We start from the raw sequence: 114238 nt of genomic DNA on the forward strand, positions 1-114238 counted from the left end.
GTTCGTTCCCGAGCAAGCTCGGTCTACACAGACTGCGTAGGACCGAGCTTGCTCGGGAACAGCCCCCTACCCCTCTTCCTCCACCACCCCGCTCGCCTCCAGCCACAACGCATTGATAATGCCGAAGCTGCACGCCAACAACACACCCAGAATCCACGCGAAATACCACATAACCATCACTCCTCAATAAAGCCCATGGGGGTTGTTGTCGATGTGCGTGGTGGTGACCTTGCCCCACATCTTCACGTAGCACCACAGCGTGTAGCACAGGATCAACGGCACAAACACACTGGCCGCCACCAACATGATGGTCAGCGTCCTCTGGCTGGACACTGCGTCCCAGAGGGTCAGGCTCGATGCCGGGTCCAGGCTCGACGGCATGACGAAGGGGAACAGCGCAAAACCCGCCGTGCACAGCGTGCCGACAATGGCCAGGCTGCTGCCCAGAAAGGCCACGGCCGACTTTTTCCCGCCACGCCCCCCTGCTGCCAACGCGGCCAGCAAGCCTCCCAGCACGCCGAGTACTGGGGCAATGGCGGTCAGCGGGTAGCGCACATAGTTGCCCATCCAACCGGGGTTGCCGCTGCGCACCACCTTGGCCAGCGGGTTGAGGGCCTTGTTCGGATCAAAACCCGATGCAATGACCAGGCCCTGGATGGGCCCCAGGTCGAGCCACACCCCGGCCCCGACGAAGGCCAGCAGAAACACCACGGCCAAGGCCAGGGCCGCGCGGCGTGCCCGCACCGCGATCACGCCTTCGGTGCGCAAGCCCAGCCAGGTGGCTCCGTGCAAGCCCAGCAGGCTCAGGCTGACCAACCCGGCCAGCAGGCCGAAGGGGCTGAGCAGTTGCCAGAACGAGCCGTGGTAGCTGCTGCGCAGGCTGTCGTCGAACTGGAACGGCAGGCCCAGCAACAGGTTGCCGAAGGCCACGCCGAAGACCAGCGCGGGCACCAGGGCGCCGATGCACAGCGCCCAGTCCCAGCTTTGTCGCCAGCGCGGATCGATCAGCTTGCTGCGGTAGTCGAACCCCACCGGGCGCACGAACAAGGCAAACAACACCAGCAGCAACGCCCAGTACAACCCTGAAAAGGCCGCCGAGTACACCAGAGGCCAGGCCGCGAACAAGGCGCCACCGGCGGTGATCAACCAGACCTGGTTGCCATCCCAGTGCGGCGCGATGCTGTTGATCACCACGCGCCGCTCCAGGTCGCTGCGCGCGACAAAGGTCAGCAGCGCGGCGGCGCCCAGGTCGAAACCATCGGTCAAGGCAAAGCCGATCAGCAACACGCCGACCAATACCCACCAGATCAATTTGAGGTTTTCATAATCCAACATCTTCAGGCTTCCTTGAGGGCGAAGTGGCTCTGGGCAAGACGCTCATGGTGGTACCGGCCGCTGTGCAGGCTGCTCGGGCCCAGCCGCGCGTACTTGATCATCAAATACATCTCGATCACCAACAGCACGCTGTAGAACCCCACCAGCGCCAGCAATGAACCCCACACGTCACTGGTGGAAAGGCTGGAGACCGACAGCTGCACCGGCAGCACTTCGGCGATGGACCACGGCTGGCGGCCATGCTCGGCAACGAACCAGCCGGTCTGCGTGCCCACCCAGGGCAGCGGCAGGCTGAACAACGCCCAGCGCAACAACCAGCGCTTGCGGGTCTCGTTCTTGCGCGCCGTGGCCCAGAAGGCGCAGATGAACAGCAGCAGCATGAGTACGCCGCTCAAGACCATCAGGCGAAAACTCCAGAAGATCGAGGCCACGCCGGGGATGGAATCCAGCGCCGACTGGTGGATCTGCGCCTCGCTGGCGTCGACCACGTTGGCGGTGTACTTCTTGAGCAGCAGGCCGTAGCCCAGGTCCTTCTTCACCGCGTCGAAGGCGGCCAGGGTCTGCGCACTGTGGTCGCCCTGGCGCAGGCGGCCGAGCAACTGGTAGGCGAGCATGCCGTTGTGGATACGTGCCTGGTGCTCGACGATCAGGTCCTTGATGCCGGTGACCGGGGTGTCCACCGAACGGGTGGCGATGAGGCCCATCACGTAGGGGATCTTCACCGCGTAGTCGGTGTGCTGGGTCGCCTGGTTGGGCAGGCCGAACAGGGTGAACGAGGCCGGCGCCGGCTCGGTGTCCCACTCCGCTTCGATGGCCGCCAGCTTGGTCTTCTGCACATCGCCGATCTCGTAGCCGGACTCGTCACCCAGCACGATCACCGACAGCACCGACGCCAGGCCGAATGCCGCGGCAATGGCGAACGAACGCCGGGCGAAGCCGGTATCGCGGCCCTTGAGCAGGTACCCGCTGGAAATGGCCAGCACGAACACCGCCCCGGTCACATAACCCGAGGCCACGGTGTGGACGAACTTGACCTGGGCCACCGGGTTGAACAGCAGCTGAGTGAAGCTACTCAGCTCCATTGGTTCCTTCAGCAAAGCGCGATAGGCGGGCATGATGGCTACTCGGTGGAGATGCGCCATTCTTGTCGCCGGCCCGAGTGCCGATTTTGATTCAGGTCAATGAGGCCTCCGCCGGCCGCTGTGGCAAAGCGCCACATCTGTCAGAATGGGCGGCTCGTGTTCTCAAGGCGGGGTTGATCGATGGCCGAAACACAGCATGACTATCAGGTCCAGGTGGTCTGGACCGGCAACACCGGCAACGGCACCGCGTCGTATCGGGGCTACAGCCGCGCGCATCAGCTACATGCCGAAGGCAAACCACTGATCGAGGGTTCAGCGGACCCGGCCTTTCGCGGCGATTCAACCTGCTGGAACCCCGAAGAATTGTTGGTGGCCTCGTTGGCCGCCTGCCACAAGCTGTGGTATCTGGGTTTGTGCGCCGAGGCCGGGGTCTGTGTACTGGCCTATGCAGACAACGCGCTCGGCACCATGGTGGAAGAGCGCGACGGCGCGGGCCAGTTCAGTTCGGTGGTACTGCGCCCGCGCATCGTCCTGGCACCCGGCAGCGATCTGGAAAAAGCCCGGGCGTTGCACCACGTGGCCCACGAGAAATGCTTCATTGCCCGCTCGGTGAATTTTGCGGTGAGGCATGAGGCCTTGATGACCCTCGGCGACTGATGCCGAGTGCCCGTGCAGGACCAGGCTTGCTCGGTCCTGCACGGGCGTCAGCTCAGTCATTGAGCCTGCACATCCATGCTCAAGCGCTCGTCCTGGGCATCGTCACCGACCCAGAGGCGATAGCCGCCGCGCTGCAACACAAAGCGCCCCTCGACAGAGCTGGCCAGCACCCGGGGCTCCAGCGCCACCTCGAGTTGCCGTGATTCCCCCGCCAGCAACAGCACCTTGCGAAAGCCTGCCAGGCGTTTGGCATAGCCCTCGTTGCCCAATCGAGCCACGTAGACCTGAACCGTCACCGCACCGTCCCGTGCCCCGGTGTTGGTCACGGTGACCGAGACCTTGTCCAGTGCGCAAGCGTGCAAACCGGAATAAGCGAAGGTGGTATAGGACAGCCCGAAACCAAAGGGAAACAACGGCGTCAACTGCTCCCGCGCGTACCAGCGGTAACCGACGTCCGACCCTTCGATGTCGTAGTCGATCGGGATAATGCCGCCGATCCGTGGCGAGCCGGGGTTAGAGGTGGTGGTGGACGGATCGATCTGCCCGGGGCGGGGCAATTGTGTCTCGCTGGCCGGGAAGGTGACCGGCAACCGCCCGGACGGATTGACCCGCCCGAACAACACGCCCGCCATGGCCGGGCCGCCGCCGACGCCGGGGTACCAGGCCGCCAACACGGCCGCCACCTTTCCCAGCCAGGGCATCAGTACCGGGCCACCGCTCTGCACGACCACCGCCGTGGCCGGATTGGCCGCCGCCAAGGCCTCGATCAGCGCGTCCTGAGCGTCCGGCAGGCCCAGGCCTTGTGCGTCCAGTGCCTCGGAGCGCCATTCCTGAGCGAACACGATCACGGCATCGGCCAGACCCGCCTGGGCGGTGGCCAGGGCCACATCGTCGCCGTCGAGAAAGTCCACCTGCAATGCCTCGCCCTCCTCTCGAATGGCCTGCAGCGGCGAAGATGGCTGATAGACCTTGGCCACCGGCATGCCCATGATGTCGGTGCCCGGCACACTCAGGCTGCCGATGGGCGTGACCGCCGAGGAGCCACCCCCGCAGAGCACGCCATGATCGGCATGCCGGCCCACCACCAACAAACGTCTGGCCCGAAGCTTCAAGGGCAACAGACCGTTGTTTTTCAGCAGCACGATGCCTTCCTCGGCTTCGCGCTGGGCAGCCAGCTTGTGTTGGCTGTAGTCGATGGGCTGTGCCCGTACCACCGGGTTGTCCAGGGCGCCGACAACAATCAGGCTGCGCAGGATCCGGTGCAGGCTGTCATCTACTCGCGACCGGGGCACGCGCCCCTCCTTGACCGCCTGACGCAAGGCTTCGCCGAAGTAGTGCTGGTCATCCAGATTGGCCCCGGATTGCACGTCCAGGCCGGCCAGCATGGCTTTCTCGGTAGAATGCGTCGCGCCCCAGTCGGACATGACCCATCCGGGAAAGGCCCATTCGCCCTTGAGCACCTGGCTCAACAGGAATGCGTTTTCGCTGGCGTAGTCGCCGTTGACCAGGTTATAGCCAGGCATCACCGCGCCGGGAGCGCCGATCTCGATGGCCAACTCGAAAGCCAGCAAGTCAGACTCGCGCAACGCCGCTTCAGCCAGGTTGGAACTGACCATGACCCGCCCGGTTTCCTCGGCGTTGACCGCAAAATGCTTGACGGTGGAGACCACGCCCTGATCCTGGATACCGCGCACGGAGTGGCCAGCCAGAATTCCGGTGAGCAATGGGTCTTCGGCGATGTACTCGAAATTACGTCCGCCCCGCGGCTCGCGAATCAGGTTGGCGCCACCGGCCAGTTGCACGTTGAAGCCCTTGGCGTGGGCCTCGCGGCCCACCACCGCGCCGGTTTCATAGGCCAGCTCCGGGTTGAAGGTGGCGCCCAGCAGCAGCGAGCTGGGCAGCCCGGTAGCATGGTCGCCGGGGCGTACGTTGCCAAGGTTGCCGATGCCCAGGCTGGCATCCGACTGCTGCATGGCCGGGATTCCCAAGCGCGGGATAGCCGGGTAAAACGCCGCCGAGCCCAAGGCGCCGTCCGGCTTTTGCTGGTGAGCAAACGGGATGGCCATAGGGCCAGACAGCCAGGCGAATTTTTCGTCTTCGGTCATTTGGGCGACCAGCTCGCGGGCACGCAGATCGGCAGTTTCAAGGGGCGCAGACATCACAGACTCCAACACAGGGGGACAGGCGTGAGAGCAGCACCTGAGTCGAGGGTTCCAGCGGGTTGATGAAGGCTGTTTCACGTGCAGGTCCAGGCCGAAAACGACGGTACCGGCCAGTGAAAATACAAAAATCGCATACTCCCTACATCAACTTATGCTTTTAATGGATATTGAATTAGATCGAAAAAGACTTTTACAGACCTTATCCCTCGCTTTAGTTTCTACGCCCAACCCGACCCCACGCCTGGCGGAGGCTATTTCATCTCTCTGGAGTGAGCCTTCATGCCTGACGTGTTATCCGCTGTGGAGCTGTCTGCCGACGTCTTGATCATCGGCGGTGGCATGGCCGGCGCCTGGGCCGCCGTCGCCGCTCGCCAGACCGGTGCCGAGGTGGTGCTGGTAGACAAAGGCTATTGCGGCACCAGCGGCGTGACCGCAGCCGCCGGGCCCGGGCACTGGTGGGTCGCGCCCGAGGAACGCGAGGCCGCCGTGGACGCGCGTCACCTGTCGACCTTGGGCCTGGCCGACAAAAGCTGGATGCACCGTATTCTCGACACTACCTGGCAATGGCTGCCGGGCCTCGCACCCTGGTACCACTTCCCCCGCGACCCCTCGGGTCGCACCCACTACGCCCCCATGCGCGGCCCGGAGTACATGGGTGCCCTGCGTCAGCGGCTCGACCAGGCTGGCGTCATCGTTCTGGACCACAGCCCGGCTCTGGAACTGCTGCTGCACCGCGACGGCTCGGCCGCAGGCGCAAGGGGCTGGCGGATTCGCGATCGGCGCCCCTGGCAGATCCGCGCCGCCGGGGTCATCCTCGCCGCCGGTGGCTGCGCTTTCAAATCTCACCTGTTAGGCAGCGCCAACAACACCGGCGATGGTTACCTGATGGGCGCCGAAGCCGGCGTGGCGCTCTCGGGCATGGAGTTTTCCCGCGAGTACTGCATTGCCCAGGCGCGTACCAGCATGACCCGCAGCATGATCTATTCCTTCGGCCGTTATCAGGACGCCAGTGGCCATGAGGTGGGCGGCGATCATACGGCGCTGGCCGAGGCCTTGTTGCGAGGCCCCGTGTACTGCCAGCTGGAGCGCACGCCAGACGACATCCGCCAACAGCTGCCGGAGATCTCGCCCAATGTGCAGTTGCTGTTTGATCGCGCCGGGCTCAAGCCTTACAACGAGCCGTTCGAGGTGACGCTCCGCGCGGAGGGCACTGTCCGTGGCACGGGGGGTTTGCTGATCGCTGACAACGACTGCCAGACCCGCGTGCCCGGCCTGTATGCCGTGGGCGACTGTGCCAGCCGGGTGCCGGTGGCCGGGGCCAATACGGGCGGTGGCGCCGTGAATTCCGCCTGGGCGCTGTCCTCGGGCATCTGGGCCGGCCAGGCGGTGGCGCGCCTGGCACGTCACCAGGGCCGACGGCTGGACGAGGCCGTTCAGCCTGTTGGCGAGGCCGGTTTACGCCCTCGTGGGCAGCGCAAGACCGGCGCCCCGGCCGAGATTACCCAGCGGGTCCAGGACGAGATGTTGCCGCTGGACAAAAACTACTTTCGCACAGGAGAAAAACTCCAGCGCTCGTTGGCAGCACTGGATACTCTCTGGGATGAGGTGCGCGAGCAGCCCGGCGCCGACCCGGTGCGCAGCCGTGAAGCCGCCGCCCTCGCCGCCACCGCCCGCTGGTGTTACCGCGCGGCGCTCGAACGCAAGGAAAGCCGTGGGCTGCACCAACGCAGCGACCTGCCCCACAGCCGCGACGAGCTTGCCCACTCCATGACCGTCGGTGGCCTGGACCGCGTCTGGGTCGACACCCGAGCCACCGAGGAGCTGCCGGCATGATCGAAGTCATTGTTGCTTCCCGCTGCGACAGTTGCAGCCGTTGCGTAGATGTTTGCCCCAGCAACGTCTTCGACTTCGATACCCAGGGCCGGCCGCAGATCGCTCGCCAGGCCGATTGCCAGAGCTGCTACCTGTGCGAGCTGTATTGTAGCGCCGACGCACTGTACGTCGGCCCGGACTGCGAGCAGCCCGAGGGCATCACCGAGGCGCAGGCGCTGGCCTCGGGTACCCTGGGCCAGTACCGCCGTCACTCAGGGTGGGGCGAATGGGCCGGTCACTACCGCAACCTGCAATGGCGCATGGGCGAAGTGTTCCAGCGCGCCCGAAAGACTTAACGCCGGTTGCTGCGCCACAGATAGCGCCCGCCGTCTGCCACCAGTACGGCCACCGCCGCCCAGATCGGCAGGTAGGTCAGCCACTGCTCGGCCTTGATCTGCTCGCCCAGCGCCACGGCGGCGCCCACCAGCAGCACCGGCTCGACGTAGCCCAACAGACCGAACAGGCTGAACGGCAAGAGCTTGCCGGCCACCACGTAGGACATGAACGCCGCGGCGCTGATCACCCCCAGCCCCAGTAACAGCGCGTACAGGCGCGGGGTCTGGTGCAAGGCCTCGCCGCTCTGGCCAAGGGCGAAGTACAGCGCCAGCGGAAAGGTCAGTAGCGTGTCGAACCACAGCCCACCCAGATGCGCAGTGGCCAGGCGCCGGCGCAGGATGAAATACAGCGGCAGGCCGCCCGCCACCAACAGCGTCGGCCAGGAAATCCCTCCTGCGCGGTACAGCTCGTTGGCCACCCCGATCGCGGCGCAGAAGGCGGCGATCTTTTTCAGCGAGTTGAGCCGGTCGCCGTACATCACCCTTCCCACCAGCAGCATGGCCAGCGGCAACAGGAAGTAGCCCAGCGACACGTCCAGTCCATGACCATTGAGCGGTGCCCACATGAACAGCCATTGCTGGGCGCCCAGGAGCAGGCTGCTCAGGCACAACAGGCCGAGCAGGTGCGGCGTCTGGCGAAGGCGTGCAAAAATCGCGCTGACCTGCCGCCATTCGCCACTGACCACGATGAACAGCGTGATCAGCGGCAGCATCAATAACATTCGCCAGCCGAAGATCGCGTCGCCGCCCAAGGGGGTCAGCAGCGAGGTATAGAAATACAGCGAAGCGAACAGGCAGGATGAAGCAACCGATAAAACAACACCTTTGTACAAGGGGACTCCGTAGGGCAGGTAGAAGATCGCTGTCACCCCGGCGTCGTCTGTGCGCGCTGCAGGGTCAGGCAAAAGCGGCGGGAAGATAGCACAGTGGCGGCGTTCTGCCCGAAAGACCGTGCGGTCTGGGCTGCAGTGCACGCAACACGCCTTGTATGACGACTTAAATTCCATCCGACGACCGGCCACTTCCCCCACCAAAAGTCACTTCCATGATGAAATCAACTATGTAATATTATGACTATCATTTGAATCAAGGCACCCTTGAGGTCCCCATGAAAAGAGCCAGCTTCCACCCCATGCCCTGCCCGGTTGCCCACGCCCTGGAACGCATCGGCGACGGCTGGAGCCTGCTGATCCTGCGCGATGCGTTCTATGGCCTGCGGCGTTTCGACGACTTCAGCCACAGCCTGGGCATCGCCTCCAGCACCCTGACTCGCCGCCTGAACGACCTGGTGGCCGCCGGGCTGCTGGAACGCCAGCCCTACCAGGACAACCCGCCGCGCCATGAGTATCAACTCACCGAGGCAGGCCGTGACCTGCGTCAGGTCATCCTCACCCTGATGGCTTGGGGGGCATGCCACGGGGCGACCTCCGGCAAGGTGTTTCTCGCCGATGAAGAGACCGGCCTGCCGGTGGATCTGGCGCTGATGGACACCAACACCGGCAAGCGCATCACCGCCCAGACTCACCGCGTCCATATGGCACCCGAAGCCGACCCGCTGACCCAATGGCGCGTGCGCACCGGTCAGGCCTACCGCCAGCACGACGATCTGGTCAGCCCCTTCCCCCACTGATTCACGCCAAGGCCCATCCACCATGAACGCTATTGCCAGCCCCACTGCCGACACCACTACCCCGACACCCAAGGCTCCAGCACGCAAGAAAGTCGTACGCCTGAGCCTGCTGGCCATCGCAGTGGTCGGCGCCCTCGGTTACGCCGCGTATTGGTGGCAGACCGCACGCTTCATCGAAGACACCGACGACGCCTATGTAGGCGCTGATGTCACTGTCATCAGTGCCAAAGTCCCGGGATTCATCAGCGAGGTGGCGGTGCAGGACAACCAGTTCGTCAAGGCCGGCGACCTGCTGGCGCGCATCGACGTACGCGATTACCGCGCCGCTCTGGCCAAGGCCGATGGCGCCGTGGCCGCCCAGCAAGCCAGCCTGCGCAACCTCGACGCCACCGAGCAACTGCAACAGGCGATGATCAATCAGGCCAAGGCCCAGATCGATGCCGCCGACGCCGAGACCCAACGGGCCGCCGACGACCACGCCCGCTACCAGAACCTGGTGCGCACCCAGGCCGTCTCGGTGGAAAGTGCCCAGCGCGTGGACGCTACCTGGAAGACTGCCCGAGCCGACCACGCCCGGGTCGAAGCCGGCCTGCTCGCCGCTCGCCGGCAACTGGACGTGATCGAAAGCCAGCGCGGCCAGACCCTGGCCGCCCTGCAGCAGGCCCAGGCCGAGCGCGATCAGGCGCAACTGAACATCGGCTATACCGAACTGCGCGCGCCAGTGGATGGCTACGTCGGCAACCGCCGCGCCCAGGTCGGCGCCTATGCCGCCGCCGGCAGCCAGTTGATCTCGGTAGTGCCGGCGCAGGGATTGTGGGTCGACGCCAACTTCAAAGAGGACCAACTGGCCCATATGCACGTCGGCCAAGCCGTCACGGTGCGTGCCGATATCCTCCCCGGCCGGGCATTTCACGGCCATGTCGAAAGCCTGGCCCCGGCCACCGGCGCACAGTTCAGCGTGCTGCCACCGGAAAATGCCACGGGCAACTTCACCAAGATCGTCCAGCGGGTGCCGGTGCGGGTCCGCCTGGACAGCCACGATGCGCAGTTCGGCGCCCTGCGCCCGGGTCTTTCCGTCGTCGCCCGGATCGACACCCAGCAAGCCCCTGAGCACACCGACGTCGCTGCGGTGGCGCAGCCATGACCAGCCCGCTGCCAACCCTGACCACGGCGCAAAAGGTCGCCGCCTTCGCCACCATGTGCGTGGGCATGTTCATCGCGTTGATCGATATCCAGATTGTCTCGGCGTCGCTCAAGGACATCGGCGGCGGGCTCTCGGCCGGCGCCGACGATACCGCCTGGGTCCAGACCGCCTACCTGATCGCCGAGATCATCGTCATTCCGCTGTCCGGCTGGCTGTCGCGGGTGATGAGCACGCGCTGGCTGTTCGCCGTGTCGGCCGCCGGCTTTACCTTGACCAGCCTGCTCTGCGCGCTGGCCTGGAACATCCAGAGCATGATCGCCTTTCGCGCCTTGCAAGGGTTTCTCGGCGGCTCGATGATCCCCTTGGTGTTCACCTCGGCGTTCATGTATTTCACCGGCAAACAGCGGGTCATCGCCGCCTCCACCATCGGCGCCATCGCCTCTCTGGCGCCGACGCTGGGCCCGGCTGTAGGCGGCTGGATCACCGACATTTCCTCCTGGCACTGGTTGTTCTACATCAACCTGGTACCGGGCCTGTTCGTGACCTTCGCTGTGCCCATGCTGGTCAAGATCGACAAGCCCGACCCCTCCCTGCTGCGCGGCGCCGACTACCTCGGCATGGTGCTGATGGCGGTGTTCCTCGGCTGCCTGGAATACACCCTTGAAGAGGGCCCACGGTGGAACTGGTTCAGCGACAGCACCATCGCCACCACCGCGTGGATCGCCGCCATCAGCGGCGTGCTGTTCATCTGGCGCTGCCTGGAGATCGACGCACCCATCGTCGACCTGCGGGCCCTCAAGGACCGCAACTTCGCCTTGGGCTGCCTGTTTTCGTTCGTCACCGGCATCGGCATTTTCGCCACCATCTACCTGACCCCGCTGTTTCTCGGCCGGGTGCGCGGCTACGGCTCGCTGGACATCGGTCTCGCGGTATTTTCCACCGGCGTGTTCCAGCTCATGGCCATCCCGGTGTACGCGCTATTGGCCAGCCGCTTCGACCTGCGCTGGATTCTGATGCTGGGCCTGGCGCTGTTCGCCGCTTCGATGTGGAACTTTGCGCCCATCACCCACGACTGGGGTGCCCACGAACTGCTGTTGCCCCAGGCCCTGCGTGGCTTCGCCCAGCAGCTGGCGGTGCCACCGGTGGTGACCCTGACCCTCGGCGCCTTGGCCCCCGAACGGCTGAAACTGGCCTCGGGGCTATTCAACCTGATGCGCAATCTGGGCGGCGCCATCGGTATCGCGGCCTGTGCCACGGTGCTCAACGACCGCACCAACCTGCACTTCCTGCGCCTGGCCGAGCACCTCAACACCCGCAACGAGAGCATGAACAACTGGCTCGACCAGCTGAACCACAACGCCCAGGCCCTGGGCCAGAACAGCCTCGACGCGAGCCAGACCGCCCTGCGCCAACTCTGGGCGCTGACCTGGCGCGAGGCGCAGACCCTGACTTATGCCGATGCCTTCCTGATGATCATGGCCTGCTTCGTGGTCGCTACTTTGATGGTACCGCTGATGCGCAAAGTCCAGCCCCCTGCCCAACCGTCCGCCAACGCCCACTGATTGCCTCGCGAGGATACTTTCATGAACCGTCTACTCCCCATGGGGCGTTTTGCGCTGGCCACGCTGGTGCTTGCCCTGGCCGGCTGCACCGTTGGCCCCGACTACCAGCGCCCGGCCGATCAGGCCAGCGCGCAGTTCCAGGCCCGCGACACCCTGCTTCAGCGCGAAAGCCCGCGCCCGGCCCCGCCGCTGGACAGCTGGTGGCAAGGCTTCGACGACCCGCAACTGACCCGCCTGATTCAGGCGGTGCTGGCGCAGAACCTCGATCTGGTCGCCGCCATGGCCCGGGTCGATCAAGCCCGGGCCGTGGCGCAGCAGGCCGGCGCGGTGCGCCTGCCCCAGGGCACCCTCGACGGCCAGGTGGTGCGCCAACGCCAGTCCGTGGAAAGCCCCGAGGGCCAACTGGCCAGCCCGCAGCCCGGCTACGACCGCAACCAGACCCTGAGCAACCTCGGCGCCGGCGCCAGCTGGGAGCTGGACCTGGCCGGCGGCCTCAAGCGCGGCGAACAGGCGGCGCTGGACGATGCCCTGGCGGCCCAGGCCAGTCAGGCCGGGGTGCGCGTGTCCGTGGCGGCGGAGGCGGCCGATGCCTACCTGCGCATCCGCGGTGCCCAGCAACGATTGCGCGTGGCCGAACAGCAAATTCAAAGCCAGAGCGACCTGGTGGGATTGGTGCAGACGCGCCTGGGCCAAGGCCTCGGCACCCAGCGCGAGGCTGCCCAGGCCCGCGCCGTGTTGCAACAGGCACGCACCACGGTGCCGCCGTTGCGCACCGAGCTGACGGTCCAGCTCAACCGTCTCGATGTCTTGATGGGCGCCGTTCCCGGGACCTACGCTCGTACGCTGGCCGGTGACGGCGACCGCGGTTACGACTACAAGGTGCCGCAGATCCCCACCGACATCGTCCCGGCCCAGATGCTGCGTCGACGCCCCGACGTGATCGCCGCCGAGCGCCGCCTGGCCGCCAGCAACGAACGCATCGGCGTGGCCAGTGCCGAGTTTTATCCCAAGTTGTCCCTGGGCGGCCTGCTCGGCTTCGACAGCATGCACGGCGGCTCGCTGTTCACCGCCCAGGCTTTCCAGCCGCAGGCCCTGCTGGGCTTGCATTGGCGCCTGTTCGACTTTGGCCGCGTGGATGCCGAAGTCGCCCAGGCCAAAGGCGCCAACGCCCAGGCCCTGGCCGAGTACCGCCAGGCCATGCTGCGCGCCAGCGAGGACGTGGAAAACGCCGTGGTCACCCTGACCCAGCTCGAAGCCCAGCGCCTGGACCTGGCCGAGGAAATCAGCGCCCGCCAGGCCGCCCGTCAAGCGGCCAGCGAAGCCTATCAAGGCGGCGCGGTGAGCTTGATCGAAGTACTGGACGAAGATCAGCAACTGCTGCGTTCGCGGGATCAGATGGCCGAGCTCGACGCCAATGACGCGCGGGCGGCAGTGGCGACGTTCAGGGCGTTGGGCGGTGGCTGGTCGGGCTCGTAGCGGTCGGACCGATCACCCTGTCACAGTTTCACCACCGGCAGGCCCGCACCATTATTCATGGTTGCTGACCTGCGATTGAGCAGCATCGAGGCGATAACCCGCACCGGCCACTGGATCTGCGAGTGGCCGGCATGAAACATCGCCGCGCGATCGATGTGAGGGACTGGCAAATACCGGCGGTCTTGTTTATCCAGGATCGGCGCATCGACCCAGTGCAGATGCGGGTCCAACAGCAGGGTCTGGATCTGGTGTTGCGGGTTCATGCGGGCGCCGTTGCGGTCAATTGCATAGGTTCAAGAAAGCGACGGGAGGGCGGGTATGTGTGGGCGCTATTCGATGTATCAACCGATGGAGGCCTACCTGCGCGAGCTGGCGCCGAACCAGCGGGTGATCAGCTATGTCGACCCTGAGCCGGTGGGGCGCTACAACGTGGCGCCGTCGACGCGGGTGCCGTTGATCCGTGCCGACGAGCGCGGGCTGCACCTGAACAAGGTGCGCTGGGGGTGGGAGCCGTCATGGGCCAAGGGCAAGCGGGCGCCGACGATCAATGCGCGTAGCGAGACGGTGGCCACCAGCAGGTTTTTCAAGCCACTCTGGCCTCAGGGGCGGGTGTTGGTGCCGGCGGATGGGTGGTATGAGTGGGTGAAGGATCCCCGGGACCTGAAGAAAAAGCAGCCGTATTACATCCGGCTGAAGGGCCCGGCGCCGATGTTCTTTGCCGGGTTGGCTCAGGTGACTGCCGGGCTTGAGGCTGGTGAGGGGGATGGGGTGGTGATCATTACGGACGCCAGTGATGCGGGGATGGTGGATATTCATGACCGGCGGCCGGTGGTGTTGGGGCCGGAGGCGGCACGGGAGTGGCTGGGGGTTGGACTTGAGGCTCAGCATGCGGATGAGCTGATGCGAGGGTCGGGGCGTGGGGTGCGGGATTTCGAGTGGTACGAGGTGGGTAGGGCTGTGGGGAATGTGCGTAATGAGGGAGCCGGGCTGATCAAGGAATGGAGGGCGGGGGATCTTGAGGGGGGGGATTTGTTTGATTGAGGTTGTTTTTTTGATGCTGCCCGCGGACCTGTCAGATTATTATGGACAAGGCCGACCTCATAAACGAAAAAGCCCTGACTAATCAGGGACTTATCAAATATGTGGCGGGGAACTAGGGATTCGAACCCTAGAAACGCTATTAACGTTCGCCGGTTTTCAAGACCGCTCGAGGAAATGAGATGGGTGCTGGGCTGGTGTGCGGTTTGGGTTCCGAAAGTTTTGGACGTCTGCCGGGCTGAGAGGCCCGGCCTTGCTGGGGTAGGTTTTGGGGTTTCGGAATTGAAATCGGGGCTGAATACTGGCCGCACGCTAGGGGAATATTCGAAATGATGAGGCCTCAATGATCGAGGCAGTGAAGCACCAGGACTCGAAAACAGCTGACCTCTTCGACTGACTCGGCCGGAAGGAGAACTCGGACCAGGGACTTGAAAGGCGCCAGGCTAAAGGTCGCTTGCGATATGAACCTATTTTGGTACACTTCGCACATGACTGAGATCCCGCTGGTACTCAACGTACGCTTTTATCGCACTGACGCCGGCAACGAGCCTGTCCGTGAATGGCTGACCGATCTGCCTCGTGAACACCGTCGCCAGGTAGGCACCGACATCAAGACCGTCCAGCTCGGCTGGCCCATAGGCATGCCTGTGGTGCGCAAGCTGGACAAGGAGCTTTGGGAAATCCGTATCGACTTGGGCGATACCATCGCCAGGGTGCTTTTCACAGTCATCGGATCAGACATGGTGCTGCTGCACGGCTTCATCAAAAAAAGCCAGAAAACGCCCATATCTGATCTGGCCACCGCAAAACAACGCAAGTCACGACTATGAGGCACCGTTCATGAACAACCACATTGGCTCTGACTTTGATGATTTCCTCGCCGAGCAAGGTTTGATCGAAGAGGTTTCCGCCGCAGCGCTTAAACGCGTGATCGCCTGGCAGCTTGCCGAGACCATGAAACTGCAGAAGGTCAGTAAAAAAGCCTTGGCAGAGCGGATGCACACCAGCCGGACCGCTGTTGATCGCGCTTTGGATCAGAATGATTCGGGTATGACCCTAGCGACATTGGCCAGCGCGGCTCGCGCGCTGGGTCAACGGGTAGAGGTTCGTTTGGTACCAGAGGTTACGCCTGCAGTTTGATAGCTACAGCCATTATGGACTGCGACGCACATTTGCCCACTTCAGAAAAGCTGGCCAAGCTCCGCTGGATGCCAGTTCATGATCACCAGTTCGCCCGTCTCGGCTGCCTTGCCTTGGCGCTGATTGGCCGTTGTGTAGGTAATCCTTAGCGCCTCAGAGTGGAATTCTGCGAACACCTGGCGGATCTCTGGATGGTCATTGATGCTGACCATCACCCTACCCTTGCACCGGCGCATGAATCCCGCCATCCGCTCATAATTCTGGAAATCGAAATCGGCACCATACCCCTCGGTGCCCCAATAGGGTGGGTCCATGTAGTGAAACGTGTGGGCGCGATCATATTTCTCTGCGCATTCGAGCCAAGGCAGATTTTCCACATAGGTGCCAGCCAGCCGTTGCCATGCTGCAGAAAGGTTTTCCTCGATCCGCAGCAGGTTCACGGCCGAGGCGGTGGTGGCGGTGCCGAATGTCTGCCCCGCTACCTTTCCGCCGAAAGCGTGATGCTGCAGGTAGAAAAACCGGGCGGCGCGCTGGATGTCGGTCAACGTACTTGGCTGGGTCATTTTTTGCCACTCGAAGATCTGGCGGGAGCTCAACGCCCACTTGAATTGGCGGACGAATTCTTCCAGGTGGTTCTGGACTACGCGGTATAGGTTGACGAGGTCTCCGTTGATGTCATTGAGAACTTCGACAGATGCTGGCTGCGGGCGACTGAAGTACAGTGCAGCGTCACCGGCGAAGACTTCGACGTAGCATTCGTGGGGTGGGAACAAGGGAATCAGTCGGTCAGCGAGGCGGCGCTTGCCACCCATCCAAGGGATAATCGGGTTGTTCAATTTTTGCTAACCTCCGTTAGAGGACTCCAGTGCTAAGTACCGCTGCTACGGAGACAGCAGATAGCAGATAGCAGATAGCAGATAGCAGATAGCAGATAGCAGATAGCAGATAGCAGATAGCAGATAGCAGATAGCACGATTGAATTTGCAAAACAGGTCTGCAGACTAGATATTGGTGCATCGTTCAGTCGCCCCCTAGACAAAGGAGCCTCACCATGCATTTTCTAAAATGTCTTGAGCTTAACAATGAAATCGAAAGACGAGGCGGGCTTTTTTTCATTGATCAAACAGATTTAACATTTATTATTGAGCAGTCATTCAACATGGCTGCGGAACGATTGAATGGCTATGCCAAGTTTATTTTTGACTAATTCTACAAGCATAATCCATCGTTTACGTTTGTTGAGTGTGTATTTTTCAAGGATGTATCCACCTCTGCATTTTCATCTACTGGATATATGCCGAGCGGCCAGCCTGTTGATTTAATCGGAATCAGCCACGGTACATGGATGACATTAGTTTATATGCATTCAAGAGCATTAGCTGACCCTCGAAATTTCCCTTGGATTGGAGATCCGGAATTAGAGGGCCAAAATCTCTCACCCACATTCCTCACCCCTGATGTTTTGACATACGACTTAGACTTTGTATGGCCCCAGTGCCAAATACGTCGAAGCTACGCGATTGAGCTAGCGATGACGTCACTGTCCTTCTTATTCCTCCATGAAATTATGCATCTACGAAACGGCCATATAAACTACAAGGCTCAACTCAAAAAAGACGGGGGAAAAATTGACACAATTACAAACCAAGCTTTAGAACTTGACGCTGATAATGGCGCATGCATTTATTTGTTCAGAGGATCACTAAATAATGCAAATTACATTGACACTATTCATGACAAAATGAGCCCGCACCAGCAGTCTATATATGCTTTAACTTATGCACACGACCGGTTATTGATCAGAACAATCAGCTATGCCGTATACTTCATGTTCAGGTTGTATAATAGCCCACTGTGGAATTCGCAAATCCAAGATCGCATACCTCACCCACTACCGCCCGTAAGAGCGAGAAACTTCCGTGATACGCTCATGAATGCATTTGCTAACGAAAGCATGCCTGAAAGCAATCGCAATATCGCATTTACTGAAGTGGGCACAATTTTCGACATCGCTTTGCAGGATGCTGAAGTGGCATGCGCGAACATCCAGGATGAACTGAGCATTCCGGCAGTCAACAATACTAACCCTCAGGTAATGGCAATATCCAAGTACTCCGAAGAGTTGCTAACAAAACTAAAAGAAATAAAGCCTAGGCTAGAGAGGCACCGCAGAAGCTAGCACTACGCGCTATAAAACCCACAAGACAAAACACCCAGCAGAGATTATTGAATGCACCTATACAAGCCCTACAACAAGCACGTTTCAGACAATGACATCTGAGACAAAATAAAAAACTGTTAAACCACAAATTTTGCGTGCGAGCAGCCACAATATAAATTACTTAAGCGCATGGTAAATGATATGAAGATCTTAACAAAACTAGCATCTATTTTTCGCGCATTCCTACCACGCAAACACATAGTCAAATATATTTTACCGCATCGACATGCGCTCACAGCAGCCACAACCCTAACAAACTACTTTTTTTTAAATACGCTTAGCACTGAGGATAGCTGCCATCACGTTGATTTCATAGTTCATGATTTAAGGTTTGCGGAGCAGTCAACGCTCCTCCACACCGTCCTACTTTATTCATCTACACGCAATGCTCGGATATAATTTTGGCAAGCGCCAAGAGCGATCACTGCCCTGTCGCCATCATCTGTGATCCTGACAATTCGTCCAGCAACCGCTCCGTCAAGTTCGCCTCTCTGGGCACCATAAACCAAGCCGCCGGCGGCGGCACCGGCGGGCACATCACCATCGCCTCCGGCAACCGGCTGGGCAAGTAAGACCGACAACCGCAAATCAGCAGTAGCAATCCGATCCCGAAGACGTTTTTGCTTCTCTTGAACATGGCTCAACTCCAAATAATGACTTTCATCCGCACGGCTCAACCGCTCTTGCAGCACCAGGTACTCCTCCTGCAGCCGCCGCGACTGATCAGCCGATGCATTCCCAATCATGCTGATATCCGCTTGATGCCCCAGTGCTTGGCGAGCCAGAAGCGCCTCATAATGATTCGACTGCCAACTCCATGCCGCTGCAGCCCCCACCGCCGCGCAGGCCAGTGCCATTACCCATGCCCCACCCATCACACCAGCACCCCGCCAGCCGCAAGATACTGGGCAACCAAGAGCTCAATCCGATGCTCACGCTGCCCATACCCCGCCCCCGGCAAACTCGCCCAAATATTCCGGCACTTGTGCACCGCCAGTTCAAAGCGCCCTGCCAGGACATCCGGTAGCGCCCGGCACTCACGAACATGCTGAATAGCCAACCTGTCCTGACTCAGCGGCCCAAAGTTCGGCAACCGCAGCAACGCCCGATAATGCGGCCAGTCTTTCAGCATCTGCTGATACCGCCCCGCCGCATTGGAAGTGAGGCCGCTGCGATTGATCCGCTTCGACTGCCGCCCGCCCTCGAACGGATGCGTTCGATAGTCGCTGAAGACCTCCCAGGTCTTGTCGACGCCGGTGACGATGACGTCATAACCATCGTTGAGGGTGGCCGGCGAGGTGCTGGTGCCTTCACTCCAGGCCAGCATGTCCAGAAAGGCAGGCACACAGGGGCCGCCGACGTGTTCTTCGGTGATGTAAGGCATGAGGATTATTCCGAGGTAGCGAAATATTGGAGTCAGAGCTCCAGCACTTGTGTAGGTGCTTTGGCTTTAATACGACCGGCAGTCTTGGCCTTGCCGGTCTTGCCTGCGTTGCACTCGACGGTGGTGGTCCAACCTGCAGCCGTGAAAGTCTGTTCGGCCAGGTCCACCAGGTACTCGCCATCCAGCTCGGGCTTGAAGCCCTGCGCATAAATGAGGCGTTCGGCGAACAGGTCCGTGCGCCCCGGCATGTCTAGGCGTACGGCTGCAGTGGATCGATTGAAAGCGGCGAGCCGGGCTTTGGCGGCTTGCTCTGCGGCGGATCGATCTGGATGCAGGTGTCGGTCGGTGTGTACCGGGGGCAGGCCATTGGGTGCGCCTTCGTTCTCCAGATCCAACACCACCAGTTGGCCGGTCTTGGGATCTTGATAACGAGTGCGCACCGCTTTATGAGTCGTCCGATCGCCAAGGCGGAACTGCCAGCGGCTGACGTCTCGGCGCTGGAGGGTCACCACACCCAGGGGCCGACCGCTGGCGCTCTGCCCGCCTTGTCTTGGCATGACCAGGAGCTTGCCGTCAGCGAGTTTGGCGGTGCAGTCGTGCTCGCGAGCCAAGCGGGTGATAAAGCTGAAGTCTGACTCGCCAAGTTGGTCGGCCCGCGGTATCAAGGTGGTCACCGGGCAGACGGCCTGCCAAGTGTTGCGGGCCGCAACACGGGTGACGATGTCGGCCAGTGCCACATTTTCCCAGCTGCCACTGCGAGTGGTTTTACCCGACCCACGCAGGTCAGCGGCCTTGCCACGAATGACCAGGGTGTCCGGGGGGCCGGATAATTCGATTTCATCGACGGTATAACGACCCAGCCGTGCCAGGGCGCTGCCGGCGTAGCCCAGATGAACCTCGATCACCGCGCCCCGACTGGGGAGGCTGATGGCCCCTTCGCGGTCGTCGAGGCGCAGCTCGAACTCGTCCGCTTCCAGCCCCGGGCGGTCGCGGGTACGCAGTAACAGCAGCCGGTCGTTGATCAACGCGGTGATGTCGGCGCCATCGGCGACGAGGCGAAATTGCGGTTGCATGGTTCACCTCGTTCAGTTCCACAGGACGATGGCGTCATCAGCCGGTGACGGTATGTCCGGAAGGATGATCAGCAGGCCGGCGCGCAGAGGCTGGGGCTCGTCGGCCAGGCCTTGATTGGTGGCGAGGACCGCTTCCACAGTGCCTCTAAGGTGTCCGTAGAAGTGTTGGCAAAGGGTGTCGAGGTAGTCCCCGTCAGCGGTTCTGCAGGTCGTCGCCATAGCGGACAAACTCCAAGGTAAATGACTGTTTGCGCGGCAGCGCGCCCTGCAGCAGCGCGCTTTGTTCCTCGTCAATGCGGGTCAGGCACCAGGTGCCGAGGACCTGGCCGTAGCCGGTGGTGAGATCAAAGGGTTTAAGGGCCGCGCCGATGCTGCGCAGGGTGTCGAGCTGCTGCAAGCCGCCCTTGAAGCCGGGGTAGATGGCACCTCTGAGGGTGATCTTGTCATCGCCCTGCCCCACGGCTTGCTGTGCCGGGCGGCGGGTCAGGCGTTCCTGCAGGGCCCAGCGAAAGTCGGTCTGACGGCGCAGCTCGTTGAACGCAGCGGTGTCGAGGTTGAAGTAATAGGGTTGGGCGTCTGACGGGTGTGGATGGAGAATCAGCAGGTGTGCATAGGGCATGACTGCTTCGCTGGCTGGGGTACTGTCAGGGGCGAAAGCCGATGTAGGGATGATGCTGGCCAGCAGGGGATCAACCCTGCCGGCCATTTGGTTGACAGCCGCGCCCGCTCTGCCGACCTGCTCACGCAGGGTCTGCAGACGCTCGTCGATCTGAGAAACAGCACGAGCGGCCTGGCCGTAAGTATTGGCCACGGTGCCGACTTTGGTCTGTGCGGCATTGATGGCGCGCAGGGTGCGCTGCAGCTTTTCGCCTGCGCCTGCAGGCAGGCCGGGCAAGCCTTCGAGGGAAGAGGCGGCACCCGTCAGGTCGCCAATGGCACCATTCAGAGGGCCAAGCAAGTCATCGAGGTTGCGACGGCCCGATTCGCCGGCACTGACCAATGCACTCAGGGCCGCCTGCAGTTGGGCGGTGTAGGTCATGGGCTCTCCGTTACTCCAGGTGCGGAGCGTCATAAAGGTTACTGTCAGCCGCTTGCCGAGCGAACTCAGTCCAGAGGCGGCGCAGCGCGGGTTCCATTTCCTGGACCAGACGCTGGGGATCTTTGACGTCGCCATGGATGGTGATGGGCATCACCGGTGCAAAGGTGAACGTGGGTGCGGCGGTGGCCGGTGTGACCAGCGGTGTACTGTTGGCTGGCGACTTTTCGAACGACTTGGCCATCGACCAGGTCCGCGATCAGCGGGGCGTAGTCCACCGACTCCTGCCACTCGATACCCTTCTCGATCAATGCGCCCACCGCGCGGGCCAGGGCCTGTTGGCCCATGCCTTTGGCTTGGGCTACCCGGCTGATACGGTCGGCCATCTCCTGTTCGGCACTTTCACCGGCTGTGTGGGCCCAGAGCGCCATTTGCCGGATCAGTGCCTGATAGTCGCCCGAGATTTTGGTGGGGATCGCCAGTGCCGCGGTGCCGGCCGCCGCGACGCCGAGGCTGGTACGCAGGCCTTCGCGGCCCGCACTGATCTGGGCAGAGCCTGCGGCGTTCAACTCGGCGCTGCGGGCGGTCTGGCCGAGCGTCTGGTAAGACTGGGACAGGTTCGCGACTTCGACGCCTTGCCTGCGCAGAGAATCCAGGTTGCGATCAAGCTGGCGCAGGAGCGTCCCGGCGCTGGCCTCGCCGGATTCGTGGGCTCGTTTCCATTCCTCACGCAAGCGCATGGTGTCGCCGATAGTGGTCTGCAGGACGCGAGCCTTGGCGCCCTTGGACGCCATCTGCTGCATGCGCCGCTCGACGTCCTTGAAGGCGACGCCGACGGTGGGGCTGACCATCCCACCGATCACCAGTCCGAGTGCTAGTTTAGTGGCCATGATTGGGTCCTAAGTAAAGTCCGGGGAATCCCAAGCAGATTTTTCACCCTTGGCACTCCTACAGCCGAACGATGATATGCTTGCTCGCGTATTTTTTTGTTAGTACGATTAAACCCATGATCATTTACGACGAAAACAAGCGCCAATCCAATATCGTCAAGCATGGTCTGGATTTGGCGAAAGCCACACTGGTATACGACGCGCCGGACAAAATCACATTCCGCACGCATCGCCAAGGCGAGGATCGATTCATGGATGTGGCTATGGTCGACATCATGGGCATGATTCTCGTACTCGTGTACGTAGAGCGCGGCCCCGACATACGTGCCATCTCGATGCGTCGTGCATCTAAACTGGAGAGAAAGCTCTATGAAGACCGAGGATCTGAGTGACTGGGATCGGGTCAAACGTGAGGCCGCAGCTGATGCGCCCATCGCGCATGACGACGATGACCTTTACGACCCCAACGACGAACAAGCTGTTGCCGCATTCTTCGCACAAGCTACGGTTGTTCGCCGCCGTGGCGAGCGCGGCCCTCAAAAGGCACCCGTGAAGTCGCGTGTCACTTTGCGCCTCTCCCCCGAGGTCGTGGACTACTTCAAGGCGAGCGGAAGCGGCTGGCAGACCCGGCTGGACCAAGCGCTCAAGGAGTACGTGGTTGAGCACCCGCGGCCGATCGGCTAATCCGTCAGCCACCAAACCATCTCGTCATACGGCATCGAATCGATATCGCTCGCCGAGAAGTTGAATTCCGTGGCCAGCCGCTTAGCCAGCAACTTTTGCAACGGCAGGCCAAAGTTCATCATCCTGCACCAGGCAAAAGTAGGCGGCCTGCAGACGGTGGTAATCCGTCAGCGTGAGCCCCTCCAGTTCCCTTTGTGCGGCCTGGGCCATGCTGGCGAACAAGGCCAGCTCGTGGGCTTCGTCATTGCCCTGGGCGATAGCAGACGCGGCCCGCACGTCTCGCACAGTGGGCGCGCGCAGGGTCAGGCGGTCAGTGCTGACGTCGGCGATTTTGATAGGCGTGGCCAGGGTGACTACGGCGCCCTGCTCGCCCAGTTGCAGCCAGCTGGGCAGTCGGGTCTTGTCGATCGGTTTGTCTTTGAGGTTCATGCTTACATCCCCAGTGCATTGCGCATGTCGGCCAGCTGGTCGACGCCATCGATGACGCGTACAGCGGCCACCATGTCGATCTCGTAGATCAGCCGTCCTGCGACTTCGAGTTTGTAGTAGTGCACGGCCATCGCGTGCTTGATCTCGGCCTTGTCGCCAGGCTTCCAGTCACCGGGATCGACTTCCTTGAGCATGCCGCGCAGGGTGGCAATCACCGCGGTGGTCTGGCCCTTGAGGCCTACGAACGAACCACGAAACACCGCGTTGCAGGCAGTCTGGTCGGCCAGACCGAAGAAACGCAGCGCCTCGCGCCGTACGCCGTAGGTCACGAAGCCGGCTTCCATTTTGTCCAGACCCACGTCCATCTCAATGGCGCCTGCCATGCCGCCGCCGCGATACTCCTCGGTCTTGAGCGAAATCTTGGGCAGCGTCAGGCTTGGGACGTCGCCGGAGAAGCTGACACCATCGACAAACAGGTTAGTGTTGCTCAGGATTTGCGGAATCATTCAGGGCCTCCTCAGGCGGTTTCCAGGACTTCGGTCAGCCACTGATCGGTGACTTCCACGCGGAAGGTCGGGTTCTCAGCTGGTGGGACGTCGGTGAAGCGGATGTTCCAGTACACCTTGCCCTGGCCGAGCTGGCTGGCGGTGTTGAGTGCAGGGTCGGCGAACACTTCGAAGTTGATGACGGCGCCCTGGTTCTTCAGGTCGCGCATGAACGCTTGCAGGCCTTCGGTGACGTCCTTGACGTAGGTCTTGGTGATGGAGCGGTCCACCGCCCATTTATGCCCGGCAAGGATCGCGTCCATGACGATGTCCACCGTGCGTACCCGAGTGACGAATGCCCATTTCGAATCGCTGGACAGCGTGCGATTACCCCAGAGGCGGAAGCCGTCGTCGCGGATGATGGTGGTGATGTTGGCGTTGTTGAGCAGGTTGGCGCGGCAGGTTTCATCGCCGTCGAGAAACTCGATCGGTCGGGAGGTGCCGGTGATGCCGACGAACTCCTTGTTCGATGGCGAGGCCCAGAAGCCGTACTCGCTGTCGGTGTAGGCGAACAGGCCGGCGGCCCAGGCCGAAGCCGGGGCGTTGACGGTGGTGCTGGTTTCGGTGTCCCAGTACTGGACGCCTGGGTCGACCATGTAAAGGCGCTTGCTGCCGAAGTTTTCGGCATGGGCCAGCACTGCGGCGTCCGTGGTGTTAGGCCCGTCGATAATGGCGATGGCGCGTAGTTTGGTCCCCAGCGCATCCATCGCCGTGGCCACAGCCTGGGTGGCGGAGTGAGCAGGTGCCACCAGCAAGCGGGGCTGCGCGTTGAATTTGCTCTTGCCGTCCAGCAGCGCCTGGAGGCCTGTACGCTGGCCCGTTACCAGAACACCGCCAATGATCGCCGACGTCTGCTGCGCAGGGTCTTCGAGCTCCGTCACGCCGCACGCCACGATGACAGCCTTGGCCCGCGCAAAAATGGCTTTCGCCGCACGAGTGATGGCTGATGCCTCGCCAAATGCCGCGACGGCCTCGCGCTCACTGGTCAACAGCACCAGTTCGTTGGGTTTGGCGGTGGTAGTGAGGCTAGGCAAGAAGGTGTCACAGAGGCCGATAACCGAGGATGAAGGTAAAGCGATGGTTCGCGTTCCGGTATCAACCAGCGCCACGGTAACGCCGTGAAAGAAACTCATAAGTATCGTTCTCCAGGAATGAAAAAGCCCCGGCAATGCCGAGGCTTCAGGGGTAGTACGAGTGTTCAGCGCAGCATCGCTTCTACTCAGGGTTTAGGTGTGTTGACCAACCGTGTGCCGCGTCCAATCCTCAAGGCTCTGGAGACCAGGTTCCTGACCTGGTTGTCGACCACGCCCAACATCCTCAGCCCCGGCTGCTCCGGCCTGCCGCTGAACGACGTCACATGGAAGTACTCATCACCGTGCGGAGACTGCTGCGAAAAATAGTAATTGGATACGCAGCAGCGCGGCTCAGACCCCGTGATTGCACTCACCGAGTGCCACGACGTTTTATTGGTTTCCATCACCACCAGCCGGTTGAACAAGGGCGCGATGGCCTTGCCTTGGCTCACATCTGGATTCCATAGCTCCAGGCTCCCGCCGTGTTCATCAGCCCAGCCCGGCGACACGTAGTACAAAAGGTTCAGCCGCCGATAAAGCTTGCGAGCACCGTCGTGACTGTTATCGATATGGGGGTTGAGGAAGTCGCCCTGGCACATCATCGATAGGCCGCCGGCGTAGAGGCTGGCATCGGGTGCGATGCCCTCAATCGCGACCAGGTCGGCAATCTTTCCCACTACGGCGGGGTCCTGGAAGGCATAAGTAACCTGGCCAAGTATCGCCGAGCTCTTCGACAAATCGGTCAAGGTCTTCTTGCGCTCGCGGAACGATTGCCGTTGATGGAAGCCTTCGGCTTTGGACGGAAAAGCTTGATAGATGGAGTGTGCGAGGTGGCTGGGCAACAGGTCGTCGACCACGAAGTATCGCGTGTGGTCGCCGTTGCTGGCGGTCCACTGTTGCACAATATCGGGGGCTGCCTTTTCCAAACTGTCAGCGATCAGGCTGGCGATTGCATTGGCGGTCATTTGGGTTCCTTGGCTGATGCCGTATGTCTTATTGGAACCCGCTAGTCTGCCGCCACAGACGCGCATCGCTAAGGGCATACATGTTTCGTAGTGTTTCACTCCACTGTTGAAAGCCCCATCCATGGCAGGGCGCGAGGGCGACTGGCAGGTGCCGGGTAGTCGGGTGCCTTGGGCCATTGACGGACGGTTCGACGCCAGCGCAGCAACTCGGCGAACTGTTCTGCGCTGATATCGGGGGCCTCGCCGAGATCCAGTTGCTCGCGGTAATGGGTGACCATCTCTTCAGTGGTTTTGAGGTGGTCCTCGATCCATGCCCGTGCGGCAAGTGCGGGGTCGATGGTCACGACGATATCCTCATCATACGGATGGCTTGCACCGCCTGCCTGGACGAAGCACTCGACCTGAGTCCACAACTCTGGATTGTATTCAGGCGTCGCATGACAACGCAGGGCGTTGATCGTAACGACGTAGGTACCGTCCGTTTTGCGCGCAATATCCGTGAACTCAAATGGGCTCTCGGTGACCGGTGAAACGCGTTCGGATTTCATCCGCTGAACCTCCAGGCGAAGCCATAAATCGTGTGGCCCTCGCCAAAGGTGATCACGCTGCCGCCCGGGGCGACTCCGCTTCGACCGACTGCTGCGGCCCCGCTGGAAAAGAACTGCATCAGTGAATAGCACCAGGTGCCACCGGGGGGCAGCGTGACGGAAGCGGCGTGATTACCCACGGCGAGGAAGTTGTCGCGTCGATCAACATCGACTTGGCGATAGCTTCCCGGTTCGACTCCCTCCGGCTCGGCGATCTGCTCCATGAGTGCGGCAGTCGCGGTCTCGATAGCCTGCGTGACGTGTTCATGAGTCGCCAACACCGGCGTGTCATCAATCATCAGCGTGACATTCGCATCACCCGCAATGGCCAGGTTCATCCGCACCACCTGGGTCTTGCCCGTCCCTTCGCTGATGATCGGCTTATAGCTGGCCGGACAGTTGGCCACGGCGATCAGGTCGCCGTCACTGTCATACAGCGCCAATTCACGAATCCACCAGCCACCCACTGCCGCAGGGATGACCAGCTCGGCCCTGATGACTCTGACCCGGGTGGCCGTGATCACCACCTGATTGAGCCGCGCCCGTTAGCGTTCGTTGATCAATGCCGCCTGCCCCGGAGCGGGAACTGGCTCGCGGCCATTGGCATCGCCCACGCCCATGTGGGTCCACACCCATGGCAGATTCGCTGCAATGGCGGCGGCCTGTTTGCGCTCGCCGAGCTCGGTCAAAACCGCGACGAAGCGGCTGTCTTGATAAATCATGCTTGCGCCTCCCTGGGCGGATAGATGTCGATGACTTCGCCTTCGTTGATGCACGCGGCTATCCAACTGGAGGCGACCGTTTAAACTCGCAGAGTCAACATCAAAGCCCTCACACCGGGGGTGCATTATGGAATCTGAGATTCTCTCCGACGACGAATTGGTCGATATCACTGGCTACAAAGCCCGCGCATGCCAGATCCGCTGGCTGATCGAGCGTCATTGGGTGTTCGTCGAGGGCCGACACAATCGGCCCTTGGTAGGACGCCACTACACACGAATGAAACTGGGCGCCGTTGTGACTCCTTTGCCCAATCCCTCAAGCGAACCCGCGGCCCCGACCTGGGTCCCGGACTTCTCCAAGGTCAAGTGAATGCGCCCCCGCAAGACAGAGAACAGGGACCTGCCGCCGGGTGTATATCGGCGGCGGCGCCCTATGAAGAAGGGCCCCGATTGGGTGGGCTATTACTATAAGAATGCCCAGGGCAAGGAAATCGCCCTCGGTACCGACTTTGACAAGGCACGCATCAAATGGGCCGAACTGGAGTCCACCAAGATCCCGGTCGACCTGACCACCATGAAGGGGATCTTCGATCGATATGAGCGAGACATCATCCCGAAGAAGGCTCCGCGTACCCAGCAAGACAACCTGGGGGAACTGCGCCAGCTACGACCCCTGTTTGACGGGGCGCCAATAGACTCGATCACCCCCTCCATGATCGCCCGCTACCGTGACGCAAGATCAGCCAAGGTCCGCGCCAACCGTGAGATCGCTCTGCTCTCTCATGTATTCAACCTGGCAAGGGAGTGGGGGCTGACGGAAAAGGAAAATCCGTGCCAAGGCGTGCGCAAGAACAAGGAAACGCCTCGAGACTACTACGCAAATGATTCCGTGTGGGAGGCCGTCTACAAGACTGCCAAAGGTGGCCTGCGCGACGCGATGGACCTGGCCTACCTCACAGGCCAGCGGCCCGCCGACGTCCTCAGCATGCGCCAGGACGATATCCAGGGCGGCTACCTACTGGTCCAACAGGACAAGACCACCAAGCGGCTTCGCATCCAGTTGACCACGAAAGGCACGTCGAACCGCCTGGGGCGGTTGATCGAAGAGATGGTCAGCCGAAACACGCAGCGCCTCTCGAACCACCTTGTCGTCACTGACCGAGGACGGCGCATGACGAAGCCCATGCTGAGAGTACGCTGGGACGAAGCGCGCGATTGTGCGAGGGCAGCCGCCCTGGAGGCAGGCGATTCGACGCTGGCGGTGAGGATCGCCCAATTCCAGTTCCGCGATATCCGCCCAAAGGCAGCCTCCGAAATCAAGGACATTGAGGATGCCAGCGCCCTACTCGGGCACTCAAAAGGGGAAATCACGAAGCGGGTGTATCGCCGTATTGGCGCCGTCGCCAAGCCCTCAAAAGAGTGAAGTTTCGGAAATGATGCTCAATAGTTTCGGAAATGATCTACGCCGGCGGCCTGAATCACCAAACCCCGGAAACGAAAAAGCCCTGACTAATCAGGGCCTTATCCAATAGGTGGCGGGGAACTAGGGATTCGAACCCTAGAAACGCTATTAACGTTCGCCGGTTTTCAAGACCGGTGCATTCAACCACTCTGCCAATTCCCCGGATGCTGATCGGTGCGGTGTGCCTTCAAGGCCGCTGCCACGCCTCCAGATTTGCTGCGGGCGCCATGATACCGGAATGTCACACCCTGTCAAACTCTTGCGCTGGCTGCTTTTGACTCGTCTGGTATGATTCTGCTTCTAAACATTTCAACACGAGATTTTCTCGTACGAAACCTGCTACAACAGTCACCAGCGTTACCATTACCGCACCATTAGGAGTGTCCGCCATGCGCGAACAGGATTATGCAGTCAATAACGGCTCGCAGGCACAGCAGCTGGAAGTTAGCCGCGTCCTGCGCAATACCTACGGCCTGCTGGCCCTTACCTTGGCCTTCAGCGGCCTGACAGCTTATGTCTCCCAGCAGATGCACGTGGGCTACCCCAACATTTTCGTGGTCCTGATCGGGTTCTACGGGCTGTTCTTCCTGACCAACAAACTGCGCGACTCCGCGTGGGGACTGGTGTCGGCATTCGCCCTGACCGGTTTCATGGGTTACCTGCTGGGCCCTATCCTCAACCGCTACCTGGGAATGCAGGGCGGTGCCGAGGTCGTGAGTTCGGCCTTCGCCATGACAGCCCTGGTATTTGGTGGTCTGTCGGCCTATGTACTGATCACCCGCAAGGACATGAGTTTCCTCGGTGGCTTTATCACCGTCGGCTTCTTTGTTTTGCTGGGAGCAACGTTGGCCAGCATGTTCTTCCAGATCAGCGGCCTGCAACTGGCGATCAGCGCGGGTTTCGTGCTGTTCTCGTCGGTGTGCATCCTGTTCCAGACCAGCGCGATCGTGCAGGGTGGCGAACGCAACTACATCATGGCGACCATCAGCCTGTACGTGTCGATCTACAATTTGTTCATCAGCCTGTTGCAGATCTTCGGCATCATGGGCGGCCGAGACGACTAAGACTTTCAGTCTCTCCCCACCACAGAAAGCCCGCTGAAATGCGGGCTTTTTTGTTGTTCTGCGTCGCGTTGACGCCTTGGCGGGCTTTTTTAGCGTTCAGGCCTTATCATTCTGCTCAGATTCATCTCAGAGCCGTCCATGAAATTCGCGATTGCTGTTTTTGCTCCTGCTCATGCCCCTGCCTCACGGCGGGCATTGCTGTTTGCCCAGGCGGTTCTGAACGCCGGGCACGAAATCGTCCGCCTGTTTTTCTATCAGGACGGCGTGCACAGCGCGTCCAGCAATATCGTGGCGCCCCAGGACGAGCAGGATATCGCCGGGCAATGGCGGGCGCTGGTCAGCGTCAACGGTCTGGATGCCGTGGTCTGCATCGCTGCTGCGCTGCGCCGTGGCGTCCTGGACGACAAGGAGGTCGCACGCCACAGTCGCAACGGAGCCAACCTGCAGGCTCCATGGGAGCTGTCGGGGCTGGGTCAGTTGCACGAAGCGGCTCAAACCGCCGATCGCCTTGTCAGCTTTGGAGGTGCTTGATGGCAAAGTCCCTGTTGATTGTCAGCCGTCAGGCGCCCTGGACAGGTCCGGGTGCCCGTGAAGCGCTGGACATTGCCTTGGCAGGAGGCGCTTACGACCTGCCGCTGGCCATGCTGTTTCTGGACGATGGGGTGTTCCAGCTCGCGTCTTCGCAGCAACCGGTGCAGTTGCAGCAAAAGGACCTGGGTGCCAACCTGAACGCCCTGCCGATGTTTGGCGTTGAAGACCTGTACGTGTGCGTCAGCAGCCTGGTCGAACGCGGCCTGTCGACCGAGGGTCTGACGCTGCCGGTGCGGGCGTTGCAAGCCGCCGAACTGACCGGACTTTTCGACCGATTCGACCATGTGATCACGCTCTGATGACGACCCTGCACGTACTGTCCCACTCCCCCTTCGCCGACACGCGCCTGACCAGCTGCTTGCGCCTCCTGGGCGCGAGTGATGGCCTGTTGCTCAGCGGCGATGCGGTGTATGCCTTGCAGCCCGGCAGCGCGCCACGGGCGGCACTGGAGCAACAAAAGCCGCGCCTGTATGCCTTGCAGGAAGACTTGCAGGCACGGGGGCTGCGCGCCGATAGCAGCGTCACACCGCTGGACTACCCAGCCTTCGTCCAGCTGACGCTGCAATACGACAAGGTCAACACCTGGCTATGAGCGAGCTGACGATCGATTCACGCGCCATCGCCTTGGACAAGGACGGCTTTCTGGTCGAACTGAATGACTGGAGCCCGGCCGTGGCCCAGGCCCTGGCCGAGCGCGAGGGCCTGGCGCTGGATGCCGGGCACTGGGAAGTGATCGAGTTGTTGCGCCAGTTCTACGGCGAGTTCCAGCTGTCGCCGGCCACTCGCCCCTTGATCAAATACACCGCACTCAAGCTGGGTCCCGACAAGGGCAACAGCCTGCACCTGAACCGCCTGTTCAACGGCACTCCCGCCAAACTCGCCGCCAAACTGGCGGGCCTGCCCAAGCCGACAAATTGCATATGACTGATATCGCCCCGCTGATGCTGGAAACACCGGCCGAACATCCTTTCGCGGTGTTCGTGCGCATTCTCGGCAAAGGCAAGCGCGGCGCGCGCAGTCTGACCCGCGAGGAGGCCGGCGCGGCCATGGGCATGCTGCTGGACGGCAAGGTCGAGCAGACGCAGCTGGGTGCCTTCCTGATGTTGCTGAGGCACAAGGAAGAAAGCGCCGAGGAGCTGGCCGGCTTCACCGATGCCCTGCGCGCTCGTGTCCAGCCGCCGAGTCTGGGGGTGGACATCGACTGGCCCAGCTATGCCGGCAAGAAGCGTCACCTGCCCTGGTACCTGCTGGCCGCCAAGTGCCTGGCGGCCAATGGCTGGCGGATCTTCATGCACGGGGGTGGTGCCCATACAGCTGGGCGTCTGTACACCGAACAACTGCTGGAGACCCTGGAAGTTCCGCTGTGCCGCGACTGGGCCAGTGTGGAGACGGCCATGGAGGCGGGCCTGCCGGCCTTCATGCCCTTGGCCGACTGGTCGCCGGCATTGCAACACATGATCGATTTGCGCAATGTCCTGGGCCTGCGCTCGCCGATCCACTCGCTGGCGCGCCTGCTCAACCCGCTGAGAGCGAAGCTCGGCTTGCAGAGCATCTTTCATCCGGGTTACCAGGCCGTGCACCGCGATGCCAGCGGGCTGCTGGGGGACAACGTCATCGTGATCAAAGGTGACGGCGGCGAAGTCGAAATCAATCCGGACACCATCAGCCATCTCTACGGTACCCGCGAGCACGAGGCGTGGGACGAAGAGTGGCCTGCGCTGGCCGAACAACGCCATGTCAAGCCCGCCACCCTGGACCCGACGCATTTGCTGGCTGTATGGCACGGCACCCAGACCGACAGCTACGGCGAAAAAGCCGTGGTAGCCACCATCGCCCTTGCCCTGCGTGGCCTGGGCCAGACCCGCGAACAAGCGTTCGACACCGCTCTGCACTATTGGGCGTCACGCACGGTCTGATACAGACTACGAAACACATTTGATACGGGGCAGTTGCACATGGGTTTGCTGATCGACGGGCGCTGGCATGACCAGTGGTATGAAAGCAGCAAGGACGGCGCCTTCCAGCGTGAAGCGGCCCGGCATCGCAACTGGGTCACTGCCGATGGCGCCCCAGGCCCCAGTGGCGAGGGCGGCTTTGCCGCCGAAGCCGGCCGTTATCACCTATACGTGTCGCTGGCCTGCCCTTGGGCGCACCGCACTTTGATCATGCGTCAGCTCAAGGGGCTGGAGGGTCTGATCGACGTGTCCGTCGTGGCGTGGCTGATGCGTGAAGATGGCTGGACTTTCGACAAAACCCACGGTTCCACCGGGGATGCCTTGGGCCAATTACAGTTTTTGCACCAACTGTATACGCGGGAGAAGCCCGACTTCAGTGGCCGAGTTACTGTGCCAGTGCTGTGGGACACCCATCGCCAGCGCATCGTCAGCAATGAGTCCTCGGAAATCATCCGCATGTTCGACAGCGCCTTTGATGGCCTGACCGGCAATACGCTGGATTTTTACCCTCCAGCCCTGCGCTCACGCATCGATGAGCTGAACGACGCGATCTATCCCGCCGTGAACAACGGCGTGTACCGTGCCGGGTTTGCTACCCAACAGGCCGCCTACGAAAAGGCATTCGACGAGGTCTTCGCCGAGCTCGACAAGCTCGAAGCCCTGCTCGGGGAGAATCGCTACCTGGCGGGCGAGCAGATGACCGAAGCCGATATTCGCCTGTTCACCACCATTGTGCGTTTCGACGCCGTCTACCACGGGCACTTCAAGTGCAACCTGCGGCGCATCGTCGATTACCCTAATCTGTCGGGTTGGTCACGGGAGATGTATCAGTGGCCGGGGGTGGCTGAGACCGTGAACTTCGAACACATCAAGCATCACTATTACATGAGCCATGTGACCATCAACCCGAATGGGCTGGTACCAAAGGGGCCGCAGCTGGATTTCGAAGCGCCCCATGGACGTGACGCGCTATAACCCCAGGCCCCTGGTCAATCTGCAGGACCGGGCCTGCTCGGAAAAAGCGCCGACCCGTCAGCGGGCGCTGGGGCTTCCTTCCCAAGCAAGCTCGGTCCTGCGCACCTCAAACCGTGCCCTGCGCGCCCTCGAACCACTTCAACTTGTCCCGCAACTGCACCACTTCCCCCACGATCACCAGGGTCGGCGCATGCACCTCATGCTCGGCTACCAACCTCGGCAAATCCGCAAGGGTTCCGGTGAATACTCGCTGGTTGACCGTCGTGCCTTGTTGCACCAGCGCCGCCGGTGTGTCCGCGGCCCGGCCGTGCTTGATCAGCTCGGCGCAGATGATCGGCAGGCCGATCAGTCCCATGTAAAACACCAGGGTCTGCGCTGGCGCAACCAGATCGGCCCACGGCAGATCACTGGTATGGTTCTTCAGGTGACCGGTGATGAAACGAACCGATTGCGCATAGTCACGATGAGTCAATGGAATGCCGCCGTAAGCGGCACAACCACTGGCAGCCGTGATACCCGGCACCACTTGGAACGGGATGCCATGGGCCGCCAGCTCTTCGATCTCCTCGCCACCGCGACCGAAGATGAAGGGGTCGCCACCCTTGAGCCGGACCACGCGCTTGCCTTGACGGGCCAGATCCACCAACTGCTGGTTGATCTGTTCTTGCGGCACGGCATGATCGGCGCGGCGCTTGCCCACGTAGATGCGTTCGGCATCACGACGGCACAGTTCGACGATCGCCGGGGCCACGAGGCGGTCGTACAGCACGACATCGGCCTGCTGCATCAAGCGCAGCGCCTTGAAGGTCAGCAGGTCCGGATCACCAGGGCCGGCACCCACCAGGTATACCTCGCCCGGCGCATGGGGCGGCGCGCCGGCCAGCTTGGCCTCCAGCAGCCGTTCGGCTTCGGCGCCCTGCCCGGCCAGCTGGCGATCGGCGATAGGGCCTTGAAACACCTCCTCCCAGAACGCGCGGCGTTGCTGCACATCCGGGTAAAGCTGTTTGACCCGCTGACGAAAGCGCGCGGCCAGCCCGGCCAGATCACCGTAAGTTGCCGGTATCCAGGCTTCCAGCTTGGCCCGGATCAACCGTGCCAGGACCGGCGCATCGCCGCCACTGGAAACTGCCACCACCAAAGGTGAACGGTCGACAATCGCCGGAAAGATCACACTGCACAGCGCCGGCGCGTCAACGACGTTGACCGGAATGCAACGGCGCTTGGCATCGCTGGACACCTGAGCGTTCAGCGAAACATCGTCGGTGGCGGCAATGATCAACTGGCAGCCATTCAGATCCTGTTCCTGATAGCCTCGCAGCAGCGCTTCGCCGCCACTGCCCACGATCAACGCGTCCAACTGGCTGTCGATGCTCGGCGCAACCACCCGCAGAATGGCGCCGGCATCGGCTAGCAGGCGGGATTTGCGCAAGGCAATCTCGCCGCCGCCCACCACCAGCACCCGACTGCCACGCAGGTTGTGAAACAGCGGCAAGTATTCCATTCAGCCGATCACCTCCAGGCCACCCATGTAGGGTTTGAGGACTTCAGGCACGCGAATCGAACCGTCGGCCTGCTGATAGTTCTCCAGCACTGCCACCAAGGTGCGACCGACCGCCAGGCCCGAACCGTTGAGGGTGTGGACCAACTCCGGCTTGCCGGTTTCCGGATTGCGCCAGCGTGCCTGCATGCGGCGGGCCTGGAAGTCACCGGTGTTGGAGCACGACGAGATTTCGCGGTATTTGTCCTGGCTTGGCACCCAGACTTCGAGGTCGTATGTTTTCACGGCGCTGAAGCCCATGTCGCCGGTGCACAGCGCCAGAACGCGGTAGGGCAATTCCAGTGCCTGGAGGATGCGCTCGGCGTTGGCAGTCAGGCCTTCAAGCGCTTCCATGGACGTGGACGGCTCCACCACCTGAACCATCTCGACCTTGTCAAACTGGTGCTGGCGGATCATGCCGCGCGTATCACGACCCGAAGCCCCGGCCTCGCTGCGAAAGCACGGGGTATGGGCGACGAATTTCAGCGGCAGCTGCTTGGCGTCCAGAATCGCGCCAGCGACGATGTTGGTCAGCGAGACCTCGGCCGTGGGGATCAGGTACAGGTCGGCTTCGCCTTCGCGGCTGATCTTGAACAGCTCTTCCTCGAACTTGGGCAACTGACCGGTCCCTTGCAGCGCAGGCGCTTGAACCAGGTAAGGGGTATAGGCCTCTTCGTAGCCGTGTTCGCTGACGTGCAGGTTGATCATGAACTGCGCCAGAGCGCGGTGCAGGCGTGCGATCGGGCCGCGCAGCAAGGCAAAACGCGCGCCGGACAGCTTGGCGGCGGTTTCGAAGTCCAGCCAGCCGTATTTTTCGCCCAGGGCCACGTGATCCTGGATCGGGAAATCGAACACGGTCGGACTGCCCCAGCGGCGCACTTCGACGTTGTCGTCTTCGTCCGTGCCCACCGGCACCGACTCGTGAGGCAGATTGGGGATGCCCAGCAGGATCGAATCCAGGTCCGCCTGCAAGGCGTCGAGTTCAGCCTTGCCGGCGGTCAGCTCACCGGCCATGCGGTCGACGTCAGCCATCAGTGGCGCGATGTCTTCGCCGCGCTGCTTGGCCTGGCCGATGGATTTGGAACGTGCGTTGCGATCGGCCTGCAATTGCTCGGTGCGGGTCTGCACGGTCTTGCGCTGGGCTTCCAGCGCTTCGATGCGCGCCACGTCGAGGCTGTAGCCACGACTGGCAAGGCGGTCCGCTACGTCCTGGAGTTGGCCACGTAACAGTTTGGAATCGAGCATTGTAGGTCTCTCGCAGGTCAGATTTTGGTTCAGAGCTTTGATTGGGAGCGCAGTGATTTAAAGCTTGGTCAAGGCCAGGCCGGCCCAGGTTGCAAACAACCCACCGAATACACTGATGGCGCAATAGCCAACAGCGACCAGGCCTTGCCCGCTTTCCAGCAAGCGCACCGTATCCAGCGAAAACGAAGAAAACGTGGTCAAGCCGCCGATGAAGCCGACGATCAGGCCGGATCGCACTTCGACCGGAATCTCCGGGCGAATCAGAAACAGCCCGTACAGATAGCCGATCAGCAGGCAACCGACGATGTTCACCGCCAGGGTGCCACCGTAGAAATAACGCGGCCAGTTGGCCATGACATAGGTGCCTGTGGCGAAGCGTAACAGCGTACCGATGATGCCGCCCAGTGTGACGGCAATAATAGTAGGGATCACTCGGGTCTCCGGCGACGCGGGCTGTTGCGGTCCAGCACAGCCAGATGGCTGAGTTTCTCGCGAATCTTCAGTTCGAGGCCCCGGGGCACGGGCTGGTAGTAAGGCCGTGGTTCCAGCGCCTCGGGGAAATAATCTTCGCCAGCGGCATAAGCGTCCGGCTCGTCATGGGCGTAGCGGTACTCGTCTCCGTAGCCCAGCTGTTTCATCAGCTTGGTCGGCGCGTTGCGCAGATGCAGCGGCACTTCCAGCGAGCCATGCTCGGCGGCTTCACGCATGGCCGCCTTGAAGCCCATGTACACCGCGTTACTCTTCGGGGCACAGGCCAGGTAGACAATGGCCTGGGCCACGGCCAGCTCACCTTCAGGGCTGCCCAGGCGCTCCTGCACGTCCCACGCCGACAGGCACAGGCTCAAGGCGCGAGGGTCGGCGTTGCCAATGTCTTCACTGGCCATGCGCACCACGCGACGGGCCAGATACAGCGGGTCGCAGCCACCGTCGAGCATCCGCGCAAACCAATACAACGAGGCGTCAGGGTTGGAGCCGCGCACGGATTTGTGCAGCGCGGAGATCTGGTCGTAGAAGGCTTCGCCCCCCTTGTCGAACCGGCGACGGGTATCGCCCAGCAGGCTTTGCAGCAGCTCGGTGCCGATCTCGTCACCGTCCTCGGCCAGGTCCGATGCATTTTCCAAGAGGTTCAGCATGCGTCGGCCATCACCATCGGCGGCGGCCAGGAGCATTTTGAACGCCTCGTCGCCCAGGCCCAGGCGGCGCTGCCCCAGGCCTTTGTCCTCACCCAGAGCACGGTCCACCAGCTTGCGCAAGGCAGCTTCGTCCAGACTCTTGAGCACATAGACCCGTGCCCGGGAGAGCAAGGCGTTGTTCAATTCAAAAGAAGGGTTCTCCGTGGTAGCACCGATGAAAATCAGCGTGCCGTCTTCCACATAGGGCAGGAAGGCGTCCTGCTGCGACTTGTTGAACCGGTGCACCTCATCGACGAACAGGATGGTCCGACGACCGTATTGACCCGCCTGCTGCTTGGCGATTTCCACCGCCTGGCGGATCTCCTTGACACCGGCCAGCACCGCCGACACGGTTTCGAAATGGGCATCGGAGACCTTGGCCAGCAGTCGCGCCAAGGTGGTTTTACCCACCCCGGGCGGGCCCCAGAAAATCATCGAATGCAGGGCACCCTGCTCGATGGCCTCGCGCAGCGGTTTGCCTCGCGCCAGCAAGTGCTCCTGGCCGACGTATTCGTCCAGGTTGCTCGCCCTGAGCCGGGCGGCCAGGGGTTGCGCGATAGGTTCGCTACGGAACAGGTCCATGGACGGGTGGGCTCTTTATTCCTGGATGACATCGGCGCCCTTGGGCACGTCGAACTTGAATTTGCTGGCGTCGATCGGCTGATTGGCCTTGACGCCCATGAACAGGATGTTGGTGCGCTGGCCGACGCTATCGATCAGTTGCATGTCATTGATCACCCCGCCGCGAAACGACAGGCGCAGGGAGTCGAACAGGGTGTCCTTGGACTTGGGCTTGAGGATAAAGTCGATCACATCGCCCTGCTCCTTGGAGGTGATATCGAAGCTCTGGCTGATCTTCGACACGTCACCGGACAACAGCAGCGCGGGCGTCTGGGTCAGGCGCTGGTCAAGGGTCTTGATGGTGACCTGTTCCAGGTCCGGGTCCCACAGCGAGACCTTCTTGCCGTCCGAAACCATCAGCTGTTCCTGAGGCGCATCGGTGTGCCAATTGAACAGACCGGGGCGCTGCAGGGCCATTTCACCGGCGGTTTCCTGCAATTGGGTACCGCTGCCGTCCAGGGTCAGCTGAGAAAAGCGACCGGTCATGGTCTGGGACTTTTCCAGCAACTGGGTCAACTTGGTCACATCACTGTCGGCGGCGCTGGCCGGCGTGGTGATCGCCATGGCCGTGAACAGGGGCAGTGCAGACAGCAGCAGCATGCGAATAAGGCGCATGGAATTCCTCATGAATGGGTTCGATTAATCGCGCATCGGGCCGGGCGCGATGACTTCCCGGGAACCGTTGGTGTTCATTGGCGTGACCACGCCGGCCATTTCCATGGCCTCGATCATGCGCGCGGCGCGGTTGTAGCCGATCTTCAGCTTGCGCTGCACCGCCGAGATGGAGGCGCGACGGCTTTCCAGCACGAAGTTGACCGCCTCGTCGTACAAGGCATCACTTTCGCTGTCGTCATCACCGCCGCTGCCACCGCCGCTCTCGAAGCCGCTGCCGGCCTCTTCGACGCCAGCCAGAATGTCTTCGTTGTAATCGGGCACGCCGCGCTGCTTCCAGGCCTCCACCACCCGGTGCACCTCTTCGTCGGACACGAACGCGCCGTGTACCCGGATCGGCAGGCTGGTACCAGGCGGCATGTAAAGCATGTCGCCGTGACCGAGCAGCTGCTCGGCGCCGCCCTGATCGATGATGGTCCGCGAGTCGATCTTGCTCGACACCTGAAACGCCATGCGCGTGGGAATGTTGGCCTTGATCAGGCCAGTGATCACGTCCACCGAGGGCCGCTGGGTCGCGAGGATCAAATGAATACCGGCGGCCCGCGCCTTCTGCGCGATACGCGCGATGAGTTCTTCGACTTTCTTGCCGACGATCATCATCATGTCGGCGAATTCGTCGACCACCACCACGATGGTGGGCAGGGTTTTCAGCAACGGCGCCTCGTCGTGCATGCTCTCGCGCTTGTACAACGGATCGCTCAGCGGCATCCCTTCGGCTTCGGCATCCTTGACCTTGCGGTTGAAGCCAGCCAGGTTGCGCACCCCCATGGCCGCCATCAGCTTATAGCGCCGCTCCATCTCCGCCACACTCCAGCGCAGGGCGTTGGCCGCGTCCTTCATGTCGGTGACCACCGGGCACAACAGATGCGGAATGCCCTCATAGATCGACAACTCGAGCATTTTCGGGTCGATCATGATCATCTTGGCGTCTTCGGGGCCGGACTTGAACAGGATCGAAAGAATCATCGCGTTCACGCCCACCGACTTACCCGAGCCGGTGGTACCGGCCACCAGCAGGTGGGGCATCTTGGCCAGGTCGGTGATCACGGGTTTGCCGCCGATGTCGTGACCCAGGGCCAAGGTCACCGGCGAGGTGGCGTCGTCATACTGTGGCGACGACAGCACCTCGGAAAATCGCACGATCTGGCGGTCTTCGTTGGGGATCTCGATGCCCACCGTGGTCTTGCCGGGAATCACTTCGACCACCCGCACGCTGAGCACCGCCAGCGAACGCGCCAGGTCCTTGGCCAGGTTGGAAATGCGGCTGACCTTGACCCCGGCGGCCGGCTGAATCTCGTAACGGGTAATCACCGGGCCCGGGTGGATCGAATCGACGCTGACCTCGACCCCGAATTCCTTGAGCTTGATCTCCAGCAACTGACCCACGCCTGCCAGTGACTCGGGGGAATAGTTGACTTGCTTCTTTTCGGCAGGATCGAGGATGGAGATCGGCGGCAAGGTGCCGGCCAGACCGTTATCGACGAACAGGCTGGACTGCTTTTCCTTCTCGACCCGGCGGCTGGTCTCGGCCGGTTTGAAGGGCCTGGCCGCGGCGGTCACACCGTTGTTGGCTTCTCCCAACGGCTGGATCGGGATCGACATCCGGGCCAGCAAAGGGTCGATGCCGGGGGCCGCGGGCGCAGGAGCCACAACGGGCCGTGGCGCAGGGGCGACGACGGGCGCGGGTCGGGTCGGCACCGGCTCGGTACGCGATTCAGTCAACTGAGGCTCGCGCTTGGGTTCAGCCAACAGCGGCTCGACCACGCGTGGTCTGGGGCGCACCGGTTCCACAGGCGCAGCCTTGGCCACCACGGGTGCATCCACGGCGCGCAATTGCGCTACCAGTTGCTTGCGTTCATTGCGTGCCGACCACCAGCGCCCGGCAGCACCCTGGACCAGCTCGAACAGGTCGAGGGTGATCTTGCCGGTGACGTCCATCACTTTGAACCAGGAGAGGTCGGTGAACACGGTCAGGCCGAACAGGAACAACGCAATGAACAGCAGGGTGCTGCCCTGCACGTTCAAGGCATTGCGTGCCAGATCACCCAGGCTCTCGCCCAGCGCCCCACCGGCCGAAGCCGGCAGATTCGGGGCGGAATGGAAATGGATATGGGCCAGCGCCGCGCCTGACAGCACCAGAAAGACCAGACCGATCAAGCGCCAGGAGAACAACCAGCCACTCCACTGCCAGGGCTGGTGCCGCTCGCGAAAGATCTGCCAGGTCTTGACCGCCAGCAGCAGCGGAAACACGTAGGCGAAATAGCCCAGCACCATGAACAGCATGTCGGCCGCAAACGAACCGGCGCGGCCAGCCGCGTTCTGGACTTGCGCCGAGTGGCTGGAATGGCTCCAGCCGGGGTCGGTCTGGTCGTAGGTCAGCAGCGCCATCAGCAGGTAGAGGCACAAGGCGCCCATGGCAATGAGCGCACCTTCCTTGAGCCGATAGTGCATGTGTTGGCGCCAGAGCGGCACGGGAGCGGATGTTGCGGTGGATTTCTTCAAAACGCTTCTATTCCTGCGCGTGACAGCGCGTCCAAACTAAAGAATGACTGAAAAGACGCTGCCGCTGCACGACAGCCAAAAATGGACGAACGCATGAACTGCACATTGTACGTATTTGCCAAAACGATGCCACGATGGCTAGATAATTGCGCAGTGGCTAGCCAGACATCTGAAAATAGGCCTGATTTGACCATGCATTCCGTTGTGTGACAAAGGCTTATGCGATGTTTTTCCAGCATAATCGCCTCTGACTCTGTTTTCGCCGATAAATTGCATGAAAGCGCTCGGGCGTGACGTGCAAGGCCGCAGGTGCTAGCGTTTGCAGGACCGCCCTCCCCCGCTGACAGACCCTAAGCTGATGCTCACCTGGCTCAAACGCAACGAACTGACCTTTCCGCCGCTGCACAAGGCCATGCGCGAACCCAACGGCCTGCTCGCCGCCGGCGGCGACCTCAGTGCCGAGCGCCTGATCGCTGCGTACCGGCATGGCTGCTTCCCGTGGTACGAGGACGGTCAGCCGATTCTATGGTGGTCGCCTGACCCGCGCACGGTGATGTTCCCGGAGCAGTTGCACGTCTCCCGCAGCCTGGCCAAGCTGCTGCGCCAGCAACGCTACCGAATCAGTTTCGACCAGGCCTTTGCCGAGGTCATCCAGGCCTGTGCAGCGCCGCGCAGCTATGCCAGCGGCACCTGGATCACCGACAGCATGCAAGCGGCCTACATCCAGCTGCATGAACGCGGCCTCGCCCACTCGGTGGAAGTCTGGGATGCCGACAGGCTGGTAGGCGGCCTTTATGGCCTGGCCATGGGCCAGCTGTTTTTCGGCGAATCCATGTTCAGCCGCGCCGACAATGCTTCCAAGGTGGGTTTCGCCACCCTGGTGGGCCACCTGCGCGAAGCTGGCTTCCAACTGATCGACTGCCAGATGCCCACCGATCATCTGCTCAGTCTGGGCGCCACCTCCATTGGCCGCGACGTGTTCGCAGACTACCTGAGCCGCTACCTGGACACCCCCAGTCAGGCAACCTGGGTTCGCTAGGCGAGTTGCCCGCCACTGGCATACACTTGCCGTAAAGCTTTATTCCGAGGGTTGATCATGACCGAGTTGGCGCGCCTGAAGTTTTATGCCACTCAACCCCACTCGTGCAGCTATCTGCCCGAGGAGCAAGCCACCACGCTGTTCCTCGACCCCAGCCAGCCGATGGACGCCAATGTCTACGCCGACCTGTCCGAGATGGGTTTCCGGCGCAGCGGTGATCACCTCTATCGCCCGCACTGTCAGCGCTGCAACGCCTGTGTGCCCGCCCGCATCCCCACCACCGCGTTTCTGGCCAGCCGCCAGCAAAGACGGATCCTGAAGCGCAACACCGATATTGAAGTGACCTGCACCTCGCCTACCTTCAGCGAGGAATACTTCGAGCTGTACCAACGCTACATCGAGCAGCGCCACGCCGACGGCGACATGTATCCACCCAGCCGGGAGCAGTTCACCACCTTTCTGGTACGGGACCTGCCGTTTTCACGGTTTTATGAATTTCGTGTGGCTAGCCGGCTGCTGGCCGTTGCCGTGACCGACCTGCTGCCCAACGGCCTGTCGGCGGTGTACACCTTCTACGACCCAGCCGAGGAGCGTCGTAGCCTGGGCCGCTTTGCCATCCTCTGGCAGATCGGTGAAGCACAACGTTTGGGGCTGCAGGCGGTGTACCTGGGCTACTGGATCAAGAACTGCAAAAAGATGAATTACAAGACCCAATATCGGCCCATCGAGCTACTGATTAATCAACGCTGGGTCACTCTTAACTGATAGCCCTTGGCTTGACCCCTCTTTTTCGGGCACAATGCACGCCGCTTTTGCCTGGCGCAGTTGCACCGGGCCATTAACTGGATACCGAGGGTTTTACTGCATGTCGAAAGAAGACAGCTTCGAAATGGAAGGCACTGTCGTCGACACCCTGCCCAACACCATGTTTCGTGTGGAGTTGGAAAATGGGCACGTCGTAACCGCGCATATCTCCGGCAAGATGCGCAAGAACTACATTCGTATTCTGACCGGTGACAAGGTACGCGTTGAGCTGACGCCCTATGATTTGAGCAAAGGGCGCATCACCTACCGCGCCCGCTAAGCGCCCTTGATGCTGTCGGCAACCCGAGCGACAGCGACAAAAAAGCCCGGCAGATGCCGGGCTTTTTTGTGTGCGCCGCAGGAGATCAGGCCATTTCGGCCGTGGTCTCGAACTCGAACGTCAGGTCACCATCCTTGACGTCGATGTGTACCACGCCGCCGTGCTCCGACAACTCGCCGAACAGAATTTCCTCTGCCAGCGGACGCTTGATCCGATCCTGGATCAAGCGCGCCATCGGCCGAGCGCCCATCTGCGCATCATATCCGCCCGCCGCCAGCCAGCTGCGCGCAGCATCGGTAACTTCCAGCAGCACACGCTTGTCTTCGAGCTGAGCCTGCAGTTCGGTAAGGAACTTGTCGACCACGCTCTTGATGACTTCGACACTGAGGCGACCGAATTGGATGATGGTATCCAGGCGGTTACGGAACTCCGGCGTGAAGCTTTTCTTGATCACTTCCATGGCATCCGACGAGTGGTCCTGATGGGTAAACCCGATCGAGGCCCGTGCAGCAGTTTCGGCGCCGGCGTTGGTGGTCATGATCAGAATCACGTTGCGGAAATCCGCCTTGCGGCCGTTGTTGTCCGTCAGGGTGCCGTGATCCATGACCTGCAGGAGCAGGTTGAAGACCTCAGGGTGAGCTTTTTCGATCTCGTCGAGCAACAGCACGCAGTGCGGCTGCTTGGTGATTGCTTCGGTCAACAGACCGCCCTGGTCGAACCCGACATACCCGGGTGGCGCACCGATCAGACGCGAAACGGTGTGACGTTCCATGTATTCGGACATGTCGAAGCGCACGAGCTCGACACCCAGCGCCTTGGCCAACTGACGCGCGGCCTCGGTCTTGCCGACCCCGGTCGGGCCGGAGAACAGGAACGACCCCACCGGCTTGTCAGGCGACTTGAGCCCGGCACGGGACAGCTTGATGGCGGTGGACAGCGAATCGATCGCCGCATCCTGCCCGAACACCGTGAGCTTGAGATCGCGCTCAAGGTTACGCAGCAGCTCTTTGTCGGAGCTGGATACGTGCTTTGGCGGAATCCGCGCAATTTTCGCGACGATGTCCTCGACCTGCGGCACTTCGATGCGCTTGACCCGGTTTTCCACCGGCTGCAGACGCTGATAGGCGCCTGCCTCATCGATCACGTCGATAGCCTTGTCGGGCATGTGCCGGTCGTTGATGTAACGGGATGCGAGCTCGGCAGCAGCCCGCAGCGCTTCATCGCTGTACTCGATGCTGTGGTGCTGCTCGAAACGCCCCTTGAGGCCGCGCAGTATGCCAATGGTGTCTTCCACCGAAGGCTCGCTGACGTCGACTTTCTGGAAGCGCCGCGCGAGCGCGCGATCCTTCTCGAAAATGCCGCGAAACTCCTGGAAGGTTGTGGAACCGATGCAGCGGATATCACCGGAAGACAGCAAGGGCTTGAGCAGGTTGGAAGCATCCATGACGCCACCGGAAGCCGCACCTGCACCGATGATCGTGTGAATCTCGTCGATGAACAGGATCGCCTGAGGACGCTTCTTCAACTCGCCCAGCAGTGCCTTGAAGCGCTTCTCGAAGTCGCCACGGTATTTGGTGCCCGCCAAAAGCGCGCCCAGGTCGAGGGAATACACGACGCTGTTGGCCAACAGTTCCGGCACCTGGTTATCGACGATACGCTTGGCCAGACCCTCGGCGATGGCGGTCTTGCCGACACCGGCCTCACCCACCAACAAGGGGTTGTTCTTGCGCCGACGAGCGAGAATCTGCGCCACACGCTCGACCTCGTTCTCGCGCCCTACCAGCGGATCGATACGTCCTTGGCGAGCCAGTTCGTTGAGGTTGCTGGCATAGGCATCCAGAGGGTTGCCCGAAGAGGAAGCTTCACCGCCCTCGTCATCCTGCATATCTTGCTCACCCTCGGAATGTTCACCATGGCCGGGCACCTTGGAGATGCCGTGGGCAATGAAATTGACGACGTCGATGCGCGCCACGCTCTGTTGCTTGAGCAGAAACACAGCCTGGCTTTCCTGCTCGCTGAAGATCGCGACCAACACGTTGGCGCCAGTGACTTCGCGCTTGCCCGAGCTCTGCACATGGAACACTGCGCGCTGCAGCACACGCTGGAAACCCAGGGTCGGCTGCGTCTCGCGGTCTTCGTCATGGACGGGGATCAGAGGGGTGGTGGAGTCGATGAACTCTTGCAGGTCATGCTTGAGCTTGTCGAGGTTGGCGCCGCAGGCACGCAGAACGGTGGCGGCGGCTTCATTGTCCAGGAGCGCCAGCAACAGATGCTCGACGGTCATGAATTCGTGACGCTTGGAGCGCGCTTCCTTGAAGGCAAGATTGAGCGTGACTTCGAGCTCGCGGTTTAACATAGCTTCACCTCATACCCAAGTGGTCGGCGTTAACCGTCCTTCTCGATTTCACAGAGTAGCGGATGCTGGCTTTCCCGGGCGTACTGGTTGACCTGCATTGCCTTTGTTTCGGCGATGTCGCGGGTAAACAATCCACACACTGCCCGCCCTTCCGTGTGTACGGCCAGCATGACCTTGGTCGCCAGCTCGCGATTCAGGTTGAAAAACACTTCCAGCACCTCGACCACGAAATCCATCGGCGTGTAATCGTCGTTGAACAGGACCACCTTGTACATCGGCGGCGCCTGCAGGGCCGGCTTTGACTCTTGTACTGCCAGGCCCGCACCATCGTCCTCGTGCGTTTGCGGGCGATCCTGATTGAAGGTTAGTCGAATCTGGCTGATTGGATGCATGTCAGAGAAAGTTCGTCGTTGAGCTAATAGAATTGGGGGGGGTTGACCCTGTGGTCGAATTCTCATCCGGCCGCCGCATGACCTTGACTATCGGCAAAACGGTGTTACAAACAATAGAACCCACATTGGGGAAGAAAGGTCCGCGCAGTCAATGAAAATTTTCAAATCGACCCGATAGCGCTTCTACCCATTGGAAATTGGTGCTACGGGTTCGACGCTGGGCGGGTGAAGTGGATGATACTCCAGAGATGGGGTCCTATGCAGAGGGATATGAGCATGGCAAGTGGTAAAGTCAAGTGGTTCAACAATGCCAAAGGCTATGGCTTCATCATCGAGGAAGGCAAGAACGAGGATTTGTTCGCCCATTACTCGGCCATCCGTATGGACGGTTACAAGACACTCAAGGCGGGCCAACCGGTAAGCTTCGAAATCATTCAGGGCCCTAAAGGCCTGCATGCCGTGAATATTGCCGCTGCTCTGGACGCTCATGCGCCAACTGCTACTGCCACTACTGCCTCGGAAACGGTCAGCGACGCTGTCACCGCCTGAGTCCCGCCGGCCTCGGGTGTGCCAGCGCCTGCGGACGGCCTGAAAGCCGCAAAGTCGCCAAGAACCGTACGGTTTGCAATGAACCGCGCGGCTCTTGTGTGTGTGCGCGACTTTTTGTCCTATTGCAATGGCCGTTGATCAACTGCCACAAGACCCTCCTGCGCAATGCCAGACCAATGGTATACTCCTGCGGTGACCAGCGAGTCATCGGGGCCGGCGCCGCCTGACAAGGCAGCCACACCAGCCCTGGAAGGCCGGGCCGTCATCAGGTGAACGCTGTCAGGTTGTGCAGCTTCAGACGCCCGACCGCTTGACGCTCTACTGATGCAACCCACATCACCGCGGCGAATCCTCGACTTTCGGCTCAAATCGATTTTGAGCGAAAGCGCCTACCCTGCGCATCTCGAGATTCCGTGCACGCTCAGCAAAGACGAGAGTTAATCCGAATGCCCACCCGATCGAAGATCATCTACACCTTTACCGACGAAGCGCCTGCCCTCGCCACCTACTCGCTGCTGCCGATCATCGAAGCCTTCACCGCTTCTGCCGACATCGCAGTGGAAACGCGCGACATCTCCCTGGCGGCCCGTATCCTTGCCAGCTTTCCCGAGCGACTGAAGGGCGGCAAGACCGCTCCGGACGACCTCGCAGAGCTGGGCACGCTGGCCACCACGCCAGAAGCCAACATCATCAAGTTGCCGAACATCAGTGCGTCGGTTCCCCAACTCAAGGCGGCCATCAAGGAGCTGCAAGCGCTGGGCTATGACCTGCCGGAATACCCGGACAACGCGACCAGCGACGCCGACGTCGATGCGCGCGACCGCTACGACAAGGTCAAGGGCAGCGCCGTGAACCCGGTGCTGCGCGAAGGCAACTCCGACCGCCGCGCGCCGCTGTCGGTCAAGAACTACGCACGCAAGCACCCGCACAAGATGGGCGCCTGGGCCAGCGATTCGAAATCTCACGTGGCACACATGACCAGTGGCGATTTCTACGGCAGCGAGAAATCTGCCGTGATCGAGGCCGATGGCAGTGTCAAGATCGAGCTGGTGAGCAAAGACGGCAACACCACCGTGCTCAAAGAGAAAACCAGTGTCCTGGCAGGCGAGATCATCGACGCCGCCTCGCTGAGCAAGAACGGCCTGCGCCGCTTCATTGCCGCCGAGATCGACGACGCGAAAAAACAGGGTGTGCTGCTGTCGGTGCACCTCAAGGCCACCATGATGAAGGTCTCCGACCCGATCATGTTCGGGCAGATCGTTGCCGAATACTATAAAGATGCGCTGGAGAAACACGCTGACGTGCTCAAACAGGTTGGCTTCAACCTGAACAACGGCATCGGCGACCTGTACTCGCGCATCAAGGCCCTGCCCGCCGAGCAGCAGGCGCAGATCGAAGCCGACATCAAGGCGGTGTATGCCTCGCGTCCGGCGCTGGCCATGGTCAACTCCGACAAGGGCATCACCAACCTGCATGTGCCGAGCGATGTCATCGTCGACGCCTCGATGCCGGCCATGATCCGTGACTCCGGCAAGATGTGGAACGCCGAAGGCAATCTGCAGGACACCAAGGCGGTGATCCCGGATCGCTGCTACGCCAGCATCTACCAGGCGGTCATCGAAGACTGCAAGAAGCACGGCGCCTTCGATCCCACCACCATGGGCAGCGTACCGAACGTCGGCCTGATGGCGCAGAAGGCCGAAGAATACGGCTCCCACAACAAGACCTTCCAGATCGCGGCCGACGGCGTGGTTCGCGTGACCGACAACAACGGCACCGTACTGCTGGAAACCAGCGTTGAAGCCGGAGACATCTGGCGCCTGTGCCAGACCCGCGACCTGCCGATCCAGGACTGGGTCAAGCTGGCCGTCAATCGTGCCCGCGCCAGCAACACCCCGGCCGTGTTCTGGCTGGACCCGGCCCGGGCGCACGATGCCGCCATGATCACCAAGGTCGAGAAATACCTGAAGGATCACGACACCTCGGGCCTGGACATCCGCATCCTCTCCCCGGTCGAAGCCATGGCTTTCTCGCTGGACCGCATCCGCGCCGGCAAGGACACCATCTCGGTCACCGGCAACGTGCTGCGCGACTACCTCACTGACCTGTTCCCCATCATGGAACTGGGCACTTCGGCGAAGATGCTCTCCATCGTGCCATTGATGAACGGCGGCGGCCTGTTCGAAACCGGCGCTGGCGGCTCGGCGCCCAAGCACGTGCAGCAACTGGTGGAAGAGAACTTCCTGCGCTGGGATTCCCTGGGTGAATTCCTCGCCCTGGCCGCTTCCCTGGAGCACCTGGGCGTCGAGTACGACAACCCGAAAGCCAAAGTCCTGGCGGCCACGCTGGACAAGGCGACCGGCCAGTTCCTCGACAACAACAAGTCGCCCTCGCGCAAAGTCGGCAACATCGACAACCGCGGCAGCCACTTCTACCTGGCGCTGTACTGGGCCCAGGCCCTGGCGGCCCAGACCGAAGATACCGCGCTGCAGGGGCAATTCAGCGCCCTGGCCCAGACCCTGACCGAGAACGAGGCGAAAATCGTCGCCGAACTCAATGCTGTCCAGGGCAAGCCAGCCGAGATCGGTGGGTACTACTCGCCCAACCCGGAGCTGACCGCGAAGGTGATGCGTCCAAGCGCGACCCTCAATGCCGCGATCGATGCATTGAAGTAAGCGCTTTGCGTTGAATCAGACCCCGGCCTTGTGCCGGGGTTTGTGTTTCAGCCGCAGGCCGCAGAGCCCTATCGCGGGCAAGCCCCGCTGCCACAGGCATACCTTGAGCCCGAGGCCAACATGCAGGAGCAGGGCTTGCCCGCGATGAGACCATCAGCACCCAACCACCTCCCGGAGCAACTTTATGATCTGGCAACCCCATATCACCGTCGCCACCGTCGTCGAGCACGATGGCAAGTTCCTGCTCGTCGAAGAACTCAAGCACGGCCAACGGGTCCTCAACCAGCCCGCCGGCCACCTCGAAGCCAACGAAACCCTGCAACAGGCCGCCATCCGCGAAACCCTCGAAGAAACCGCCTGGGATGTCGAACTGACCGCCCTTACCGGCATCTACCTGTACACAGCCCCGAGCAACGGGGTGACTTACCAGCGCGTATGCTTTGCCGCCAAAGCCGTTGGCCATCACCCCGGGCGGGAACTGGACAGCGACATCACCCGCGCCCTGTGGCTGACCCGCGAGCAGATCCTCGCCGAACGCGAGCGCTGGCGCAGTCACCTGCTATTGACCTGCATCGACGACTACCTCGCCGGTCCGGTAGACAGCCTGGCACTGATCCGCGATTGAACGGTGTGATAGAATCCCGTCCTTTTTCGAGACCCCCAGCCAGAATCCCATGAGCGACTCAGAGCGTCCTACCCCAGCCCCCCTAGACCGCGCGCCGCTTCGCGTGATCGTCGGCATGTCCGGCGGCGTCGATTCTTCCGTCTCCGCCCTGCTGCTGCTCGAACAGGGCTATCAGGTCGAAGGCCTGTTCATGAAGAACTGGGAAGAGGACGACGGCACCGAATATTGCACCGCCCGCGAAGACCTGGCCGACGCCCAGGCCGTGTGCGATCGCATCGGCATCAAGCTGCACACCGCCAACTTCGCCGCCGAGTACTGGGACAACGTGTTCGAGCACTTCCTGGAAGAGTACAAGGCCGGGCGCACGCCCAATCCGGACATCCTCTGCAACCGTGAAATCAAGTTCAAGGCGTTCCTCGACTACGCACTGATGCTGGGTGCCGACCTGATCGCCACCGGTCACTACGTGCGCCGCCGCGACATCGACGGCCGCACTGAACTGCTCAAGGGCCTGGACCCGAACAAGGACCAGAGCTACTTCCTCCACGCGGTGGGCGGCGAGCAGATCGCCCGCACGCTGTTCCCCGTGGGCGAACTGGAAAAGCCCGAAGTACGCGCCATCGCCGAAAGACACGGGCTGGCCACGGCCAAGAAGAAGGACTCCACGGGCATCTGCTTCATTGGTGAACGGCGCTTCAGCGATTTCCTCAAGCAGTACCTGCCCGCGCAGCCCGGCGTGATCAAGACCACCGACGGCGATGTGATCGGCCAACATCACGGGCTGATGTACCACACCATCGGCCAACGCCAGGGGCTGGGTATCGGCGGCCTCAAGGACGCCGGGGACGACCCGTGGTACGTGCTGGAAAAGGATCTGGAGCACAACGTGCTGGTGGTCGGCCAGGGCAATGACCACCCGTGGCTATTCTCCCGCGCCCTGCTCGCCTCCGAGATCTGGTGGGTCAACCCGCTGGACCTGACCACGCCGCGCCGCCTGACCGCCAAGGTGCGCTATCGCCAGGCCGATCAGGCCTGCACCCTGGAGCAGACCGCCGCCGGCTATCGGGCCGTGTTCGATGAACCGCAACGGGCCGTGACCCCCGGTCAGTCCGTGGTGTTCTATGACGGCGAGATCTGCCTGGGCGGCGGCGTCATCGAAGCCGCCGAGCCCTGGACCCGCCACCACGAAGCCGGCCAGGAAGCGGTGCGATGAGCCCCATTCAGGAGCAGTTGGTCGCCTTGGGCGGCGTGTTCGAGGCTGCTGTGCTGGTCGACCGCATCGCCAAGACCGGCCAGGTGGCCGAGGCCAGTCTGGGCTGCATGCTCGGCAGCCTGCTGATTCGCGATCCGCGCGACACCCTGGAGGTGTTCGGCGGTGACGACCTGCACCTGCGTGAAGGCTACCGCGCCATGGCCAGTGCCCTTGAGCGCGACCCCGGCAGCCTGCAACGCGAGCCGCTGCGTTACGCCCTGGCCATGCTGGGCCTGGAGCGGCAACTGGCCAAGCGCGAAGAAATGCTTGAACTGATCGGACGGCGCCTGCCGCAGATCCAATCGCAAGTGGAGCACTTCGGCATCGCCCACGAAAACGTCATTGCCGCCACAGGCGCCTTGTACCAGGACACCCTCAGCACGCTGCGCCAGCGCATTCAAGTCAATGGCGACACCCGCCATCTGCAACAGGCCAGCAATGCCTCGAAAATACGTGCCTTGCTGCTGGCGGGCATCCGCTCCGCGCGCCTGTGGCGACAGCTGGGCGGACACCGCTGGCAGTTGGTGGTCAGTCGGCGCAAGCTGCTTAAAGAGTTGTACCCGATGTTGCGCGGCTGATCCGCTACGTCCGTCCGGCAGGCATCAACGCCTGCCGGACGGTTTTTCATGTATAATCCGCCCCCCATTTCGTCGCCCGACTGTCCGAGACCACCCCATGCAGCTTTCCTCGCTCACTGCGGTTTCCCCTGTTGACGGCCGCTACGCCGGCAAGACTCAAGCCCTGCGCACTATTTTCAGCGAATACGGCCTGATCCGTTTTCGCGCCCTGGTCGAGGTGCGCTGGTTGCAGCGGCTCGCGGCCCACCCGCAAATCGCTGAAGTTCCAACATTTTCGGCCGAGGCCAACGCCCTGCTGAACGTCCTGGCCAGCGATTTCGCCGTCGAGCACGCCGAGCGCGTCAAGGAAATAGAGCGCACCACCAACCACGACGTCAAGGCCATCGAATACCTGCTCAAGGAGCAGGCGGCCAAGCTGCCGGAGCTGGCCAAGGTCAGCGAATTCATCCATTTCGCCTGCACCAGCGAGGACATCAACAACCTGTCCCACGCCCTGATGCTGCGTCAAGGCCGCGACGATGTGATGTTGCCGCTGATGCGTCAGATCGCCGGCTCCATCCGTGAATTGGCGCACACGTTCGCCGACGTGCCGATGCTGTCGCGTACCCACGGCCAACCGGCTTCGCCCACCACCCTGGGCAAGGAACTGGCCAACGTCGTCTACCGCCTCGAGCGGCAGATCGCGCAAGTCGCCGCCGTGCCTCTGCTGGGCAAGATCAACGGCGCCGTGGGCAACTACAACGCCCACTTGTCGGCCTACCCGCAGATCGACTGGGAAGCCAACGCGCGCGCGTTCATCGAAGATGAACTGGGCCTGGGCTTCAACCCGTACACCACGCAAATCGAGCCCCACGACTACATCGCCGAGCTGTTCGACGCCCTTGCCCGCTTCAATACCATCCTGATCGACTTCGATCGCGATATCTGGGGCTACATTTCCCTGGGCTATTTCAAGCAGCGCACTGTGGCCGGCGAAATCGGTTCCTCGACCATGCCGCACAAGGTCAACCCGATCGATTTCGAAAACTCCGAAGGCAACCTGGGCATCGCCAACGCGCTGTTCCAGCACTTGGCGAGCAAACTGCCGATCTCCCGCTGGCAGCGCGACCTGACCGACTCCACCGTACTGCGCAATCTAGGCGTGGGTTTTGCCCACAGCGTGATTGCCTACGAAGCCAGCCTCAAGGGCATCGGCAAGCTGGAGATCAACGAACAGAAGATCGCCGCCGACCTGGACGCCTGCTGGGAAGTGCTGGCAGAGCCGATTCAGACCGTAATGCGTCGCTACGACATCGAAAACCCCTACGAGAAGCTCAAGGAGCTGACCCGCGGCAGGGGCATCGGCCCCGAAGCGCTGCAGACATTCATTGACGCCCTCGACATGCCTGCCGAAGCCAAGGCCGAGCTGAAGAAACTCACCCCGGCCAATTACATCGGCAACGCGGCAGCACAAGCCCGCCGCGTCTGACGTAACGGCGTCCCGCTTGAACGCCCGGCTTGGCCGGGCGTTTTTATTGGCACCATAAAAGCATTTATTTTCAGCAGGTTACACATGAATTCTGATATCCCTCTGCAACTTCTCGGCGGCCTTACTGCACGGGAATTTCTGCGTGATTACTGGCAGAAAAAGCCGTTGCTGATCCGTCAGGCCTTTACCGACTTCGAGAATCCCATCAGCCCGGACGAACTCGCCGGCCTGGCACTGGAAGAAGAAGTGGAATCGCGCATCGTCATCGAGCAGGGTGAGCGCCCCTGGGAAATGCGCCGCGGCCCGTTCGCCGAGGACGCCTTCAGCCAACTGCCCGAGCGTGACTGGACTCTGCTGGTCCAGGCCGTGGACCAATTCGTCCCGGAAGTGGCCGAACTGCTCACTCACTTTCGCTTCCTGCCCAGCTGGCGCATCGATGACGTGATGATCAGCTTTGCCGCGCCGGGCGGCGGGGTCGGCCCGCACTTCGACAACTACGACGTGTTCCTGCTGCAAGGCCACGGGCAACGTCGATGGCAGATCGGCCAGATGTGCAATTCCGACAGCCCGCTGCTGGAGCACGCGGACCTGCGCATCCTCGCCGACTTCCAGCAAAGCGACGAATGGGTGCTGGAACCCGGCGACATGCTCTACCTGCCACCGCGCCTGGCGCACTGCGGCGTGGCCATCGACGATTGCATGACCTACTCGGTGGGTTTCCGCGCCCCGAGCGCCGCCGAAGTGCTGACCCACTTCACCGACTTCCTCAGCCAGTTCCTGCCTGACGAAGAGCGCTACAGCGATGCCGACGCCCAACCGGTGAGCGATCCGCATGAGATCCAGCGCGACGCGCTGGACCGCCTCAAGGCCCTGCTGGCCGAACACATGAGCGATGAGCGCCTGCTGCTGACCTGGTTTGGCCAGTTCATGACCGAACCGCGCTATCCTGAACTGGTCACCGGCGACACGCTGGAGGAAGCGGACCTGCTCTCGGGCCTGGAACAAGGCACCGTGTTGATCCGCAACCCCAGTGCGCGTCTGGCATGGTCGGAAGTGGACGATGACCTGCTGCTGTTCGCCAGCGGTCAGAGTCGTCTGCTGCCGGGCGAGCTGCGCGAGCTGCTGAAGCTGATTTGCGCCGCCGATGCGCTGCACATCGACAACCTCGGCCCTTGGCTGGCCGACGAACAGGGCCGCACCTTGCTGTGCGAATTGGTCAAACAAGGAAGTCTGGGATTCGCTGCCGATGAATAAAGTCCACGTACGCGTTGCCGATTGGCATAAAGACAACACCGATATCCGACGCATTCGTGACGCTGTGTTCATTGCCGAGCAGCACGTTGCTCCCGAGCTTGAGTGGGATGCCGACGATCCCGGCGCCCTGCACTTCCTGGCCTGCGAGGGCGATTACGCGGTCGGCACAGCGCGCCTGTTGCCAGATGGCGAGATTGGCCGAGTATCGGTCCTCAAGGACTGGCGAGGCCTGAAAATCGGCGACATGCTGATGCATGCAATTCTCGCCAAAGCCGAAAGCCATCACCTCAGCGCCCAGGTCCAGGCCGCTCCATTCTACGAGCGATTCGGCTTTGTGGTGGAAGGCGACGAGTTTCTCGAAGCCGGGATTGCCCACGTGCACATGGTGCGCGTGCTCTGAAATCACCCGCCTGTGGGAGCGTGCGAAGCCCACAGGCGGTCCGAGCCCAGACCCTGCCATACTGTCCGTTACCCCCTCGCGGAGATAACGGATATGCTGCGCTCCCTGCTTGCCATTCTGCTGTTGGCCCTGTGCTTGCCTGCGCTGGCCGCCACCCAGGTCATTCCCCTCAATTACCGCACCGCCGACGACATGTTGCCCATCGCGCGCAACTTCATCGGTCGCGACGGCAATGTCAGCGCCTACGGTAACCAACTCATCATCAACGCCGACCCTGCGCGAATCGCCGACCTCACTGCCCTCCTCGGCCAGCTCGACAAGCCTGCTCGCCGGCTACTGATCAGCGTCGACACCAGCGACAGCAACGATCAGAACAGCGGCGGCTATTCCGTCAACGGCAACCAGGGCCGGGTTATTCAATACGGCACGGCCAACCGCACCGGCGGCGTGCAACAGGTGCAGGCCAGCGAAGGCACCCCGGCTCTGATTCAAGTGGGTCAAAGCGTGCCGCTGACCAGCAGCCAGACCGACAGTTACGGCTACTCGCAGAACTCCACCCAGTACCGCAACGTCACCCAGGGTTTTTACGTTACGGCCAGCGTGACCGGGGACATTGTTCACCTGAGTATCAGCACCAATAACGACCGAATGAACCAGCAAACACCCGATGTAGTGGATATCCAGAGCACCGACACAAACGTCAGTGGCAAGCTTGGCGAGTGGATTACCCTGGCCGGAACCAATGAGCAAAGCCAAGCCAACCGCAGCGGCTTCAGCCGCCAATATTCCACGCAGGGCAGGAAAGACATGACGTTGAAGGTCAAAGTCGATGCGCTGGACTGAAGACCTCCTAATACACAACCGACCGTCCAGTCCCGACTGAAAACCCAGAAAATGACCCGAGGGTCGAGAATCTGCGAAATATGTAGTGCTTTTTATTTTTCACTACATTTCCGTTGACGCCCTGAAACCCCGCAGGCATGATGGCCTCGCTCCCGCCAGATCCGGTCGTGAGCGGCGCTCCGGCCACGCACCGGAGCACCGCCAGCGCTGGACGGCCGGAGCCGTTTTTTTACAAAAATCTACGGGACGAGGCATCTCCAATGGCACAGACACGCGAACAACAAATTGCCGCTATCGAAAAAGACTGGGCCGAGAATCCTCGCTGGATAGGCGTCACTCGCACCTACTCGGCCGCAGACGTTGTGCGCTTGCGCGGCTCGGTCCAGCCGGAACATACCTTCGCTCGCCTGGGCGCAGAAAAACTCTGGAACCTGGTGACCCAGGGCGCCAAGCCGTCGTTCCGTCCCGACAAGGACTTCGTCAACTGCATGGGCGCCCTGACCGGTGGCCAGGCCGTGCAGCAGGTCAAGGCTGGTATTCAGGCAATCTACCTGTCCGGCTGGCAGGTGGCCGCCGACAACAACTCGGCCGAGAGCATGTACCCCGACCAGTCGCTGTACCCCGTGGACTCGGTGCCTACCGTGGTCAAACGCATCAACAACTCGTTCCGCCGTGCCGACCAGATCCAGTGGAAAGCTGGCAAGAACCCAGGCGACGACGGCTACATCGACTACTTCGCGCCCATTGTCGCTGACGCAGAAGCCGGTTTCGGCGGTGTGCTCAATGCCTACGAGTTGATGAAGAGCATGATCGAAGCCGGCGCGGCAGGCGTGCACTTCGAAGACCAGCTAGCGTCGGTGAAGAAGTGCGGGCACATGGGCGGCAAGGTGCTCGTTCCTACTCAGGAAGCCGTGCAGAAACTGACCGCCGCACGCTTGGCCGCTGACGTGGCGGGCGTGCCAACGATCATCCTTGCGCGCACCGATGCCAACGCCGCCGACCTGCTGACGTCGGATTGCGACCCTTATGATCAGCCGTTCGTGACCGGCCAGCGCACCCAGGAAGGGTTCTATAAGGTGCGTGCCGGGTTGGATCAGGCGATCGCCCGCGGCCTGGCCTACGCGCCCTATGCCGACCTGATCTGGTGCGAAACCGCCAAGCCGGACCTGGCCGAAGCCCGCCGCTTCGCCGAGGCGATCAAGCGCGAGTACCCGGACCAGTTGCTGTCCTATAACTGCTCGCCGTCCTTCAACTGGAAGAAGAACCTGGACGATGCCACCATCGCCACGTTTCAGCGCGAGTTGTCAGCCATGGGTTACAAGCATCAGTTCATTACCCTGGCCGGTATTCACAACATGTGGCACAGCATGTTCAACCTGGCCCATGACTATGCCCGCAATGACATGACCGCCTACGTCAAACTTCAGGAACAGGAGTTTGCCGATGCGGCAAAGGGTTATACCTTCGTGGCGCATCAGCAGGAAGTGGGCACTGGGTACTTCGATGACATGACCACTGTGATTCAAGGCGGAAGTTCTTCGGTGACGGCACTGACCGGTTCGACGGAAGAAGAACAATTTCACTAAACATACGGGTCTGAAAAAACCGCCGATGGGCGGTTTTTTCAGTGCTGTTTTTGGCCGTAGCGCCGGGTCAAAGGTAAACCAACTCAAGCGTCGATTGGCCATTGATCTCGATCTCGTCTTCAAAGGTCATCCCCTGATCATGGGCAATACCAGCGCTGACCCTGATCACGCCCATCAAATCCGGTACCCCTCCGGGAGTCGTCGTGTTGCCAAACCCGACCATGTAGTTCTCGCTCAAGCGCTTGGAAATGTTGGGCAACCATCCACCGAAGAAAGAGGTCAGCACGTTGTACGGAAAGCCGGTGCCAGGATTGCGCGCAGCTTCATTCACTTCGACAATGTAACCGCCAATTTTGTGGCCATTCGAGTATCCGAGGCCATTGACGACCTCCGCGCGGTCATGAATGCGGCCGTTGTAGTCGGGTAAATCCAACAAGACACGGCTGGCAATATCGCGGCTGCCGAGGCGCAAAGCGAAGGCTGCCGGTGCAGTGCAGGTAATCCGAAACGGGGTTTCGATGGGCGGCAGCAGGGTGGTGCCGGTGCGGCTGACCCTGTTCGAGTCGATCTTGCCAAGGTTGAAAATTCCGCCGTTGATCAAGGCTAGATTACAGGCCTCAGGGGCAAGGGTAGCAGTTACGCCCAAACTGGCCTCAGTGGCAGCAGACGCAGTGCCAGCACAAACAAGCCCAAAAGACAAAGCCACTGCATGGAATGTGAACGTTTTCATGAAACACCTTTTTGAAATTAGCACATCAGCATCGCTGTGCGCACATGATAAGAAAGTAAAGAATGGCTAGAAGGAGACCGATCAATCGCTGTTCATAAATAAACAATCTCGATCGTCGCCGACCCATCCAGATCTATGTCCTCACTGACATCCAGGTCATTCATCGGCGCAATCAAGGGGGACACCTCGATGACACTGGTCAATTGCGCCAATTCGTCTGGCCCACCCGTGCCCGCCGTTCGGGCAAAACCAACCAGGCTGGCCTGCAGCAGGGGTACCTCCTGCCCCACACTGTCCCAGGTGGTGCTACCCCGAAGAGCCAGCAGCGCGGTTGCACCGCCCCAGTCATCGGCCTGGATCTCACTCAAGGCGAGGGCGTAATGCCCCACCGGGTTGCCCCCGCTGAGCCCCAGACCGAAATAGCCGTTGCCGTCGATCAGCGCCGAGCCATTGCGGTTGTCCACTGTGCCCAGGGCAAAGAGCGCCAGGGCGTCGCAATTGACGGTCAGTGTCACCCGCTGGGTGGGCAGCATGGTGGTTGTCGCCCGGTTGAACGTGCTCACCGAGCGCCGGCCATAATCGACCCGGCCACCGCTACTGAGCACCGGCGTGCAGGCCACCGGAATCAGGGTCGCAGTGAGACTTAGCTCTCGGCTCGCTTCCCCGGCGAAGGTTTCGATCAACGCCGGTGCCAGCCATTGGGTTTCGTCGCGCACGCGCGTGGCCGCCAGGGGCGCTAGCGCCGTGATGTCGATATGCGCCTGCAAGGAGGTGCCACGCACCACCCGGCCCTCCTTGACCGGCGCGACCCCGTGCTCCGGGCGCCAGTGCATGCTGCGGTCGGTACGACCGATCACACCACGGTTGACCCCGATCTCACCGAGGTCCACCGGCACGCCATCTACCACGGCATCGCGCACCCGCAGTTGATAGTGACCCTGTGGGCCGAACCTGAATCCCTCGCCGTCCTGGGCTGCGGCCCGGTAAAACAGGGTCAAGTCGCTCTCGACGTCACACTGCAAGTCCAGGCTCAAGGTGCGCTCGCCCAAGGTCGCGAGGTTGCCGTTGACCTGCAGGGTGTCTCGCTTGAGGGTGCCGAAATCAACGTCTGGCTGGCTTGACACCAAGGTGCACGCCGCCCATGCGGGTGCGGACCATAGTCCAGTGGCGGCCGCCAGCCCGAGCGCGAGCGAGGTGGCCGAAGCCTTGACAAGTGACATATCCATTACCTCGTGGCAGCGGCGCGGCAGATAGCCGGCACGGTTTCGTAAAGGCCGTCGGTGGTGACCTTGGCCGGCAAATCAAACTGCAATTGGCAGCGCGGCAACAGCGGGCTGCTGACGTACAGCCGGCCGATATCGACCGCATTGGCGATGAACACCGTCGCGTCGTCGCCCACCAGACCCAGCACCTCATCCTGTTCGTTGACCACCGAGGCACCGGCAGGCAGCGGTTCGCCAGAAGCACCGGTCGCCTGGAGCAGCACCCGACGGGTCACCGTCACGCCGAAGTCGAGCCTTTCGACCGCACCGCGGCCTGCACGCACTTGCTGCACACCCTCGTCCAGGTCCATGTTGCGCGGCAGCGAGCTGGGCAATACTTCGATAACATCGCGACGGTAGGCGCTGAGCCGCGGCACCACGGCACGCCCCTGCCCGTCAGTCCATACCGGTCCGCTCGGGGTCTGCACCCTGACACCGGCCGCCTCGCCCACCTTGACCACCGCAAAGGTATCGCCCACCGGATAGGCCGAGGGCGTGACGCCATCGCCCTGCACCACCAGGCCGCCACGCAGGCCGCCGTTGACACTGTGCAGGTCTTCACCGTCGCCGCTGTAACCCAGGTCCAGCTGGGCGTAGCGCGGGACCATGGAAACACCCGTGCTGAAGCCATCGCGGCCTGTGGTCAGGTTGCGGTCGGCGCTGACCCGATAACTCAGGGCATCGCTAGGCGCATCACTGAAACTGGTGCTGATGCGCTGGCGCTCGTTGCTGTCGCTGTAGGACGTGCGCAAGCGCTTGCGCCCGCCTAAGGGCACGCTGACGCTGGCGTACAACGCGGTACCGCCGCCACCGACCCTGCGCTCGTCCTCCCAGCTCGTGCGCGGGGTCAAGTCCCGCTCGGCGGTGAGCGTGACCGACGCATGCTTGAACGCCTTGGACCACGCGGCGCTCAGGCGGCTGCTGCTCGAACCGTCAAACTGCGACGACTGCGAATAAGCCGCACTGAAACTGCCCAAGCCGGTGTCGGACCAGCTCAGTCCGCCGTTCCACTGCCGCTGCGGGCGCAAATTGGCGCGCTCATCGCCCGTGCGGTAGGCGCTGTCCAGCAGCTCTCGATAACCTTGGCTCTGCTCGGTCAGGGCGCCGTTGATCGACCAGCCCTGACCCAGGTCCTGGCTGGCCGACAGCCGCGTCTGCACGCCGCTGACTCGTTCAGCGGCCGAGCGGGTCGCGACCAGGTCGGCGCGCACCTGTGCCCCGACCCACGGCTGGTGCCCAAGGCTGGCACCGGACGAGGTGTAGTTGTTCGACAGCATGGCGCCAGTGCTCAGGCTGGACTGGCGGCCCAAGGACCCGGTCCAGCCAGCGCTGACCACCGTGTCCTGCGGCGCATCGGCAAGGTTGCGCAACTGACCGACGCCCACTACATAGCCACTGCTCGGAGTCTCTATCCCCGCCTCGGCCGCCGAGACCGTGAACCCGTGGGTATTGCCGTCAGCTTCGATCACGGTGACGTCCAGGGCGCTGCGCTGGCTCACCCGCGGCACATCACGCAGCAGGAAAGGACCGCCGGGCACCACCGTGGTATAGATCAGGTTGTTGCCCTGGCGCACTTCCACCCGTGCCGGGCCCTGGGCAATCCCCTGCACCTGGGCCAGCTCACCCGGCGTGCGCAGGCCTTGCTCGTCCATCACCTGCACGCCGGTGATCTGCGCGCCGCTGAGCACCGGGTTACGCAGCTGGATTTCACCCACTTGCACCACGGCGCCGAGACCGGCAAAGGTTCTCTGGGCGTAGGCGTCAATGTGTTGCATCTGCGCAACGCCATTGCTATCGGTGTACAGCTGGTTGCTGCGCACGATCCAGTCGCCAGCGTTGAACCCCGCCTCCAGCCGCGCCGAGGTACTGCGGTTGCTGCCGTGGGCAGACTGGCTGGAAATGCCCAGCAATTCATAGTTGAAGACCCCGGCCACGCCACCCGAACTGAAACCACTGAGGTCACGGGGCGCCTCGCGCAGGGCTTCATCCGGTACCACCAGCTCGACCTCGCCAACCTCGGGGCGAAGATGCACCTGGGTCAATGCGAAGCGCCGAGTGAACGATGCGCAAGCCAGCGCCCCGTCGGATTCAGGCGATTTCAGGCCACCCGCTTGCAACAAGGCAGCATCGATGCACAGCTCGCCGTTGTCGTCGAAACGGGCGTTGACGCTGCCGCGTCCGCGCCCATTGACCACCAGTTTGACTTGATGGACACCCGGGCTGAAACGAGGTGCGGCGCTGAAATAATCCGCCAGTCGCGGATCAATACCGCGCTGGCGCAGGAGCTCGGCGTCAAACTCGGCGCGTTCTTGTACCGCCAGCGCCTCGCCGGCCCCCAGCGAAAGTGCAAGGAGCAAACCCGCTCGCAGCGCCGCATCTCGCTCAGGGCTGTCAATTATCGAGAACATGCGGACACCCCTACTTCAGCGCGGCTTCATAAGCGTCCACGGCAAAACCGTAGACCGTTGCCGGATGCAGGCGCACGCTCTGGGCGCCCGCAACAGGGGTGGGCGTCTCCACGCTCAGGTGTTCACCCGGGAGGATATAAGTGCGCGGCAACCTGCCCTCGATGAGCGTTGGCAGCAGCGTGACCTGCTGTGACAGACGCACCACATACGGCGTGTCGTTGCGCACCGTCAGCTGCCCGCTGTCAAGGCTCCACGCCAGCGCGGTCCAAGGCTGCCGGTTCGGCGCCAGGCCTTTGGGATGAATGATCACCGGCAGGTTCTGGCGCACGCCCATGCCGATGCGAGCCGTGCCCTTGGCGTTCGGGTCGGTCTGGGCAATGCCTTCAAAGGTCACTCGCTTGAGCCGCTGGGTCTTCAAGGGGCCGTCTTCGGTGCGCAAGATGAAGCGCACCAGTTGGCTCTTGCCAGCGTCCACGCGGGAGACCGGGGGCGTGACCAGTAACAGCGGCTGGGTGTCTTCCGGAATGTTTTGTACCGTCACGTGCAACAGCGCCGTCTTGGCGTCGCTGTTGGTGACTTTGATCGTGGCCTCGCCTTGCGCTTCGTTGACGATCACCACGGAAGTTTCCGGGACCATGCCATCGGCGTGCGCCACACCACTGATACCTTGGGCCACCACCAGGGCGACAACTAACGCGCGCCACAGAGTTGAATGAAAAGAAGCATTAAGAAGTTGCACCGTAATTCCTCCCGCCCGCAGGCGAACCGTAACGATGTCCACCCGCAAACAGGATGGAACTGCCATCAGAGAGTGGCCAGACACACACTCGATTAATAAATACTGACTCAGTGAACACCGTGCTCTTTGCGAGCACTGCAACTGCGGCGCCGCGGCAACACTGGCGACGGGGAGGAAGAATAAAGAGAGGATACCGGGGGCGGTATCGGAAATTTCTGAAAGTCATGTACCTCTATTTTCAGTGACGCCAGCGCCCCGTTATCAACGAGGCGCAGCGCCGGGGCACAGGTCAGAGGTAGACCACCTCGAAGGTCACGTTGCCCTCCAGTTCCACTTCGTCCGACAAGGTCAACTTTTGCCTTGGGGCAATGAAGCCATGGACCCAGAGTGTTGTGGTCAGGTGGCTGAGGTAGCTCACTACGGCAGGGCCCGGTACGCCAAACGCCAGGTAGTTGTCGCCGTGGCTGAACCTGTAACCGGCCCATGGGTCATCGGCGCCCCCCCCCGGATCAAGGTCCACCGGAATGCCAGTCCAGGTGATTTTGTCAGTCGAGCCGAGGGCGAGCACAGAGACGCCATCGCCCATAAGATCCCCTCGATTGAGCCGAACGGTGTAATAACCGATGGGTTCGCCGCTGTCGGTGAGGCCAAGACCATAATAGTTATCGCCTTTGCGATAAGCGCTGCCGAGGGCATTGTCCACCGCGCTCAAGGCGAATAACGTTGGCGCATCACAGTGCACGTCCAAGGTCGTAATATCCTCGCCCACATCGGTCTCCTCGGTGAGACTCAAGTCACGCGAAAGATGGGCGCCAAGATCGACAAAGTCGTAGGCAAGCGTGATTTCACAGGCGCGCGGCGAAAGTATGCCGGTGACCGAGAGGTCAGCCGCGGTCGCCGCAAATGCAGCGGAACCTGCCATAAGACTGACACCCAGGAGCGCGCTTGACGCCGTTTTTTGAATGTTCATTTTCAGACCTGCAATAGAATGAGCATGGGCATGTGCCCGGGCGCAGCGACAGCTCGAAACGATAATTGGAAAGCGAAGGAGAAGGCTGCAGAAGCGGCAAGGATAAATAACGTGCAACACCGCGTATCTAGGAAAATTCTTGAATGATTGGCAATACGGACCCATGGCCGTAGGGAACAACAGGAAAAAAACCGGCGCCTCTCATGAACCTAAGTGTGTTGGCGCGGGAAAGTAACGAGCGCAACACTCAGGGCCATTGTGAAAACATCGTGACACGATCAACCGGTCACTTATCCATCAAGCATTTTAGATTGAACAAGGGCCCGATCCAAACGACCGGGCCCTCTTTCAATGCTGCCATCCAACGGCTGCGACAGCCTGCCGGGGATTACAAGTACATCACCTCGATGGTCGCGCTGCCGTCAAGTTCGATATCATCATTCAGGTTCAAGTCTGAGGTGGGGGCAACGAAGGTCCGCACTTGCAAGGTACCGTTCAGCTCGGTGATCTCCTTGACGCCTGCGGCCACCGTCTCGCCGAATGCCAGGTAGTTGGCCCCGTGGTTCAAGGCAGGACCCGTCACAGCACCTGGACCGGCGTCAGGTGCTGTCGAGGCTTCGGCCCAGGTGGCCTTGTCGACGGACGCCAGCCCCAAGACCGATGTGCCGTCGGCGTCCAAAGTGCTGCCGTTGAAGCGCATGGAGAAATAGCCGATCTTCGCATCCCCCTCGGCAAAGCCCAGACCGAACGAGGCCGAGTCGTCACGCAGGGCGCTGCCAGCGCCGTTATCGACGGTGGCCAGGGTAAACCTGGCCGGTGCATCGCACAGCACATTCAGGTCGACCGTATCGGAGCGCAACTCGTTGATGACAGTGGCGCTCAAGGCCTTGGAGTTGATGTTGCCCAGATCCACAGTGTATTTACTCAACGTGATATCACAGGCCGTCGGGGTAATGGTGCCGATAACGGACAAGTCGACGGATTCATCGGCAAAAACGCCGGAAGTGGCGGCGAGGCCCAGACCCAATACCACACCGAGACTGATTTTTTTAAATGTCATGTTCATAAACCTTTATCAATACCGCACGCAACGTGCAGAGCAGGGATGTCAGAGCCGCAGTCTTCATAAGGAAGTGCGGCACAGGCAAGCCAAGATAAAGAACCCGAAGCAAAGAGTCTTTAGGACAACTCCTAAAGCAGGAGCAACCTGCTCAAACGCCCTGCCACCGGTCGTCCCTGCACGACGGACCGGAACCTTGACACAGCGCAATGCCAGTCACCACGACAACGCCCCCCTGAATGGCGAACGACAAGCTAAGCAACAGACGCTATTGATTATCATTTATCATACAGGCTCGCTTCATGAATATTTTTTCTTGAACGCCGATCCCCCACACATTCCGCTGGCTTGAGCTACATTGAGAGTCACTATGTACGTAATGCTACGAATTAATTTGCTTAGATAAATTTACTTGCCGGCGCTTTACCCATAAAATCGCTTCCGATTGCTTCACTGCGACATTTCGTCACTGCGACATCACATTCACTCACGGTGGGCCAGAGCCCTCCGTTAAGGATTTCGAGAGATGCCCGATTCGACTGCACTGATCGCCCACAATTGGGGCTTTGCCGTTTTTCTTCTGGGTGTCATCGGTTTGTGCGCCTTCATGCTCGGGCTTTCCAGCCTGCTGGGCGGCAAGGCTTTCGGGCGAAGCAAGAACGAACCTTTTGAATCCGGCATGCTGCCGGTCGGCAGCGCCCGTCTGCGCCTCTCTGCCAAATTCTATCTGGTCGCGATGCTGTTCGTGATCTTCGATATCGAAGCCCTCTTTCTCTTTGCCTGGTCAGTGTCCGTCCGCGAAAGCGGCTGGGCCGGATTCGTCGAAGCATTCGTTTTCATAGCAATTCTGTTGGCAGGACTTGTCTACCTTTGGCGGGTGGGGGCTCTCGACTGGGCGCCCGAAGGTCGCCGCAAGCGGCAAGCGATGCTGAAACAATGAGGCTTTGGCAATGCAATACAATCTCACCAGGATCGACCCGGATGCGCCTAACGAGCAGTATCCAATCGGCAAGCGCGAAACCGTTTCCGACCCGCTAGAAGACCAGGTTCACAAGAACATCTTCATGGGCAAACTTGAAGATGTGCTCAGTGGTGCGGTCAACTGGGGGCGTAAAAACTCCTTGTGGCCTTACAACTTCGGCCTGTCCTGCTGCTACGTGGAAATGACCACGGCCTTCACGGCACCCCATGACATCGCCCGTTTCGGTGCCGAAGTCATCCGGGCGTCACCGCGCCAGGCCGATTTCATGGTCATCGCCGGTACCTGCTTCATCAAGATGGCGCCGATCATTCAGCGCCTGTACGAGCAGATGCTGGAGCCCAAGTGGGTGATCTCCATGGGCTCGTGCGCCAACTCCGGTGGCATGTACGACATTTACTCGGTCGTTCAGGGCGTGGACAAGTTCCTGCCCGTGGACGTCTACGTGCCCGGCTGCCCGCCTCGTCCCGAGGCCTTTCTGCAAGGCTTGATGCTGTTGCAGGAATCCATCGGACAAGAGCGGCGACCGCTTTCCTGGGTCGTGGGTGACCAAGGCGTGTACCGCGCTGAGATGCCCTCGCAAAAGGAACAGCGGCGCGAACAGCGTATTGCTGTGACCAACCTGCGCAGCCCCGACGAAGTCTGATCCGTTCTGGTTTCACAAGAACCGCGAAGAACCCGGATTCATTCTCACCGTTGACCGATAGCGACCGAGACCATGACAAAAGCGGACACCGCTCTGTATATCCCGCCCTACAAGGCTGACGACCAGGATGTGGTCGTTGAGTTGAACAACGAGTTCGGCCCCGAGACCTTCGGCGCTCAGGAAACCCGCACCGGCATGCCGGTGTTGTGGGTGGCCCGTGCCAAGCTGGTTCAGGTGTTGACCTTCCTGCGCAACACTGCCAAGCCCTACAGTCTGCTGTACGACCTGCACGCCGTCGACGAGCGCCTGCGCACCCACCGTCGGGCCGTGCCTGCCGCCAGCGACTTCACCGTGTTCTATCACCTGCTCTCGGTGGAGCGAAACAGCGACGTGATGCTCAAGGTGGCCCTCGATGAAGGCGACCTCAACCTGCCCACCGTCACCGGGATCTGGCCCAACGCCAACTGGTACGAGCGGGAAGTCTGGGACATGTTCGGCATCGACTTTGCCGGCCACCCCCACTTGTCGCGCATCCTGATGCCGCCGACCTGGGAAGGTCACCCGCTGCGCAAGGATTACCCGGCTCGGGCGACCGAATTCGACCCCTACAGCCTGACCTTGGCCAAGCAACAGCTGGAAGAAGAAGCCGCGCGCTTCAAGCCGGAAGACTGGGGCATGAAGCGTTCCGCCACGAACGAGGACTACATGTTCCTCAACCTGGGCCCGAACCACCCTTCGGCCCACGGTGCATTCCGTATCATCCTGCAGCTGGACGGCGAAGAAATCGTCGACTGTGTGCCCGACATCGGCTACCACCACCGTGGCGCCGAAAAAATGGCCGAGCGCCAGTCCTGGCACAGCTTCATTCCTTACACCGACCGCATCGACTACCTGGGCGGGGTGATGAACAACCTGCCCTACGTGCTGGCGGTGGAAAAGCTCGCCGGCATCAAGGTGCCACAGAAGGTCGACACCATCCGCATCATGATGGCCGAGTTCTTCCGCATCACCAGCCACCTGCTGTTCCTGGGCACCTACATCCAGGACGTCGGCGCCATGACTCCGGTGTTCTTCACCTTCACCGACCGGCAGAAAGCCTACACGGTGATCGAGGCCATCACCGGTTTTCGCCTGCACCCGGCCTGGTACCGCATCGGCGGTGTGGCCCACGACCTGCCCCGCGGTTGGGACAAGCTGGTCAAGGACTTCGTCGAGTGGCTGCCCAAGCGCCTGGACGAATACACCAAGGCGGCGTTGCAGAACAGCATCCTCAAGGGCCGTACCGTGGGCGTGGCCGCCTACAACACCAAAGAGGCCCTGGAGTGGGGCGTCACTGGTGCCGGCCTGCGCTCCACCGGTTGCGACTTTGACCTGCGCAAGGCGCGCCCCTACTCGGGCTACGAAAACTTCGAATTCGAAGTGCCGCTGGCCGTCAACGGCGACGCCTACGACCGCTGCATGGTCCGCGTCGAGGAAATGCGCCAGAGCATCAAGATCATCGACCAGTGCATGCGCAACATGCCCGAAGGCCCGTACAAGGCGGATCACCCGCTGACCACGCCGCCGCCCAAGGAGCGCACCCTGCAGCACATCGAGACCTTGATCACGCACTTCCTGCAGGTTTCATGGGGCCCGGTAATGCCGGCCAACGAATCCTTCCAGATGATCGAAGCGACCAAGGGCATCAACAGTTATTACCTGACGAGCGACGGCGGCACCATGAGCTACCGTACCCGGATACGCACCCCAAGCTACCCGCACCTGCAGCAGATCCCTTCGGTGATCAAAGGCAGCATGGTCGCGGACTTGATCGCGTACCTGGGTAGTATCGATTTCGTTATGGCCGACGTGGACCGTTAAGCATGAACAGCACGCTTATCCAGACTGACCGTTTCGCCCTGAGCGAAACCGAACGCTCGGCCATAGAGCACGAGCTGCATCACTACGAGGATCCGCGCGCGGCGTCCATCGAAGCCCTGAAGATCGTCCAGAAGGAGCGCGGCTGGGTGCCTGACGGCGCGATCTACGCCATCGGCGAGTTGATCGGCATCCCCGCCAGCGACGTCGAGGGCGTGGCCACCTTCTATAGCCAGATCTTCCGCCAGCCCGTGGGCCGGCACATCATCCGCGTGTGCAACAGCATGGTCTGCTTCATCGGCGGCCATGAAGCGGTGGTCAGCGAGATCAAGAACACCCTGGGTATTGCCCCTGGCGAAACCACCAGCGACGGGCGTTTCACCCTGCTGCCGGTGTGCTGCCTGGGCAACTGCGACAAGGCCCCGGCCGTGATGGTCGATGACGATACCTTCGGTGACGTGCAGCCTTCCGGCGTCGCCCAGATGCTGGAGGCTTACCCATGACCCTGACTTCTTTCGGCCCCGCCAACCGCATCGCCCGCACCCCCGAGACGCACCCGCTGACCTGGCGCCTGCGCGACGACGGCGAGCCCGTGTGGCTCGACGAGTACCAGACCAAGGACGGCTACGCCGCCGCGCGCAAGGCTTTTGCCAATTCGGCGCCCGATGACATCGTGCAACTGGTCAAGGACTCCGGCCTCAAGGGCCGCGGCGGTGCGGGTTTCCCCACCGGGGTCAAATGGGGCCTGATGCCCAAGGACGACTCCCTCGATATCCGCTACCTGCTGTGCAACGCGGACGAGATGGAACCCAACACCTGGAAAGACCGCATGCTGATGGAGCAACTGCCCCATCTGTTGATCGAAGGCATGCTGATCAGCGCCCGTGCACTGAAGGCCTATCGTGGCTATATCTTTCTGCGCGGCGAATACGTCACCGCAGCCAAACACCTGAACCGCGCCGTGGCCGAAGCCAAGGCCGCGGGCTTGCTCGGCAAGAACATCCTCGGCACCGGCTTCGATTTCGAGCTGTTCGTCCACACCGGCGCTGGACGTTACATCTGCGGCGAAGAGACCGCACTGATCAACTCCCTCGAAGGCCGCCGCGCCAACCCGCGCTCCAAGCCACCCTTCCCCGCCGCCGTCGGCGTGTGGGGCAAGCCGACGTGTGTGAACAACGTCGAAACCCTGTGCAACGTGCCGGCCATCATCGGCAACGGCAACGACTGGTACAAGTCCCTGGCCCGTGAAGGCAGCGAAGATCACGGCACCAAGCTGATGGGCTTCTCCGGCAAGGTCAAGAACCCCGGCCTCTGGGAACTGCCCTTCGGCCTGCCGGCCCGCGAGCTGTTCGAAGACTACGCCGGCGGCATGCGCGACGGCTTCAAGCTCAAGGCCTGGCAACCGGGCGGTGCCGGCACCGGCTTCCTGCTGCCGGAACACCTGGACTGCCAGTTCTACGCCGGCGGCGTGGCCAAGGTCGGTACCCGAATGGGTACTGGCCTGGCCATGGCCGTGGACGAGAGCGTCAACATGGTTTCCCTGCTGCGCAACATGGAAGAGTTCTTTTCCCAGGAATCGTGCGGTTTCTGCACCCCCTGCCGCGACGGCTTGCCATGGAGCGTGAAGATCCTGCGTGCCCTTGAAAAAGGCGAAGGGCGTCAGGGCGACATCGAAACCTTGCTCGGCCTGGTCGGTTTCCTCGGCCCCGGCAAGACCTTTTGCGCCCACGCACCCGGTGCCGTGGAGCCCTTGGGCAGCGCCATCAAATATTTCCGCTCGGAGTTCGAGGCCGGCATCGCGCCGACGCCCCCGGGCAGCCTGACCCAGGTCGTGAGTGCGACCATGGTGGGTGCATAACCGCTTTTGCGGGCCGGCCGGCACAACCGGCGGGCCACTGCTCGAGACGCCATCACGTGCGCCGGGCGCATAACAAGATTTCCATTAGCCACGCCCGCCCACCAAGCGGGCCAACGAAGACCTTTGAACCATGGCCACTATCCACGTAGACGGCAAAGCGCTCGAAGTCGATGGCGCAGACAACCTGTTACAGGCCTGTCTGTCGCTGGGCCTCGATATCCCCTACTTCTGCTGGCACCCCGCGCTCGGGAGCGTCGGGGCCTGCCGCCAGTGCGCAGTCAAGCAATACAGCGACGAAAACGACAAGCGCGGCCGCATTGTCATGTCCTGCATGACCCCGGCCACCGACGGCAGCTGGATCTCCATCGATGATGAAGAGGCGAAAGTGTTTCGCGCCAGCGTCGTCGAATGGCTGATGACCAACCACCCTCACGACTGCCCGGTCTGCGAAGAAGGCGGCCACTGCCACCTGCAAGACATGACCGTGATGACCGGTCACAACGAACGCCGCTACCGCTTCACCAAGCGCACTCACCAGAACCAGGACCTCGGTCCTTTCGTCGCCCACGAAATGAACCGCTGCATCGCCTGCTATCGCTGCGTGCGTTTCTATAAAGACTACGCGGGCGGCACCGACCTGGGCGTCTATGGCGCCCACGACAACGTTTATTTCGGCCGGGTCGAAGACGGTGCGCTGGAAAGTGAATTCTCCGGCAACCTCACCGAGGTCTGCCCCACGGGTGTGTTCACCGACAAGACCCACTCCGAACGCTACAACCGCAAGTGGGACATGCAGTTTGCCCCGAGCATCTGCCATGGCTGCTCCAGCGGCTGCAACATCAGCCCCGGCGAGCGCTACGGTGAGCTGCGCCGCATCGAGAACCGTTTCAACGGTTCGGTAAACCAGTATTTCCTGTGCGACCGTGGCCGTTTTGGTTACGGCTACGTCAACCGCAAGGACCGCCCCCGCCAGCCGCTGCTGCGCGAGGGTACGCTCAAGCTGAGCCTCGACGGCGCCCTGGACAAGGCCGCCGAGCTGCTGCGCGGGCGTAACATCGTCGGCATCGGCTCGCCCCGTGCCAGCCTGGAAAGCAACTACGCCCTGCGCGAACTGGTGGGCGCCGAGCACTTCTACAGCGGCATCGAAGCCGGCGAACTGGAGCGTATCCGCCTGGTCCTGCGAGTGCTCAACGACAGTCCGCTGCCCGTGCCGAATCTGCGCGATATCGAAGACCACGACGCGGTATTTGTCCTCGGCGAAGACCTGACCCAGACTGCCGCGCGCATGGCCTTGAGTCTGCGCCAGTCGGTCAAGGGCAAGGCCGAGGCCATGGCCGACGCCATGCGCGTACAGCCTTGGCTCGATGCCGCAGTGAAGAACATCGGCCAGCACGCCATGTACCCGCTGTTCATTGTGAGCCTGACCGACACCCGTCTTGATGACGTCGCCGAAGAATGCGTGCACGCCGCCCCCGACGACCTCGCCCGCCTCGGTTTTGCCGTGGCCCATGCCATCGACGCCAGCGCCCCGGCCGTGACCGGCCTGGACAGCGATGCGCTGGACCTGGCCCAACGCATCGCCGACGCCCTGCTCGCCGCCAAGCGCCCGCTGATTGTCAGCGGTACTTCGCTGGCGTGCACGGCGTTGATCGAAGCCGCAGGCAACATCGCCAAGGCCCTGGCCCTGCGCGAAAAAGCCGGCTCCCTGAGCTTGATCGTGCCCGAAGCCAACAGCCTGGGCCTGGCCATGCTCGGCGGCGACTCCGCCGACGCCGCGTTGCAAGCAGTGATCGACGGCCACGCCGACGCGCTGGTGGTGCTGGAAAACGATCTGTACACCCGCCTCGACGCCGCCAAGGTCGACGCCGCCATCAACGTTGCCAAGGTGCTGATCGTTGCCGATCACCAGCACACCCGCACCGTCGAGAAAGCCCACCTGGTGTTGCCGGCCGCCAGCTTCGCCGAAGGCGACGGCACCCTGGTCAGCGCCGAAGGGCGCGCCCAGCGCTTCTTCCAGGTGTTCGACCCGCAATACCTCGATGCCGGCATCCTGGTGCACGAAGGCTGGCGCTGGCTGCATGCCCTGCGCGCCACCTTGCTGGGCAAGCCGGTGGACTGGACCCAGCTGGACCACGTCACCGCCGCCGTCGCCGGCAGCCAGCCGCAGCTGGCGCGCATTGTCGACGCAGCGCCTTCGGCCTCATTCCGCATCAAGGGCCTGAAACTGGCCCGCGAACCGCTGCGCTACAGCGGCCGCACGGCCATGCGTGCCAACATCAGCGTGCATGAGCCGCGCACCCCGCAGGATGGCGACACCGCGTTTGCCTTCTCCATGGAAGGCTACTCGGGCTCGGTCGAGCCGCGCCAACAGGTGCCGTTCGCCTGGTCGCCGGGCTGGAACTCGCCGCAAGCCTGGAACAAGTTTCAGGATGAAGTCGGTGGTCACCTGCGCGCAGGCGATCCCGGCACCCGCCTGATCGAAAGCAGCGGTGACAAGTTGGGCTGGTTCAGCGCCATTCCCGGTGCCTTCGCGCCCGCTCGCGGCACCTGGCAAGCCGTGCCGCTCTACCACTTGTTCGGTTCCGAAGAGACTTCTTCGCGGGCCGCTCCCGTGCAAGAACGCATCCCGGCGGCCTATGTCGCGCTGGCCAAGTCCGAAGCCGACCGCCTGGGGGTCAACGACGGTGCGCTGCTGAGCCTGACCGTCAACGGCCAGGCCTTGCGGCTGCCGCTGCGTGTCGACGAGGAATTAGGCGCGGGCTTGGTCGGTCTGCCTTCAGGGCTGGCCGGTATTCCGCCGGTGTTCGCCGGTGCCAGCGTTGAAGGCCTGCAGGAGGCAGCACAATGACGTGGTTTACCCCTGAAGTGATCGACGCGATCATCGCGGCCCTGAAGGCCATTGTGATCCTGTTGGCCGTGGTGGTCGGTGGTGCCTTGCTCAGCTTCGTCGAACGCCGCCTGCTGGGCTGGTGGCAGGACCGGTATGGCCCGAACCGGGTCGGCCCGTTCGGCATGTTCCAGATCGCCGCCGACATGCTGAAGATGTTCTTCAAGGAAGACTGGAACCCGCCCTTCGTCGACAAGGTGATCTTCACCCTGGCGCCGGTGGTGGCCATGTCCGCCTTGCTGATCGCCTTCTCGGTCATTCCGGTCACCCAGACCTGGGGCGTGGCCGACCTGAACATCGGTCTGCTGTTCTTCTTCGCCATGGCCGGTCTGTCGGTGTACGCGGTGCTGTTCGCCGGCTGGTCGAGCAACAACAAATTCGCCCTGCTCGGCAGCCTGCGGGCCTCGGCGCAGACGGTCTCCTATGAAGTGTTCATGGGCCTGGCGCTGATGGGCATCGTGGTCCAGGCAGGCTCGTTCAACATGCGCGACATCGTTGAATACCAGGCCCAGCACCTGTGGTTCATCATTCCGCAGTTCTTCGGCTTCTGCACGTTCTTCGTCGCGGGTGTGGCTGTGACTCACCGTCACCCCTTCGACCAACCCGAAGCGGAACAGGAACTGGCCGACGGCTACCACATCGAATACGCGGGCATGAAATGGGGCATGTTCTTCGTCGGTGAATACATCGGCATCATCCTCATCTCGGCGCTGCTGGTGACCCTGTTCTTCGGTGGCTGGCACGGGCCGTTCAACATCCTGCCGCAGTTGTCATTCCTGTGGTTTGTGCTGAAAACCGCGTTCTTCATCATGCTGTTCATCCTGTTGCGCGCCTCGATTCCGCGCCCACGCTATGACCAGGTGATGGACTTCAGCTGGAAGTTCTGCCTGCCGCTGACTCTGCTCAATTTGCTGGTGACCGCTGCGGTCGTGTTGCTCAACACGCCAGCTGTTGCGGCCCAGTGAGGATTTGACTCATGTTCAAATATATCGGCGACATCGTTAAGGGTACGGGTACCCAGCTGCGCAGCCTGATCATGGTTTTCGGCCATGGCTTTCGCAAGCGCGACACCCTGCAATATCCGGAAGAGGCGGTGTACCTGCCGCCACGCTACCGCGGTCGCATCGTCCTGACCCGCGACCCCGACGGCGAGGAGCGCTGCGTGGCCTGCAACCTGTGCGCGGTGGCTTGCCCGGTGGGCTGCATCTCGCTGCAGAAAGCCGAGACCGAAGACGGCCGCTGGTACCCGGACTTTTTCCGCATCAACTTCTCCCGCTGCATCTTTTGCGGCTTGTGCGAGGAAGCCTGCCCGACCACCGCGATCCAGCTCACGCCGGATTTCGAAATGGCCGAGTTCAAGCGTCAGGACCTGGTGTACGAAAAAGAAGATCTGCTGATCTCCGGCCCCGGCAAGAACCCTGACTACAACTTCTATCGCGTCGCCGGCATGGCCGTGGCCGGCAAGCCCAAAGGCGCCGCGCAGAACGAAGCCGAACCGATCAACGTGAAGAGCTTGCTCCCTTAAGGAAGAAAGATGGAATTCGCTTTCTATTTCGCATCCGGAGTTGCTGTCGTGTCCACCTTCAGGGTGATCACCAACAAAAACCCCGTGCACGCCCTGCTTTACCTGATCGTCTCCCTGATCGCCGTCGCCATGACCTTCTTCTCCTTGGGTGCGCCCTTCGCGGGCGTGCTGGAAGTGATCGCCTACGCCGGTGCCATCATGGTGTTGTTCGTCTTCGTGGTAATGATGCTCAATCTGGGGCCTGAGTCGGTGCAGCAGGAACGCACCTGGCTCAAGCCCGGCATCTGGGCCGGGCCCGTGTTCCTCGCCGGCATGCTGTTGTTCGAACTGCTGTACGTGCTGTTCAGCAGCGACAGCGGTGCGGCCATCGGCACCACCACCGTCAGCCCCAAGGCTGTCGGCGTCAGCCTGTTCGGGCCGTATCTGCTGGTGGTGGAGCTGGCCTCGATGTTGCTGCTCGCCGCCGCCGTCACGGCATTCCATCTTGGCCGTACCGAGGCGAAGGAGTAACCCATGCCCGCTATCCCTCTCGAACATGGCCTGGCGGTTGCCGGTATCCTGTTCTGCCTCGGCCTGACCGGCCTGATGGTCCGCCGCAACATTCTCTTCGTATTGATGAGCCTGGAAATCATGATGAACGCCTCGGCTCTGGCGTTCGTCGTGGCCGGTGCACGCTGGGGTCAGCCGGACGGACAGATCATGTTCATCCTGGTGATCAGCCTGGCAGCCGCCGAGGCCAGTATCGGCCTGGCGATCCTGCTGCAGCTGTACCGCCGCTTCCACACGCTTGATATCGACGCTGCCAGTGAGATGCGCGGATGAACCTGATCTTTCTGACCTTCGTATTTCCCCTCATCGGCTTCCTGCTGCTGTCGTTTTCCAGGGGACGCCTTTCCGAAAACCTCTCGGCGCTGATCGGCGTCGGCGCCGTCGGCCTGGCCGCGCTGTTTGCCTTCATCGCCATCTGGCAGTTCAACGTCTCCCCTCCCCCGGGCGGTGTGTACACTCAGGAGCTGTGGCGCTGGATGTCGGTGGACGGCTTCGAGCCGAACTTCACCCTGTACCTGGACGGCCTGTCGGTGACCATGCTCGGTGTGGTCACCGGGGTGGGCTTCCTGATTCACCTGTTCGCGTCGTGGTACATGCGTGGTGAAGAGGGTTACTCGCGGTTCTTCTCCTACACCAACCTGTTCATCGCCAGCATGCTGTTCCTGGTCCTGGCCGACAACCTGCTGTTCCTGTATCTGGGTTGGGAAGGCGTGGGGTTGTGCAGCTATCTGCTGATCGGCTTCTATTACAGCCATCGGGAAAACGGCAACGCCGCGCTCAAGGCGTTCATCGTGACGCGCATCGGTGACGTGTTCATGGCCATCGGCCTGTTCATCCTGTTCCAGCAACTGGGCACCTTGAACATCCAGGAACTGATGGTCCGTGCGCCGGCGCACTTCCAGGTCGGCGACTTCTGGATCGTCATGGCAACCTTGATGCTGCTGGGCGGCGCCGTGGGCAAATCCGCCCAGCTGCCGCTGCAGACCTGGCTGGCCGACGCCATGGCCGGCCCGACCCCGGTCTCGGCCCTGATCCACGCCGCCACCATGGTCACCGCCGGCGTCTACCTGATCGCCCGTACCCACGGCCTGTTTGCCCTGGCGCCGGACATCCTGCACCTGGTGGGCATCGTTGGAGGCGTGACCCTGGTGCTGGCCGGGTTTGCCGCGCTGGTGCAGACCGATATCAAGCGCATCCTCGCCTACTCGACCATGAGCCAGATCGGCTACATGTTCCTGGCCCTGGGCGTCGGCGCCTGGCAGGCGGCGATCTTCCACCTGATGACCCACGCATTCTTCAAGGCGCTGCTGTTCCTCGCCTCCGGCTCGGTGATTCTGGGTTGCCACCACGAACAGAACATCTTCAAGATGGGCGGGCTGTGGAAGAAGATGCCGTTGGCTTACGCCAGCTTCCTGGTGGGTGGCGCCGCACTGTCGGCCCTGCCGCTGATCACCGTCGGCTTCTACTCCAAGGACGAGATCCTCTGGGAAGCCTTCGCCAGCGGCAACACCCACCTGCTCTACGCTGGCCTGCTCGGCGCGTTCATGACCTCGATCTACACCTTCCGCCTGATCTTCATCACCTTCCATGGCAAGGCGCACACCGAGGCCCATGCCGGCCAAGGGATTTCCCACTGGCTGCCGCTGAGCGTGCTGATCGTGCTGTCGACATTCATCGGCGCCTGGATTCATCCGCCGCTGGCCGGCGTGTTGCCGGAAAGTGCCGGACACGGCGGAGGCGAAGCCAAGCACAGCCTGGAAATCGCCTCGGGCGCCATCGCCCTGGCGGGGATCCTGCTGGCTGCCGTGCTGTTCCTGGGCAAGCGTCGCGTGGCCACGGCCATCGCCCAGAGTGGCCCGGGGCGCTTCCTGTCGGCCTGGTGGTTTGCCGCCTGGGGCTTCGACTGGTTCTACGACAAAGTGCTGGTCAAGCCATACCTGGCCATCAGCCACATTCTGCGTCGCGATCCGCTGGACCAGACGATCGGCCTGATCCCGCGCCTGGCCAAGGCCGGCAACAGCGCCTTGAGCCGCACCGAAACCGGCCAGTTGCGCTGGTACGCGGTGTCCATGGCCGCCGGCGCGGTGCTGGTGCTCGGTGCCATCCTGGTGGCGGTATGAACATGAATCCTGCCACTGCGCAGCATCCAGCTTCTCTTCAAAAGGAAATGAGCCTGTCATGATTTTGCCCTGGCTGATCCTGATCCCCTTCATCGGTGGCTTCCTGTGCTGGCTCACGGAGCGCACCGGCCCTACCGTACCGCGCTGGATTGCGCTGCTGACCATGACCCTGGAATTGGCCCTGGGCCTGTGGCTCTGGGCCCACGGTGACTATCACCTGGCCCCGGCCCCTGGCGCAGACCCGGTCTGGGCCATGGAATTTCATGCCCGTTGGATCGAACGCTTCGGCATCAGTGTGCACTTGGCGCTGGATGGCCTGTCGCTGCTGATGATCCTGCTCACCGGCCTGCTGGGCATGCTTTCGGTGCTGTGTTCGTGGAAAGAGGTGCAGAACCACGTCGGCTTCTTCCACCTCAACCTGATGTGGATCCTGGGCGGCGTCATTGGCGTATTCCTGTCCCTGGACCTGTTCTTGTTCTTCTTCTTCTGGGAAATGATGCTGGTGCCGATGTACTTCCTCATCGCGCTCTGGGGTCATAGCTCGGCGGACGGCAAGAAGACCCGGATCTACGCGGCGACCAAGTTCTTCATCTTCACCCAGGCCAGCGGCCTGATCATGCTGGTGGCGATCCTTGGCCTGGTGCTGGTCAACTACAACACCACGGGCGTGATCACCTTCAACTACACCGATCTGTTGAAAACCAAGCTGGCACCGCACACCGAGTACATCCTGATGCTGGGCTTCTTCATCGCCTTTGCGGTGAAGCTGCCCGTGGTGCCGCTGCACTCCTGGCTGCCAGACGCCCACGCCCAGGCGCCCACGGCCGGTTCCGTGGACTTGGCGGGTATCCTGCTGAAGACGGCGGCCTATGGCCTGCTGCGCTTTGCATTGCCGCTGTTTCCCAATGCCTCGGCCGAGTTCGCGCCCATCGCCATGACCCTGGGCCTGATCGGTATCTTCTATGGCGCCTTCCTGGCGTTTGCGCAGACCGACATCAAGCGCCTGATCGCCTTTTCCAGCGTCTCGCACATGGGGTTCGTGTTGATCGGAATCTACTCCGGCAACGCGATGGCCCTGCAAGGTGCGGTGGTGCAGATGCTGGCTCATGGTCTCTCGGCAGCGGCGCTGTTCATCCTCAGTGGCCAGTTGTACGAGCGCCTGCACACCCGGGACATGCGTGAGATGGGCGGGGTCTGGTCACGGATCGCCTACTTGCCCGCCATCAGCCTGTTCTTCGCCGCCGCGTCCCTGGGCTTGCCGGGCACCGGCAACTTTGTCGGCGAGTTCCTGATCCTGATGGGCACCTTCATGCATTCGCCGGTCGTCATCACCATCGCCACCTTCGGCCTGGTGGTCGGGTCGGTCTACTCGTTGATCATGATCCACCGGGCCTACTTCGGGCCGGCCAAGTCCGACACGGTCCTGGCCGGCATGGACGGTCGCGAACTGACCATGGTGCTGGGGCTGGCGGTCCTGCTGGTCTGGCTCGGCCTCTACCCGCAGCCATTCCTGGATACCAGCGCGGCGACCATGCACGGTGTCAGCCAATGGCTCGGCACCGCCTTCACTCAACTCGCTTCGGCCCGGTAAGAGCGCTATGGACCTGACGATTCAACACTTTATCGCGCTTGCTCCGCTGCTGATCACCAGTGCCACCGTTGTGGTGGTGATGCTGGCGATCGCCTGGCGGCGCAATCATTCGCAAACCTTCCTGCTGACCTGCGCCGGGCTGAACCTGGCGTTGCTGTCGATCCTGCCGGCCCTGAAAGTCACTCCCATCAGCGTGACCATGCTGTTGCAGGTGGACAACTTCGCAGCGCTGTACATGGCGCTGATTCTGGTGGCCACGCTGGCCTGCGTCACCCTTGCCCATGCCTACCTGGGCGAAGGCAGCGGCGCGGGCTTTCCGGGCAATCGCGAAGAACTGTACCTGCTGATTCTCATGTCGGCCCTGGGCGGCATGGTGCTGGTCTGCGCGCAGCACCTTGCCGGGCTGTTCATCGGGCTGGAACTGTTGTCGATCCCGGTCTACGGGCTGGTGGCTTATGCCTTCTTCAACAAGCGTTCGCTGGAAGGCGGCATCAAGTACATGGTGCTTTCGGCCGCCGGCTCCGGCTTCCTGCTGTTCGGTATGGCGTTGTTGTATGCCGATGCCGGTACCCTGACCTTCGGCGGTATTGGCCAGGCATTGGAAGCCACCGGCATGCCGAGCCTGCTGGCGCAACTGGGCCTGGGCATGATGCTGGTGGGCTTGGCGTTCAAGCTGTCGTTGGTGCCTTTCCACCTGTGGACCCCGGACGTCTATGAGGGCGCCCCGGCGCCGGTGGCGGCGTTTCTGGCCACGGCCAGCAAGGTCGCGGTATTTGCCGTACTGGTGCGGCTGTTCCAGCTCTCCCCTGCTGCGAGCAGTGGCGCAATGAACGACGTGCTGTCGATCATTGCCGTACTGTCGATTCTGGTAGGTAACCTGCTGGCGGTCGTGCAGTCCAACATCAAGCGGATCCTCGGTTTCTCCTCCATCGCCCACTTCGGCTACCTGATCATCGCTTTAGTGGCAAGCAAGGGGCTGGCGCTGGAAGCGATCGGCGTGTACCTGGTCACCTACGTGCTCACCAGCCTGGGCGCCTTTGGTGTGATCACGCTGATGTCGTCGCCCTACAGCGGCCGCGACGCCGACGCGCTGTACGAGTACCGTGGCCTGTTCTGGCGCCGTCCGTACCTGACCGCCGTGCTGACGGTGATGATGCTGTCGCTGGCAGGCATTCCGCTGACGGCAGGCTTCATCGGCAAGTTCTACATCATCGCCACAGGCGTTGAATCGCACCAATGGTGGCTGACCGGCGCGCTGGTCATCGGCAGCGCCATTGGCGTGTTCTACTACCTGCGGGTGATGGTGACTTTGTACCTGATGGAGAAATCCCTGCGTCGTCGCGATGCGCCGTTCAACTGGGAACAGCGCACCGGTGGGGTGATGTTGCTGGCCATCGCCATTCTGGTGTTCGTGCTGGGTGTGTACCCGCAGCCCTTGCTGGATCTGGTGCATCACGCCGGCTTCCAGTTGCCGGGCTGAAGCCTCGACGCCAGACAAAAACACCCCGCCTTGTGCGGGGTGTTTCGTTCACAGCTCGGTCATCTCCACCTCCTGTTTCAACGCATCACGTGTGTGCTGCATGACCAGCTTGTGGATTTCCCTGTCGCGCTCCTTATTGAGACTGGCGCTGCGTTTGATAAAAGTGGCCTCACTGATAGCGCCGCTGGCGGCATCGGCACTCGCGACCTCCAGGCGCTTGTGCAAGCGCTCGTCGATTTGCGCAAAGGCGTCTTTGAATATCTTGAGTCTGCGCGTGTTATCTACCCAGAAATCCCGGGCCGCAATTGACGCGACCATCTGCTCGGAATCATCGAGCGCGAAAACGTCAGCCTGTGCCTGCGCAATGCTGGCATCGCTGACGCCAGCCAGCGCCTCGAATCGCATCTCTTTTGGCTGGCCGGGCAGATCCAGCGCATCTGCCAGCGCCGTGCGGTACCGCAGGATAACCTCGACCTGGTCGGGAATCATGTCGTCAGTACGAGCCGCAATATCCGCATAAGCGATCTTTTGCACCTCGTCCAACCGGAACAAGCCCTTGGCGAGCTTCAAGAGCGGTCCCTCGCTGGCCTCACCACTGCCATCCACCCTCGCCTCATGCACCAGGGTGCTGACCTCAAGGGTGCTGAACAGATAACTGGCACCGTCACCGCAGGTGCGCGGATGGCCGGCCTGATTGAACAGCTCTTCACGCAGTGCGGTGTGCTCGTATGCCGCCTCGATCACTTTACGGACCCGCTCGCGCAGCCCCGCATAACCGATGCCGCGATATTCTGCCGAATCCTTGAGCCCTTCGATCACGTCGAAAAACGCTTCGCACTGTGGCTCGGTTGCCAGCGCTTGCCACTTCTCTACAAGGCTCCCAGCAGCCTCTTTGGGCATACCCGCAACCCAGCGTTGCAACCCGGTGCGCCCGACCGGCCCCGCTGCCGACCATGCCTCCGGCCAGCCGAACGCATTACCGCGAAGCTGCGAGTAGACCCGGATTCTGCGTAACGCTTCGGGCCCAAGTGGGTTATCCGCCAGAAGCGTGCCTCGGTTGATTCGCTGTACGCGATCAAGGGTGTCAGTACCTGGGGCCAGCACTTGCTCAGGCACCTCGGTCAGCTGATTGCCGCGCAGATCAACGGTTTCCAGCATAGGTAGCCCTAACACGCTCAGCGGGTACTCCGACAGCTGGCAGCGCGGCAGGATAGCGCCGCGCAGCCTCAGCAAGCGAGAGACCTCAGGCGCTCGCCCCAACGGGTTATAGCTCAGGTTCAACTCCATCAGAGTGGGCATCAAATCGAGTATGCCTTGAGCCTGGTCCGTCCAGACGAGGCCGTTGTTGTTCAGGCGTAATCGAGTCAGTGCGGGCAGCTCGGTCAACGTCTCAGGCAGGGCCGTCAACGGGGTCTCAGTGATGAAGAGATGGCGCAACTGCGGACAGCGACGCAGTAAAGCGTCAGGCGGCTCGCTCAACAAGGTACGGTTCATGCTGATCCGTTTGACAGAGGCAAAATCAGCCGGCAGTGGCGGCATGCTGCGCAGGTCCAGCCCATCGAGGTTGAGCTCGTGGCCCACTGCCTGGCCATCGGCGGTCACGACAGGGGGTGAACCGCGCCGCCATGCTTGCTCCAGGGCACTCGTCACCTCTCCCCGATGATACGCCTGGCGTTCATCGCCGGTTTCGGTGCGCCATGTCTCAAGGCGCGGCAGCCACTCGGCCAATTCGCTTTCACGCGCCAATAGCCACTCCTGCAACAACGACTCTGACACGCCCACTTCGGCCATCAATGCATCAATCTGCGGCGCCTCTAGTGAGGGGTATAACGCTTGCATTCGCGCTCGATGGGTGGCGGGTAAACGACCGCGGCCACTGGCCGGGTACCCGACCCGACGACCGACCCGCACCGGGCGTTGAAAGGCGCCGCGACGCCGGCGGATACCTAATAACTCGGCTGCCTGATCACGATCCAAAGCGGAGATGGAGGGGTTATTGCCCCAGGCAGCCTTCAATACCTCGGTGTCGGCGTTACTCAAAGCAGGCTGGTAAAGCCCCGCCATGGCGCGGCTGATCCGTTTCTCGCGCAACAGGGCGCGCGCGGCTTCGCCCATCCGTAGCGGTACTCTGCCTGCGTTCAGCCGCTTGAGTTCTTCGAAGGTCGCACCTTCGAGCAGCTCTCGCCGTTGAGCCTGCTCAAGACCGGGGAAATCACGGCCGATAACGGCTTCGCCGGCTTGAAGCGGCAGCCGGTCAGGTGCAGGCGGCTGCAGGTGATAAACCTCCTCGAACAGATCGCGGCGTACTGCACGCAGGTGTTCGGCCAACTGCGTGCGCACCCCTGCAGCCTGTCGCGTAACATCGGACGCCGCGCCGCCCGCCAGGCGGCTGGCGTCTTCATCGCCCAACGTGAGGAGCAGTTTTTCGATGCGATCGGCGTGCACAAAGTCATGACGCGACATCGTCACAGGCTCACCCGCGGCCGTTGCAGGCATACCGTATAGCTTGAACTCGCCCCATAGCTCCGGGCCTTCGAATACCTTGAGCATCCTGTCAGCCGGCCAGCCCGGCAGCTCAGTCACCCGCTCGACCGGCAAACGGTACACACTGGTGACCGGCTGGCCCGCACCCAGCGCCTCGATCACACGGTCTATCTCTCGGGCCGCAGCAAAGCGCTGCAAAGTATCGGTCAGGGCCACAGGCACAGCTGCCTGGCAGGTGACCATTGCACGCAATATCGGCTCCTCGACATCGGCGATCCTCAAAGCCTGGTCCAGGTCCGCCTCCTCCAGCACCCATGCTTGTGGCTCCGCTCGGCGCAGCAATTTATAGCGATCCCAGGCGAGCGGTTCCTCACCCTGATGCAGCCATCCGCTACGAGCCGAACCTCGCAACATCGGCTCAAGACTCCCCGGCGCGGCCGGCCGCACGATCAGACGCTCGCCGGTCAACGCATCGAGCCGCGTCGGGTAAAATTCGCCGTCGAGTGGCAGGTATTCCACACCACCCAGGGCGTAAAGCCCGCTCGCATTGGGCTGCCAGCCAGTGTCGACGGCAAGATCGGCCGCATAAGGCGTGATGTCGGCATTCCATAGCCGGGTCACACCATCCGGCCCCTCGGCTCTGAGTACGTTGTCGGTAAAAGCCGCCACATTGTTCGACGCCCACACAACGCCGTGCACCGCTCCCATCAGCCCCAGGTTCAAGGCGATACCTGTCAGGTGGCTCCAGCCCGCAGCCTTGTCTCCCTCGGCCAGGTCCGCCAAGCCGTGATACAGCTCGTTCATGGTCTGCGCAGCCATGACCGACATGAGCGTCGGACCCAGCACCGGGATGAACATCGCCGCTAAATTGAGCAGGTCGATGCCACTGTCCAGATACCCTTCCCAGCGGTCCAGCGTGTCCAGCTGATCGACCCGCGCGGTGGGGATCGCCTGGCACTGGCCCTGACTCAGCAGCCACAGCCGGTGACGGCGCTGCAGGTGGTCGAACAGCGGCATTTCACAGGGTTGGGTGTCGACGGCCAGGTTGGGGTGGGTGTCCAGCAGCCGCTTGGCCAATCGCTCGCTGATGGGCACGCGCATATTGAGGTTGATCCGCCCGAGAAACTCGGTCAGGTAGGCGGCGTCATCCAACCGCCCCAGCAGGTCGCGCATGAACGCACCACTGTTTGCGTAGCGTTTGAGCGGCACCTGCGAGTCGCCCGGTATCCAGGCGATGCACGGCTCGGTGCTGTGGTTGTCGATGGGCACAAACAGCACCACGTCGTGCAGTTCGGCCCCCAGCACGCTCATGCGTACGGCTTTCATCGGCTTGTCGGCGCACGTCAGTGCCTCGCCGTCGTGGCAACGTTCGAGCAAGACAAACGCAGCGGCGTCGATATCGCCCTTGAGCAGCGCCACCTGGCAGAGCGTCGCGAACTCGGCCTTGCGCAGCTCCACCAGCGCCGCAGTGACCGCCCCGGGGGCAAAGGTGGCCGTCAGGTAATCCTGATACAGTCGGCCCAGGTCCAGCTCGCGGCACAGGGTCGCAAACTCGGCCGGTTTGATGGGCAGGCGCGCCTGGGGTTTGAAGCGAAACAGCGGATAGGGGTTGCTCTGGGGCTGCAGCTCGATGAAGTCCAGCTGGAAATCACCGTAGTTCTGCGGCGCCAGGCGCAGCTGCTCGGGGGTCACGTTCTCGATGTCATAGCCGTTGGCAGCGACAAGCCCGGCGTTGGCGTCGAACGTCTGACCTTCTGTGAAGTTATGCAGCGCGGCCAGCAGCAGGCTTTGCTCGACGGGCTGGTATTGCTGCATCAACCCGGCAAACGACGCACTGCCGCGCACGTACACCAGTGAGTTGGCGTGCACGTCGAGCTCGAGGTTGAAGCGCTCCTTGATTCGCGCTTGCAGCAAGCCTTCGGTGAACGCCATCACGGTCTTGAACGAGGGGATCAGCGCCGAGACAGTACGGCGGCACGCGGCGCGCCGAGCCTGACGCGTCAGCAGCGTCTGGCGCTGGGTGTCGCTGGCCGAGGTGAACCAGAGGTCGGAACCGACGCTCTGCTCCAGCAACAGCGTGTCGCCCAAGGTGGCGAGGGTGTCGCGGTCGAGTGCCTTGACCCAATTGGGCAGGCGCTCGGCGACGAATAAGGTGGTGGGATGAAGGGTCATGAGGCAGGCGTCCTGAAGAAGAGGATCGACAGGACACCAGAGGGTGCGCGGGCCAGTGACCTATATATTGCTGGGGTCAGGAAAGTCCGGGCATCAGTCCAGATGCAGGGCCTCTACCATGGGCTGAGTGAGCTCCAGACGCAAAGCCGTCAGCGCTTCTTCGCGGCGCTGATTGACGACCTGGCTCAGCAACCGGGCGTCGTCATCGTTCAATAACACCCGCTGCGGTTGATTCTCCGGTTGCCACGGCAGATCGGGCAGATAACTGCGGAAATCCTGCAAAAGTGTGTCAGGCAGGAGAACCTCATCCGGCACATCACGGCTCAGCTCGAAGACAGCGGCGCCGTACTCTTCCCACCTTGTGTCCAGTTCGGTGAACGCCTGGGGATATAAGCGTCGCAGAAACGAGCGCCAGTACGGCTGCCCCTCCAGCCAGGTCAGCATGCCCTGGCTGGTGAGAAGGCCCTCGACCAAGCCGGCCACTGTGTTGACTGTCGGCGCGCGCAGCGTCTCGGTATAGAGCATGTCGAGAGGGGCATTGGGCAAATCGAACCGATCGGCCAGTGCCCAGCGCAGGGCCAGACGCAATTCAACTTCATCCGGGGCCGTTTGCAACTCTTCGTCAGTGATCATGTCGCTGGGGTGCAGATACTGACGGCCAGGTGCCAACTCCTGAGCGTTCGCAGCCAGCTGCGGCGCAAGGGCCTCCTCGGCATTGGCCGGCGCAAGGTAGATGTGACTGCGCCGCATCACTCGACCATTGATGATCTCGCGGGCGAATCTGTCGACCAGATCCAGTGTGTACAAGCGCCTGCTATAAGGCAGCGCGGGCATGAAATAGATCAGATCCGGACCGTTTTCGTCCGTCAGAAGCCGGTAGATCTCCACCAGATTTTCAGCCTGGTTGAACACCAGCTGCCGGCCATCACCGCACGTTCTTTCGGCCTCCTGCGCGAGTTCGAACAGCTCGTGGCGCAGATCCGTGATCCCCGGCCGCGGTGGCTGGGGGGTCAGACCTTCGACCACTCGACGCAGGCGCGCGCGCATACCCACTGGGTCATGCCGGTAATCAGCGGTTCGCGAGACAACTTGCAGGATATCCATGAAAGCCTCGGCACCGGGCTCATCACGCAGTGCCCTGAATCGCGTGGTCAGCTCCTCATCGGCGGTTTCCATCCATATGGGTGGATTGGCCAGCAGGGGAGTGATACCGATCTCACGCAAGCGACCTATGCTCGCCGAAGACAGGCGGGCATCGTCCATGACCAGATGGCGGAAGGGAAATGGTCGCTCTGGCCCGGCAAACCGCGCCGCTAATAACGACGGCACTTCGGTGATGGGATTTTGCAACAACCACACTTGTTGAAGTGCCGGTGGCTGGGCCGTCAGCAAGGTCTGCAGGCCGTCCGGCCACTCGGCAATCCCGGTGAAAGAGAGCTCCAGATAAGCCAAGGCACGCAGATTTTCCAGGTGCGGCGCTCGGCCCAGTCGATTACCGGCCAGATTGAGCGAGCGCAGTTCAGGCATGTGATCGAAAGCACTGGCAGCCTGCTCATTCAGCACAATCTGGTTGTCTTGAAGATCCAGCTCTTGCAGATTCATTTGCGCAAGCACTCGGAAATCGGCGGCGGTCAAAGCGAGCTGGGCGTCGCGCATCACCAGCCGCCTCAGGCTGGTCAACCGATTGAGGGCCAACACACCCTCCCCCGAAAGCACCAATGGATTGCGACTCAACTCCAGGGACAGCAGGTTCGAGCGTTCCAGGGGTTCGAACATCTGCGCTTGCCAAGCGAGGCTGTTGTCGCTGAGGTCTAGCACGCGCAGACGCCCCATCGCGGATAGCTGACTGGGCAGGCCCGTCAGCCCGTTACCTGGCAGGTACAGACGGGTCAGCTGATTGAAGGGCAGCAAAAAGCCTTCGAGACTTTGCCTCGTGAAACCCATTCGGCCCAGGTCCAGCCAAAGGAGGTGATCCATGCGGGCAGTCAGGGTCGGTAACGCTCCAATCTCCAGTCCCGAGAGATCCAGGCCCAACCCCGGCCGGACGATACGGGGGGGGATCGCGGTCGCCGGTTCTTGGCGCCATGCGGCAACGATGCGCGCATGCGCCTCTTGACGGGCGGCTGCCTGCGCCGGTGATGCAAGGTTGACCCATTCATCGAGTGTTCGCAGCAGCACCTGGTGCTCCATCTCCAGCCGCTGCAGCCCCGTATAGAGATCTCTGCCCAAGCGGTTTCTGATGCCGGTCAGCCCTGGCTCGTCCATGTTGGGATAGAGCGCCCTGAGGCGATTCTGTACGGACCCGTCATGCTCCAAAAAACGCCCCCAGGTGCCCAACCGGCCACGCCCGCTGGCCTCGTAACCGATGCGGCCATCAATGAGCCGGGTCGGAGGTCGGAAGGCCATCGGTGCCTCGGCTTGACCCAAGGCGCGGGCGCTGCGCAGACGCTCGGTAAGGGCCGACTCGGCCAACACGCGCTCCAACGAACCACCGTCTTGCAGGGAATAACCCAGCGCCGTCCGATCTGCAGGCAGCATGACCGTCAGCAGCGCCTGGCCCAGGCTGGGGGTTTCAGGCAGCGGTCGACCGTTGCTGTCGTAGGGCACAAAACGACCCTGACTGTGGCCGATCAGCCGAACCTGCCCAGCCTGTGCCGAGCCCGAGGCGGCCAGCAACGGCCCCGCGGCAGTGCCATCGCGCAGTTCTATGCGCGCGTCTGCGCCCCACCCTGGCTGGTGTTCCAGCGCGGCCATCAACACCCGTTGACTGTCGCCAGTGCGCCCCGGGAAGTAAGCGGCATCGAGCAACGCCTGGTTCAAACGCCTCTGTCGCTGGACGCGATGGGCCTTCTCGGCAAGCCGCAACGGGAGCCGCTGCTTCTCCAACAAGGCGCGTTCGGCGGTGGTCGCGTCAGCGAGCACGGCACGTGCCAGCCGCTCGTTCAAAGAAGGAAACCGCCCGGTGACGACCCGCTCGGCTGCATCCGGCAAGGGCGCACTGCCAATGCCCAAATTGCCCTGCTCTTGCGCGGTGTGCCATTGCTCGAACAAGTCGTAGCGCTTGCCTTGCAAATGGTCGGCGAGCCGCTGTTCGATCTGTCGGGTCTGTTGGGCTTCGGTTTCGGCCATTGTCTCGCCGAGCAGGCTGCGAACCGCTTCTTCACCCATTTTGATGCGGATATCGTCAATACGCGCCCCTTTGCCAAAATCCTCGCGCACGACTTCTATACGCCGGGCGTTGAATGACTCGAGGTCACCATACTCGGTGAACGGCCCCCAAGCGTCGCTGCCGTCGAAAACCTTCAGCGCCAAACCTTCGGGCCAGTCAGGGAGCTCCACCAACGCCGCCACAGGCAAAGGATACGGGCTGGTCAGCGGCTGCCCGCTTCTCAGACCGGCGATCACCCGGTCCAGCTCCTGAATCGTGGTCATCCGTTCGAGCGTGTCAACAAGCGACCAAGGCACCGGCAAACCTTGGTCGAGCGCCTTGCGCACCGTGGTTTCATCGACATCGGCAATCAGCATGGCCTGCTCCAGGTGCGCATCGTCCAAGGCCTGAGCCTTGGGTTCCATGCGCCTCAGCAGTTGATAACGGTCCCACGCGGCAGGTTGATCGCCTATATGCAGCCAACCATTGCCGCCCGCTTCGTCCAAAGAAAGCGGGCACGCCTGGGCGTCACTCGGATGGACGATGTGTCGCGCGCCGGTCACTGAGTCCACCTGGGTCGGATAAAGCCGGCCATCCCTGGGCAGGTACATCACCCCCTCGACCTCATATAGCCCCATGGCGTTGGGTCGCCAGGCCGGGTCGATGAGCCGGTCGGTGGCATAGGGCGCGATATTTCGGTCCCATAAACGGGGGACGCCGTCAGGGCCTTTGAGTTGGAGCAGTTCGTCGGTAAAAGCCCCCACATTGTTCGACGCCCACACAACGCCGTGCACCGCTCCCATCAGCCCCAGGTTCAAGGCGATACCTGTCAGGTGGCTCCAGCCCGCAGCCTTGTCTCCCTCGGCCAGGTCCGCCAAGCCGTGATACAGCTCGTTCATGGTCTGCGCAGCCATGACCGACATGAGCGTCGGACCCAGCACCGGGATGAACATCGCCGCTAAATTGAGCAGGTTGATGCCACTGTCCAGATACCCTTCCCAGCGGTCCAGCGTGTCCAGCTGATCGACCCGCGCGGTGGGGATCGCCTGGCACTGGCCCTGACTCAGCAGCCACAGCCGGTGACGGCGCTGCAGGTGGTCGAACAGCGGCATTTCACAGGGTTGGGTGTCGACGGCCAGGTTGGGGTGGGTGTCCAGCAGCCGCTTGGCCAATCGCTCGCTGATGGGCACGCGCATATTGAGGTTGATCCGCCCGAGAAACTCGGTCAGGTAGGCGGCGTCATCCAACCGCCCCAGCAGGTCGCGCATGAACGCACCACTGTTTGCGTAGCGTTTGAGCGGCACCTGCGAGTCGCCCGGTATCCAGGCGATGCACGGCTCGGTGCTGTGGTTGTCGATGGGCACAAACAGCACCACGTCGTGCAGTTCGGCCCCCAGCACGCTCATGCGTACGGCTTTCATCGGCTTGTCGGCGCACGTCAGTGCCTCGCCGTCGTGGCAACGTTCGAGCAAGACAAACGCAGCGGCGTCGATATCGCCCTTGAGCAGCGCCACCTGGCAGAGCGTCGCGAACTCGGCCTTGCGCAGCTCCACCAGCGCCGCAGTGACCGCCCCGGGGGCAAAGGTGGCCGTCAGGTAATCCTGATACAGTCGGCCCAGGTCCAGCTCGCGGCACAGGGTCGCAAACTCGGCCGGTTTGATGGGCAGGCGCGCCTGGGGTTTGAAGCGAAACAGCGGATAGGGGTTGCTCTGGGGCTGCAGCTCGATGAAGTCCAGCTGGAAATCACCGTAGTTCTGCGGCGCCAGGCGCAGCTGCTCGGGGGTCACGTTCTCGATGTCATAGCCGTTGGCAGCGACAAGCCCGGCGTTGGCGTCGAACGTCTGACCTTCTGTGAAGTTATGCAGCGCGGCCAGCAGCAGGCTTTGCTCGACGGGCTCGTATTGCTGCATCAACCCGGCAAACGACGCACTGCCGCGCACGTACACCAGTGAGTTGGCGTGCACGTCGAGCTCGAGGTTGAAGCGCTCCTTGATTCGCGCTTGCAGCAAGCCTTCGGTGAACGCCATCACGGTCTTGAACGAGGGGATCAGCGCCGAGACAGTACGGCGGCACGCGGCGCGCCGAGCCTGACGCGTCAGCAGCGTCTGGCGCTGGGTGTCGCTGGCCGAGGTGAACCAGAGGTCGGAACCGACGCTCTGCTCCAGCAGCAGCGTGTCGCCCAAGGTGGCGAGGGTGTCGCGGTCGAGTGCCTTGACCCAATTGGGCAGGCGCTCGGCGACGAATACGGTATTGGGAGAAACAGTGGTCATGGGGTGATGCTCCAGCGGCAAAAGGGCCGCCAGAAGACCACACCCGCCCCAGACCCGGGTCTTACATAGTTAGCTCAATGAACCGCATCCACCAGCTTGAGGTCACTGCGCGCCTTGGCCACTTCCTGCGCGTGAACCTCAGGCGCAGCGTTGCCCCAGCTGTTGCGCACAAAGGTCAACACGGCAGCGATGTCGGCATCGTTCAGCTTCCACGCGAACGACGGCATGCCGGCGGCGGTGACGTTGCTTTCGGTAGCGGCCGCGCGACCGCCCTTGAGCACCGTGCCCACCAGATTCGCCGCGCTCGGCGCACGAATGCCCGAGTTGTCGGTAAAGGCCGTGACCATGCCCTTGATCCCCTCGCCGCTGACGTTGTGGCACGCCATGCAGTTGGTCTCGTACAGATGAGCACCCCGTTTCATGACCGGGTTGTCACCCGCCAGTGCGGTCGGTGCCTGGGCGTTGGAGCCCGGCAGGGACTTGAGGTAACCCGCAATGGCGGCGGTATCGGCATCGGTCAGGTACTGGGTCGAATGCTCCACCGCCTCACCCATGGCGCCGGCCGCGACCGCCTTGTCGTTACTGCCGGTCTTCAGGTATTGGGCCACCTGCGGCTCGCTCCAGTTGCCCAGACCCAGGTGCGGGTTGTTGGTGATTTCCGGTGCATAGCCGCCCAGCAGCTCAGCCCCTTGCAGGTAGGCCGAGGTGTCGCCACCCAATGCGTTCTTGCTGGTGTGGCAGGCCGCGCAATGACCGGCGCCGTCCACCAGGTAGCGACCCCGGTTCCACGCGTCCGACTGTTTAGGGTCGGCCACGTAGCCTGCGTTGTTGAAGTACAGCAGGTTCCAGCCGAGCATCGCCAGACGGATGTTATACGGGAAGCCCAAGGTGTTGGGGGTCGGCGCCTGACTCACTGGCTGCAGGGAACGCATGTAGGCCCACAGGTCATGCAGGTCGGCATCGTTCATCTTCACGTAGGCGTTGTAGGGCATGGCCGGGTACAGCAGGGCGCCGTCCTTGCGCTTGCCATGACGCACCGCGCGGAAGAAATCGCGTTCGGTCCAGTCGCCGATACCGTGAGTGCGGTCCGGGGTGATGTTGCTGGAGTTGATAGCGCCAAATGGCGTTTGAATGGCATAGCCGCCAGCGTAGGGCTTGCCGCCCGGCGCGGTGTGGCAGGCCGCACAGTCGCCTTGGGCGGCCACATAGGCGCCACGGGTCACGGCGGCGGCATCCGGCTTGGCCGGGTCGGCGGCGGTCATTTGGTTGTCGGCCACGTCATCGGCGCGGGTATTGCCATTGTTGTACAAGGCAATGCCGACACCGGCGAGGACCACAACGACCACGCCTGCGAATAATCTGCTTTTTCTCATCGATGCGTGTCCTTATGCCTGTACCAGCGGGCCGGGGTTTTTCAGGTACTGTTCCTTGATCGCCTTGGCCGTCCACAGCGCCATCGCACCGATGGTGATGGTCGGGTTGAAGCCGCCATTGTTAGGGAACGATGAGGCGCCAAGGACAAATACGTTATGTACGTCCCAGCTTTGCTGATAGCGGTTCAGGGCACTGGTCTTGGGGTTCATGCCCATGACCACGCCACCGATGGTGTGGGAGGAGTCGTTATTGCGAAACGGCGTGTAATGGTCGGCCGCGAAGTTGTACGACTCGATCTGGGTACCGCCTACGGCGTGGGCAATGGTCTCGCATTGCTTGCGCACGAACTCGCCGGAGCGCTTGTCATTGAGGTTGTAGTCGAAGGTCATGCGCATCAGCGGCCGGCCGTACTGGTCCTTATAGGTCGGGTCAAGGTCGAACCAGGCGTCTTCGTGGGAGTAGCTGGTGCCCTGGCCCTGGACCATGGCCCAGTTCTGGTAGCTGTGCTGGAAGGCCTTCTTGTAGCCCTTGCCCCAGGTCGGCGCGCCTTTGGGCAGGTTGCCGGACATGCCGATGGGCAAACCGTTGTTAGACAATGACTGAATACCCGCACCGCCAATGAAGCCCAGGCCCGTGTGGTCGAAGTTGTCGGCGTTGTAGTCGTCGATCTGGATGGCCAGGCAACCCGTATTGATGAACGGGTTGAGGTACTCGTTCTCGAACCACAGGTAGGCGTAGGACAGGGTCTGGAAGCTGTAGTTACGGCCGATCACGCCCTGCTTGGTCTTCGGGTTGTACGGCTCGCCGATGCCCGACAGCAGCATCAGGCGCACGTTGTCCAGTTGGTAGGCGGCAACAATGACAATGTCCGCCGGCTGCTCGCCGACCACACCGTCCTTGCCGACGAAGCTTACGCCGGTGGCGGTCTTGCCGTCGGCGGCCTTGTTGATGTGCAGCACCTCGGTCTCGGTCATCACCTCGAAGGTCGGCTGGCGCATCAGCGCCGGCACCACGCAGGCGTTGGGGCTGCTCTTGGACCAGTTGCCGCAACCGAACAGCTGGCAATAGCCGCAGTAGGTGCAGGGGCCCATGTGCACGCCCAGGGCGTTGACGTATGCCGTGGAGATGGTGCCGGCCGGCACCGGGAACGGGTGCAGGCCCATCTCGGTGGTCTTCTGGGTGAAGATGTCGTTCCAGCGGCTGGGCACCAGCGGCGGTGTCGGGAAGTCGCGGCTGCGCGAGCCTTCGAACGGGTTGCCGCCGGGGATGATTTTTCCGTTGATCTTGCCGGCCTGGCCACTGGTGCCGGCGATGCGTTCAAAACGGTCGTAAAAGGGTTCCAGTTCGTCGTAGGTGATGCCCCAGTCCTGCACCAGCAGACCTGGCACCAGTTGGTCCTTGCCGTAGCGTTCGATGGTGGTGCTGTACGGGGTGAAGTCGAACGGGTTGAAGCGCCACGACGCAGCGGCCCAGTGGGTGCCGGCGCCGCCGACGTTGTAACCGAGGGTCAGGTTGCTCCACTCGCGCACCGGCAGCGCATCCTGGGAGGCGTTGTTGCGGAAGGTGTAGGTTTCCAGCTTCGGTGGCTGGAGGATCTCTTTACGGGTCGACCAGCGCAATTCGTCCGTGTCCACCGACGGCGGGAAATCCGTGGCAGTATCACGCCAGGCCCCGCGCTCGATGGCGACCACCTTGAGGCCCGCGCGGGCCAGTTCTTCAGCGATGACCGAGCCGGACCAGCCGAGGCCGATCACCACTACGTCCGCTTTGGGTCTTGCATTTGCCATGGGTCAATCCTTGTTACGCGCAGTCAGGCGCGGCGCTGAAGCCGGGCGCCTGGCTCGCAAAAAATGGGGTCGGCAGCGTCACGCAGATCACGCGTTATCGATCAGGCTCACCGGGTCGAGGTTGAGCGGTACGCCCTTCTTGTGGATGTACGGGCGATAGTCGTAACGGGCGCCGGGGAAGCCGATCAACTTCCAGCCCACCATGCCTTTGTTGCCGCCGTAGATCGGGTCGGCCAGGTAGCCTTCGCGCACGTTCTGCAACAGCAGGGCAAAGAAGTCGGCCGCCGGGGTGCTGGGGAAATTGATCTTGCCGTCCTCCAAGGCGTGCAGCAGGGTCACCTGGGTGTCTGCGTCCAGCGCGCTGAAGGCCTTGCCGTGCTGGCTCTGACAATAGGCGCCGAGGTCCTTGAGCCCGGCGCGGTAGCGCTCGGCCGGGGTCTGGCGAAACTGCGGGCCTTGCTGCGGCGTACCGTCCTTGAACGGGCCGAGGCGATAGACGCTGGCCGCCTGGCCGAACGGGCCGGCCAATTCGCGATCGAGGAAGTCGACGCAGCCGGCTTCGCTGGCGCTGATGCCCAGTTCGTCGTGGGGGATCAACTGGTCGAAGATCGCCGCCACTTCCTTGGCTTCGTCAGGGGTCAGGTAGGTCAGGCCGCCCTTGCGCGGGATGCGCGGCAAGGCGTCCGGCTGGGTGCCAATGGGAAGTTGGGTGTTCGCGTTGATGACATTGGCGCTGGCCGTTGTCGCAACACCCAATGCAGTCAGTTGCACGAGCGAGATCAAGGCGTCTCGTCTATTCATTTAGATACTCCTTCAGGCGACACGGTACTCACATGAGTTCGTTAGCGCGCTACCAGCTCCGGAAGAAATAGATAGCAAACTAACTAACATGAGGCGAAGTGTCGCAGAAGGGCAACGGCAGAAGATAGCTCAAGCCCCGGTATTACGGGTAAATCGTTGACGCGAACCCCTCAAATGGTCTCGGTTTCAAACGACGTCGGCTCACCCTCCAACAGGAACGGTAAAGCCTGGGCCAACAGTTCTTCAGGCACCTCTTCGGCCAGATAGTGGCCGGCGGGCAAGGCCTGCCCTGTGACATCAGTGGCGACCTTGCGCCATTCCTCCAGCGGATTGAACAGTTGCCCCACCGTGCCATGGCTGCCCCACAGCACTTGCAGCGGCAGGCTCAAACGCCGTCCGGCCGCGAGGTCCTCGCGGTCGTGCGCCAGGTCGATGGAGGCACTGGCGCGGTAGTCCTCACAGATGCCCCGCGCCGAGCAAGGGCGGCGCAGGCAGCGCAGGTATTCGGTGAAGGCGGCCTCGGTGAACGGCGCCATGCCGGCGTGACGCGAGCCCATGACGCTGCGCAGATAGCCTTCGGGGTCGGCGTCGATCAGGGTTTCCGGCAAGGGGGCCGGACGGATCAGGAAAAACCAGTGCCAATAGGCCCGGGCGAAGGCCTCGTTCGTCTGCTCGTACATGGCCACCGTCGGGGCAATGTCCAGCAGGGTCATGCGCTCCACCGCCTGGGGAAAATCCAGCGCCAGTCGATGGGCCACCCGCGCGCCGCGGTCGTGGGCCAGCACCCGAAAGCGCTCGAAGCCCAGGGACAGCATCAGTTCGAAGCCGTCCCGGGCCATCTGGCGCTTGGAGTAGTTGTGGTGCGCCTCGTCGGCCTCGGGGCGAAAGCTGTCGCCATAGCCGCGCAGGTCCGCCAGCACCACAGTGAAATGCTCGGCCAGCCGCCCGGCGACCTTGTGCCACATGGCATGGGTCTGCGGATGCCCATGCCACAACAACAGGCCCGGCCCCTTGCCCCCGACTCGGTAGGCGATTTCGATGTCGTTGACGGGGCGCAGGTCGCGTTTGAATCCTGGGAACATGGTGGCGGGTCCTTGGCTACGGCAGGAGATGAGTAGCAGATGACTGTTTTGGCAGGGCTGGGGTTCAATGACGGCACGTGTGCCCCCACCGATCATTTCGACATTCCCCCCCGCCACCCATTAAACTCCCCCGCCCCCCTCTCCAGGCCCGTCAAAATGCCTCACCTCGCCCGCGTCGCCCAGATCAGCGCCCGCATCGACCGACTGCCTCCGGTAGCGACGTTGTGGAAATTGGTGACCCTGCTCTCCATCGGTGGTTTTTTCGAGCTGTACGACCTGTTTCAGACCGCCTACATCAGCCCCGGCCTGATTCAGGCCGGAATCTTTGCCAACGGCAGCGCAGGCGCCTTTGGTGTTTCCGACCAGGCGGCATTTGCCTCGGCGACCTTTCTGGGTCTGTTCGCCGGGGCCAGCCTGCTCAGCCCGTTCGCCGACCGCTACGGGCGCCGCGCGGTATTCACCTTTGCGTTGCTCTGGTACACCGTCGCCACCGTACTGATGGGGCTGCAGAGCAGCGCCACCGGCCTGATCCTGTGCCGCTTCGTGGTGGGCATCGGCCTGGGCATCGAGCTGGTGACCATCGACGCCTACCTCAGCGAACTAGTGCCCAAGGCCATGCGCAGCGCGGCGTTCGCCTTTGCTTTTTTTGTGCAGTTTCTTTCCGTGCCAGCGGTGGCATTGATGTCCTGGTGGCTGGTGCCCCAGGCGCCTTGGGGCATGGCCGGCTGGCGATGGGTGGTGTTGGCCAGCGCGGTGTTTGCGCTGGTGATCTGGTGGTTGCGCCGCAGACTGCCGGAATCGCCGCGCTGGCTGGCGCAGCAGGGCCGCCTGGACGAGGCCGAGCAGGTGCTGGCAACGATCGAAGCACGCTGTCAGCACGATCGCGGGAAGCCATTGGCCGCACCGGATCTGGAAGACGTCCCGGTGGCGATCGAAGGGCGCTTCGCCGACATCTGGCAGCCGCCCTACCGCAAGCGCGCCCTGATGCTGATTGCGTTCAACATTTTTCAGGCCATCGGCTTCTTCGGCTTCGGCAACTGGCTGCCGGCCCTGCTCAACGGTCAGGGCGTCGGCCTGACCCACAGCCTGGCCTATGCCTTCGTCATTACCCTGGCCTACCCGCTCGGCCCCCTGCTCCTGTCGGGCGTGGCTCACCGCATGGAAAATAAATGGGGCATCGTCGGCTCGGCCCTGGGCACCGTGCTGTTCGGCACCCTGTTCGCTTTTCAGCGTTCGGCCCTCGGGCTGATCGCCTGCGGGGTCATGATCACGTTCTGTAACGCCTGGCTGACCTTCAGTTACCACGCCTACCAGAGCGAAATGTTCCCCACCCACATCCGTGCTCGGGCGGTGGGGTTCTGTTACTCGTTCAGCCGGCTGTCAACGGTGTTCAGCAGCCTGATGATCGGCTTCTTCCTCCAGCACTGGGGCACGCCGGGAGTGCTGGCCTTTATCGTGGCGAGCATGCTGGTGGTGATGGTGACCATCGGTGTATTCGGCCCCAAGACCCGTAACCTGGCCCTGGAGCGCATTGCTCACTAGACGCGCCGCAACGGAAACTGCGAGGCACAGCTCCAGGCGACGAAGTCGTATTCGACCATGGGCCGGGAAAAGAAGTAGCCCTGGGCTTCGTCGCAGCCGAACGACTTGAGCAGTTGCAGGCATTTGAAGGTCTCCATGCCCTCGGCCACGGTGCGATAACCCAGCTTGGCGGACAGGTCGATGATGGAACTGACGATCAACTGGCAGCGGGTGTCGTTTTCCAGCTCCGTGACCAGCGACTTGTCCAGCTTGAGCACATTGGCCGGGATCTCGTGCAAGTACGAGAAGTTACTGTAGCCGGTACCGAAATCGTCGATGGCTACGTCGATGCCCAGCCCGCGGATCTCCGCCAGTTCCTTGAGCACCTGGGGGTTGGAGCGCAACCATTCGCCCTCGGTGATTTCCACTTCCAGGCGTTCCGGGCCGACGTCATAACGGCTGCAGGCGCGCTTGAGCACCCCGGTGATGTCGTGGCCTTCGAAATCCTGCGGCGAAAGGTTCAGCGACAACTTGGTCGAGCAGGCCGCCGGCCAGCCCGCCAGCTTGCCTACGGCGGTGTCGATGACCCAGCGGGTGACTTCATGGACCAGCGAGTTTTTCTCCAGCACCGGAATGAACTCGGCCGGCGAAATCGGCCCCAGCCTGGGGTGTTCCCAGCGCAGCAAGGCCTCGGCGCTGACCTGGCTGCCGTCGGGGATGGCAAAGCGTGGCTGGAACATCAGATACAGCTGCTCGGTGACCATGGCTTCGCCAATGTCCGATGCCAGGCTGAAGGCCCGCCGATGCACGGCATCCTGCACCGCGTCATAGGCCGACCACGACTGGCGCGCCGCCAGCGACAACTCGGCGGCGTACATGGCCTTGCGTACAACATCCTTGAGCACCTGCGGGTTGACCATGAAGTCAACACTGCCGGCCCGTACCATGGGCCGGATCGGCAAGCCATCAATGATAGTCGGTGCCCGCAGGCTGCCGATCAGGGTGTCGATGAAGAGGCCAAAGTCCTGTACCTGGTCGGGGGTCAGGAAGGCGAAGCGCTTGACCCCGATGTGATAGACCCGCGTCACCTCGCCCAGCTGCGCCTTGAGGCGCGTGGCGATGCAACGGATGATTTCCTCGAACGGGCGAATACCCATGGCAAGAGTCAACTCATGGGCCCAGGTCATGTCCAGGGCGTCGATGACCACCAGCGAGCGCCGCTCACCCAGCGCATCCTCGGCCAGCTCTTGCAAGTCGCTGGCAAACTGTTCGCGGTTGGGCAGGCCGCTGACGTGATCATGACGCAAGGCAGCATGGCGCTGCTCGATCTGCTGCATGACCATCGCCCCCAGGTCTGCCAGCAGCGAGCGCTCGGAGGCACTGAGCTGATGGGGCAACACGTCGATCAGGCACAGTGAGCCGATGGCGTGGCCACTGCCGGTCACCAGCGGGGTCCCGGCGTAGAAGCGCACACCGTCGCGCGCCGTCACCGAGGGCAGGTCACGGAAGCGCGGGTCTCTGCGCGCGTCCGCCACCTCCAGCACGCCGCTGCCCTTGATGGTGGTGGCGCACATGGACTCTTCCACCGGGGTCTCGCTGGCCTCGAACCCGACCCGCGCAAGAAACCACTGGCGGTCACGATCCACCAGGGAAATCAGCACTGTCGGCACCTTGAAATAGGCAGCCGCAAGGCGGCAGATGCGGTCGAAGCATTCGTTGCTTGCCGTATCCAGCAATTGGAGCGCATAGAGCGCGGCGAGCCTTTGTTCCTGAGCTCGCGTCGCTGGGGTCATGAACACTCTCGGGTCTCCAACTACCATAATGCCAGAATGATATCAAAATAGAGGCGCAGGCCGTTTAAAGCTAGCCCTCCGTCGCCTTTGGACGGGCGTCAACTTGCACACCCGACGGATGGCACATAGGCTCCCCCGGACGCCAACCTAAATTAATCTTCAGAAAGTCATGTGCGTTTACTTGGCACAATGGAGGCCTCTACTGGACAAATCCCCGGGTAAAACGAACATGACTCGCGTATTAACCATCGAAGACGATGCTGTTACTGCCAAGGAAATCGTCGCCGAACTGAGCAGCCACGGGCTGCAAGTTGACTGGGTTGACAATGGTCGTGAAGGCCTGGTCAAGGCCGTCAGCGGCGCTTACGATGTCATCACACTGGACCGCATGCTGCCTGAGCTTGATGGCCTGGCCATCGTCACCACCCTGCGTACTATCGGCGTGTCCACGCCAATCTTGATGATCAGCGCGCTTTCCGACGTCGACGAACGTGTGCGCGGCCTGCGTGCCGGTGGCGACGACTACCTGACCAAGCCTTTCGCCTCCGACGAGATGGCTGCGCGGGTCGAAGTGCTGCTGCGCCGCAAAAGCACCGTCGCTGCTGCCGACACGTCGCTGAAGGTCGCCGACCTTGAGCTGGACTTGATCAGCCGCGAAGCCAAGCGTGCCGACCAGTCGCTCAACCTGCTGCCGACTGAATACAAACTGCTGGAATTCTTGATGCGCAATGCCGGGCAGATCCTCACCCGGATGATGATTTTCGAAGAAGTCTGGGGCTACCACTTCGACCCGGGCACCAACCTGATCGACGTTCACATCGGTCGTCTGCGCAAGAAGATCGATCCACCTGGCGTGGCCCCGCTGATCAAGACTGTACGAGGCTCGGGTTATGTCATCGCCGAACCCCTCTAAGGGCTGGCGCTCCTCCAGCAGTCGATTGCTGGCGCTTTACAGTTTCCTGTTTGTGGCCTGGAGCAGCATTCTCATGGGAGTGCTGTACTACGAAGTTTCTGATTACCTGGGCAGCCTTGCCCGGCACTCGTTGATGCAGCGCCAACACCTGTTCATGCGCTTCACCGGCGTGGCCCTGGACGAAGCCCTGGCCGCGAGCGAGACCTTCGACGAGCGTGCCTTTGATGCGTATGGCCTGTTCGACAACGAGCTGCAGCCGCTGGTTGGCCAATTGCGCTCGGTGCCCAAGGGCCTGCCGCTGGACAACCGCATCCACGAACTTGACGACTGCGTCGACTCCGACAACCCGAAAGTCCCGCAGAGCAGCTGCGACGCCACTGCCATGCGCACCCACGATGGCCGCTGGCTGGTGCTGGTGCGTGACAACGGTTCGCTGTTTGCGGTGACGCGGATCATCCTGCACGCGTTGCTGTGGGGTGTGTCGCTGACCATTATTCCGGGGGCGGCGGGCTGGCACCTGTTGCGCAGGCGGCCAATACGCCGTATCCGGGCGATCCAGGCCAGTGCCGATGCCATCGTCGCCGGCGATCTGCAAAGGCGCCTGCCGCTGTCCGATCGCCGTGACGAGCTGGACATGCTCGCGGCCATCGTCAACGCCATGCTTGAACGTATCGAGCGGCTGATGATGGAGGTCAAGAGCGTCAGCGACAACATCGCCCATGACTTGCGCACGCCGTTGACGCGCTTGCGCGCCCAGCTGTACCGCATTCAGCAGCAGGCGCCGGAGGATTCCGAGCATGCCCTGCAGCTGGATGAGGTGATCGCCGAAACCGATACACTGATGGCGCGCTTCCGCGGCCTCTTGCGGATTTCCGAGCTGGAGGATCACCAGCGCCGTTCGGGCTTCGTCAAACTGGAGCCGCGGCCACTGGTGCACGAACTGCACGATTTCTATCTGCCGCTGGCCGAAGAAACCGAGGTGCATCTGCACCTGCATGTTCAGGACGATCTGCCGACCTTCAATGGCGATCATGCCCTGCTGTTCGAGGCCATCGGCAACTTGCTGAGCAACTCGATCAAGTTCACTCCGCCCGGCGGAATCGTGGTCTTGCGCGCCACCCGGGTCGGCGACAGCACCGTGATCGAAGTGACAGACAGTGGCCCGGGAATTCCGGCCCACGAGCGTGAAGCAATCTTTCAGCGCTTCTACCGGACCGATGATGGCAGCAAGTACGCCGGCTTTGGCCTGGGCTTGTCCATCGTGGCGGCCATCGTGGCGTTGCACGGTTTTACTCTGGAAGTGGGGGGCAGTGAACAGGGCGGTGCCCGTTTGACTCTCTACTGCCGTCAAAGCAAGGCGTTGGTATAACCATGAGTTTGCTCTATCTCGCTGATGTGGCTGACCCTACCCTGCTGCGCGCGTTCGCCGACAGCGGCTGGGTGGTGCACGCCGCCACCACCGACGAAGCCGACTGGGCCCTTGAAGGCAGCGACTTTCGCTTTGTGCTGTTGGACCTCAAGGCACTGCGCCCGGACTTGCTCAAGCGTTGCCTGGACGCCAGCGGTTCGGCCGTGGTCCTGGTGCTGCTGGGCGATCCCGATCGCCAGGCGCGCATCGAGGCGTTGCGCGCCGGTGCAGAGCTGTGCCTGTCGCGACCCCTCGCGTTCGTCGAGCTGCAAGCGCGGCTCAATGCCCTGTCCCGGGAGTTCAGCCCGGCGGTGAACATGGGTGAGAGCCTGCTGTGGCTGTCACCCACCCGCCTGTTGCTGGGCCGCGGCACGCGCCATCAGGCGGTGACTGTGAGCGAGCAGCGGCTGCTGGCGATCCTGGCGCGCAACCCGGGCGCAGTCAGCCGTGACCTGATCGAGCAGCACCTGTGGGGCAGCGCCCAGGAATCGCGCAGCGCGCTGATCGAACGGCATGTGTGCAACCTGCGCCGCAAGCTCGCCGTGCTGGATGCCCCCAATGCGTTGCAGACGTTGCGCGGGTTCGGGTACAGCTTGCGCGAGACGGTGCATTTGCGCATGGATTGAGGGGGGCCTTGGGGGCGTGTGATGGCACATGGCGGCCCTCACCCACCCCCTCAGGCCCTTGTCACTCAGACCTTGTAATGGGCCTGCAACGCCGCCAACCCCCCCTCGTACACCCCCTGAAAAATCCCCTCGACCTCGGCAGCGCTCACTCCCACCGGCTGGAATGTCCCACCCCAGGTGACGCGGCAACTGCTCTCCCCCGTCGACTCGACCCTGAGGGTGGCAAGGTAATCGCTGACCGGAAACGGCCCTTCGACAATCGAATAACTGTAGGTATGCGCCTCGGCGTCGTAGCTCTGCAGGCGCTCGATCACCACTGCGCCGTCTTCGGTGCGCAGGTGGCGTACATGGCCACCGTCCTCCGAAATGGATGAGGCAATGAACGGCAGCCAGTCCGGCAGAGCGTGGAAGCCACCGATCAACTTCCACACGTCGTTGATGGCGACCGGCAGGTCCAGGGTAGCGCTTGCTTGCGGCATGGGATTCTCCAGGGGGAAAGGTTCAGTGCCCCAGCACTTTTCTGACCATCGCCGACAAGGCCTGCGGGGCGTACGGCTTGCTCAGCAGATGGGTGTCAGAAGCGAGCTGGTGGTTATGGGAAATGATGTCGCGAGTGTGCCCCGAGGTGAACAGCACTGCAACCGGCGGCGTCTGGCGTCTGGCCCAAAGGGCCAGGTCGGCGCTCTTGACCTGACCGGGCATCACCACGTCGGTGAAGATCAGATCGACCCGCGGCTCACGCTCCAGCAACGCCAGCGCCTCGTCACCGTTGGCGGCCACCAGCACGTTGTAGCCGGCCTGTTGCAGCAATTCCACGGCGGTCAGGCGCACCCCGCTGTCATCCTCCACCACCAGCACCCGCTCGTTGGCACCGCTGGCGGCCTGTGGCAGCGCCTGCTGTTCCTGGGTTTCCGGTAATTCGCTGCGCGGGAAATACAGGTGCACGGTGGTGCCTGCATCGACTTCGCTGACCACCTCGATGTGCCCACCGCTCTGTTTCACGAAACCAAATACCATGCTCAGGCCCAGCCCGGTGCCGTGGCCATCGGGCTTGGTGGTGAAGAATGGCTCGAAGGCGTGCTCGAGCACCTCGGGGCTCATGCCACTGCCGTTGTCGCTGACCGACAGGCGCACGTAGGACCCCGCCGCCAGCTCCTTGCCTCGGCAGAAGGCTTCGTCCAACTGCACGTTGTGCCCGCTCAAACGCAGTATGCCCTCCCCCTGCATGGCATCGCGGGCATTCAAGGCCAGGTTCAGCACGGCGTTTTCCAGCTGGTTGCGGTCGACATGGATCGACCAGGACGGCTCCGGCAAGCTGACGTTCAACTGGATGGTTTCGCCCAGCGCGCGGGGCAGCAACTCGCCCAGACTGTCCTGCAGCCGGCGTACACTGTAGACCGCCGGCGACAGCGGCTGGCGCCGGGCAAACGCCAGCAGTTGCGCCGACAGCTTGGCGCCGCGGTCGACGGCGGCCATGGCCGAGTTGACCCGACGTTGCAACGCCTGATTATCGGGGTCCTGACGCGCCAACAGGTGCAGGTTGCCGGTGATCACTTGCAGCACATTGTTGAAGTCATGGGCCACGCCCCCGGTAAGGCCACCAATCGCCTCCAGCTTCTGCGACTGGCGCAGTTGCTCCTCGGCCATGGAGCGCGCCTGCACTTCGGCGCTGACGCGTTGTTCAAGGTGATGGGTCAACTCGCGAAGTGACCGCTCGGCCAGATCGCGCGACTGCTCGGCCCGTTCCCGGTCGGTGGTCTCGACCACGATGGACATGACCCCGGCAGGCCGGCCGTCTTCACCGGGCACGGGGCTGTAGTACAAATCCATCCAGACGTCTTCGGGATGGCCGCTGCGAAACAGCTCCAACTGCAGGCTGCGGTACGACAGCGTGCCGCCGGCCAGGCAGGTATCGACGACATTGCGATTGAAGGCTGCGACCTCGGGCCAGCCCAGTTCGACGGGTTGGCCCAGCAGGTAGGGATGACGGCCACCGGCGAAGCCCGAGTAGGCATCGTTGTAGAGCATGTAGCCTGGACGTCCCCAGAGCATCACCAGAGGCACCGGCGAGCCCAGCAGAAACTGCACCGACTGGCGCAACGCCGAGCTCCAGCTCGCCACTGGCCCCAACTCCGTGGCCGACCAGTCGAAGGCCAGGATGCGTGCGGCCATGTCGCCGCGCCAACCTTCGCAGTCGTGGCTATCGGATAGAAAATGCATCGCATGACTCGTGAGCAGGACAGCAGGAAGGCCATAGCGCGTTAGAAGGCCACTCCGGCAAAAAATTCCGTGTCATATAACCCATTCCACGCGGCGTCCGCAACGTCAGCCAATGCTGCCGAAACGCCCACGCTGGTAGTCGTCGATGGCCTGCATGATCTCTTCGCGGGTGTTCATCACAAACGGCCCGTGGGAGACCACCGGCTCGCCAATGGGTTGGGCATGACCGAACAGCAACACCGCCCCGCCGACCGATTCTATCCGCACGCTGTCGGCGCCCTCGGCAAACTGCAGCAGGTGATGGCGCTGGGCGGCTTCACCGTCCACTTGCAGGTCGCCGGCCACGGTGTAGAAAAACACCTGACGACCCGGCGGCGTCGGCAAATCCACCCGGCCACCGGCTTTCACAGAAACGGTCAGCAAGGTGATCCCGGTCAGGGACTGGATCGCCCCTTGCTGCTCCTCGAAACTGCCGCTGACCAGATCGACCTGCACCCGCCCTTCGTCCAGTAACACGGTGGGGATCTGCTCACGCTGCAAACCAACGTAGGCAGGGGGAACCATTTTCAAGCGAGCCGGCAGGTTGACCCACAATTGCAGAATCTCCAGGGGGCCGCCGCTGCGCTTGAAGGCTTCCGGGGACAACTCGGCATGCACAAGGCCCGCCCCTGCGGTCATCCACTGCACGCCACCGGCCTTGATGATGCTTTCGTGACCACCACTGTCCAGGTGCGACAGTTCGCCTTCGAGAATGAAGGTGACCGTCTCGAATCCGCGATGAGGATGGGGGCCGAACGGCAGGCCCTGGTTGTTTGGGCCGTAGATCTGCGGGCCGTGGTGGTTGAGGAACAGAAATGGATCGAGCTGCTCGACCTTTGGCCCCGGCACCGGCCGGCGCGTGGTGAGGTCGGCGATATCATCGCGATAAGCCGGGTGCTGATGAATGATGCGTGATCGAGCCAAGATGCTCTCCAGTCCAACGCCTGTGAAAAGCAGACAGGCAAAGCCGCCAGCATAAAGGCAAACGGCTTTGCCTCGGCAGGCTTACTTGATGAAATTGTCCACCAGCAAGTGTTTGACGTCGCCGGCCCGGCCGCCCAGCACCGCTTTGGCGGAGTAGAGCGCCATGCCGGCCACTTGACCCAACTCGACCTTGGGCGGCATCACCAGCTCTTCCGGGTTGACCTTGACGTCCAGCAGCGCCGGCCCGGGATGGGCAAGAAACGCCTGCACCGCCTCTTCAAGATCCCCGCCGTTGCTGACCTGTCTGCCGTAGAGGCCCATAGCCTGAGCGACTTCGGAAAAGTCGGGGTTGTGCAGGTCGGTGTAGTTGTCCAGCAAGCCTTCAACCTTCTGCTCGATCTGCACGAAATTCAGCGAGGCATTGTTGTACACCACCACCTTGATCGGCAGCTTCTCCTGCACGGCCGTGAGCAGATCCCCCAGCAGCATGGCCAGACCGCCGTCACCGGACAGCGAAATCACCTGGCGGCCCGGGTAGGCTTTCTGCAACCCCAAGGCTTGCGGCATGGCGTTGGCCATGGTGCCGTGGCGCAGGCTGGTCAGGGTGCGGCGGGCACCGTTGACATTGATGTGACGCAGGACCCAGACCATCGGTGAGCCACCGTCGGCGGTAAACAGCGCATCGGGAGTGGCGTGCTTATCCAGCAGGTGGGTGAGGTACTGCGGGTGGATCAACGTGCCCTCGGTGTGGCGCTGGTCGTGGGCCAGAGTCTTGAGGGTCTGCTGGCGGTGTTTCAGGCATTCCTCCAGCCAGCTCACCGTGGTCTTCTCTTCGATCAACGGCAGCAACGCTTGCAAGGTCGGCAGCACGTCGCCCACCACGCCCAGGTCGATCGGATGACGGCGACCCAAATGCGCACCTTTGCGGTCCACCTGAATGACCTTGGCGTGACTGGGATAAAACTGCTTCCAGGCAAAATCGGCGCCCAGCAACAGCAAGGTGTCGCATTCCATCATGGCGTGGTAGCCGGACTCGACCCCGAACACGCCGGTCATGCCCATGTTGTAGGGATTGTCGTACTCGACGAAGTCCTTGGCCCGGGACGTATGAGCGATGGGGGCCTTGAGCAGGCGGGCCAGTTCGATCAGTTCGTGGTGGGCGCCTTCACAGCCAAAACCGGCGTAGATCGAGACTTTCTTGCCGGCCGCCAACAGCTTCGCCACGGCTACCAGCTCTTCGGGGTTGGGCTGAGTGACCGGGCGTGGATAATGGGCACTGAAGGGCTGATCGGCCTTGGTATCCACCTCGGCGACACTGATGTCCGAGGGCAGGATGATCACCGCCACACCGCCCTCGTTCAGCGCCGTCTGCGCCGCCAACGCAGTGACGCGCCGCGCCTGACCCGGCGTATAGACCTGTTCGCAGAACACCGTGCACGGGCCGTAGATGGCCTTGAAGTCAACTTCCTGGGGGAAATCCATGCCCAACTCGCTGGTAACTACCTGGCTGGCGATCAACACCATGGGGGCGCCGTTGCGCTGGGCCTCGAACACCCCGTTGATGAAGTGCAGACCGCCCGGGCCGCACGAGCCGGCACAGGCCGTGAGGCGACCACTGATGAACGACTCGGCGCCAGCCGCAAAGGCCGCCACCTCTTCGTGACGCACATGGACCCATTGGATCTCGCTGCGGTGAATCGCGTCGGTTACATGGTTGAGCGTATCGCCGACGATGCCGTAGCAATGCCGTACCCCGGCGGCCTGCAACGTCTCGATGACAATCTCGGCAACTTTTTTGCTAGCCATTCAGGCCTCCTCGGACAGTGTGTGCACGTATGGGCTTTAGTCACGAGGCCAGCGGCGGGAGTTCAGGTGCAAAGGTGAAAGACGCTGATGCGTCAGGGGAAACATTCAAGGACGAATAACGAACGGTCGGCCTCATTGCGAGGCCGACAGTATTAGAACGCTTTCAAGCGCCGTGGCGTTTGGGGCCGTAGTGCGCAGTGGTTGCACCGGGGTCTTGAGAACAAACAAACAGAACAGCTTCTTCACGAGGGGCAGTTAAAAAGGTGGCACCACTTGATTCCATATCGCCATTATTCAGTGCGGGTCCGCTGGATGACGGATCTTGAAACGCAGTGAATAACGCATCGCGCCGAGTGGCCACGCCACCGCCAGCGCTGGGCCCCGACGGCCCGGAAGCGGACGGGTCTTGAGACGACGTAAAAGGATTCATATCTCGTTCCTGAGCGAATGAAGGGGTCGAAGGCACCGCGGATCATGTTTCAATTTCAAGAGGGTGTGACGGGCAATCCGAGTGCAAGTTCCCGTCGCTCACCTTAATTAACCTTAATCCCCCTCGGTGGGCACACGCCTGTTTTATTTCAGCAGAAAAGAGCCGCCGGTAAAGCCGCCGTAAAGCCGCTGATTTAAAACTGCCGTCGCCGTCACAGTCAAAAAGGCGACGCCAATTTAATCACGTTAAAACACACTCACCTCGGTAAATATTTTACCGGTACCCCCTTGTGCTTTAACGCGGTAACTTTAAAGTAAGCCAAGCTTCTGCAACGCAGTGGGTCCTGCCCTGTCCCGATGTCGGGAAACCCACTCTTTTATTTGTCTTATTGCAGCAGTGTCCCATGTCGCACGGCTCGAAACGGCTCACGCAGCGCGTTCAACGTGGTTTTCGTCCTGGTTTGATTCTTCTTTCGCACTTTTACCGGCGCCCCTGTTAACAGGACGCCGGTTCTGTCGTGGTGCTTGATGTGCTGTCGCCGATCGGCGGCACGGGCGTGTATTTTAAAACGTCATTGACTGTTTAACTGCGGTGCTGACGGCGCCGTTAATGAGTAGTGGGTTTCAACGCTTCATCCCGACAACACTTATATTCCGGCTTATTGAAGGAGCCTCACCATGCCACTCACTACTTACCCTTCGGCTTACCGTTCTTTGTCGCTGCTTAAACGGTGGCGCACTCAGGTGAATCGGACCCGTCTGACGCTCCTGTTCCGCGCCGGTGTATTGTTGTGCCTCGCGGCCTCGCTGCAAGCCGCTTACTATCAGTTTACCTTGCCCACCGTGACCGATATGCAGATCACCACCGGCAGCACCGAGCAGGTACGCACCCAGGACGCGCATGTTTACGCCCTGGCCGTGCGGCTTGATGACCAGTTGATCAGCCTTTCCGGGGTGTGCTCAGGGTATCGCAAAGGCGAAGCCAACCTGGAGAACGGCGAACCGGTCAAAGCCTGGGTGGCCCATGGCGAGGTCTATCAGTTGCAAAAACTGAACGGCGAGACGTATCGACCCCGCCAAACTGCCTCGCCCTGCTCTCTGTTTTCGACCATGGACACCGCCGTGGTCAGGCCAAAAATTGCCTTGGGCATCGCCGCCCTCGGTGCATTGATAGCCGTGTTCAGCCTGTGCGTTCTTGCGGGCGGACGAGTGCCCACTCGAAACAGCCCCGCCTGATTAAATAGCGCTTGCATAACCCGGACTAAACCGCCTCTACTGTCTGCCAACTATCGGTGTACGGTAGAGGAGCATGTCCGCGATGTCTGACTGGCGCCGCACGTACCTGGGCGAGGGCCCTCAGGTGTATCAGACGTTACGCGACATTCGCGCGTGGCGTTATCGACTTGACCGCGACGTGCGTGTTGAATGCGCTTATACCGTGGCATTGGAAGTGTCATCGATGCGTATCTTTGTTTATTTCCCGCCGGGCAATACCCGTTTGGCCGATGCGTTTCACGCGCCACTTTGCGAGCCACCCGAGTTTTCTCGCGTGCACCTGGCCGAGTTGTACAAAGAGCAATTCCCGCTGCGCCCCGTGGTCGGCCTCAACGGCCTGGACAAGCCCCTCTCACTGCAACCAGACGAATGGCAGGATCTGCTGGACGCCAGCGATACCCCCGCCCCGCCCGCCTGATCAATTGCTGGCCACTTCACCCGGTGCTATCAGTGCCCGCAGCGAACCGTCGAACTGTTTCAAGGCATCGAGTTGCAGCTGACGTTGCTGGTCGATCTGCGCGGCAATCTGCTCGGCGCTCCTGTCATGGACCCACACCGCAGACAATTGCTGGTCGGCCGCCCCCGCAGCGTGGCCGATGTACTGCAAATTGGCGTCATAGAACGTGGCCTCATAACGGGCCTGCACCTCAGTGTTGCGCTGAGTCACCAACTGGCTGTAGGTGTCGAGCATCACGGTGACATCCGGGTGCGCCTGCACCAGCGCATCGAGAGTGTCGTAAACCGTGACCGAAGCGAAGTTCTTCTGCAGCGAGCCCAGCAGCCGATCAATGGCCAGGCGCGGGTCCGAACTGGTGACGAAAGCCGCGCGGATGCGGCCATCCAGACGGCTGTCTTTCGCGCCCTCCAGCGCCATGCTGTGGTAGCGCTGCAGGTAGGCCAACGTGTTCACGGTGTTTTCGCTGTACAGCACACCCACCGTTTGCGAAGGCTTGAGCACTGTGTTGCTGTTGGCCACCGGTAACAGGTGGCAACTGTCCGCGCTGGTGGCCGAGGCCGTGCCAATCACAGCCACGCTCAACAGGGCCACAAGAGTGAACAGAGTAGAAAGCCTCATCGCAGGTATCCTTCGAAAACCGGTGGTATGACGCTATCTTCCTCCTTTGCTGTGGAAACAGAACTTGCGATCGGTGATGGTGACTATTGATTACAGCGATGGTGCGGATTTATCCGCGACGGGCTCCTCGCTGGCTGCCGTGCGTGCCGTTTCGGCCTTGATGAAGCCGATGGCCAACTGCTGATAAAGCTCCGGCCCCAGGCTCGCGCTGACGGCCTTGGCGATCAACGCGATGGCCATCAGGCTGATGACCATGCCATGACTGTCGATCATTTCCATGACGATGATCGCCGAGGTGATGGGCGACTGCGTCACCGCCGCGAGGAAGCCGGCCATGCACAAGGCAATGGTGGCCTGGGGAGCGAGGTGGAACAGTTCGGCGGCGTTGGAACCCATGGCCGCCCCCACCGCCAGCGCCGGGGCGAAGATCCCGCCCGGCAGCCCCGAATAATAAGTCGCCAGGGTCGCGATGAAACGGGTCAATGCGGCGTACCAGGGAATCGCCTGGCCGTGGTTGATCAGCTGCGTGGTGATGCCATAGCCGCTGCCGAAGGACAGGCCGCCGCTGGCAAATCCCGCCACGGCCACCACCAGCCCGCACAAACCGGCAAACATCACCGGCCGCCGGGCGCGCCAGGCCCATACGGGATGCTGGGCAAACCGCTGGGGCAACAGCAGCAGGCGACTGAACAGCCCGCCGGTCAAGCCACAGAACACCCCCAGGTACATCACCGGCAGAATGATCTGCACCGTCAGGTCGCTTACGTTCAGGCGACCAAAATAGTTGTAGTTACCCTGCAAGCCGATGGCGATCATCCCGGACAGTATGATCGTGCTCAGCAGCACACCGCTGGTCCGGGTTTCCAGCTTGCGGCCCAGTTCCTCGACGGCAAACGCGATGCCGGCCAAGGGCGTATTGAACGCGGCCGCAATACCCGCCGCCCCGCCGGCCAGGATCATGTCCTGGACCCGCACCACGCGCAGATTGGGCAGAAAACGGTGCGCGGCGTGCATGATCGAGGCCGCGACCTGCACCGAAGGCCCCTCGCGCCCAGCGGAAAAACCGGCCCCCAGTGCGACGGTACCCAAGCCGATCTTGGCCGCGGCAATGCGCAGAGAGACCAGGCGCTTGACTGGGCGCCCGGTGGCAACCATGCGAGTGGCGGCGATGACTTGCGGGATGCCGCTGCCCTGGCTGCCCGGGAAAAAGCGCTGGGTCAGGTACACCACCACCATGCCCAGCGTCGGTGTCAGCAGAAACGGCAGCCATGGTCGCCCTTGGGTGAGGTCGCTGAACCCGGTCAGCGCCAGGTCCGCCAGCCGCGCAAACATGACCACGCACAAACCGGCCAAGGTGGCCGCACCCCATAAGGTCACACGGGTTCGCCACCGAACGGAACCGAAGCGTCGGCGCAGCAGCATAAACCAGAATTTCATGGCAAACCTCACAGCCTCGCGGGAGCCGAAGTCTGGAGGGTGGCAGAAGGCCTGTCAAACAGCCGGACGTCTGGCCCGGCCGTTTGGCCGATGGCTAGCGGTCCAGCAAGCGCTCGGCGGCGACCGGCTTGAGCCGAGGGGTCAGCAAATGGATCACCAGAATGGCCACCAAGTACATGCTGCCAGCAACGATGAAAATCGGCTGATACGACTTGAACACTTCAAGAATGTAACCGTTGTAAGTGGTCATCAACATGCCACCGATGGCCCCCGCCGTACCGCCGATACCGATCACCGACGCCACCGCCTGTTTCGGGAACAGGTCCGACGGCAAGGTCATCAGGTTGGCCGACCAGGCCTGATGGGCAGCCGCCGCCAGACCAATGATCCCTACCACGACCCACAGGCTGGAAACGAACTGTGCGGTGACAATGGGCGTTACGGCCAGGGCGCACAGCAGCATGGTGGTCTTGCGTGAGGCGTTGGCGCTGCGGCCCTTCTTCATCTGTTTGGACGAGCCCCAGCCACCCAGTACTGATCCGACGTCGGCGAGCACGTACACGGCAATCAAGGGCGGGCCGAAAGACTTCAGGTCAAGGCCATAGGTCTTGCCGAGGAAGTCCGGCAGCCAGAACAGGTACAGCCACCAGATCGGGTCGGTGAGGAATTTGCCCGCCGCGTAGGCCCAGGTTTCGCGGAAGGTCAGCAGCTTGAACCAGGAAAATTTCGCTGGCGTGGCGTCCACCGGCAGCGACGGATCGGTGTCCGAACGGATGTAGTCCAGTTCCTCGGCGCTGACCTTGGGGTGGTTCTGCGGGCTGCGATACATCAGCAGCCAGGCCACCAGCCACAAGGCCGTGACAATACCGATGGAGATAAACGCAGCGCGCCAGCCCCAGGCCAGAGTAATGGCAGGCACCAGCAACGGCGTGACGATCGGCCCGAACGCGGTCCCGGCGTTGAAAATACCGGTGGCTTGCGCCCGCTCCTTTTGCGGAAACCATTCAGACACGGCCTTGAGGCTGGCCGGAAAGCTGCCTGACTCGCCGAACCCCAAGGCAAAACGCGCCATGGCGAACTGGGTGACGCCGTTGACCAGCCCGTGGCAGATGCTGGCGATAGTCCACAAGGTAAACGCCAAGGCATAGCCGATACGCACACCCACCTTGTCGATGACCCGGCCAAAGGTCAGAAAGCCAATGGCGTAAGCGCACTGGAACCAGAACACGACACTGGCGTAGTCCGTCTCCGACCATTTCAGGTCAGCGGTCAGGGTCGGCTTGAGGATGCCGATCATCTGGCGGTCGATGTAGTTGATGCCGATCGCCACAAACAGCAAGGCGCAGATGGTCCAGCGATAACGACTGGTAAGGGTTCTTTGTTGGGGAAGGGACTGAGGCGCTGCCTGGGCTTTGGGCGCAGGACCGATGTCTGCTGTCATGCTGGGCGTTCCTTTTATTGTTTTTATTGAACCGGTATTTTTATTGAACCGACAAACCCATTCGAAAGCGGGCGATGGATTTATCAGACATCGTATGACGTGCTTTTGAGGGTGTCAATTCGACCTAGGTGTCAACCGTCAGTCGCCTTTGACTTTATAAAAGATGAATTTATCGGTCTCCGCTGTCCTGATGTACGCCTTGCCCCAGCCCGGCGTCACGTGCCGATCATGGAAGAACACTGCACCGCCGGTGCTGTCCTTGAGCTGTTGATTCAGCGCCTTGCGCGCGATCTCCTTCGCGACGCTGTAGCGGTCCTCCTCCTGGACCTGGTCCGAGCGGCCATCGCACCACCAGGAAAACTGGCAGGCCTTCTTCTCGGCGCCTTGCTTGACCACCCCGCAGACGGTGTCGGAAAACCCTTCATGACCCAGGCGGTTGACCACCACATCGGCCACTGCTTCCATATCGGCCGGCCCACCGCCCTTGGCTTCCCAATAGATCGTCCGCGACAGGCACGTGATCGCATCGTCCACGGACTCCTTGCCCACCGGGTCCACCGCCTGGACCTCGGCGGGCGTAATGGCCTCGGACGTGGGCGCAGGTTTGGGCGTTTCCTTCGCGGCAACTTTCTGCTCCAGGACCTCGGCCTTGTCCACGGCCACGGTCGCTGCAGCAGGCCGGTCTTCGGCAATCGCCCTGCAAGCGCCGCCCAGGGCAGTCAGCAAACACAACATGAGAGAGATGACGCGCATGGCTTGACCTGCTGGTTGAGGATGGATAATCGACTGCATGGCGGCAGAATGGCTCTGCACGACCCACAAAATAAGGGCAGGCTTTAAAGTTCCATTTATTCAGCGAGTTGTGCACTTTTGCTGTGGAACGGCCTGTGGATAACCTCTGCAAAAGCCCGTTGTGCCCCGTGCCAACGGACCTGTGGCGCCGCTGATCACTTTGTGTTCGATTATTAGCACATGAAGGCTAGCTGCCAGCATCTTTGCCGGTTAAAACCGTACAATGGCACTTTTGCCATGCCTAAGGACTGTGTCATGCCCCAAGATGGAAACCTGTTACAAGCCGCCGTCGTATTTCTGTTCGCGGCTGTACTCACCGTTCCGCTGGCCAAACGCCTGCAATTGGGGTCGGTACTGGGTTACCTGTTCGCCGGGGTGCTGATCGGCCCGCAAGTGCTGGGTCTGATCGGCAACCCCCAAAGCGTTGCGCATATTTCCGAACTGGGCGTGGTGCTGCTGCTGTTCATCATCGGCCTCGAACTGTCGCCGCGCCGGCTGTGGGTCATGCGCAAATCGGTGTTCGGCGTCGGCTTGGCCCAGGTGCTGTTGACCGGGCTGGTGATCGGCACCATCGCCCTGCTCGGCTTTGGCCAGCCACTGCCCAGCGCGGTGGTACTGGGCCTGGGGCTGGCGCTGTCGTCCACCGCCTTCGGCCTGCAGAGCCTGGCCGAACGCAAGCAACTGAATGCCCCGCACGGTCGCCTGGCCTTTGCCATTCTGCTGTTCCAGGACATCGCCGCGATTCCGTTGATTGCGTTGGTGCCCTTGCTGGCCGGAGGTGGCGATTCGGCAGCGTCAGGCGATGGCTTGAGCCACGGCCTGCGGGTACTGGGCAGCATCGCGGTGGTGGTGATCGGTGGTCGCTACCTGTTGCGGCCGGTGTTTCGCGTGGTGGCCCGCAGCGGCCTGCCCGAAGTGTCGACGGCCACGGCGCTGCTGGTGGTGATCGGCACTGCCTGGCTGATGGACCTGGCCGGCGTGTCCATGGCCTTGGGCGCCTTCCTCGCCGGCCTGCTGCTGGCCGATTCGGAATACCGCCATGAACTTGAATCGCAGATCGAACCCTTCAAGGGCCTGCTGCTGGGCCTGTTCTTCATCAGTGTGGGCATGGGCGCCAACCTGTCGCTGCTGTTTGCCGACCCGGTGGCAGTGCTGGGTCTGATGTTGCTGCTGGTGGCCATCAAGCTGCCTCTGCTGATGCTGATAGGGCGCCTGGCCGGTGGTCTGGATCGGGTGAGCGCGGTGCGCCTGGGGGTGGTGTTGGCCGCGGGCGGCGAGTTCGCCTTCGTGGTATTCAAGATCGGCCGCGACCAGGGGCTGTTCGACGCCCGCCTGTACGACACCCTGTTGCTGACCATCACCCTGTCCATGGCGGTGACGCCGCTGCTGCTGTTGGCGTGCGCCCGCTGGGTCCGCTCGCGGCCAAAGCCGGCCAAGGAAATTCCCGAACACCTGCGCGCCATCGAGAGCGATGCTCCGCGGGTGGTGATCGCCGGCATGGGCCGCATGGGCCAGATCGTCGCGCGAATCCTGCGGGCACAGAACATTTCCTTTGTCGCCCTGGACACCTCGGTGGACAGCATCGAGCTGATCCGCAGCTTCGGCGACGTGCCGGTGTTTTATGGTGACCCCCTGCGCCCGGAAATCCTCGCGGCGGCCAAGACGGGCGATGCCGAATACTTCGTCATTGCCACGGACGACCCGGACGTCTCCACCCGCACCGCCGAGCTGGTCAGTCGCCTCTATCCACACCTGAAAATCATCGCCCGCGCGCGCAATCGCCAGCATGTCCATCAGTTGCTCGATCTGGGCGCCCAGGCG

102 protein-coding genes, 1 tRNA gene and 2 pseudogenes (1 of these 105 cut by a window edge) are annotated in these 114238 nt (G+C 62.0%); 56 read left to right on the top strand and 49 right to left on the bottom strand.

The features are described from left to right. Positions 1 to 66: 66 nt before the first annotated feature. The 3 genes and pseudogenes from cydX to HB675_RS12320 all read right to left on the bottom strand — a co-directional run. Positions 67 to 171, bottom strand: coding sequence for a cytochrome bd-I oxidase subunit CydX (gene cydX / locus HB675_RS12310; RefSeq protein WP_213878600.1), 105 nt, complete (start codon positions 169 to 171; stop codon positions 67 to 69). Between the two features lie 12 nt (positions 172 to 183). After that, positions 184 to 1335 (bottom strand): cytochrome d ubiquinol oxidase subunit II, encoded by a 1152-nt coding sequence (cydB, locus tag HB675_RS12315; protein WP_213878601.1) that lies wholly within the window; start codon positions 1333 to 1335, stop codon positions 184 to 186. A gap of 2 nt (positions 1336 to 1337) precedes the next feature. Then, positions 1338 to 2417 (bottom strand): annotated as a pseudogene (locus HB675_RS12320) (cytochrome ubiquinol oxidase subunit I); the annotation flags it as partial. 180 nt (positions 2418 to 2597) lie between these two features. Between HB675_RS12320 and HB675_RS12325 the strand changes: the two are divergent. Beyond that, positions 2598 to 3074 (top strand): OsmC family protein, encoded by a 477-nt coding sequence (locus HB675_RS12325; protein WP_213878602.1) that lies wholly within the window; start codon positions 2598 to 2600, stop codon positions 3072 to 3074. Between the two features lie 56 nt (positions 3075 to 3130). Here HB675_RS12325 and HB675_RS12330 read toward each other — a convergent pair whose 3' ends face one another. Next, on the bottom strand, positions 3131 to 5233 hold the full coding sequence (locus HB675_RS12330; RefSeq protein WP_213878603.1) for a glycoside hydrolase family 3 C-terminal domain-containing protein: 2103 nt from the start codon (positions 5231 to 5233) through the stop codon (positions 3131 to 3133). A 282-nt stretch (positions 5234 to 5515) separates the two neighbouring features. Here HB675_RS12330 and HB675_RS12335 point away from each other — a divergent pair, with 282 nt between their 5' ends. Together HB675_RS12335 and HB675_RS12340 are read left to right on the top strand one after the other, a co-directional pair. Next, complete coding sequence (locus HB675_RS12335; RefSeq protein ID WP_213878604.1) at positions 5516 to 7069, top strand: FAD-binding protein; 1554 nt, start codon at positions 5516 to 5518, stop codon at positions 7067 to 7069. Further along, positions 7066 to 7404 carry a ferredoxin family protein gene (locus tag HB675_RS12340; protein ID WP_213878605.1) on the top strand — a complete coding sequence of 113 codons (339 nt, stop codon included), beginning with the start codon at positions 7066 to 7068 and terminating at the stop codon, positions 7402 to 7404. The genes HB675_RS12335 and HB675_RS12340 overlap by 4 nt, the downstream gene beginning before the upstream one ends. Here the strand turns inward: HB675_RS12340 and rarD are convergent. Continuing rightward, positions 7401 to 8276 carry an EamA family transporter RarD gene (rarD, locus tag HB675_RS12345; RefSeq protein WP_213878606.1) on the bottom strand — a complete coding sequence of 292 codons (876 nt, stop codon included), beginning with the start codon at positions 8274 to 8276 and terminating at the stop codon, positions 7401 to 7403. The genes HB675_RS12340 and rarD overlap by 4 nt on opposite strands. Before the next feature lie 275 nt (positions 8277 to 8551). On the opposite strand from rarD, the gene HB675_RS12350 reads away from it, so the two are divergent. Genes HB675_RS12350 through HB675_RS12365 form a run of 4 tightly spaced genes read left to right on the top strand, consistent with a single transcriptional unit; the run spans position 8552 to position 13255 of the window. Continuing rightward, positions 8552 to 9073, top strand: a complete 522-nt coding sequence (locus HB675_RS12350) for a helix-turn-helix domain-containing protein (RefSeq protein ID WP_213878607.1) — start codon at positions 8552 to 8554, stop codon at positions 9071 to 9073. A gap of 22 nt (positions 9074 to 9095) precedes the next feature. Then, positions 9096 to 10217: an HlyD family secretion protein gene (locus tag HB675_RS12355; protein ID WP_213878608.1), complete on the top strand. Its 1122-nt coding sequence runs from the start codon at positions 9096 to 9098 to the stop codon at positions 10215 to 10217. Further along, on the top strand, positions 10214 to 11779 hold the full coding sequence (locus HB675_RS12360) for a DHA2 family efflux MFS transporter permease subunit (protein ID WP_213878609.1): 1566 nt from the start codon (positions 10214 to 10216) through the stop codon (positions 11777 to 11779). The genes HB675_RS12355 and HB675_RS12360 overlap by 4 nt, the downstream gene beginning before the upstream one ends. Positions 11780 to 11800: 21 nt before the next feature. Then, entirely contained in the window at positions 11801 to 13255 is a 1455-nt protein-coding gene (locus HB675_RS12365) for an efflux transporter outer membrane subunit (RefSeq protein ID WP_213878610.1), read from the top strand. A 20-nt stretch (positions 13256 to 13275) separates the two neighbouring features. Here the strand turns inward: HB675_RS12365 and HB675_RS12370 are convergent, their stop codons facing one another. Beyond that, positions 13276 to 13518 (bottom strand): hypothetical protein, encoded by a 243-nt coding sequence (locus tag HB675_RS12370; RefSeq protein WP_213878611.1) that lies wholly within the window; start codon positions 13516 to 13518, stop codon positions 13276 to 13278. A 55-nt stretch (positions 13519 to 13573) separates the two neighbouring features. Here HB675_RS12370 and HB675_RS12375 point away from each other — a divergent pair, with 55 nt between their 5' ends. From HB675_RS12375 to HB675_RS12385, 3 genes are all read left to right on the top strand, one after another. Then, on the top strand, positions 13574 to 14296 hold the full coding sequence (locus tag HB675_RS12375) for an SOS response-associated peptidase family protein (protein ID WP_213878612.1): 723 nt from the start codon (positions 13574 to 13576) through the stop codon (positions 14294 to 14296). A 485-nt stretch (positions 14297 to 14781) separates the two neighbouring features. Next, positions 14782 to 15123, top strand: a complete 342-nt coding sequence (locus tag HB675_RS12380; protein WP_213878613.1) for a type II toxin-antitoxin system RelE/ParE family toxin — start codon at positions 14782 to 14784, stop codon at positions 15121 to 15123. A 10-nt stretch (positions 15124 to 15133) separates the two neighbouring features. Next, positions 15134 to 15433 carry an XRE family transcriptional regulator gene (locus HB675_RS12385; protein WP_213878614.1) on the top strand — a complete coding sequence of 100 codons (300 nt, stop codon included), beginning with the start codon at positions 15134 to 15136 and terminating at the stop codon, positions 15431 to 15433. A gap of 41 nt (positions 15434 to 15474) precedes the next feature. Here the strand turns inward: HB675_RS12385 and HB675_RS12390 are convergent, their stop codons facing one another. Next, complete coding sequence (locus HB675_RS12390; RefSeq protein WP_213878615.1) at positions 15475 to 16269, bottom strand: DNA adenine methylase; 795 nt, start codon at positions 16267 to 16269, stop codon at positions 15475 to 15477. A gap of 215 nt (positions 16270 to 16484) precedes the next feature. On the opposite strand from HB675_RS12390, the gene HB675_RS12395 reads away from it, so the two are divergent. Together HB675_RS12395 and HB675_RS12400 are read left to right on the top strand one after the other, a co-directional pair. Then, positions 16485 to 16640 (top strand): hypothetical protein, encoded by a 156-nt coding sequence (locus HB675_RS12395; RefSeq protein ID WP_213878616.1) that lies wholly within the window; start codon positions 16485 to 16487, stop codon positions 16638 to 16640. 138 nt (positions 16641 to 16778) lie between these two features. Continuing rightward, entirely contained in the window at positions 16779 to 17612 is an 834-nt protein-coding gene (locus tag HB675_RS12400) for a hypothetical protein (protein WP_213878617.1), read from the top strand. Positions 17613 to 18022: 410 nt separating this feature from the next. Here HB675_RS12400 and HB675_RS12405 read toward each other — a convergent pair whose 3' ends face one another. The 6 genes from HB675_RS12405 to HB675_RS12430 form a co-directional block, all read right to left on the bottom strand. Beyond that, a complete protein-coding gene (locus tag HB675_RS12405; RefSeq protein ID WP_213878618.1) occupies positions 18023 to 18511 on the bottom strand; it encodes a lysis system i-spanin subunit Rz in 489 nt (162 codons plus the stop codon). A 17-nt stretch (positions 18512 to 18528) separates the two neighbouring features. Continuing rightward, entirely contained in the window at positions 18529 to 19038 is a 510-nt protein-coding gene (locus HB675_RS12410; protein WP_213878619.1) for a glycoside hydrolase family 104 protein, read from the bottom strand. 32 nt (positions 19039 to 19070) lie between these two features. After that, entirely contained in the window at positions 19071 to 20111 is a 1041-nt protein-coding gene (locus HB675_RS12415; RefSeq protein ID WP_213878620.1) for a contractile injection system protein, VgrG/Pvc8 family, read from the bottom strand. A 12-nt stretch (positions 20112 to 20123) separates the two neighbouring features. Further along, complete coding sequence (locus HB675_RS12420; protein WP_213878621.1) at positions 20124 to 20330, bottom strand: tail protein X; 207 nt, start codon at positions 20328 to 20330, stop codon at positions 20124 to 20126. Further along, on the bottom strand, positions 20305 to 21150 hold the full coding sequence (locus HB675_RS12425; RefSeq protein ID WP_213878622.1) for a phage tail protein: 846 nt from the start codon (positions 21148 to 21150) through the stop codon (positions 20305 to 20307). The genes HB675_RS12420 and HB675_RS12425 overlap by 26 nt, the downstream gene beginning before the upstream one ends. Before the next feature lie 65 nt (positions 21151 to 21215). Further along, positions 21216 to 22037 carry a hypothetical protein gene (locus tag HB675_RS12430; protein ID WP_213878623.1) on the bottom strand — a complete coding sequence of 274 codons (822 nt, stop codon included), beginning with the start codon at positions 22035 to 22037 and terminating at the stop codon, positions 21216 to 21218. Positions 22038 to 22153: 116 nt separating this feature from the next. Here HB675_RS12430 and HB675_RS12435 point away from each other — a divergent pair, with 116 nt between their 5' ends. After that, positions 22154 to 22429, top strand: coding sequence for a BrnT family toxin (locus HB675_RS12435; protein WP_213878624.1), 276 nt, complete (start codon positions 22154 to 22156; stop codon positions 22427 to 22429). Beyond that, complete coding sequence (locus HB675_RS12440; protein WP_213878625.1) at positions 22407 to 22721, top strand: BrnA antitoxin family protein; 315 nt, start codon at positions 22407 to 22409, stop codon at positions 22719 to 22721. Before HB675_RS12435 ends, HB675_RS12440 begins: the two co-directional genes overlap by 23 nt. 81 nt (positions 22722 to 22802) lie before the next feature. On the opposite strand, the gene HB675_RS12445 is transcribed toward HB675_RS12440, so the two are convergent. From HB675_RS12445 to HB675_RS25805, 6 genes and pseudogenes are all read right to left on the bottom strand, one after another. Then, complete coding sequence (locus tag HB675_RS12445; protein WP_213878626.1) at positions 22803 to 23150, bottom strand: phage tail assembly protein; 348 nt, start codon at positions 23148 to 23150, stop codon at positions 22803 to 22805. 2 nt (positions 23151 to 23152) lie between these two features. Continuing rightward, positions 23153 to 23656 carry a phage major tail tube protein gene (locus HB675_RS12450; protein ID WP_213878627.1) on the bottom strand — a complete coding sequence of 168 codons (504 nt, stop codon included), beginning with the start codon at positions 23654 to 23656 and terminating at the stop codon, positions 23153 to 23155. Positions 23657 to 23667: 11 nt separating this feature from the next. Continuing rightward, positions 23668 to 24828: a phage tail sheath family protein gene (locus HB675_RS12455; protein ID WP_213878628.1), complete on the bottom strand. Its 1161-nt coding sequence runs from the start codon at positions 24826 to 24828 to the stop codon at positions 23668 to 23670. Positions 24829 to 24914: 86 nt separating this feature from the next. Then, positions 24915 to 25733 (bottom strand): 2OG-Fe(II) oxygenase, encoded by an 819-nt coding sequence (locus HB675_RS12460; protein WP_213878629.1) that lies wholly within the window; start codon positions 25731 to 25733, stop codon positions 24915 to 24917. Between the two features lie 95 nt (positions 25734 to 25828). Next, positions 25829 to 26281, bottom strand: a complete 453-nt coding sequence (locus HB675_RS12465) for a hypothetical protein (protein WP_213878630.1) — start codon at positions 26279 to 26281, stop codon at positions 25829 to 25831. Beyond that, a pseudogene (locus tag HB675_RS25805) lies at positions 26278 to 27168 on the bottom strand (phage tail protein). The gene HB675_RS12465 and the pseudogene HB675_RS25805 overlap by 4 nt, the downstream one beginning before the upstream one ends. Position 27169: 1 nt before the next feature. Here HB675_RS25805 and HB675_RS12480 point away from each other — a divergent pair. Beyond that, positions 27170 to 27412, top strand: coding sequence for a DUF4224 domain-containing protein (locus HB675_RS12480; protein WP_213878633.1), 243 nt, complete (start codon positions 27170 to 27172; stop codon positions 27410 to 27412). After that, on the top strand, positions 27413 to 28465 hold the full coding sequence (locus tag HB675_RS12485; protein ID WP_213878634.1) for a tyrosine-type recombinase/integrase: 1053 nt from the start codon (positions 27413 to 27415) through the stop codon (positions 28463 to 28465). It begins immediately after the preceding gene. A 110-nt stretch (positions 28466 to 28575) separates the two neighbouring features. Here the strand turns inward: HB675_RS12485 and HB675_RS12490 are convergent. Further along, positions 28576 to 28666: transfer RNA gene (locus HB675_RS12490), tRNA-Ser, on the bottom strand. 227 nt (positions 28667 to 28893) lie between these two features. Here HB675_RS12490 and HB675_RS12495 point away from each other — a divergent pair. The 7 genes from HB675_RS12495 (at position 28894) to HB675_RS12525 (ending at position 33089) form a co-directional block, all read left to right on the top strand. Next, positions 28894 to 29568, top strand: coding sequence for a Bax inhibitor-1/YccA family protein (locus tag HB675_RS12495; RefSeq protein ID WP_213878635.1), 675 nt, complete (start codon positions 28894 to 28896; stop codon positions 29566 to 29568). Between the two features lie 138 nt (positions 29569 to 29706). Then, positions 29707 to 30099: a sulfurtransferase complex subunit TusD gene (gene tusD / locus HB675_RS12500; RefSeq protein ID WP_213878636.1), complete on the top strand. Its 393-nt coding sequence runs from the start codon at positions 29707 to 29709 to the stop codon at positions 30097 to 30099. Beyond that, the gene (gene tusC, locus HB675_RS12505; protein WP_213878637.1) at positions 30099 to 30458 is read left to right on the top strand and encodes a sulfurtransferase complex subunit TusC; all 360 of its coding nucleotides are present in this window, start codon (positions 30099 to 30101) and stop codon (positions 30456 to 30458) included. The genes tusD and tusC overlap by 1 nt, the downstream gene beginning before the upstream one ends. Then, positions 30458 to 30751: a sulfurtransferase complex subunit TusB gene (gene tusB / locus HB675_RS12510; protein WP_213878638.1), complete on the top strand. Its 294-nt coding sequence runs from the start codon at positions 30458 to 30460 to the stop codon at positions 30749 to 30751. The genes tusC and tusB overlap by 1 nt, the downstream gene beginning before the upstream one ends. After that, positions 30748 to 31083 carry a TusE/DsrC/DsvC family sulfur relay protein gene (locus tag HB675_RS12515; protein ID WP_213878639.1) on the top strand — a complete coding sequence of 112 codons (336 nt, stop codon included), beginning with the start codon at positions 30748 to 30750 and terminating at the stop codon, positions 31081 to 31083. The genes tusB and HB675_RS12515 overlap by 4 nt, the downstream gene beginning before the upstream one ends. Beyond that, positions 31080 to 32075 carry a glycosyl transferase family protein gene (locus tag HB675_RS12520; RefSeq protein ID WP_213878640.1) on the top strand — a complete coding sequence of 332 codons (996 nt, stop codon included), beginning with the start codon at positions 31080 to 31082 and terminating at the stop codon, positions 32073 to 32075. Before HB675_RS12515 ends, HB675_RS12520 begins: the two co-directional genes overlap by 4 nt. A gap of 39 nt (positions 32076 to 32114) precedes the next feature. Next, complete coding sequence (locus tag HB675_RS12525; protein ID WP_213878641.1) at positions 32115 to 33089, top strand: glutathione S-transferase family protein; 975 nt, start codon at positions 32115 to 32117, stop codon at positions 33087 to 33089. A 106-nt stretch (positions 33090 to 33195) separates the two neighbouring features. Here HB675_RS12525 and cysG read toward each other — a convergent pair whose 3' ends face one another. The 6 genes from cysG to HB675_RS12555 are packed head-to-tail and all read right to left on the bottom strand — an operon-like array spanning position 33196 to position 40838. Beyond that, positions 33196 to 34590 (bottom strand): siroheme synthase CysG, encoded by a 1395-nt coding sequence (cysG, locus tag HB675_RS12530; RefSeq protein WP_213878642.1) that lies wholly within the window; start codon positions 34588 to 34590, stop codon positions 33196 to 33198. Then, entirely contained in the window at positions 34591 to 35871 is a 1281-nt protein-coding gene (gene serS, locus HB675_RS12535; protein WP_213878643.1) for a serine--tRNA ligase, read from the bottom strand. It lies immediately after the preceding gene. 57 nt (positions 35872 to 35928) lie between these two features. Next, positions 35929 to 36303, bottom strand: coding sequence for a fluoride efflux transporter CrcB (gene crcB, locus HB675_RS12540; RefSeq protein ID WP_213878644.1), 375 nt, complete (start codon positions 36301 to 36303; stop codon positions 35929 to 35931). Then, positions 36300 to 37625 (bottom strand): replication-associated recombination protein A, encoded by a 1326-nt coding sequence (locus HB675_RS12545; protein WP_213878645.1) that lies wholly within the window; start codon positions 37623 to 37625, stop codon positions 36300 to 36302. The genes crcB and HB675_RS12545 overlap by 4 nt, the downstream gene beginning before the upstream one ends. Before the next feature lie 15 nt (positions 37626 to 37640). After that, on the bottom strand, positions 37641 to 38279 hold the full coding sequence (gene lolA, locus HB675_RS12550; protein WP_213878646.1) for an outer membrane lipoprotein chaperone LolA: 639 nt from the start codon (positions 38277 to 38279) through the stop codon (positions 37641 to 37643). A 24-nt stretch (positions 38280 to 38303) separates the two neighbouring features. Then, a complete protein-coding gene (locus HB675_RS12555; RefSeq protein WP_213878647.1) occupies positions 38304 to 40838 on the bottom strand; it encodes a DNA translocase FtsK in 2535 nt (844 codons plus the stop codon). Positions 40839 to 41196: 358 nt separating this feature from the next. On the opposite strand from HB675_RS12555, the gene aat reads away from it, so the two are divergent. The 3 genes from aat to infA all read left to right on the top strand — a co-directional run bounded on the left by aat (position 41197) and on the right by infA (position 42961). Continuing rightward, positions 41197 to 41877: a leucyl/phenylalanyl-tRNA--protein transferase gene (gene aat, locus HB675_RS12560; protein WP_213878648.1), complete on the top strand. Its 681-nt coding sequence runs from the start codon at positions 41197 to 41199 to the stop codon at positions 41875 to 41877. Between the two features lie 57 nt (positions 41878 to 41934). Next, on the top strand, positions 41935 to 42642 hold the full coding sequence (locus HB675_RS12565; protein WP_213878649.1) for an arginyltransferase: 708 nt from the start codon (positions 41935 to 41937) through the stop codon (positions 42640 to 42642). 100 nt (positions 42643 to 42742) lie between these two features. Then, positions 42743 to 42961 (top strand): translation initiation factor IF-1, encoded by a 219-nt coding sequence (infA, locus tag HB675_RS12570; protein WP_002553999.1) that lies wholly within the window; start codon positions 42743 to 42745, stop codon positions 42959 to 42961. Positions 42962 to 43046: 85 nt separating this feature from the next. Here infA and clpA read toward each other — a convergent pair whose 3' ends face one another. Beyond that, positions 43047 to 45317, bottom strand: coding sequence for an ATP-dependent Clp protease ATP-binding subunit ClpA (gene clpA / locus HB675_RS12575; protein WP_213878650.1), 2271 nt, complete (start codon positions 45315 to 45317; stop codon positions 43047 to 43049). 29 nt (positions 45318 to 45346) lie between these two features. Further along, positions 45347 to 45709 carry an ATP-dependent Clp protease adapter ClpS gene (gene clpS / locus HB675_RS12580; protein ID WP_213878651.1) on the bottom strand — a complete coding sequence of 121 codons (363 nt, stop codon included), beginning with the start codon at positions 45707 to 45709 and terminating at the stop codon, positions 45347 to 45349. Between the two features lie 276 nt (positions 45710 to 45985). Between clpS and cspD the strand changes: the two genes are divergently transcribed. The 10 genes from cspD to aceA all read left to right on the top strand — a co-directional run bounded on the left by cspD (position 45986) and on the right by aceA (position 56939). After that, positions 45986 to 46258: a cold shock domain-containing protein CspD gene (gene cspD, locus HB675_RS12585; RefSeq protein ID WP_213878652.1), complete on the top strand. Its 273-nt coding sequence runs from the start codon at positions 45986 to 45988 to the stop codon at positions 46256 to 46258. Positions 46259 to 46704: 446 nt separating this feature from the next. Continuing rightward, entirely contained in the window at positions 46705 to 48933 is a 2229-nt protein-coding gene (locus HB675_RS12590) for an NADP-dependent isocitrate dehydrogenase (protein WP_213878653.1), read from the top strand. 184 nt (positions 48934 to 49117) lie between these two features. Next, a complete protein-coding gene (locus HB675_RS12595; RefSeq protein WP_213878654.1) occupies positions 49118 to 49558 on the top strand; it encodes an NUDIX hydrolase in 441 nt (146 codons plus the stop codon). A 49-nt stretch (positions 49559 to 49607) separates the two neighbouring features. After that, positions 49608 to 50771, top strand: a complete 1164-nt coding sequence (gene mnmA, locus HB675_RS12600; RefSeq protein WP_213878655.1) for a tRNA 2-thiouridine(34) synthase MnmA — start codon at positions 49608 to 49610, stop codon at positions 50769 to 50771. After that, complete coding sequence (gene hflD, locus HB675_RS12605) at positions 50768 to 51388, top strand: high frequency lysogenization protein HflD (protein WP_213878656.1); 621 nt, start codon at positions 50768 to 50770, stop codon at positions 51386 to 51388. The genes mnmA and hflD overlap by 4 nt, the downstream gene beginning before the upstream one ends. Positions 51389 to 51485: 97 nt before the next feature. After that, complete coding sequence (gene purB / locus HB675_RS12610) at positions 51486 to 52856, top strand: adenylosuccinate lyase (RefSeq protein ID WP_213878657.1); 1371 nt, start codon at positions 51486 to 51488, stop codon at positions 52854 to 52856. A gap of 84 nt (positions 52857 to 52940) precedes the next feature. Continuing rightward, entirely contained in the window at positions 52941 to 54110 is a 1170-nt protein-coding gene (locus tag HB675_RS12615; RefSeq protein WP_213878658.1) for a cupin domain-containing protein, read from the top strand. Continuing rightward, a complete protein-coding gene (locus tag HB675_RS12620; RefSeq protein WP_213878659.1) occupies positions 54103 to 54510 on the top strand; it encodes a GNAT family N-acetyltransferase in 408 nt (135 codons plus the stop codon). Before HB675_RS12615 ends, HB675_RS12620 begins: the two co-directional genes overlap by 8 nt. Positions 54511 to 54603: 93 nt before the next feature. Next, positions 54604 to 55353, top strand: coding sequence for a secretin N-terminal domain-containing protein (locus HB675_RS12625; RefSeq protein WP_213878660.1), 750 nt, complete (start codon positions 54604 to 54606; stop codon positions 55351 to 55353). 260 nt (positions 55354 to 55613) lie between these two features. Then, positions 55614 to 56939, top strand: coding sequence for an isocitrate lyase (gene aceA, locus HB675_RS12630; RefSeq protein ID WP_213878661.1), 1326 nt, complete (start codon positions 55614 to 55616; stop codon positions 56937 to 56939). Between the two features lie 67 nt (positions 56940 to 57006). On the opposite strand, the gene HB675_RS12635 is transcribed toward aceA, so the two are convergent. The 6 genes from HB675_RS12635 to HB675_RS12660 all read right to left on the bottom strand — a co-directional run bounded on the left by HB675_RS12635 (position 57007) and on the right by HB675_RS12660 (position 64108). Then, entirely contained in the window at positions 57007 to 57669 is a 663-nt protein-coding gene (locus HB675_RS12635) for a DUF1120 domain-containing protein (RefSeq protein ID WP_213878662.1), read from the bottom strand. Positions 57670 to 57761: 92 nt separating this feature from the next. Next, complete coding sequence (locus tag HB675_RS12640) at positions 57762 to 58889, bottom strand: DUF1120 domain-containing protein (protein WP_213878663.1); 1128 nt, start codon at positions 58887 to 58889, stop codon at positions 57762 to 57764. Positions 58890 to 58894: 5 nt separating this feature from the next. Continuing rightward, a complete protein-coding gene (locus HB675_RS12645) occupies positions 58895 to 61339 on the bottom strand; it encodes a fimbria/pilus outer membrane usher protein (protein WP_213878664.1) in 2445 nt (814 codons plus the stop codon). A 10-nt stretch (positions 61340 to 61349) separates the two neighbouring features. After that, complete coding sequence (locus tag HB675_RS12650) at positions 61350 to 62045, bottom strand: fimbria/pilus chaperone family protein (RefSeq protein WP_256737532.1); 696 nt, start codon at positions 62043 to 62045, stop codon at positions 61350 to 61352. A 322-nt stretch (positions 62046 to 62367) separates the two neighbouring features. Beyond that, positions 62368 to 63048, bottom strand: a complete 681-nt coding sequence (locus HB675_RS12655) for a DUF1120 domain-containing protein (RefSeq protein WP_213878666.1) — start codon at positions 63046 to 63048, stop codon at positions 62368 to 62370. Positions 63049 to 63436: 388 nt separating this feature from the next. Beyond that, on the bottom strand, positions 63437 to 64108 hold the full coding sequence (locus HB675_RS12660; RefSeq protein ID WP_213878667.1) for a DUF1120 domain-containing protein: 672 nt from the start codon (positions 64106 to 64108) through the stop codon (positions 63437 to 63439). A gap of 526 nt (positions 64109 to 64634) precedes the next feature. Between HB675_RS12660 and HB675_RS12665 the strand changes: the two genes are divergently transcribed. From HB675_RS12665 to nuoN, 13 genes are all read left to right on the top strand, one after another. Then, a complete protein-coding gene (locus HB675_RS12665) occupies positions 64635 to 65048 on the top strand; it encodes an NADH-quinone oxidoreductase subunit A (protein ID WP_213878668.1) in 414 nt (137 codons plus the stop codon). Positions 65049 to 65058: 10 nt separating this feature from the next. After that, positions 65059 to 65733, top strand: a complete 675-nt coding sequence (locus HB675_RS12670; RefSeq protein ID WP_213878669.1) for an NADH-quinone oxidoreductase subunit B — start codon at positions 65059 to 65061, stop codon at positions 65731 to 65733. A 72-nt stretch (positions 65734 to 65805) separates the two neighbouring features. Then, the gene (gene nuoC / locus HB675_RS12675; RefSeq protein WP_213878670.1) at positions 65806 to 67593 is read left to right on the top strand and encodes an NADH-quinone oxidoreductase subunit C/D; all 1788 of its coding nucleotides are present in this window, start codon (positions 65806 to 65808) and stop codon (positions 67591 to 67593) included. Positions 67594 to 67595: 2 nt separating this feature from the next. Continuing rightward, positions 67596 to 68093, top strand: coding sequence for an NADH-quinone oxidoreductase subunit NuoE (gene nuoE, locus HB675_RS12680; protein WP_213878671.1), 498 nt, complete (start codon positions 67596 to 67598; stop codon positions 68091 to 68093). Then, positions 68090 to 69448 (top strand): NADH-quinone oxidoreductase subunit NuoF, encoded by a 1359-nt coding sequence (gene nuoF, locus HB675_RS12685; protein ID WP_213878672.1) that lies wholly within the window; start codon positions 68090 to 68092, stop codon positions 69446 to 69448. The genes nuoE and nuoF overlap by 4 nt, the downstream gene beginning before the upstream one ends. Positions 69449 to 69578: 130 nt before the next feature. Then, a complete protein-coding gene (gene nuoG, locus HB675_RS12690) occupies positions 69579 to 72296 on the top strand; it encodes an NADH-quinone oxidoreductase subunit NuoG (RefSeq protein ID WP_213878673.1) in 2718 nt (905 codons plus the stop codon). Next, a complete protein-coding gene (gene nuoH / locus HB675_RS12695; RefSeq protein ID WP_213878674.1) occupies positions 72293 to 73300 on the top strand; it encodes an NADH-quinone oxidoreductase subunit NuoH in 1008 nt (335 codons plus the stop codon). The genes nuoG and nuoH overlap by 4 nt, the downstream gene beginning before the upstream one ends. Positions 73301 to 73311: 11 nt before the next feature. Then, positions 73312 to 73860, top strand: coding sequence for an NADH-quinone oxidoreductase subunit NuoI (nuoI, locus tag HB675_RS12700; protein WP_213878675.1), 549 nt, complete (start codon positions 73312 to 73314; stop codon positions 73858 to 73860). A gap of 9 nt (positions 73861 to 73869) precedes the next feature. Beyond that, positions 73870 to 74370, top strand: a complete 501-nt coding sequence (gene nuoJ, locus HB675_RS12705; protein WP_213878676.1) for an NADH-quinone oxidoreductase subunit J — start codon at positions 73870 to 73872, stop codon at positions 74368 to 74370. 3 nt (positions 74371 to 74373) lie between these two features. Then, the gene (gene nuoK / locus HB675_RS12710) at positions 74374 to 74682 is read left to right on the top strand and encodes an NADH-quinone oxidoreductase subunit NuoK (RefSeq protein ID WP_213878677.1); all 309 of its coding nucleotides are present in this window, start codon (positions 74374 to 74376) and stop codon (positions 74680 to 74682) included. Continuing rightward, positions 74679 to 76529 (top strand): NADH-quinone oxidoreductase subunit L, encoded by a 1851-nt coding sequence (gene nuoL, locus HB675_RS12715; protein WP_213878678.1) that lies wholly within the window; start codon positions 74679 to 74681, stop codon positions 76527 to 76529. The genes nuoK and nuoL overlap by 4 nt, the downstream gene beginning before the upstream one ends. A gap of 58 nt (positions 76530 to 76587) precedes the next feature. Further along, complete coding sequence (nuoM, locus tag HB675_RS12720) at positions 76588 to 78120, top strand: NADH-quinone oxidoreductase subunit M (protein ID WP_213878679.1); 1533 nt, start codon at positions 76588 to 76590, stop codon at positions 78118 to 78120. 7 nt (positions 78121 to 78127) lie between these two features. Continuing rightward, positions 78128 to 79600 (top strand): NADH-quinone oxidoreductase subunit NuoN, encoded by a 1473-nt coding sequence (gene nuoN, locus HB675_RS12725; RefSeq protein ID WP_213878680.1) that lies wholly within the window; start codon positions 78128 to 78130, stop codon positions 79598 to 79600. Positions 79601 to 79648: 48 nt separating this feature from the next. On the opposite strand, the gene HB675_RS12730 is transcribed toward nuoN, so the two are convergent. The 6 genes from HB675_RS12730 to HB675_RS12755 all read right to left on the bottom strand — a co-directional run bounded on the left by HB675_RS12730 (position 79649) and on the right by HB675_RS12755 (position 94718). Beyond that, positions 79649 to 84256, bottom strand: coding sequence for an NEL-type E3 ubiquitin ligase domain-containing protein (locus HB675_RS12730; RefSeq protein WP_213878681.1), 4608 nt, complete (start codon positions 84254 to 84256; stop codon positions 79649 to 79651). A gap of 93 nt (positions 84257 to 84349) precedes the next feature. Beyond that, positions 84350 to 89674: a DUF6543 domain-containing protein gene (locus HB675_RS12735; RefSeq protein WP_213878682.1), complete on the bottom strand. Its 5325-nt coding sequence runs from the start codon at positions 89672 to 89674 to the stop codon at positions 84350 to 84352. 74 nt (positions 89675 to 89748) lie between these two features. Beyond that, positions 89749 to 91047, bottom strand: a complete 1299-nt coding sequence (locus HB675_RS12740; RefSeq protein WP_213878683.1) for a c-type cytochrome — start codon at positions 91045 to 91047, stop codon at positions 89749 to 89751. Positions 91048 to 91059: 12 nt separating this feature from the next. Continuing rightward, positions 91060 to 92835: a GMC family oxidoreductase gene (locus tag HB675_RS12745; RefSeq protein WP_213878684.1), complete on the bottom strand. Its 1776-nt coding sequence runs from the start codon at positions 92833 to 92835 to the stop codon at positions 91060 to 91062. A gap of 87 nt (positions 92836 to 92922) precedes the next feature. Beyond that, entirely contained in the window at positions 92923 to 93636 is a 714-nt protein-coding gene (locus tag HB675_RS12750) for a gluconate 2-dehydrogenase subunit 3 family protein (RefSeq protein ID WP_213878685.1), read from the bottom strand. A 170-nt stretch (positions 93637 to 93806) separates the two neighbouring features. Then, on the bottom strand, positions 93807 to 94718 hold the full coding sequence (locus tag HB675_RS12755) for an alpha/beta hydrolase (RefSeq protein WP_213878686.1): 912 nt from the start codon (positions 94716 to 94718) through the stop codon (positions 93807 to 93809). A 156-nt stretch (positions 94719 to 94874) separates the two neighbouring features. On the opposite strand from HB675_RS12755, the gene HB675_RS12760 reads away from it, so the two are divergent. Then, on the top strand, positions 94875 to 96260 hold the full coding sequence (locus tag HB675_RS12760) for an MFS transporter (protein WP_213878687.1): 1386 nt from the start codon (positions 94875 to 94877) through the stop codon (positions 96258 to 96260). Here the strand turns inward: HB675_RS12760 and HB675_RS12765 are convergent. After that, positions 96257 to 98032 carry a sensor domain-containing phosphodiesterase gene (locus tag HB675_RS12765; RefSeq protein ID WP_213878688.1) on the bottom strand — a complete coding sequence of 592 codons (1776 nt, stop codon included), beginning with the start codon at positions 98030 to 98032 and terminating at the stop codon, positions 96257 to 96259. The two genes, HB675_RS12760 and HB675_RS12765, sit on opposite strands and share 4 nt — an antisense overlap. A 229-nt stretch (positions 98033 to 98261) precedes the next feature. Between HB675_RS12765 and HB675_RS12770 the strand changes: the two genes are divergently transcribed. From HB675_RS12770 to HB675_RS12780, 3 genes are read left to right on the top strand one after another with little or no spacing between them, the layout of a single operon-like run. Then, on the top strand, positions 98262 to 98945 hold the full coding sequence (locus HB675_RS12770; protein ID WP_213878689.1) for a response regulator transcription factor: 684 nt from the start codon (positions 98262 to 98264) through the stop codon (positions 98943 to 98945). Then, positions 98923 to 100314 carry a HAMP domain-containing sensor histidine kinase gene (locus HB675_RS12775; protein WP_213878690.1) on the top strand — a complete coding sequence of 464 codons (1392 nt, stop codon included), beginning with the start codon at positions 98923 to 98925 and terminating at the stop codon, positions 100312 to 100314. The genes HB675_RS12770 and HB675_RS12775 overlap by 23 nt, the downstream gene beginning before the upstream one ends. A 2-nt stretch (positions 100315 to 100316) precedes the next feature. Beyond that, positions 100317 to 100979, top strand: a complete 663-nt coding sequence (locus HB675_RS12780; RefSeq protein WP_213878691.1) for a response regulator transcription factor — start codon at positions 100317 to 100319, stop codon at positions 100977 to 100979. 65 nt (positions 100980 to 101044) lie between these two features. Here the strand turns inward: HB675_RS12780 and HB675_RS12785 are convergent, their stop codons facing one another. The 4 genes from HB675_RS12785 to HB675_RS12800 form a co-directional block, all read right to left on the bottom strand. Then, positions 101045 to 101458 carry an SRPBCC family protein gene (locus HB675_RS12785; protein ID WP_213878692.1) on the bottom strand — a complete coding sequence of 138 codons (414 nt, stop codon included), beginning with the start codon at positions 101456 to 101458 and terminating at the stop codon, positions 101045 to 101047. Between the two features lie 22 nt (positions 101459 to 101480). Next, positions 101481 to 103199, bottom strand: a complete 1719-nt coding sequence (locus HB675_RS12790; protein ID WP_213878693.1) for an ATP-binding protein — start codon at positions 103197 to 103199, stop codon at positions 101481 to 101483. Between the two features lie 105 nt (positions 103200 to 103304). Further along, entirely contained in the window at positions 103305 to 104162 is an 858-nt protein-coding gene (locus tag HB675_RS12795; protein WP_213878694.1) for a pirin family protein, read from the bottom strand. A gap of 81 nt (positions 104163 to 104243) precedes the next feature. Beyond that, a complete protein-coding gene (locus tag HB675_RS12800) occupies positions 104244 to 105968 on the bottom strand; it encodes a thiamine pyrophosphate-dependent enzyme (protein ID WP_213878695.1) in 1725 nt (574 codons plus the stop codon). 1107 nt (positions 105969 to 107075) lie between these two features. Between HB675_RS12800 and HB675_RS12805 the strand changes: the two genes are divergently transcribed. Together HB675_RS12805 and HB675_RS12810 are read left to right on the top strand one after the other, a co-directional pair. Then, positions 107076 to 107633: a hypothetical protein gene (locus tag HB675_RS12805; RefSeq protein ID WP_213878696.1), complete on the top strand. Its 558-nt coding sequence runs from the start codon at positions 107076 to 107078 to the stop codon at positions 107631 to 107633. An 82-nt stretch (positions 107634 to 107715) separates the two neighbouring features. After that, positions 107716 to 108090, top strand: coding sequence for a hypothetical protein (locus tag HB675_RS12810; RefSeq protein ID WP_213878697.1), 375 nt, complete (start codon positions 107716 to 107718; stop codon positions 108088 to 108090). On the opposite strand, the gene HB675_RS12815 is transcribed toward HB675_RS12810, so the two are convergent. The 4 genes from HB675_RS12815 to HB675_RS12830 all read right to left on the bottom strand — a co-directional run bounded on the left by HB675_RS12815 (position 108091) and on the right by HB675_RS12830 (position 112378). Beyond that, positions 108091 to 108747, bottom strand: a complete 657-nt coding sequence (locus tag HB675_RS12815; protein WP_213878698.1) for an ATPase — start codon at positions 108745 to 108747, stop codon at positions 108091 to 108093. Between the two features lie 90 nt (positions 108748 to 108837). After that, positions 108838 to 110184 (bottom strand): chloride channel protein, encoded by a 1347-nt coding sequence (locus HB675_RS12820; RefSeq protein ID WP_256737524.1) that lies wholly within the window; start codon positions 110182 to 110184, stop codon positions 108838 to 108840. A gap of 94 nt (positions 110185 to 110278) precedes the next feature. After that, complete coding sequence (locus HB675_RS12825; RefSeq protein WP_213878699.1) at positions 110279 to 111625, bottom strand: MFS transporter; 1347 nt, start codon at positions 111623 to 111625, stop codon at positions 110279 to 110281. A 138-nt stretch (positions 111626 to 111763) separates the two neighbouring features. Beyond that, positions 111764 to 112378: a cell wall hydrolase gene (locus tag HB675_RS12830; protein ID WP_213878700.1), complete on the bottom strand. Its 615-nt coding sequence runs from the start codon at positions 112376 to 112378 to the stop codon at positions 111764 to 111766. A 294-nt stretch (positions 112379 to 112672) separates the two neighbouring features. Between HB675_RS12830 and HB675_RS12835 the strand changes: the two genes are divergently transcribed. Further along, a protein-coding gene (locus tag HB675_RS12835; RefSeq protein ID WP_213878701.1) for a monovalent cation:proton antiporter-2 (CPA2) family protein crosses the window boundary here: on the top strand, positions 112673 to 114238 show its 5' portion. It continues 258 nt past the right edge of the window; 1566 of the gene's 1824 nt are visible here — the first part of the coding sequence; it begins with the start codon at positions 112673 to 112675; its stop codon lies beyond the right edge, outside the window.

The sequence above is a fragment of the Pseudomonas sp. dw_358 genome (genome assembly GCF_018449655.1).
Classification (GTDB): domain Bacteria; phylum Pseudomonadota; class Gammaproteobacteria; order Pseudomonadales; family Pseudomonadaceae; genus Aquipseudomonas.

Coding starts and splice junctions, on each gene's coding strand:
- cydX (WP_213878600.1), bottom strand. CDS start 171: ATGTGGTATTTCGCGTGGATTCTGGGTGTGTTGTTGGCGTGCAGCTTC.
- cydB (WP_213878601.1), bottom strand. CDS start 1,335: ATGTTGGATTATGAAAACCTCAAATTGATCTGGTGGGTATTGGTCGGC.
- HB675_RS12325 (WP_213878602.1), top strand. CDS start 2,598: ATGGCCGAAACACAGCATGACTATCAGGTCCAGGTGGTCTGGACCGGC.
- HB675_RS12330 (WP_213878603.1), bottom strand. CDS start 5,233: ATGTCTGCGCCCCTTGAAACTGCCGATCTGCGTGCCCGCGAGCTGGTC.
- HB675_RS12335 (WP_213878604.1), top strand. CDS start 5,516: ATGCCTGACGTGTTATCCGCTGTGGAGCTGTCTGCCGACGTCTTGATC.
- HB675_RS12340 (WP_213878605.1), top strand. CDS start 7,066: ATGATCGAAGTCATTGTTGCTTCCCGCTGCGACAGTTGCAGCCGTTGC.
- HB675_RS12350 (WP_213878607.1), top strand. CDS start 8,552: ATGAAAAGAGCCAGCTTCCACCCCATGCCCTGCCCGGTTGCCCACGCC.
- HB675_RS12355 (WP_213878608.1), top strand. CDS start 9,096: ATGAACGCTATTGCCAGCCCCACTGCCGACACCACTACCCCGACACCC.
- HB675_RS12360 (WP_213878609.1), top strand. CDS start 10,214: ATGACCAGCCCGCTGCCAACCCTGACCACGGCGCAAAAGGTCGCCGCC.
- HB675_RS12365 (WP_213878610.1), top strand. CDS start 11,801: ATGAACCGTCTACTCCCCATGGGGCGTTTTGCGCTGGCCACGCTGGTG.
- HB675_RS12370 (WP_213878611.1), bottom strand. CDS start 13,518: ATGAACCCGCAACACCAGATCCAGACCCTGCTGTTGGACCCGCATCTG.
- HB675_RS12375 (WP_213878612.1), top strand. CDS start 13,574: ATGTGTGGGCGCTATTCGATGTATCAACCGATGGAGGCCTACCTGCGC.
- HB675_RS12380 (WP_213878613.1), top strand. CDS start 14,782: ATGACTGAGATCCCGCTGGTACTCAACGTACGCTTTTATCGCACTGAC.
- HB675_RS12385 (WP_213878614.1), top strand. CDS start 15,134: ATGAACAACCACATTGGCTCTGACTTTGATGATTTCCTCGCCGAGCAA.
- HB675_RS12395 (WP_213878616.1), top strand. CDS start 16,485: ATGCATTTTCTAAAATGTCTTGAGCTTAACAATGAAATCGAAAGACGA.
- HB675_RS12400 (WP_213878617.1), top strand. CDS start 16,779: ATGACATTAGTTTATATGCATTCAAGAGCATTAGCTGACCCTCGAAAT.
- HB675_RS12405 (WP_213878618.1), bottom strand. CDS start 18,511: ATGGCACTGGCCTGCGCGGCGGTGGGGGCTGCAGCGGCATGGAGTTGG.
- HB675_RS12410 (WP_213878619.1), bottom strand. CDS start 19,038: ATGCCTTACATCACCGAAGAACACGTCGGCGGCCCCTGTGTGCCTGCC.
- HB675_RS12415 (WP_213878620.1), bottom strand. CDS start 20,111: ATGCAACCGCAATTTCGCCTCGTCGCCGATGGCGCCGACATCACCGCG.
- HB675_RS12420 (WP_213878621.1), bottom strand. CDS start 20,330: ATGGCGACGACCTGCAGAACCGCTGACGGGGACTACCTCGACACCCTT.
- HB675_RS12425 (WP_213878622.1), bottom strand. CDS start 21,150: ATGACCTACACCGCCCAACTGCAGGCGGCCCTGAGTGCATTGGTCAGT.
- HB675_RS12430 (WP_213878623.1), bottom strand. CDS start 22,037: ATGGCCACTAAACTAGCACTCGGACTGGTGATCGGTGGGATGGTCAGC.
- HB675_RS12435 (WP_213878624.1), top strand. CDS start 22,154: ATGATCATTTACGACGAAAACAAGCGCCAATCCAATATCGTCAAGCAT.
- HB675_RS12440 (WP_213878625.1), top strand. CDS start 22,407: ATGAAGACCGAGGATCTGAGTGACTGGGATCGGGTCAAACGTGAGGCC.
- HB675_RS12445 (WP_213878626.1), bottom strand. CDS start 23,150: ATGAACCTCAAAGACAAACCGATCGACAAGACCCGACTGCCCAGCTGG.
- HB675_RS12450 (WP_213878627.1), bottom strand. CDS start 23,656: ATGATTCCGCAAATCCTGAGCAACACTAACCTGTTTGTCGATGGTGTC.
- HB675_RS12455 (WP_213878628.1), bottom strand. CDS start 24,828: ATGAGTTTCTTTCACGGCGTTACCGTGGCGCTGGTTGATACCGGAACG.
- HB675_RS12460 (WP_213878629.1), bottom strand. CDS start 25,733: ATGACCGCCAATGCAATCGCCAGCCTGATCGCTGACAGTTTGGAAAAG.
- HB675_RS12465 (WP_213878630.1), bottom strand. CDS start 26,281: ATGAAATCCGAACGCGTTTCACCGGTCACCGAGAGCCCATTTGAGTTC.
- HB675_RS12480 (WP_213878633.1), top strand. CDS start 27,170: ATGGAATCTGAGATTCTCTCCGACGACGAATTGGTCGATATCACTGGC.
- HB675_RS12485 (WP_213878634.1), top strand. CDS start 27,413: ATGCGCCCCCGCAAGACAGAGAACAGGGACCTGCCGCCGGGTGTATAT.
- HB675_RS12495 (WP_213878635.1), top strand. CDS start 28,894: ATGCGCGAACAGGATTATGCAGTCAATAACGGCTCGCAGGCACAGCAG.
- tusD (WP_213878636.1), top strand. CDS start 29,707: ATGAAATTCGCGATTGCTGTTTTTGCTCCTGCTCATGCCCCTGCCTCA.
- tusC (WP_213878637.1), top strand. CDS start 30,099: ATGGCAAAGTCCCTGTTGATTGTCAGCCGTCAGGCGCCCTGGACAGGT.
- tusB (WP_213878638.1), top strand. CDS start 30,458: ATGACGACCCTGCACGTACTGTCCCACTCCCCCTTCGCCGACACGCGC.
- HB675_RS12515 (WP_213878639.1), top strand. CDS start 30,748: ATGAGCGAGCTGACGATCGATTCACGCGCCATCGCCTTGGACAAGGAC.
- HB675_RS12520 (WP_213878640.1), top strand. CDS start 31,080: ATGACTGATATCGCCCCGCTGATGCTGGAAACACCGGCCGAACATCCT.
- HB675_RS12525 (WP_213878641.1), top strand. CDS start 32,115: ATGGGTTTGCTGATCGACGGGCGCTGGCATGACCAGTGGTATGAAAGC.
- cysG (WP_213878642.1), bottom strand. CDS start 34,590: ATGGAATACTTGCCGCTGTTTCACAACCTGCGTGGCAGTCGGGTGCTG.
- serS (WP_213878643.1), bottom strand. CDS start 35,871: ATGCTCGATTCCAAACTGTTACGTGGCCAACTCCAGGACGTAGCGGAC.
- HB675_RS12545 (WP_213878645.1), bottom strand. CDS start 37,625: ATGGACCTGTTCCGTAGCGAACCTATCGCGCAACCCCTGGCCGCCCGG.
- lolA (WP_213878646.1), bottom strand. CDS start 38,279: ATGCGCCTTATTCGCATGCTGCTGCTGTCTGCACTGCCCCTGTTCACG.
- aat (WP_213878648.1), top strand. CDS start 41,197: ATGCTCACCTGGCTCAAACGCAACGAACTGACCTTTCCGCCGCTGCAC.
- HB675_RS12565 (WP_213878649.1), top strand. CDS start 41,935: ATGACCGAGTTGGCGCGCCTGAAGTTTTATGCCACTCAACCCCACTCG.
- infA (WP_002553999.1), top strand. CDS start 42,743: ATGTCGAAAGAAGACAGCTTCGAAATGGAAGGCACTGTCGTCGACACC.
- clpA (WP_213878650.1), bottom strand. CDS start 45,317: ATGTTAAACCGCGAGCTCGAAGTCACGCTCAATCTTGCCTTCAAGGAA.
- clpS (WP_213878651.1), bottom strand. CDS start 45,709: ATGCATCCAATCAGCCAGATTCGACTAACCTTCAATCAGGATCGCCCG.
- cspD (WP_213878652.1), top strand. CDS start 45,986: ATGGCAAGTGGTAAAGTCAAGTGGTTCAACAATGCCAAAGGCTATGGC.
- HB675_RS12590 (WP_213878653.1), top strand. CDS start 46,705: ATGCCCACCCGATCGAAGATCATCTACACCTTTACCGACGAAGCGCCT.
- HB675_RS12595 (WP_213878654.1), top strand. CDS start 49,118: ATGATCTGGCAACCCCATATCACCGTCGCCACCGTCGTCGAGCACGAT.
- mnmA (WP_213878655.1), top strand. CDS start 49,608: ATGAGCGACTCAGAGCGTCCTACCCCAGCCCCCCTAGACCGCGCGCCG.
- hflD (WP_213878656.1), top strand. CDS start 50,768: ATGAGCCCCATTCAGGAGCAGTTGGTCGCCTTGGGCGGCGTGTTCGAG.
- purB (WP_213878657.1), top strand. CDS start 51,486: ATGCAGCTTTCCTCGCTCACTGCGGTTTCCCCTGTTGACGGCCGCTAC.
- HB675_RS12615 (WP_213878658.1), top strand. CDS start 52,941: ATGAATTCTGATATCCCTCTGCAACTTCTCGGCGGCCTTACTGCACGG.
- HB675_RS12620 (WP_213878659.1), top strand. CDS start 54,103: ATGAATAAAGTCCACGTACGCGTTGCCGATTGGCATAAAGACAACACC.
- HB675_RS12625 (WP_213878660.1), top strand. CDS start 54,604: ATGCTGCGCTCCCTGCTTGCCATTCTGCTGTTGGCCCTGTGCTTGCCT.
- aceA (WP_213878661.1), top strand. CDS start 55,614: ATGGCACAGACACGCGAACAACAAATTGCCGCTATCGAAAAAGACTGG.
- HB675_RS12635 (WP_213878662.1), bottom strand. CDS start 57,669: ATGAAAACGTTCACATTCCATGCAGTGGCTTTGTCTTTTGGGCTTGTT.
- HB675_RS12640 (WP_213878663.1), bottom strand. CDS start 58,889: ATGTCACTTGTCAAGGCTTCGGCCACCTCGCTCGCGCTCGGGCTGGCG.
- HB675_RS12645 (WP_213878664.1), bottom strand. CDS start 61,339: ATGTTCTCGATAATTGACAGCCCTGAGCGAGATGCGGCGCTGCGAGCG.
- HB675_RS12655 (WP_213878666.1), bottom strand. CDS start 63,048: ATGAACATTCAAAAAACGGCGTCAAGCGCGCTCCTGGGTGTCAGTCTT.
- HB675_RS12660 (WP_213878667.1), bottom strand. CDS start 64,108: ATGACATTTAAAAAAATCAGTCTCGGTGTGGTATTGGGTCTGGGCCTC.
- HB675_RS12665 (WP_213878668.1), top strand. CDS start 64,635: ATGCCCGATTCGACTGCACTGATCGCCCACAATTGGGGCTTTGCCGTT.
- HB675_RS12670 (WP_213878669.1), top strand. CDS start 65,059: ATGCAATACAATCTCACCAGGATCGACCCGGATGCGCCTAACGAGCAG.
- nuoC (WP_213878670.1), top strand. CDS start 65,806: ATGACAAAAGCGGACACCGCTCTGTATATCCCGCCCTACAAGGCTGAC.
- nuoE (WP_213878671.1), top strand. CDS start 67,596: ATGAACAGCACGCTTATCCAGACTGACCGTTTCGCCCTGAGCGAAACC.
- nuoF (WP_213878672.1), top strand. CDS start 68,090: ATGACCCTGACTTCTTTCGGCCCCGCCAACCGCATCGCCCGCACCCCC.
- nuoG (WP_213878673.1), top strand. CDS start 69,579: ATGGCCACTATCCACGTAGACGGCAAAGCGCTCGAAGTCGATGGCGCA.
- nuoH (WP_213878674.1), top strand. CDS start 72,293: ATGACGTGGTTTACCCCTGAAGTGATCGACGCGATCATCGCGGCCCTG.
- nuoI (WP_213878675.1), top strand. CDS start 73,312: ATGTTCAAATATATCGGCGACATCGTTAAGGGTACGGGTACCCAGCTG.
- nuoJ (WP_213878676.1), top strand. CDS start 73,870: ATGGAATTCGCTTTCTATTTCGCATCCGGAGTTGCTGTCGTGTCCACC.
- nuoK (WP_213878677.1), top strand. CDS start 74,374: ATGCCCGCTATCCCTCTCGAACATGGCCTGGCGGTTGCCGGTATCCTG.
- nuoL (WP_213878678.1), top strand. CDS start 74,679: ATGAACCTGATCTTTCTGACCTTCGTATTTCCCCTCATCGGCTTCCTG.
- nuoM (WP_213878679.1), top strand. CDS start 76,588: ATGATTTTGCCCTGGCTGATCCTGATCCCCTTCATCGGTGGCTTCCTG.
- nuoN (WP_213878680.1), top strand. CDS start 78,128: ATGGACCTGACGATTCAACACTTTATCGCGCTTGCTCCGCTGCTGATC.
- HB675_RS12730 (WP_213878681.1), bottom strand. CDS start 84,256: ATGACCCTTCATCCCACCACCTTATTCGTCGCCGAGCGCCTGCCCAAT.
- HB675_RS12735 (WP_213878682.1), bottom strand. CDS start 89,674: ATGACCACTGTTTCTCCCAATACCGTATTCGTCGCCGAGCGCCTGCCC.
- HB675_RS12740 (WP_213878683.1), bottom strand. CDS start 91,047: ATGAGAAAAAGCAGATTATTCGCAGGCGTGGTCGTTGTGGTCCTCGCC.
- HB675_RS12745 (WP_213878684.1), bottom strand. CDS start 92,835: ATGGCAAATGCAAGACCCAAAGCGGACGTAGTGGTGATCGGCCTCGGC.
- HB675_RS12750 (WP_213878685.1), bottom strand. CDS start 93,636: ATGAATAGACGAGACGCCTTGATCTCGCTCGTGCAACTGACTGCATTG.
- HB675_RS12755 (WP_213878686.1), bottom strand. CDS start 94,718: ATGTTCCCAGGATTCAAACGCGACCTGCGCCCCGTCAACGACATCGAA.
- HB675_RS12760 (WP_213878687.1), top strand. CDS start 94,875: ATGCCTCACCTCGCCCGCGTCGCCCAGATCAGCGCCCGCATCGACCGA.
- HB675_RS12765 (WP_213878688.1), bottom strand. CDS start 98,032: ATGACCCCAGCGACGCGAGCTCAGGAACAAAGGCTCGCCGCGCTCTAT.
- HB675_RS12770 (WP_213878689.1), top strand. CDS start 98,262: ATGACTCGCGTATTAACCATCGAAGACGATGCTGTTACTGCCAAGGAA.
- HB675_RS12775 (WP_213878690.1), top strand. CDS start 98,923: ATGTCATCGCCGAACCCCTCTAAGGGCTGGCGCTCCTCCAGCAGTCGA.
- HB675_RS12780 (WP_213878691.1), top strand. CDS start 100,317: ATGAGTTTGCTCTATCTCGCTGATGTGGCTGACCCTACCCTGCTGCGC.
- HB675_RS12785 (WP_213878692.1), bottom strand. CDS start 101,458: ATGCCGCAAGCAAGCGCTACCCTGGACCTGCCGGTCGCCATCAACGAC.
- HB675_RS12790 (WP_213878693.1), bottom strand. CDS start 103,199: ATGCATTTTCTATCCGATAGCCACGACTGCGAAGGTTGGCGCGGCGAC.
- HB675_RS12800 (WP_213878695.1), bottom strand. CDS start 105,968: ATGGCTAGCAAAAAAGTTGCCGAGATTGTCATCGAGACGTTGCAGGCC.
- HB675_RS12805 (WP_213878696.1), top strand. CDS start 107,076: ATGCCACTCACTACTTACCCTTCGGCTTACCGTTCTTTGTCGCTGCTT.
- HB675_RS12810 (WP_213878697.1), top strand. CDS start 107,716: ATGTCTGACTGGCGCCGCACGTACCTGGGCGAGGGCCCTCAGGTGTAT.
- HB675_RS12815 (WP_213878698.1), bottom strand. CDS start 108,747: ATGAGGCTTTCTACTCTGTTCACTCTTGTGGCCCTGTTGAGCGTGGCT.
- HB675_RS12820 (WP_256737524.1), bottom strand. CDS start 110,184: ATGAAATTCTGGTTTATGCTGCTGCGCCGACGCTTCGGTTCCGTTCGG.
- HB675_RS12825 (WP_213878699.1), bottom strand. CDS start 111,625: ATGACAGCAGACATCGGTCCTGCGCCCAAAGCCCAGGCAGCGCCTCAG.
- HB675_RS12830 (WP_213878700.1), bottom strand. CDS start 112,378: ATGCGCGTCATCTCTCTCATGTTGTGTTTGCTGACTGCCCTGGGCGGC.